This is a genomic window from Halorubrum zhoui (assembly GCF_051194155.1).
In the GTDB taxonomy this organism is placed as follows: domain Archaea; phylum Halobacteriota; class Halobacteria; order Halobacteriales; family Haloferacaceae; genus Halorubrum.
The window spans coordinates 1-102,632 of the sequence record NZ_JBLZNJ010000008.1; the positions used below are offsets into that span (position 1 = coordinate 1).

General features: G+C 67.3%; 98 protein-coding genes and 1 rRNA gene. 39 read left to right on the plus strand and 60 right to left on the minus strand.

Going from position 1 to position 102,632, the window contains the following annotated elements; translation table 11 throughout:
- Positions 1 to 521: 521 nt before the first annotated feature.
- The 6 genes from ACNTAO_RS11445 to sdhC all read right to left on the minus strand — a co-directional run bounded on the left by ACNTAO_RS11445 (position 522) and on the right by sdhC (position 5,337).
- Complete coding sequence (locus tag ACNTAO_RS11445; RefSeq protein WP_435162149.1) at positions 522 to 1,154, minus strand: uracil-DNA glycosylase; 633 nt, start codon at positions 1,152 to 1,154, stop codon at positions 522 to 524.
- A 59-nt stretch (positions 1,155 to 1,213) separates the two neighbouring features.
- On the minus strand, positions 1,214 to 1,441 hold the full coding sequence (locus ACNTAO_RS11450) for a helix-turn-helix domain-containing protein (RefSeq protein WP_435162150.1): 228 nt from the start codon (positions 1,439 to 1,441) through the stop codon (positions 1,214 to 1,216).
- A 196-nt stretch (positions 1,442 to 1,637) separates the two neighbouring features.
- Positions 1,638 to 3,467: an FAD-binding protein gene (locus ACNTAO_RS11455; protein ID WP_435162151.1), complete on the minus strand. Its 1,830-nt coding sequence runs from the start codon at positions 3,465 to 3,467 to the stop codon at positions 1,638 to 1,640.
- 51 nt (positions 3,468 to 3,518) lie between these two features.
- Positions 3,519 to 4,403: a succinate dehydrogenase/fumarate reductase iron-sulfur subunit gene (locus tag ACNTAO_RS11460; RefSeq protein ID WP_435162153.1), complete on the minus strand. Its 885-nt coding sequence runs from the start codon at positions 4,401 to 4,403 to the stop codon at positions 3,519 to 3,521.
- Positions 4,404 to 4,538: 135 nt separating this feature from the next.
- Positions 4,539 to 4,910, minus strand: a complete 372-nt coding sequence (locus ACNTAO_RS11465) for a succinate dehydrogenase/fumarate reductase transmembrane subunit (protein WP_435162154.1) — start codon at positions 4,908 to 4,910, stop codon at positions 4,539 to 4,541.
- A 1-nt stretch (position 4,911) separates the two neighbouring features.
- The gene (gene sdhC / locus ACNTAO_RS11470; protein ID WP_435162155.1) at positions 4,912 to 5,337 is read right to left on the minus strand and encodes a succinate dehydrogenase, cytochrome b556 subunit; all 426 of its coding nucleotides are present in this window, start codon (positions 5,335 to 5,337) and stop codon (positions 4,912 to 4,914) included.
- 210 nt (positions 5,338 to 5,547) lie between these two features.
- On the opposite strand from sdhC, the gene ACNTAO_RS11475 reads away from it, so the two are divergent.
- The 6 genes from ACNTAO_RS11475 to ACNTAO_RS11500 all read left to right on the plus strand — a co-directional run bounded on the left by ACNTAO_RS11475 (position 5,548) and on the right by ACNTAO_RS11500 (position 10,298).
- Entirely contained in the window at positions 5,548 to 5,742 is a 195-nt protein-coding gene (locus ACNTAO_RS11475; RefSeq protein ID WP_435162156.1) for a cold-shock protein, read from the plus strand.
- 150 nt (positions 5,743 to 5,892) lie between these two features.
- Entirely contained in the window at positions 5,893 to 6,711 is an 819-nt protein-coding gene (locus tag ACNTAO_RS11480; RefSeq protein ID WP_435162158.1) for a TetR/AcrR family transcriptional regulator, read from the plus strand.
- 108 nt (positions 6,712 to 6,819) lie between these two features.
- Positions 6,820 to 7,296 carry a 50S ribosomal protein L11 gene (locus tag ACNTAO_RS11485; RefSeq protein WP_435162160.1) on the plus strand — a complete coding sequence of 159 codons (477 nt, stop codon included), beginning with the start codon at positions 6,820 to 6,822 and terminating at the stop codon, positions 7,294 to 7,296.
- Between the two features lie 285 nt (positions 7,297 to 7,581).
- On the plus strand, positions 7,582 to 9,066 hold the full coding sequence (locus ACNTAO_RS11490; RefSeq protein WP_435162162.1) for a sodium:solute symporter family transporter: 1,485 nt from the start codon (positions 7,582 to 7,584) through the stop codon (positions 9,064 to 9,066).
- A gap of 39 nt (positions 9,067 to 9,105) precedes the next feature.
- Positions 9,106 to 10,029: a TIGR03571 family LLM class oxidoreductase gene (locus tag ACNTAO_RS11495; protein ID WP_435162164.1), complete on the plus strand. Its 924-nt coding sequence runs from the start codon at positions 9,106 to 9,108 to the stop codon at positions 10,027 to 10,029.
- Positions 10,030 to 10,091: 62 nt separating this feature from the next.
- The gene (locus ACNTAO_RS11500; RefSeq protein ID WP_435162165.1) at positions 10,092 to 10,298 is read left to right on the plus strand and encodes a hypothetical protein; all 207 of its coding nucleotides are present in this window, start codon (positions 10,092 to 10,094) and stop codon (positions 10,296 to 10,298) included.
- 53 nt (positions 10,299 to 10,351) lie between these two features.
- Here the strand turns inward: ACNTAO_RS11500 and ACNTAO_RS11505 are convergent, their stop codons facing one another.
- Positions 10,352 to 10,687, minus strand: a complete 336-nt coding sequence (locus ACNTAO_RS11505; RefSeq protein WP_435162167.1) for a DUF7113 family protein — start codon at positions 10,685 to 10,687, stop codon at positions 10,352 to 10,354.
- A gap of 108 nt (positions 10,688 to 10,795) precedes the next feature.
- Between ACNTAO_RS11505 and ACNTAO_RS11510 the strand changes: the two genes are divergently transcribed.
- Both ACNTAO_RS11510 and ACNTAO_RS11515 read left to right on the plus strand, forming a co-directional pair.
- Positions 10,796 to 12,715, plus strand: coding sequence for an ATP-binding protein (locus ACNTAO_RS11510; RefSeq protein ID WP_435162168.1), 1,920 nt, complete (start codon positions 10,796 to 10,798; stop codon positions 12,713 to 12,715).
- Between the two features lie 54 nt (positions 12,716 to 12,769).
- A complete protein-coding gene (locus ACNTAO_RS11515; RefSeq protein WP_435162169.1) occupies positions 12,770 to 13,273 on the plus strand; it encodes a universal stress protein in 504 nt (167 codons plus the stop codon).
- 78 nt (positions 13,274 to 13,351) lie between these two features.
- On the opposite strand, the gene ACNTAO_RS11520 is transcribed toward ACNTAO_RS11515, so the two are convergent.
- Positions 13,352 to 13,642 carry a DUF8072 family protein gene (locus ACNTAO_RS11520; RefSeq protein WP_435162170.1) on the minus strand — a complete coding sequence of 97 codons (291 nt, stop codon included), beginning with the start codon at positions 13,640 to 13,642 and terminating at the stop codon, positions 13,352 to 13,354.
- Between the two features lie 159 nt (positions 13,643 to 13,801).
- Here ACNTAO_RS11520 and ACNTAO_RS11525 point away from each other — a divergent pair, with 159 nt between their 5' ends.
- From ACNTAO_RS11525 to ACNTAO_RS11540, 4 genes are all read left to right on the plus strand, one after another.
- The gene (locus ACNTAO_RS11525; protein WP_435162171.1) at positions 13,802 to 15,229 is read left to right on the plus strand and encodes a sulfatase; all 1,428 of its coding nucleotides are present in this window, start codon (positions 13,802 to 13,804) and stop codon (positions 15,227 to 15,229) included.
- Positions 15,230 to 15,655 (plus strand): GtrA family protein, encoded by a 426-nt coding sequence (locus tag ACNTAO_RS11530; RefSeq protein ID WP_435162172.1) that lies wholly within the window; start codon positions 15,230 to 15,232, stop codon positions 15,653 to 15,655.
- 110 nt (positions 15,656 to 15,765) lie between these two features.
- Positions 15,766 to 16,308, plus strand: a complete 543-nt coding sequence (locus tag ACNTAO_RS11535; protein WP_435162251.1) for a YqaA family protein — start codon at positions 15,766 to 15,768, stop codon at positions 16,306 to 16,308.
- A gap of 102 nt (positions 16,309 to 16,410) precedes the next feature.
- Positions 16,411 to 17,247, plus strand: a complete 837-nt coding sequence (locus tag ACNTAO_RS11540; RefSeq protein ID WP_435162173.1) for a VOC family protein — start codon at positions 16,411 to 16,413, stop codon at positions 17,245 to 17,247.
- Positions 17,248 to 17,255: 8 nt separating this feature from the next.
- Here ACNTAO_RS11540 and ACNTAO_RS11545 read toward each other — a convergent pair whose 3' ends face one another.
- The 10 genes from ACNTAO_RS11545 to ACNTAO_RS11590 all read right to left on the minus strand — a co-directional run bounded on the left by ACNTAO_RS11545 (position 17,256) and on the right by ACNTAO_RS11590 (position 27,056).
- Positions 17,256 to 17,960: an ABC transporter ATP-binding protein gene (locus ACNTAO_RS11545; RefSeq protein WP_435162174.1), complete on the minus strand. Its 705-nt coding sequence runs from the start codon at positions 17,958 to 17,960 to the stop codon at positions 17,256 to 17,258.
- Complete coding sequence (locus ACNTAO_RS11550; protein WP_435162175.1) at positions 17,957 to 18,718, minus strand: ABC transporter ATP-binding protein; 762 nt, start codon at positions 18,716 to 18,718, stop codon at positions 17,957 to 17,959. Before ACNTAO_RS11550 ends, ACNTAO_RS11545 begins: the two co-directional genes overlap by 4 nt.
- Positions 18,715 to 19,758, minus strand: a complete 1,044-nt coding sequence (locus ACNTAO_RS11555) for a branched-chain amino acid ABC transporter permease (RefSeq protein WP_435162176.1) — start codon at positions 19,756 to 19,758, stop codon at positions 18,715 to 18,717. The genes ACNTAO_RS11550 and ACNTAO_RS11555 overlap by 4 nt, the downstream gene beginning before the upstream one ends.
- Complete coding sequence (locus tag ACNTAO_RS11560) at positions 19,755 to 20,669, minus strand: branched-chain amino acid ABC transporter permease (protein ID WP_435162177.1); 915 nt, start codon at positions 20,667 to 20,669, stop codon at positions 19,755 to 19,757. Before ACNTAO_RS11560 ends, ACNTAO_RS11555 begins: the two co-directional genes overlap by 4 nt.
- 5 nt (positions 20,670 to 20,674) lie before the next feature.
- Entirely contained in the window at positions 20,675 to 22,033 is a 1,359-nt protein-coding gene (locus ACNTAO_RS11565; protein ID WP_435162178.1) for an ABC transporter substrate-binding protein, read from the minus strand.
- A gap of 95 nt (positions 22,034 to 22,128) precedes the next feature.
- Positions 22,129 to 23,106: an ornithine cyclodeaminase family protein gene (locus ACNTAO_RS11570; RefSeq protein ID WP_435162179.1), complete on the minus strand. Its 978-nt coding sequence runs from the start codon at positions 23,104 to 23,106 to the stop codon at positions 22,129 to 22,131.
- A gap of 67 nt (positions 23,107 to 23,173) precedes the next feature.
- The gene (locus tag ACNTAO_RS11575) at positions 23,174 to 24,451 is read right to left on the minus strand and encodes an amidohydrolase (RefSeq protein WP_435162180.1); all 1,278 of its coding nucleotides are present in this window, start codon (positions 24,449 to 24,451) and stop codon (positions 23,174 to 23,176) included.
- 33 nt (positions 24,452 to 24,484) lie between these two features.
- Positions 24,485 to 25,735 carry an ArgE/DapE family deacylase gene (locus ACNTAO_RS11580; RefSeq protein ID WP_435162181.1) on the minus strand — a complete coding sequence of 417 codons (1,251 nt, stop codon included), beginning with the start codon at positions 25,733 to 25,735 and terminating at the stop codon, positions 24,485 to 24,487.
- A gap of 58 nt (positions 25,736 to 25,793) precedes the next feature.
- Positions 25,794 to 26,090, minus strand: a complete 297-nt coding sequence (locus ACNTAO_RS11585) for a CAP domain-containing protein (RefSeq protein WP_435162252.1) — start codon at positions 26,088 to 26,090, stop codon at positions 25,794 to 25,796.
- A gap of 606 nt (positions 26,091 to 26,696) precedes the next feature.
- On the minus strand, positions 26,697 to 27,056 hold the full coding sequence (locus ACNTAO_RS11590; protein WP_435162182.1) for a CAP domain-containing protein: 360 nt from the start codon (positions 27,054 to 27,056) through the stop codon (positions 26,697 to 26,699).
- Between the two features lie 211 nt (positions 27,057 to 27,267).
- Here ACNTAO_RS11590 and ACNTAO_RS11595 point away from each other — a divergent pair, with 211 nt between their 5' ends.
- Positions 27,268 to 27,477: a hypothetical protein gene (locus ACNTAO_RS11595; protein ID WP_435162183.1), complete on the plus strand. Its 210-nt coding sequence runs from the start codon at positions 27,268 to 27,270 to the stop codon at positions 27,475 to 27,477.
- A gap of 14 nt (positions 27,478 to 27,491) precedes the next feature.
- Here ACNTAO_RS11595 and ACNTAO_RS11600 read toward each other — a convergent pair whose 3' ends face one another.
- The 11 genes from ACNTAO_RS11600 to ACNTAO_RS11650 all read right to left on the minus strand — a co-directional run bounded on the left by ACNTAO_RS11600 (position 27,492) and on the right by ACNTAO_RS11650 (position 39,957).
- Complete coding sequence (locus ACNTAO_RS11600; RefSeq protein WP_435162184.1) at positions 27,492 to 27,944, minus strand: SHOCT domain-containing protein; 453 nt, start codon at positions 27,942 to 27,944, stop codon at positions 27,492 to 27,494.
- A gap of 146 nt (positions 27,945 to 28,090) precedes the next feature.
- A complete protein-coding gene (locus ACNTAO_RS11605) occupies positions 28,091 to 28,810 on the minus strand; it encodes an SDR family NAD(P)-dependent oxidoreductase (protein ID WP_435162185.1) in 720 nt (239 codons plus the stop codon).
- A gap of 151 nt (positions 28,811 to 28,961) precedes the next feature.
- The gene (locus tag ACNTAO_RS11610; protein ID WP_435162186.1) at positions 28,962 to 30,638 is read right to left on the minus strand and encodes a thiamine pyrophosphate-binding protein; all 1,677 of its coding nucleotides are present in this window, start codon (positions 30,636 to 30,638) and stop codon (positions 28,962 to 28,964) included.
- Positions 30,639 to 30,724: 86 nt separating this feature from the next.
- Positions 30,725 to 31,507, minus strand: coding sequence for a sulfite exporter TauE/SafE family protein (locus ACNTAO_RS11615; RefSeq protein WP_435162187.1), 783 nt, complete (start codon positions 31,505 to 31,507; stop codon positions 30,725 to 30,727).
- A gap of 96 nt (positions 31,508 to 31,603) precedes the next feature.
- Positions 31,604 to 31,783, minus strand: coding sequence for a hypothetical protein (locus ACNTAO_RS11620; RefSeq protein ID WP_435162188.1), 180 nt, complete (start codon positions 31,781 to 31,783; stop codon positions 31,604 to 31,606).
- Between the two features lie 116 nt (positions 31,784 to 31,899).
- Complete coding sequence (gene mobA / locus ACNTAO_RS11625) at positions 31,900 to 32,544, minus strand: molybdenum cofactor guanylyltransferase (RefSeq protein ID WP_435162189.1); 645 nt, start codon at positions 32,542 to 32,544, stop codon at positions 31,900 to 31,902.
- A 7-nt stretch (positions 32,545 to 32,551) separates the two neighbouring features.
- Positions 32,552 to 33,634 (minus strand): Mrp/NBP35 family ATP-binding protein, encoded by a 1,083-nt coding sequence (locus ACNTAO_RS11630; protein WP_435162190.1) that lies wholly within the window; start codon positions 33,632 to 33,634, stop codon positions 32,552 to 32,554.
- A gap of 3 nt (positions 33,635 to 33,637) precedes the next feature.
- Entirely contained in the window at positions 33,638 to 34,408 is a 771-nt protein-coding gene (locus ACNTAO_RS11635; protein ID WP_435162191.1) for a TorD/DmsD family molecular chaperone, read from the minus strand.
- Positions 34,405 to 37,659, minus strand: a complete 3,255-nt coding sequence (locus ACNTAO_RS11640; RefSeq protein WP_435162192.1) for a molybdopterin-dependent oxidoreductase — start codon at positions 37,657 to 37,659, stop codon at positions 34,405 to 34,407. Before ACNTAO_RS11640 ends, ACNTAO_RS11635 begins: the two co-directional genes overlap by 4 nt.
- Complete coding sequence (nrfD, locus tag ACNTAO_RS11645) at positions 37,656 to 38,927, minus strand: NrfD/PsrC family molybdoenzyme membrane anchor subunit (protein WP_435162193.1); 1,272 nt, start codon at positions 38,925 to 38,927, stop codon at positions 37,656 to 37,658. Before nrfD ends, ACNTAO_RS11640 begins: the two co-directional genes overlap by 4 nt.
- Positions 38,928 to 38,931: 4 nt before the next feature.
- Positions 38,932 to 39,957, minus strand: a complete 1,026-nt coding sequence (locus tag ACNTAO_RS11650) for a 4Fe-4S dicluster domain-containing protein (RefSeq protein WP_435162194.1) — start codon at positions 39,955 to 39,957, stop codon at positions 38,932 to 38,934.
- A gap of 368 nt (positions 39,958 to 40,325) precedes the next feature.
- On the opposite strand from ACNTAO_RS11650, the gene ACNTAO_RS11655 reads away from it, so the two are divergent.
- Positions 40,326 to 42,152, plus strand: coding sequence for a bacterio-opsin activator domain-containing protein (locus ACNTAO_RS11655; protein ID WP_435162195.1), 1,827 nt, complete (start codon positions 40,326 to 40,328; stop codon positions 42,150 to 42,152).
- 253 nt (positions 42,153 to 42,405) lie between these two features.
- Here the strand turns inward: ACNTAO_RS11655 and ACNTAO_RS11660 are convergent, their stop codons facing one another.
- The 4 genes from ACNTAO_RS11660 to ACNTAO_RS11675 form a co-directional block, all read right to left on the minus strand.
- Entirely contained in the window at positions 42,406 to 43,602 is a 1,197-nt protein-coding gene (locus tag ACNTAO_RS11660) for a DUF418 domain-containing protein (RefSeq protein WP_435162196.1), read from the minus strand.
- 63 nt (positions 43,603 to 43,665) lie between these two features.
- Entirely contained in the window at positions 43,666 to 45,357 is a 1,692-nt protein-coding gene (locus ACNTAO_RS11665) for a thiamine pyrophosphate-binding protein (RefSeq protein ID WP_435162197.1), read from the minus strand.
- Between the two features lie 65 nt (positions 45,358 to 45,422).
- Positions 45,423 to 47,285 (minus strand): DEAD/DEAH box helicase, encoded by a 1,863-nt coding sequence (locus tag ACNTAO_RS11670; RefSeq protein ID WP_435162198.1) that lies wholly within the window; start codon positions 47,283 to 47,285, stop codon positions 45,423 to 45,425.
- A gap of 78 nt (positions 47,286 to 47,363) precedes the next feature.
- A complete protein-coding gene (locus ACNTAO_RS11675; protein ID WP_435162199.1) occupies positions 47,364 to 48,122 on the minus strand; it encodes a hypothetical protein in 759 nt (252 codons plus the stop codon).
- A 197-nt stretch (positions 48,123 to 48,319) separates the two neighbouring features.
- On the opposite strand from ACNTAO_RS11675, the gene ACNTAO_RS11680 reads away from it, so the two are divergent.
- Complete coding sequence (locus ACNTAO_RS11680; RefSeq protein WP_435162200.1) at positions 48,320 to 48,847, plus strand: multiprotein bridging factor aMBF1; 528 nt, start codon at positions 48,320 to 48,322, stop codon at positions 48,845 to 48,847.
- 38 nt (positions 48,848 to 48,885) lie between these two features.
- On the opposite strand, the gene ACNTAO_RS11685 is transcribed toward ACNTAO_RS11680, so the two are convergent.
- Entirely contained in the window at positions 48,886 to 49,611 is a 726-nt protein-coding gene (locus tag ACNTAO_RS11685; protein WP_435162201.1) for a DICT sensory domain-containing protein, read from the minus strand.
- Between the two features lie 149 nt (positions 49,612 to 49,760).
- Between ACNTAO_RS11685 and tpiA the strand changes: the two genes are divergently transcribed.
- The 5 genes from tpiA (at position 49,761) to ACNTAO_RS11710 (ending at position 55,478) form a co-directional block, all read left to right on the plus strand.
- The gene (tpiA, locus tag ACNTAO_RS11690; protein ID WP_435162202.1) at positions 49,761 to 50,405 is read left to right on the plus strand and encodes a triose-phosphate isomerase; all 645 of its coding nucleotides are present in this window, start codon (positions 49,761 to 49,763) and stop codon (positions 50,403 to 50,405) included.
- Between the two features lie 186 nt (positions 50,406 to 50,591).
- Entirely contained in the window at positions 50,592 to 52,484 is a 1,893-nt protein-coding gene (gene dnaK / locus ACNTAO_RS11695; protein ID WP_435162203.1) for a molecular chaperone DnaK, read from the plus strand.
- A 168-nt stretch (positions 52,485 to 52,652) separates the two neighbouring features.
- Positions 52,653 to 53,807, plus strand: coding sequence for a molecular chaperone DnaJ (gene dnaJ, locus ACNTAO_RS11700; protein WP_435162204.1), 1,155 nt, complete (start codon positions 52,653 to 52,655; stop codon positions 53,805 to 53,807).
- A 70-nt stretch (positions 53,808 to 53,877) separates the two neighbouring features.
- On the plus strand, positions 53,878 to 54,651 hold the full coding sequence (locus tag ACNTAO_RS11705) for a hypothetical protein (RefSeq protein ID WP_435162205.1): 774 nt from the start codon (positions 53,878 to 53,880) through the stop codon (positions 54,649 to 54,651).
- Between the two features lie 56 nt (positions 54,652 to 54,707).
- A complete protein-coding gene (locus ACNTAO_RS11710; protein WP_435162206.1) occupies positions 54,708 to 55,478 on the plus strand; it encodes an SDR family NAD(P)-dependent oxidoreductase in 771 nt (256 codons plus the stop codon).
- A 197-nt stretch (positions 55,479 to 55,675) separates the two neighbouring features.
- Here ACNTAO_RS11710 and ACNTAO_RS11715 read toward each other — a convergent pair whose 3' ends face one another.
- Genes ACNTAO_RS11715 through ACNTAO_RS11735 form a run of 5 tightly spaced genes read right to left on the minus strand, consistent with a single transcriptional unit; the run spans position 55,676 to position 62,124 of the window.
- Positions 55,676 to 56,995 carry an ABC transporter ATP-binding protein gene (locus ACNTAO_RS11715; RefSeq protein WP_435162207.1) on the minus strand — a complete coding sequence of 440 codons (1,320 nt, stop codon included), beginning with the start codon at positions 56,993 to 56,995 and terminating at the stop codon, positions 55,676 to 55,678.
- Entirely contained in the window at positions 56,992 to 58,032 is a 1,041-nt protein-coding gene (locus tag ACNTAO_RS11720; RefSeq protein WP_435162208.1) for an ABC transporter ATP-binding protein, read from the minus strand. Before ACNTAO_RS11720 ends, ACNTAO_RS11715 begins: the two co-directional genes overlap by 4 nt.
- Complete coding sequence (locus ACNTAO_RS11725; RefSeq protein WP_435162209.1) at positions 58,029 to 59,213, minus strand: ABC transporter permease; 1,185 nt, start codon at positions 59,211 to 59,213, stop codon at positions 58,029 to 58,031. Before ACNTAO_RS11725 ends, ACNTAO_RS11720 begins: the two co-directional genes overlap by 4 nt.
- Before the next feature lie 4 nt (positions 59,214 to 59,217).
- A complete protein-coding gene (locus ACNTAO_RS11730; RefSeq protein WP_435162210.1) occupies positions 59,218 to 60,192 on the minus strand; it encodes an ABC transporter permease in 975 nt (324 codons plus the stop codon).
- Between the two features lie 45 nt (positions 60,193 to 60,237).
- Complete coding sequence (locus ACNTAO_RS11735; protein WP_435162211.1) at positions 60,238 to 62,124, minus strand: ABC transporter substrate-binding protein; 1,887 nt, start codon at positions 62,122 to 62,124, stop codon at positions 60,238 to 60,240.
- 117 nt (positions 62,125 to 62,241) lie between these two features.
- Here ACNTAO_RS11735 and ACNTAO_RS11740 point away from each other — a divergent pair, with 117 nt between their 5' ends.
- Entirely contained in the window at positions 62,242 to 62,739 is a 498-nt protein-coding gene (locus ACNTAO_RS11740) for a LabA-like NYN domain-containing protein (RefSeq protein WP_435162212.1), read from the plus strand.
- Between the two features lie 30 nt (positions 62,740 to 62,769).
- Here ACNTAO_RS11740 and ACNTAO_RS11745 read toward each other — a convergent pair whose 3' ends face one another.
- The 6 genes from ACNTAO_RS11745 to dapA are packed head-to-tail and all read right to left on the minus strand — an operon-like array spanning position 62,770 to position 68,928.
- On the minus strand, positions 62,770 to 63,951 hold the full coding sequence (locus ACNTAO_RS11745) for a M20/M25/M40 family metallo-hydrolase (RefSeq protein WP_435162213.1): 1,182 nt from the start codon (positions 63,949 to 63,951) through the stop codon (positions 62,770 to 62,772).
- The gene (dapF, locus tag ACNTAO_RS11750; RefSeq protein WP_435162214.1) at positions 63,948 to 64,895 is read right to left on the minus strand and encodes a diaminopimelate epimerase; all 948 of its coding nucleotides are present in this window, start codon (positions 64,893 to 64,895) and stop codon (positions 63,948 to 63,950) included. Before dapF ends, ACNTAO_RS11745 begins: the two co-directional genes overlap by 4 nt.
- Positions 64,892 to 66,271: a diaminopimelate decarboxylase gene (lysA, locus tag ACNTAO_RS11755; protein ID WP_435162215.1), complete on the minus strand. Its 1,380-nt coding sequence runs from the start codon at positions 66,269 to 66,271 to the stop codon at positions 64,892 to 64,894. The genes dapF and lysA overlap by 4 nt, the downstream gene beginning before the upstream one ends.
- The gene (locus ACNTAO_RS11760; RefSeq protein WP_435162216.1) at positions 66,268 to 67,107 is read right to left on the minus strand and encodes a 2,3,4,5-tetrahydropyridine-2,6-dicarboxylate N-succinyltransferase; all 840 of its coding nucleotides are present in this window, start codon (positions 67,105 to 67,107) and stop codon (positions 66,268 to 66,270) included. The genes lysA and ACNTAO_RS11760 overlap by 4 nt, the downstream gene beginning before the upstream one ends.
- Before the next feature lie 52 nt (positions 67,108 to 67,159).
- Positions 67,160 to 67,954 (minus strand): 4-hydroxy-tetrahydrodipicolinate reductase, encoded by a 795-nt coding sequence (gene dapB / locus ACNTAO_RS11765; protein WP_435162217.1) that lies wholly within the window; start codon positions 67,952 to 67,954, stop codon positions 67,160 to 67,162.
- Positions 67,951 to 68,928, minus strand: a complete 978-nt coding sequence (dapA, locus tag ACNTAO_RS11770; protein ID WP_435162218.1) for a 4-hydroxy-tetrahydrodipicolinate synthase — start codon at positions 68,926 to 68,928, stop codon at positions 67,951 to 67,953. Before dapA ends, dapB begins: the two co-directional genes overlap by 4 nt.
- A 307-nt stretch (positions 68,929 to 69,235) precedes the next feature.
- Here dapA and ACNTAO_RS11775 point away from each other — a divergent pair, with 307 nt between their 5' ends.
- The 3 genes from ACNTAO_RS11775 to ACNTAO_RS11785 all read left to right on the plus strand — a co-directional run bounded on the left by ACNTAO_RS11775 (position 69,236) and on the right by ACNTAO_RS11785 (position 72,025).
- A complete protein-coding gene (locus tag ACNTAO_RS11775; protein ID WP_435162219.1) occupies positions 69,236 to 70,057 on the plus strand; it encodes an HD domain-containing protein in 822 nt (273 codons plus the stop codon).
- A 97-nt stretch (positions 70,058 to 70,154) separates the two neighbouring features.
- A complete protein-coding gene (locus ACNTAO_RS11780) occupies positions 70,155 to 71,435 on the plus strand; it encodes an MFS transporter (RefSeq protein WP_435162220.1) in 1,281 nt (426 codons plus the stop codon).
- 86 nt (positions 71,436 to 71,521) lie between these two features.
- Positions 71,522 to 72,025 carry a PUA domain-containing protein gene (locus ACNTAO_RS11785; RefSeq protein ID WP_435162221.1) on the plus strand — a complete coding sequence of 168 codons (504 nt, stop codon included), beginning with the start codon at positions 71,522 to 71,524 and terminating at the stop codon, positions 72,023 to 72,025.
- Between the two features lie 33 nt (positions 72,026 to 72,058).
- Here the strand turns inward: ACNTAO_RS11785 and ACNTAO_RS11790 are convergent, their stop codons facing one another.
- The 6 genes from ACNTAO_RS11790 to ACNTAO_RS11815 form a co-directional block, all read right to left on the minus strand.
- Positions 72,059 to 73,072, minus strand: coding sequence for a presenilin family intramembrane aspartyl protease PSH (locus ACNTAO_RS11790; protein WP_435162222.1), 1,014 nt, complete (start codon positions 73,070 to 73,072; stop codon positions 72,059 to 72,061).
- A 320-nt stretch (positions 73,073 to 73,392) separates the two neighbouring features.
- Positions 73,393 to 73,821, minus strand: a complete 429-nt coding sequence (locus ACNTAO_RS11795; protein ID WP_435162223.1) for an SRPBCC family protein — start codon at positions 73,819 to 73,821, stop codon at positions 73,393 to 73,395.
- A gap of 83 nt (positions 73,822 to 73,904) precedes the next feature.
- Positions 73,905 to 74,129 carry a DUF7123 family protein gene (locus ACNTAO_RS11800; RefSeq protein WP_435162224.1) on the minus strand — a complete coding sequence of 75 codons (225 nt, stop codon included), beginning with the start codon at positions 74,127 to 74,129 and terminating at the stop codon, positions 73,905 to 73,907.
- 49 nt (positions 74,130 to 74,178) lie between these two features.
- Positions 74,179 to 74,361 carry a DUF7525 family protein gene (locus ACNTAO_RS11805; protein ID WP_435162225.1) on the minus strand — a complete coding sequence of 61 codons (183 nt, stop codon included), beginning with the start codon at positions 74,359 to 74,361 and terminating at the stop codon, positions 74,179 to 74,181.
- Positions 74,362 to 74,430: 69 nt separating this feature from the next.
- A complete protein-coding gene (locus tag ACNTAO_RS11810; protein ID WP_435162226.1) occupies positions 74,431 to 75,462 on the minus strand; it encodes a PhoU domain-containing protein in 1,032 nt (343 codons plus the stop codon).
- Between the two features lie 156 nt (positions 75,463 to 75,618).
- Entirely contained in the window at positions 75,619 to 76,008 is a 390-nt protein-coding gene (locus ACNTAO_RS11815; RefSeq protein ID WP_435162227.1) for a DUF7522 family protein, read from the minus strand.
- A 158-nt stretch (positions 76,009 to 76,166) separates the two neighbouring features.
- Here ACNTAO_RS11815 and aglJ point away from each other — a divergent pair, with 158 nt between their 5' ends.
- From aglJ to ACNTAO_RS11835, 4 genes are all read left to right on the plus strand, one after another.
- Complete coding sequence (aglJ, locus tag ACNTAO_RS11820) at positions 76,167 to 77,237, plus strand: S-layer glycoprotein N-glycosyltransferase AglJ (RefSeq protein ID WP_435162228.1); 1,071 nt, start codon at positions 76,167 to 76,169, stop codon at positions 77,235 to 77,237.
- A gap of 55 nt (positions 77,238 to 77,292) precedes the next feature.
- Complete coding sequence (locus tag ACNTAO_RS11825; protein ID WP_435162229.1) at positions 77,293 to 78,402, plus strand: AI-2E family transporter; 1,110 nt, start codon at positions 77,293 to 77,295, stop codon at positions 78,400 to 78,402.
- Positions 78,403 to 78,455: 53 nt separating this feature from the next.
- Entirely contained in the window at positions 78,456 to 79,625 is a 1,170-nt protein-coding gene (locus ACNTAO_RS11830; RefSeq protein ID WP_435162230.1) for an FtsZ/tubulin family protein, read from the plus strand.
- Positions 79,626 to 79,694: 69 nt separating this feature from the next.
- The gene (locus ACNTAO_RS11835; RefSeq protein WP_435162231.1) at positions 79,695 to 80,456 is read left to right on the plus strand and encodes a profilin-fold protein; all 762 of its coding nucleotides are present in this window, start codon (positions 79,695 to 79,697) and stop codon (positions 80,454 to 80,456) included.
- Here the strand turns inward: ACNTAO_RS11835 and ACNTAO_RS11840 are convergent.
- Positions 80,453 to 81,226 (minus strand): SDR family NAD(P)-dependent oxidoreductase, encoded by a 774-nt coding sequence (locus ACNTAO_RS11840; RefSeq protein ID WP_435162232.1) that lies wholly within the window; start codon positions 81,224 to 81,226, stop codon positions 80,453 to 80,455. The genes ACNTAO_RS11835 and ACNTAO_RS11840 overlap by 4 nt on opposite strands.
- A gap of 167 nt (positions 81,227 to 81,393) precedes the next feature.
- Between ACNTAO_RS11840 and ACNTAO_RS11845 the strand changes: the two genes are divergently transcribed.
- Positions 81,394 to 82,602 carry a 5-(carboxyamino)imidazole ribonucleotide synthase gene (locus tag ACNTAO_RS11845; protein WP_435162233.1) on the plus strand — a complete coding sequence of 403 codons (1,209 nt, stop codon included), beginning with the start codon at positions 81,394 to 81,396 and terminating at the stop codon, positions 82,600 to 82,602.
- 23 nt (positions 82,603 to 82,625) lie between these two features.
- On the opposite strand, the gene ACNTAO_RS11850 is transcribed toward ACNTAO_RS11845, so the two are convergent.
- The gene (locus tag ACNTAO_RS11850) at positions 82,626 to 84,167 is read right to left on the minus strand and encodes a glutamate-cysteine ligase family protein (protein ID WP_435162234.1); all 1,542 of its coding nucleotides are present in this window, start codon (positions 84,165 to 84,167) and stop codon (positions 82,626 to 82,628) included.
- 82 nt (positions 84,168 to 84,249) lie between these two features.
- Here ACNTAO_RS11850 and ACNTAO_RS11855 point away from each other — a divergent pair, with 82 nt between their 5' ends.
- The 6 genes from ACNTAO_RS11855 to ACNTAO_RS11880 all read left to right on the plus strand — a co-directional run bounded on the left by ACNTAO_RS11855 (position 84,250) and on the right by ACNTAO_RS11880 (position 89,444).
- On the plus strand, positions 84,250 to 85,221 hold the full coding sequence (locus tag ACNTAO_RS11855; RefSeq protein WP_435162235.1) for a hypothetical protein: 972 nt from the start codon (positions 84,250 to 84,252) through the stop codon (positions 85,219 to 85,221).
- A gap of 62 nt (positions 85,222 to 85,283) precedes the next feature.
- Positions 85,284 to 86,027, plus strand: coding sequence for an MBL fold metallo-hydrolase (locus tag ACNTAO_RS11860; RefSeq protein ID WP_435162236.1), 744 nt, complete (start codon positions 85,284 to 85,286; stop codon positions 86,025 to 86,027).
- A 75-nt stretch (positions 86,028 to 86,102) separates the two neighbouring features.
- The gene (locus tag ACNTAO_RS11865) at positions 86,103 to 86,696 is read left to right on the plus strand and encodes a GNAT family N-acetyltransferase (RefSeq protein WP_435162237.1); all 594 of its coding nucleotides are present in this window, start codon (positions 86,103 to 86,105) and stop codon (positions 86,694 to 86,696) included.
- Between the two features lie 139 nt (positions 86,697 to 86,835).
- A complete protein-coding gene (gene cdd / locus ACNTAO_RS11870; protein ID WP_435162238.1) occupies positions 86,836 to 87,243 on the plus strand; it encodes a cytidine deaminase in 408 nt (135 codons plus the stop codon).
- Positions 87,240 to 88,058, plus strand: coding sequence for a nucleoside phosphorylase (locus ACNTAO_RS11875; protein WP_435162239.1), 819 nt, complete (start codon positions 87,240 to 87,242; stop codon positions 88,056 to 88,058). The genes cdd and ACNTAO_RS11875 overlap by 4 nt, the downstream gene beginning before the upstream one ends.
- Positions 88,059 to 88,262: 204 nt before the next feature.
- Entirely contained in the window at positions 88,263 to 89,444 is a 1,182-nt protein-coding gene (locus ACNTAO_RS11880) for an NAD(P)/FAD-dependent oxidoreductase (RefSeq protein WP_435162240.1), read from the plus strand.
- A 271-nt stretch (positions 89,445 to 89,715) separates the two neighbouring features.
- Here the strand turns inward: ACNTAO_RS11880 and ACNTAO_RS11885 are convergent, their stop codons facing one another.
- The 4 genes from ACNTAO_RS11885 to trmB all read right to left on the minus strand — a co-directional run bounded on the left by ACNTAO_RS11885 (position 89,716) and on the right by trmB (position 93,207).
- Positions 89,716 to 90,249: an Rrf2 family transcriptional regulator gene (locus ACNTAO_RS11885; protein WP_435162241.1), complete on the minus strand. Its 534-nt coding sequence runs from the start codon at positions 90,247 to 90,249 to the stop codon at positions 89,716 to 89,718.
- A 147-nt stretch (positions 90,250 to 90,396) separates the two neighbouring features.
- Complete coding sequence (locus ACNTAO_RS11890; protein ID WP_435162242.1) at positions 90,397 to 90,615, minus strand: hypothetical protein; 219 nt, start codon at positions 90,613 to 90,615, stop codon at positions 90,397 to 90,399.
- 106 nt (positions 90,616 to 90,721) lie between these two features.
- Positions 90,722 to 92,059: a 3-phosphoshikimate 1-carboxyvinyltransferase gene (gene aroA, locus ACNTAO_RS11895; RefSeq protein ID WP_435162243.1), complete on the minus strand. Its 1,338-nt coding sequence runs from the start codon at positions 92,057 to 92,059 to the stop codon at positions 90,722 to 90,724.
- Between the two features lie 95 nt (positions 92,060 to 92,154).
- Positions 92,155 to 93,207 carry an HTH-type sugar sensing transcriptional regulator TrmB gene (gene trmB / locus ACNTAO_RS11900; protein ID WP_435162244.1) on the minus strand — a complete coding sequence of 351 codons (1,053 nt, stop codon included), beginning with the start codon at positions 93,205 to 93,207 and terminating at the stop codon, positions 92,155 to 92,157.
- 171 nt (positions 93,208 to 93,378) lie between these two features.
- On the opposite strand from trmB, the gene ACNTAO_RS11905 reads away from it, so the two are divergent.
- Positions 93,379 to 94,392, plus strand: coding sequence for a mechanosensitive ion channel family protein (locus ACNTAO_RS11905; RefSeq protein WP_435162245.1), 1,014 nt, complete (start codon positions 93,379 to 93,381; stop codon positions 94,390 to 94,392).
- Positions 94,393 to 94,518: 126 nt separating this feature from the next.
- Here the strand turns inward: ACNTAO_RS11905 and ACNTAO_RS11910 are convergent, their stop codons facing one another.
- Positions 94,519 to 94,746 (minus strand): DUF7385 family protein, encoded by a 228-nt coding sequence (locus tag ACNTAO_RS11910; protein WP_435162246.1) that lies wholly within the window; start codon positions 94,744 to 94,746, stop codon positions 94,519 to 94,521.
- Positions 94,747 to 94,945: 199 nt separating this feature from the next.
- On the minus strand, positions 94,946 to 95,839 hold the full coding sequence (locus ACNTAO_RS11915; RefSeq protein ID WP_435162247.1) for a DUF7117 family protein: 894 nt from the start codon (positions 95,837 to 95,839) through the stop codon (positions 94,946 to 94,948).
- Between the two features lie 204 nt (positions 95,840 to 96,043).
- Between ACNTAO_RS11915 and ACNTAO_RS11920 the strand changes: the two genes are divergently transcribed.
- Entirely contained in the window at positions 96,044 to 98,296 is a 2,253-nt protein-coding gene (locus ACNTAO_RS11920) for an NADP-dependent malic enzyme (RefSeq protein ID WP_435162248.1), read from the plus strand.
- A gap of 1,531 nt (positions 98,297 to 99,827) precedes the next feature.
- Positions 99,828 to 101,033, plus strand: a complete 1,206-nt coding sequence (locus ACNTAO_RS11925) for a Cdc6/Cdc18 family protein (protein ID WP_435162249.1) — start codon at positions 99,828 to 99,830, stop codon at positions 101,031 to 101,033.
- Between the two features lie 22 nt (positions 101,034 to 101,055).
- Here the strand turns inward: ACNTAO_RS11925 and ACNTAO_RS11930 are convergent, their stop codons facing one another.
- Positions 101,056 to 101,616, minus strand: a complete 561-nt coding sequence (locus ACNTAO_RS11930; RefSeq protein WP_435162250.1) for a TATA-box-binding protein — start codon at positions 101,614 to 101,616, stop codon at positions 101,056 to 101,058.
- 826 nt (positions 101,617 to 102,442) lie between these two features.
- Between ACNTAO_RS11930 and ACNTAO_RS11935 the strand changes: the two genes are divergently transcribed.
- Positions 102,443 to 102,632: ribosomal RNA gene (locus tag ACNTAO_RS11935) — 16S ribosomal RNA — on the plus strand; the annotation flags it as partial.

Below are 102,632 nucleotides of genomic sequence, written 5' to 3' on the forward strand. Positions count from 1 at the left end.
GAGGCGCGCGCCACGGCAGCTGGCTCACGAAGCGCCCGCCTTCGGTTTGTGATGGGCATCCTCGCGGTGGCGCGCGCCTCGCGAGCCGCGGAGCGTGCTCGCGAGGCGCGCGAGGGATGAACGAGGTGGCACGAAGAGGAGCCGTAGGCGACGACTCGTGGCCACCGAGTGAATCGGCTGGGGAGGACGTGGCTGGAAGATGTGCCCGGTAGTCAGGCAGTCGTCTCGATTACGCGGCCGTCTCGGTAACGCAGCCACCGACGACGTATCGAATCGGCTGGGGAGGACGTGGCTGGAAGATGTGCCCGGCAGTCAGAGTCGTCTCGATCACGCGGCCACCGACGACGTATCGAGTCGGCCGGGGAGGACGTATGCAACTGCCGTCTAGCCGTCACACGGTCATCTCGGTCACACGTATCTCCCCTACGAGACAGCCAGTCCGGAATCGACGGCTCCGCCGGGACGTGCGTGCCGGGTGGTCGCCACGATCCACATTCAAGAGCAGGTCGATCCGCGAGCGGTCACCGACTCTGACGGCCCTTCGTCTGCCGGTAGTCCCGACTCAACACGTTCTCGCGCATGTGCTCGGTGAAGGCGGCCGCGTCCTCGTCACGCATCGACGCTGGATCACACATCGGGACGAGTTCGAATCCCCGCCCGCGAATCGTCGTCGCGTGCTCGGCGTCGATGTCGAACGAGTCCGGCCGCCGAGTGGTGTACTCGACGGCCAACGCACGGAGCACGCGCTCTCCGACGGGAACGAGTATCTGCGGATTGATCATGCGTATCTCGGCGTTGAGAAACGGCTCACAGGTCGCGACCTCCTCGTCGGTCGGCTCCCGCTCGGGATGTCGACAGCGGGTGAGGTTGGTGAAAAAGACGTTCTGTACGTCCGGTTCGGTCGTATCCGGGGGGGACCTGACGAAGCCGAGCTCGGCGAACACCGACTGCACCCGCTCGCCGTCGGGTCCGACGAACGGCACGCCGTGCCGGTCGGCAGTCGCGGTCGGGCGCTCGCCGACGACGAGGAACTCGGCACCGACGTCGCCGTAGCCGTGTACGACCTGCTCGCGTTCCGTACACAGGCCGGGACAGTTCTCACAGGCAGCGTCCATCCCGAACGGGTTCGCGAATTCCTCTTGATGTGCGTCCACGGATGCCGTACGTCCGGTAGCCGCCTAAACGATTCGCTCGGTGCGCGACCGGTGGCCCGCTAGCACAGCGTGTACGCCTCGCCGTCGCGGTCGACCATTCCCTGTTTGCGAAGCGTCTTGAGGACGCCGTACAGCGACAGCTTCTTCATCCCGAGCGAGTCGCCCATCTCTCCGACCGTCGCCTGTTCGTTCGTCGTCAGATACAGATACACCAGCTTCGCGCGTGGAGACTGCAGCTCCGGCGGCAGTGTCGGTGCCGCCGTGGGTGCGGCCTCTGTGTGTAACATCGTGTCTTCGACGAAGGGTTCGACGATAATAAATCCCTATTTCAACGATCGTCGAAATGGCGAGAACACGTGGTCGAGCGATGCACGCGGCCGATACGGCCGTTCCACGGCCCGTCCGTCGCGGACGTCACCGCGGTGTACCGCGGGTCGTTTCGACCGACGACGGATACACAATCGTGATGGATCGGTGCGTCGGTCAGTACGAACGAACCTTCGGCTCGTAGGTGCGGGACTCGCCCTCCAGGATGGCGGGTTTGTACCACAGCTCCGGCTCGCCGTTGTTCCACGAGACGAGCGTGTGTTTCAGCCAGTTCTCGTCGTCGCGTTCCTGGCGCTCTTTCCGCCAGTGAGCGCCGCGGAACTCCTCGCGCGCAAGCGCCCCCATCGTCAGCGCCTCGGCGATGTCGAGGATGTTCCGGGTCTCCATCGTGTGGATGAGGTCGGTGTTGAACGTCCGTGACGGGTCCGAGACGGCGACGTCCTGGTAGGCCTGTCGCGCCTCGCGGAGGTCTTCGAGCGCCGTCTGGAGCCCCTCGCGCTCGCGGAAGACGTTCACGTGTGCGGTCATCGTCTCTTGAACCTGCGAGCGGATCTCGGCGTGGTTGCGACCCCGCCGCGAGAGCAGCGTCTCGACGCGGTCGCGGGCCCGCTCGACCGCCGACTCGAGCAGTGGCTTCGCGTCCGTCGCCACCGCCCCACCGTCTGCTGCCGCCGGACCGCGGCTGCCGACCTCGCCGACGGACACGTCGAACTCGTAGTCGGCTGGCTCCCACTCGCCCGTCTTGCCCGTTGGGATCGCTGCCTCGCCGAGGTCTCTGCCGGCCGCGTGGTGGCCCGCGCGCTTGCCGAAGACGATAAGCTCCGGCAGGGCGTTCCCACCGAGCCGGTTCGAGCCGTGGACCGACGCACACGCACACTCGCCGGCCGCGTACAGCCCTTCGATTGCGGTCTCGCCGTGCTCGTTGGTCTCGATGCCACCCATCGCGTAGTGCTGGCCGGGCTTGACCGGCATCGGCTCCGTGAGCCCGTCTGCGCCCTCGAAGTCCTCCGCGAGGTGGAGAATGTTCTCGAGGCGGTCGAGGATGCGCTCTTCACCGAGGTGACGCATGTCGAGGTGGACGTACTCGTCTTCGATACCACGACCCTCGTTCACCTCGGTCAGCTCGGCGCGTGAGACCACGTCACGAGAGGCGAGCTCGCCGTCGTTGTTGGCGTAGCCGTGCTCGAACATGAATCGCTCACCCTCGCTGTTGTACAGGATCCCGCCTTCACCGCGGACGCCCTCGGAGATGAGCACGCCGGTCGAGGGGAGCGTCGTGGGGTGGAACTGGATGAACTCCATGTCCTCCATCGGGACGCCGGCCCGGTAGGCCATCGCCACCCCGTCACCGGTGTTTGCCACCGCGTTCGTGGTGTGATCGAACACCTGACCCATCCCGCCGGTGGCGAGGATGACGCCCTGGCGCGCCTCGAAGCCACTGACCTCACCGCGTTGGATGTCGTACGCCACGACGCCGTGACAGGTGCGGTCTGCGGGGTTCGGCTCGTCGGTGACGACGAGGTCCATCACGTGCCACTCGTCGTACACGGTGATGCCGCGTTTGACCACCTGCTCGTACATCGTGTGGAGCATCTGGTGACCGGTCTCTGCGCCGGCGTACGTGGTCCGCGGGAACGAGAGTCCGCCGAACGGGCGCTGTGAGACACGGCCGTCGTCCTCGCGTGAGAACGGCATCCCCCAGTGTTCGAGCTGGATGACCTCTTCTGGGCTCTCTTTACACAGCGCCTCGACGGCCGGGGCGTCGCCGAGGTAGTCCGACCCCTTCATGGTGTCGTACGCGTGGTCTTCCCAGGAGTCGGCGTCGCGAAGCGCCGCGTTGATCCCGCCTTCGGCGGCGCCGGTGTGTGACCGAACCGGGTGCAGTTTCGAGACGATCGCCACGTCCGCGCCCTCCTCTTGTGCCGCGATCGCCGCGCGGAGTCCGGCCCCGCCCGCGCCGACGACGACGACGTCGTGTTCGTGCATGGTGTCGATGATAGTTCGTTAGTGTTCCAGTGTCTTGATACTGTCTCTCGCTCACCAGAATTTCAGGTTGTTCTTCACCGCCTCGCGCTTGAGCTCTTGGATGTGCTCGGTGAGCGGGATGTCCTTCGGGCACACCTCGGTACAGGAGAACTGCGTCTGACACCGCCAGACGCCGTGTTCCTGCTCGATGATCTCGAGGCGTTCCTGCTTGCGGTCTGCGCCCTCGCGCTCGTCCATCGCAAATCGGTACGCCTTGTTGATCGCCGCGGGGCCGAGGTACTCGTTGTCGCCAGCGGCGACGTTACACGAGGACATACACGCCCCACACCAGATACAGCGCGTCGACATCTTGATTTTCTCGCGGTTCGCCCGGGTCTGCCGCTGCTCTTCGAGCTCGCCGTCGGGATACTCGTCCGTGTCGAAGTACGGCTCGACCGCCTCCATCTGGTCGTAGAAGTGCTCCATGTCTACGACGAGGTCCTTCGTGACGTCGGCGTGTGGCAACGGCTCGATGCGGACCGGGGCCTCGAGGTCGCTCACCTGCGTCTTACACGCGAGCTTCTGGCCGCCGTTGACGAACATCGCGTCCGAGCCACACACCGCCTGCCTACAGGAGTGGCGGAAGGTGAGCGAGGAGTCGTACGTGTCGCGCGCGTAGATGAGCGCGTCGAGCACGGTCATCCCTTTCGTGAACGGGACGTAGAACGTGTCGAACCGCGGCTCCTGTTTCCCCTCGACCTCCGGGTCGTACCGGAACACCCGAAACTCGACGGTGTCGTCGTCGGTCTTTGCGCGCTCGGCCTCTTCGGCCTGGCGCTGCTCGCGTCGCTCCGCGGCTCGCCGGCGCTTCTCGCTCCGGCGAACGTCGCCCTGTGAGGGCCCCTCGTGCTCCGTCTCTTCGGTCTTCTCGGTCTGTTTCGGTATCTGTGTGCTCATAGTGTGCGCGTGTGTGAGTGAGTGTCGTTGGGTTCGGGTTCCATCGTGGTAGTTCTGTGGGTGGTGTGACCGCCGCACCCCAGGCGACGACCCCGCCGTGGTCGGTAGTGTGGTGGCACCGCTCTCGCCGACACCTCAGTAGAGCGGAATCCCCGCCCACGCGTTGGCGGTGCGGATGCCCTGGACGATCAGGACGACGCTCGCAGCGATCAGCGTCCACTTGACCGCGGTGCGTTTCGTCCCCGAGAGGCCCTGGTTCACCAGCGCGTTGTAGACCCCGTTCACGCCGTGGAACGTCGCGGTGAGCAGAAACAGCACCATGAGCGAGTAGTAGCTCATCGTCTCCATGCGACCGGAGCTCATGAGGAACGACACCTCGTCTGCGTGGTGGACGAAGTGGAGCAAGAAGAAGTGGAACGACAACACGACGAGCAAGAACGCGGCCGTGACCCGCTGGAGGAGCCACATCGTGCCGCCCTGCTGGAACGAGGAGTACCGCGTCGCCATCTCAGAACGCCCCCGCGATGAACGTCGGCACCGACGCGACGGTGATGGCGCCCGTCAGGATCAGCGACGCGTAGAAGCTCTTGTCCTGTGAGTCCAATCCGATCCCGAGGTCGACCAACAACAGCCGGGTGCCGTTGAGCATGTGAAACACCGCGACGGCGAGGAGACCCACCTCGAGCACGCGGACCAACAGGAGCCCCTCGAGCGAGACGATGGTCTGGGTGTACACGTCGTTACCCGCCTGTAAGACCGCTGTCTCGGCGCCCGACGCCGGAATCGCCGTGCTCAACACCGCGATGTGGGTGAACAGGTAGCCTATCAGCACCCACCCGGTGAACTTGTGAAAGATCCACGCCCACATCCCGGCCTCGAACTCCCGCCAGCGGCCGAAGTCCTCGATGAGGCCTCGATCGTACGACTGACTCATACTGAGGCGTCGGTGCTAGGGTCGTATAGTAGTTACTGATGATCTTTGAGGACACTGCGGTTCGGTCGAAGAGGGAACCGGACCGCACGACGTCACCTGCCTAACGGCCGAACTCCACGTATCGCCTCGATCCGGGCGTCGTGGCCCGGATCTCGCCCGTGAGTCGGTCACGGAAGTCTTATACCTGGTCCGCTCGGTTGTACGACTGCAATGGCGAAAGGCGAAGTTGATTTCTTCAACGACACTGGCGGCTACGGTTTCATCGACACTGACGACGCGGACGAGGACGTGTTCTTCCACATGGAAGACGTCGGCGGCCCGGACCTCGAGGAGGGCCAGGAGGTCGAGTTCGACATCGAAGAGGCGGACAAGGGTCCGCGCGCGTCGAACGTCACCCGACTGTAGACGGCATCCGAGCGGAGGTGTATCGGCTTTTTCGAGTACTCGCCGCCGTGAGTGACGCACTCGTTTCCTCGATCCGTGGCGAGGCCCAAAGCGGCGAACGGTGCCGTACACCGACACGTCTATGCCGAACGCTGACTGACTGGTCAGTCGATGAGTGGGGAGCCGGGTGCCGCAGACGAGATCATGCAGGCCGTCTACAGCGCGCTGTGTACACACGGCTACGCAGGGTTGACGATGCAAGACATCGCCGACGAGTGTTCGAAGAGCAAGTCGCTGCTCCACTACCACTACGATACGAAAGCCGACCTGCTCGTCGCGTTCTTGGACCGCGTGCTCGACGACTTCGAGCGACGCGTCGACGCGGCGGCCGACGAGCCGCCCGAGGCCCGGCTCGTCGCGTTCATCGGGTGGTTCGTCTTCGAGCCCGCCGAGACGGAGCGTGAGTCGTACCACATCGCGTTGTTAGAGCTGCGCTCGCGGGGCCCGTTCGACGACCGAATTCGAGAACGGCTCCACCGGAGCGACCGGCTCATCCGTCGCACCGCAGCCGCCATCCTCGAGTCGGGTATCGAGGCCGGCGTGTTCGACGACGTCGCCGTCGACGAGACCGCGGCGCTCCTCACCGCCGCGGTCGACGGAGCCCGAACCAGACAGATCACGCTCGGCTCCGGGCTCGCCGATGCCGAAGGCAGCGCCGAGGTCAGTGACGATACCGGAAGTGAGACCGCGGACCCCGCCGATACCAGCGACCCGCGGGCGCTCGCGTCGCCGTACACGCGGACGGTCGCCGAGGCGGTTCTTCGGCGGCTCGTCGAGCCGATCCTCACGGACGAGGCGACGCTTCCGCCCCTCGATGAAACGCTCGCCGACCTAACGGTGCGAACCGGAGAGAACCTGGCCACCGTGGGCGACGACCCGAACGGACCGGAGCCGACCGGCGAGACCGACGAGGGTCGGGAGACCGAGTGAGCCGTCATCGATAGCCGGACGCAGAGCCGGAGACCGGCGCGTGCGAACCGCTCGCGCCCGTCCGGCCAAAGAACAACGGTTAAAAGTCGCCGCCGGGTTCTATGGCACATGGCTGGAACCATCGAGGCACTCGTCCCCGGCGGCCAGGCCAACCCTGGCCCGCCGCTCGGGCCGGAGCTTGGCCCGACGCCGGTGGACGTCCAAGACGTCGTGAGTCGGATCAACGAGGAGACTGCCGCCTTCGACGGAATGGAGGTCCCCGTCACCGTCGAGTACGACGACGACGGCGCCTTCACCATCGACGTCGGTGTGCCCCCGACCGCAGAGCTGATCAAAGACGAGGCCGGCTTCGAGACGGGCTCCGGCGAGCCCCAGTCCGACTTCGTCGCAGACATGTCCATCGAGCAGGTGAAGACGGTCGCCGAGCAGAAGTCGACCGACCTCCTGTCGTACGACACGAAAAACGCCGCCAAAGAGGTCGGCGGCACGTGTGCGTCTCTCGGCGTCACCATCGAGGGTGAGGACGCACGGACCTTCGACGACCGCGTCGACGCCGGCGAGTACGACGACGTCCTCGAGGTGTGACGTCTCCCACGAGTGACGTCGTGGGCTTTCTCATCGATTTCGTGTAACGACCGACGGCGTTTTCCGTTGGCGTCGAGCCAGTCGTGAGTGGCCACCCGGCACCTGGCGTGGTTCCGTTCGGTGATTTACTGGTGGTACCACCAAAGTATATTACGCCGTGCGACGATCGCCACACATGGACGGTATAGACGGATCGTCGACCGCATCGAGCCCGACGCTGTCGTGCGAGCGCCGCCGAACGCTCGTGTCGGTGTCGCACTCCGTCGTTCGTGGAGGGACGAGCCGATGGTGACGACCGCGTCGGCGCTCGCGCTGATCGTCGGGACCTTGGCCGTGTTCGCTGGCGTGGGTATCTGGTCGTCTCGCGGGCGCGTAGATTCGGCCGAATCACTCATCGCCGCCCGTGACTCGACGACCGAACCCCGGCTGACTGCGACGCTCGTCGCTTCCGTGATGGGCGTGTGGATACTCCTGTCGGCACCCGAAGCCGGGGCGGTGTTCGGCGTCACCGCTGCGGTCGGCTACGCGGTGGGTGAGGCGCTCCCGATGCTCGCGTTCTCGAAGGTCGGTCCGCGCGTTCGAACGGTGATGCCAGAGGGGCACTCGTTGACCGAGTACGCGTACGCGAGGTACGGTCGCACGATGTACGCCTACGTCCTCTGTGTGAGCGCGCTGTACATGCTCGTCTTTCTCAGCGCCGAGCTCACCGGCATCGCGCTCGCATTCTCGTTCATCGCCGACGTGCCGCAGTGGCAGACGGCGACGCTCGTCGGTGGGGCCGTGCTCGGGTACGCCGGCTACGGCGGACTCCGCGCGAGCATCGTCACCGACACCATTCAGGCGGCACTCGTGCTGCCGTTGTTGATCGCCGTGGGCGTGGCCACCGTTGCCGTCTTGGGCGGTCCAGCCGCAGTGTACGCCGGGGTCGAAACGGCGTCTCCGGCCCTCCTCGATCCGACCGCCGCAGACGGGCTCGCGTTCGGCGTCGCGCTCTCGCTCGCGATCTTCGGTGCCGAACTGGTGAATCAGACCTGGTGGCAGCGCGTGTACGCCGGTGCAGACGGCGGGACCGTCGAGCGAAGCTTCCGCAACGCGACCCTCCTGAACGGCGCCATCGTGTTCTTCGCTGCGCTGTTAGGGGTCGCAGCGGCCGGCACGGCGTCGGTCGAGAATCCCGCCGTTGCCGTCTTCGCGCTCGTCTCCACGTCGTTCCCGACCCCAGCGGTCGTCGGCGTCGGGCTGCTCGCCCTGCTTCTCGTGACGAGCTCTGCCGACTCGTTGTGCACCGCGCTCTCGAGTCTCGTCACGGTCGACGTACCCCGGCTGCTCGACGATCCGAGCGACGAGACGCTCACCCTCGGCGCACGGGTGGTGACGGTCGCCGTCATGGTCGTCGCGGTCTACATCAGTCAGGACGCCCAAAGCGTCCTCGCGCTGTTTCTGTTCGCCGACCTCCTCGGCGTCGCCGTCGCGTTCCCGCTCGTGTACGGACTCTTTTCGCCACGGCTCACCGGCACCGGCGCGCTCGCGAGCAGCGTCGTCTCCCTCGCGGTCGGAACCGCCTTCTTTCCGTTCCCGCTCGGTATCGACACGTGGCTCCGGTCGCTGCCGATGGTCGGGCCGGTGCTGCCGGCCGCCGACGCGTTGTACCTCTCCGCGTTCGCCGGAGCGGCTGGCGTCTCGGTAACGCTCACGCTCGTATTCGCGACGCTCCCGTCCGAACGATACGACTTCGACCGGCTCTCGCGGGCGGTGAACCGGCTCGAGTGACTCCACAGGACCCATCCGTTCGGCGCACGGATCGGGGACGTGGACGACATTCCCCACGCCAACCGAGGCTACCGCCGCCTCTTCACCGACGACGGACTGACCGTGGGTATCGGCTTCCCGTTGACGGGGACGCGCGAGTCGACACCGGCCGTCGACGAGGAGATGCGTCTGGCTCGTCACGCGGAGGCCGTCGGCTTCGACGGGCTCTGGGCCCGCGACGTGCCGACGTACTGGCCGCGGTTCGGCGACGCCGGTGGGGCGTTCGACGCGTGGCCGCTGCTCTCACACGCGGCCGCTCACACGGAGTCTATCGCACTCGGTACGTCGAGTGTGATCCTCCCGCTGCGCCACCCGGTTCACCTCGCGAAGACTGCCGCCAGCGTCGACCGCCTCTCCGACGGTCGGCTCGTGGTAGGGATCGCCTCGGGCGACCGCGACCCCGAGTATCCGGCGTTCGGCGTCGATCCCGACGAGCGTGGCCGCGCGTTCCGCGAGCGTGTCGCGGCGATGCGCACCATCTGGCGGGAGTCGTTTCCGACCGTCGAGGGTGACTGGGGGGCGCTCGACGGCGACCTCGACGTGCTCCCGAAGCCGACGAGCGAGACCCTCCCGCTGTTCCCGACCGGAAACGCCCGTCAGTCGACGGAGTGGATAGCCGAGCACGGGGACGGCTGGCTGTTCTACCACCTGCCGGAGTCGACGCTCGAGACGTACCTTGAGACGTGGCGCGAGCTCGCAGGCGACAAGCCGTTCGCCATCGCGGTCCGCGTGGACCTGGCGGACGACCCGAGCGCCGAGCCGGAGCCGATCCACCTCGGCTACCACGCTGGCGTCGAGTGGGTCCGCGACTACTTCTGTGACCTCCAGACGGCCGGCGTCGACCACGTGATCGTGGGACTTCAGGGGACCGACCCGGCCGACACGATGACGGCGTTCGCCAACGGCGTCCTCGACGCGTTGTGAGCCACACGCGTCGGCGTCTCACCCCGCAAACGTTTTTGTGGGTTCGTCACAGAGTCGCACGCATGGACGAGACTCCTGTGCCGATACCGGACGCACAGTACGAGCGGCTCGCCGCGATGGCGGCCGCCCGCGGGGTGAGCGTCGAGACGCTGCTCTGTGGACTGATCGACGACGCCGCCCGCGGAGGCGGACCTGCACCACGAGACGCCGATGGGCTCCCGCTCGGCGTCTGCGGTGCGACCGGCCCGGAGCGACCGGCCGACGACTGACAGACCGGACACGACCGGCCGACGACGGACGGCACCACGCTTGCGGCGGCTGCTCAGGCGGGGTCGGGTGCCGTCACCTCGATCTCGACCCGATCGGCGCCGACGCCGATCCGAGCGAACTGCGTTCGAACGTGTTCACGGGCCGCATTGAGTGCCGCCTCACGGGTGTCGAAGCCCCGTGGCATCGGCTCTTCGAACGCGACCCGGATCTCCCTGCCGTCGACCTGCAGCGGTGCTCCCCCGCTTTCGACCTCGTAGAAGGCGTCACACACCCAGACGTAGGGAGCCGTCTCGTCCGGTACTCCCTCGTACGTCGGCGGCTCCTCGCCGCGCTCGAACACCGTTCCGGTGAGGTCCGTCCCGCCGCCACTGCCGCGAACGAGTAACATACCACCGAGAGGGGCTTCGACGGCAAAAGCCCGTCTGTGTGGCGACCGAGGGGCGCGCGTGGACCGCTGGGGGAAACCGCTTTGCGGATGGAGGGCGCGGTGTGAGACATGACCCTCGAGGACTTCACCGAGTTCACCGACCGCGACGGGGGCGGAGCCGCCGACACCGCAGTGGACGCCGACGCAGACACGGCCGACGCCGACGCAGACGCGGCCGAGCCCACGGCCGCCGTCGAGACCGGCGACGGGGACGCGACTGCTGACGTCGAACCGACGACGACCGACTCGGCGACGACGGACGACCCCCCGTCCGCAGATGGCTTCACCGCGTACGACGTCGAGCCGACCGGCGACGACCGCGGGCTCGGCGTGGTCGCGGTCTCACAGGGACTTCGGGTCTCCAATGCCGAAGACGACACCACGCTCCGGGCGTTCATTACGACGGACAACCGCGATGCGGTTCGGCTCGGGACCTACCTGCTGGTGCCGTACCCCGACGGGGAGCGACTCTTCGCGCAGATCTCGGCGCTCGAGTACGCACAGGAGTTCCGTGCGGACGACGCCACCGAGATCCACGCGCGCCGGGAGATGCGCCGAGAGGAGTTCACAGAGCGCGACTACAAGTTCGTCGCCGAGCTCGACCCGGTGGCGATGGTGTACGAGGACGGACCCGAGTTGCGTCGCCGGATGACAGACCGGGTTCCAAAACCCGGCTCGGTGGTCGAAGCGGCCGCAGACGACGCGGAGATCAAGACCGGGCTGACGATCCCCGAGTCGGGCGTCTTCCTCGGGCACCTCGCGGTCGGCGGCGAGCGCGTCCGTACCGCGGCGTCGCCCCCGACGGTCGACTACCGGATCCGCGACGACTACACCGAGGGCGATCCACTCGCGTTCAGACACACCCTCGTCGCCGGAGGGACGGGCTCTGGGAAGACACACGCCGCAAAGAACGTCCTTCGACAGTATCTCGACACCGACCGGACGTATCCGATGGACGACGGCCGTGACGCGCGCATGGCCGTCGTCCAGTTCGACCCGCAAGACGAGTACGCACAGATGCACGACGACAACCCGTCGATGGACGCGGCGACGGCGAGACGACTCGACCGTGAGGGGATCGCCCACGGCGGACACGACGACACGGTCGCGCTCGTCCCGAGCGTTCCGAACGCGACGTACCCAGGCGAGGGCCATCGTGCCGAACGGATGTCGTTCACGATCCCGTTCTCGATGGTCGACGAGTACGACATGCCGTGGCTCGTCGCGGGGTCCGGACTCAACGACAACCAGTACGCCGGACTCTCGACGCTCCTCCGGCGATTCTTCCGCGACTACGGCGACGACGGGACCTACCGCGAGTTCCTCACCTTCCTCGACGACCCCACCCTCCAAGAGGAGCTTCACGAGAGCGGCCGGGTGCACGAGGCGACGTACGACGCGGTCAAACGGCGGGTTCGTGCGGTTCCAGGCGGAGTCTTCGACGGCGACGCCGTCCCCATCACCGACCTCGACCACACGCTCGTCCGACCGGGCGGCCTGAGCGTGATCCCGACGTACCACCTCCCTACCTCCAGACAGAAGGAGATCGTCGTGCTCGCGGTGTCGTCGATGCTCGTCGGCGACAAGCTGTCGAACGACCCGCGAAGCGATCGGATCAAGCAGACGCCGCTTTTGATCGGGATGGACGAGGCACACAACTTCCTCGCGGACGCCGACACCGTGCAGGCGCGGCAGGTCGTCTCGACGTTCACCGAGGCGGCGAAACAGGGGCGAAAAGAGCGGCTCGGGCTCTTTTTGATCACCCAGGACCCACAGGACATCGCCGACCCCGTGTTCAAACAGGTGAACACGACGGTCGTGTTGAACCTCGGCGACGAAGAGGCGATCCAGAGCGTGAACATCCCGACGGCGCTCGCCGGAAAGGTGCCGTACATGCAGAAGGGCCAGATGGTGGTGTACTCGCCCGACAACTCAGAGCCGGTCGAACTCATCGGTCTCTCGACGTGCGTCACCCGGCACGGCGAGTGAGCCCCGGCGAGAACCGCCCCCCGGCTTTTTGTCGGTTCCAGGGTATCAACCGATATGGCGAAGCGAATCCTCGTCGCGGTCGACGGGTCTGAGGAGGCGACCGAGGCGCTGGCGTTCGCGGCCGATGAGTGGCCGGACGCCTCGCTGACAGCCCTGCACGTCATCAATCCAGCCGAGTCGACGACGGGCGCCGACGGCGGGTTCCCGGGCGCGGTCGAACAGTGGTACGACAGCGCTCACGCCCGCGGCGAACGCATCCTCGCGGCGGCCGCGGACCGAGTCGACCGGCCGGTCGAGACGCGACTCGAAGTCGGGCGACCGACGACGACCATCGTCGCGGCCGCCGCCGGATCAGAAGCCGAGGCCGGTGGGGCCGACGGCGTCGATCGCGAGCAAGATGGTGGCGACACCGGCAGTGGGACGCGTGCGTCGAACCAGCCGTTCGACCACGTGGTGCTCGCAAGCCAGGGACGGACGGGACTCTCGCGGGTACTCCTAGGGAGCGTCGCCGAAGGCGTCGTACGGCGGGCCGACATCCCAGTCACGGTCGTTCGGTGAGCCCCGACGACAGCCGGTCCGTACTCGGTGAACGCCGCGACGACAGCAAGCGTACCGTCGACCCCCGACAGCCACAGGCTACGCGCCGTCGACGGGCGTCGCCGCGACTACCGTTCCGATCATCGACCACCCGTCCTCGTCCGGACCGGAGCGACCGAGCAGCACCGACTCGTAGTCGTCCGTGGTGATCAGTCGAAACGCGGCGTCGACGTCTGCGTCGGTCCGAACGCCCTCGCCGCGAAACTCTCGTTGGAAGAACTCCGTCGACGAAAACTCGAACGTGCCGGTCTCACCGCTGTCGAGCTCGAGCCGAACCGGGTCCGGTTGGACGTTGTGGATCCGCTTGGCGATCGGGTGTAGGTCCGCCATACTACGTGGTTCGTCGCCGCGGCGGTAAAATGTCGCGACCCCGAACCCGCCGACGATGGCGGGTCGTGCGGACCGAAAACGTAAAACGTGAAACGGCCGATCAAGTAGTCACTGTGGACGTCGTCTCGACCGACACCGTCGCCGGGGTGGCATCGACCCGTGGGTGAGGCGACGGTCTCGAACGCCGTTCTCGTCACCGTCGACTCGCTCCGCGCCGACGCGGTCGGCGCGTACGCCGACGACCGCCACACCCCGGTCATCGATTCGCTCGCCGCGCGCGGAACGGTCTTCGAGCACGCCTTCGCGACGGGTAACTGGACGCCGTTCTCGTTCCCCTCGATACTAGCGTCCTCAAGCGTCTTCGCCGAGAGCGGTGCCATCGGCGTCGAGGAGGCGACGACCCTCGCCGAGACGCTGTCTGCGGCCGGCGTCGAGACCGCCGGCTTCAACGCCGCGAACGGTTTCTTGACCTCTCACTGGGGGTACGACGAGGGCTTCGACGCGTTCGAGCCGTTCGTCGCCAGCGTCGGCGCGAGCATCTACAGCAAGTACCTCGCAACGCACCCGACGGTCGAGGCGTGGATTCAGCTGCTCGGCTCGCCGCTGCGCCGCATCGAGTCACGGATTCGCGGCGAGACCGACGACCGGCCGTTCCTCGACACCTCGCGCATGTTCGACGTCGAACACGCCGCCACGTCGTTTCTGGAGACGGCCGACGAGCCGTTCTTCCTCTGGGTCCACTACATGGACGCACACACCCCGTACGTCCCCGCCCCGCGGTACATCCGTGAGGTGTCGTCGAACCTCCTCGGCACCCACCAGCTGCTCCACGCGCACACCCGAACCGGCCTCGGACTTGACGTCGACGACCGAACGCTCGAGGAGCTCGAGACGCTGTACCGAGCGGCGGTTCGGCAGGTCGACGCCAGCATCGGCCGCCTCCTCGACACGCTCGAGGCCGAAGAGGTCGCCGACGACACCGCCGTCGTCGTCGCGGGCGACCACGGCGAGGAGTTCCAAGAACACGGTCACCTCGCACACTACCCGAAGCTGTACGACGAGCTGATACGGGTCCCGCTCGTCGTCGACGTGCCCGGAGCCCCGGGTCGCCGGGTCGACCACGGCGTCGGTCTCGACGCGATTCCCCCGACGGTGGCGGCGTTGCTCGGCGTCGACCCCCCGGACGAGTGGGAGGGTGAGAGCCTTCGCTCGACGGTCACCGACGGCACCTCTCCGACCGCCGAGCCGGTCGTCTCCGTGACCGTCCGCGGCGACGAGGTGACGGCCCAGCCGATTCCGCGGTCGCTCGCCGACGGTGACCTCTACGTCAGCGTCCGCGACGCCGAGTGGACGTACATCGAGAACGTCGACGACGGGTCAGCAGAGCTCTACCACCGGCCGTCGGACCCGACCCAACAGGTCGACCGGGCCGTCGACCCGACCGACGACGACGAGGCGGTCATCGATCGGTTCGCCCCCCTCGTCGACGCTCACGCCGCGACGATCCGCACCGACGGCGAGACGGCCACACCGGCAGCGGTCGACGAGGACCTCGGTGCACGATTGGAGGCGCTCGGCTACAAGTAGATGATCCGGTCGCTGCTCCGCGGGCTGGTGGACGGTCCGCTCGCGCTCCAGCTTCGCCGATTCGTCGTCGTCGGGGCGGCCGCCTCGGGGGTGCAGATGGCGCTCTTGTGGCTGTTCGTCGACGTCGGGGGCGTGAACTACCTGCTCGCGGCGACCATCTCGATCGAGTTGACGATCCTCCTCTCGTACGTGCTCAACAACGCCTGGACGTTCAGGGGGTCGCGCAACACGGGCGTACGCGAGTACTTTCGCGGCCTGTGTAAGACGAACGTGGTCCGCGGGACCGCGATCCCGATACAGCTGGGTGTCCTCTTCGCTTTCGTCGAGGTGGCCGATATCCTGTATCTCGTCGCAAACGGCCTCGCGATCGTCGTGAGCGGGCTGTATCGGTTCGTCCTCGACGCCCACTGGACGTGGGGTGGGTGATCGTGTCGCTCGCGTCGACGGTCGGCATTGCTGGCCCCGCCACGGACGCGGCCGTGGCAACGTGCTCCGGCCTCGCCACAGACGCGGCCGTAACGACCGCCGTCTCCGGGGTGCTCGGCTCCGGATCGGTCGTCGCCGGCGTCGAGGCGGGCCTCGAGGCCCTGGTCGAGTCGGCCACCGGCTGGGTCGGGATGGTCGTCGTCTTCGTCTACTCGTTTTTGATCGCCTTCGCCCTTCCCGGACCGAGCGAGGTCGTCCTCGCAGCACCTATCGACTTCGGACTCCCGCGGTGGGTCCACCTCGGGAGCATCATGCTCGTCAGTGCGACGGGGAAGGCGGCCGGGAGCGTGTTCGCCTTCCACATCGGCCAGGAGGTAAAACAGTCCGGGCCGGTCATCCGGTGGCTTCGGCGCTCGCGCTGGAACGTCGTAGAGTGGTCCGAGACGCGGTCGGTCCAACTCGCACAGCAGTACGGCTACGGGGGACTCGCGATCGCCCTCTCGGTTCCCTTCTTCCCGGACACCCTCTCGATCTACGCGTTCGCGGTCCTCGAGCGCGACTACGCCCGGTTCGCCGTGGCGACCTTCCTCGGCAGCCTCGGCCGGCTCACGGTCACGCTCGCGCTCGTCGGCGGCGTCGCCACCGTCGTGTGAGCCCACCCGTTCGATCCGGCCCCCGCTCGGGTGGCTCACGTGTACGAACCGCGGTCGGACGACCACAACACCGAACTGGGTGCCGTACGTTCGTGCGCACAGATGGAGCTTCAGATCGACCACGTCACCGTCGCCGGCCGCGACCTCGACCGACTCGTCGACGCGTTCGACGCCGCGGGGTTCGACGTGGCGTACGGCGGCCGCCACTCTAACGGCGTCACCCACATGGGTATCGTGGGGTTTCGTGACGGGACGTACCTCGAACTCATCTCTACGCTCGACCCCGACACGACCGCTCCCTGGTGGAACGACCCCATACACCACGACGGCGGACCGTGCGCGTGGGCGATCGACGTCGACGACATCGAGACGGCGACCGACGCCCTCGCGGACCGTGGGATCACCGTCGACGGCCCCACGGTGTACCGACGGACGCGCGAGGACGACACGCTCGTCGAGTGGGACCTCACCGCGCTCGGCTCGGGCGACCCCGGCTCGTTGCTGCCGTTTCTCATCAGCGACCGGACGCCGCGGTCGCGTCGCGTGACCCCAACCGAGGCCACGCCGTCGACGCCGATTCGCGGCGTCGACACCGTCGTGCTCGGCGTCAGGGATGTCGAAGACGCGATCGATCGGGTCGGAACCGCCGTCGACGTCGGCACGCCCCGCTGGGGTGAGAGCGCGGTCCTCGGTGCACGGATCGCCTCGCCGCCGGACCGGCCGGTCGCGTTCGCCGAACCGCAGGGTGACGGCTGGCTCGCGGAGCGACTCGAGACGTTCGGGCCTCGCCCCGTCGGGTACCTCCTCGGCCACGACGGTGGCGACCGATCCCGATTCGGCGCCCGGTCGACGGAGACGCTGTGTGGCCGGTCGGTGGAGTGGCTCTCGGTGACCGCCCCTACCGACCACCGGTACCTGGGGCTCGTCGCCGACGGGTGAGTCCGTGCTCAGCCGCCGAGGAACTGTTCGCGAACCGCGTCGTCGGCGATGAGAGCGTCGCCGTCGTCCTCGTACCGGTTCTGTCCGTTCGCGAGGACGTAGCCGCGGTCACAGCGTCTGAGCGACTCCGTGGCGTTCTGTTCGACCATGAGGACGGTCGTGCCGGCGTCGTTGATCTCGTCGATTCGGTCGAACATCTCGTCGACGAGGTCGGGTGCGAGCCCCGCACTCGGCTCGTCCAACAACAACACGCCCGGGTCGAGCATCAGCGCACACCCCATCGCGAGCATCTGCTGTTGGCCGCCCGAGAGGGCGCCGGCGGGTTCGTCCCGGCGGCCCGCGAGCGCTGGGAAGCGGTCGTACACCGCCTCCATCCGAGCCTCTGGGACGGTCTCGAGCGGGTACGCCCCGATCGTGAGGTTCTCTTCGACGGTCAGCGTCGGAAAGACGTTGTTCGTCTGTGGAACGTACCCGATCCCCTCGTGAACGACCGCCTCGGGCGGTAGCCCGGTGATGTCGTTGCCGCGGAAGGTAATCGACCCGTCGAAGCAGGTAGCGAGGCCGACGATGGCCTTCATCGCGGTGGACTTTCCGGCACCGTTCGGACCGACGACGGTGACGTACTCTCCGTCGTCGACGCGGAGGTGGACGTCAGAGAGCACCTCGAGGTCACCGTATCCCGCGTCGAGCGCCTCGACGTGGAGGAGGCTCACGCGCCACCTCCGAGGTACGCGTCGACGACGCGCTCGTCGGCTACCACGGCGTCCGGCTCGCCCTCGACGAGCAGCGTCCCCTGCTGTAACACGATCAGCCGCTCTGCGAGGTCGGTGAGCGTCTCGAGTTCGTGTTCGATGACGACGACGGTCGTGCCCGCCTCGTTGAGCGCCCGGATGTGTTCGGCGATCTCGCGCGTCAGACTCGGATTCACGCCCGCGAACGGCTCGTCGAGCAACAACACGTCTGGGTCGACCATCAGCGCACGCGCGAGTTCGAGGAGCTTCCGTTGGCCCCCAGAGAGCGACCCGCTGTACGCGTCTGCGAGGTGCGTGAGATCGAAGGTGTCGATCAGCTCGTCGGCCCGCTCGCCGACCGTGTCTTCGGTCGTTCGTGCGTCGTCGCTCCCGAGCAGCGCCGGGACCGTTCGCTCGCCCGGGTGGTCACGTGCTGCGAGCCGCACGTTCTCCCGGACCGTCATCGTCTCGAGCTCCCTGGTGTCTTGGAAGGTCCGGACGAGGCCCGCACGAGCGAGTCGCTCCGGGGGTGCTCCCGTCACGTCCGTTCCATCGAGCACGACGCTGCCGCTGTCCGGAGTAAGCACCCCGCTGACGCAGTTGAAGAAGGTCGACTTACCGGCCCCGTTCGGCCCCATCACGCCGACGAGTTCGCCCGATTCGACCGACACCGAGAGGTCGTCTATCGCTCTGAGGCCGCCGAACTCGACGACGAGTCCGTCGACGGTCAGCCGGCTCATCGGTCCACCCCCAGCTCGCGTGGGTTCCCCCAGATGCCGGCGGGACGGTACCGGACGACCGCGACGAGGACGAGCCCGACCACGACGAGCCGCACGGCGGCGAACACGTCGCCAGAGATCGGCGTGACGGTGAGCGCGAACCGAGAGACGAGTCGCAACCCCATGATGATCGCCAGTCCGGCGAGCACCGCGCGGTGGTTCGCCGCGCCGCCCAACAACATGCCGATCCAGACCGTCACCGTCACCTGGATCGTGAAGAACCCGGGCGCGACCGCGCCGTTGTACAGCGCGAAGAGCCCGCCGGCGAGCCCGGCGAGCGCGGCGCCGTAGACGAACGCCTGCGTCTTGTACGTCGTCGTCGGTTTGCCGAGCGACCGCGTCACGAGCTCGTCCGCTCGAATCGCGCGGAGCACGCGACCGTAGGGCGCGGCCGTGAGCCGGGTGAGCAGCGCGAGCGTCACGAGCGTGATACCGCCGAGCACGAACACCGTGGCTACGAGCCGGGTGTCGCCGTCGGCGACGAGCGACGCGATCGGTCGCGGTACCCCGAGGATCCCGACGTTCCCGCCGAAGAGCCCCTCGAGATTCACGAACAGCGAGTGAAATATCTCTGCGGTGGCGAGGGTGACGATGGCGAGAAAGTCGTCACGAAGCCGGATCGACGTCGCGCTGAGCAGGAACCCGAGCGCGGCGGCAGCACCGACGCCGGCCGCGACCCCGATCGGCCACGGGTAGCCGAGCCCGACCCCGGCGAAGGTGTCCTGTGCAGAGAGCATCGCCGTGGCGTAGGCGCCGACGGCGAAGAAGACGACGTGACCGAAGTTGACGAGCCCGGTGTGTCCGTACTGTACGTCGAGCCCCAACACGAGGAGTCCGTAGATGACGAAGACGATGCCGACCTCGACGAAGACGTAGAGGGCGCTCGGAAGCTGGACGCGGAGGGGCGTAAGCGCCAGCAGTCCGCCGACGAGGAGACACCCCAGCCCGACGAGCAGCGCTCGATTGCCCCGCCCGGTGGGGAGCCGGTCGAGCCCTCTCACGCCTCGCGCACCTCGGTTCCCGCGATGCCGCTCGGACGAACAAGCAAGACGGCGATCAGGATGACGAACGCGGCCGCGGTCGACAACCCGGTCAGCCCGGACGGCAACAACGCCGTCGAGAGCGCGATCACGAGGCCGATGACGTACGCGCCCACGATCGCGCCGTACGGGCTGCCTGCACCCCCGAGGATGGCCGCCGAGAGGATCTGGAGGATCTGACTGTACCCGGTGGTCGCGCTGACGTTCGTCTGGATAGCCATCAACACGCCGGCGAGCCCAGCGAGGACGCCCGCGAGGATCCAGACGCTGTCACGAACCAGCTGGGTGTCGATCCCGCGAACTCGTGCGAGCTGCTCGTCGTCGCCCATCGCCCGCATCGCGATGCCGACGTTGGTCCGGGTCAAGAGCAGGTGTACGGCGACGAAGACGGCCACCGCAGCACCCACGACGGTCAGCTGTTCGGTCGTGACGAAGAACCCCCCGAGGAGGTCGACGGGGCCGACCGAGAGGTCGGGCACCGAGTCGAACCGGACCGTCGTCGTCTCGGTCTCGAAGTACCGCGCGTTCCGTCCGGCGACGAGCCGGATCACGTTCCGTAACGCGATCCCGAGTCCGATCGAGGTCAACAACAGCGGGACCGGCCCGGTCTGATTGATCGGCGTGAAGAAGCCACGCGCGAGCACGAGACTCCCGATCCCTCCACCGACCATCGCGACGACGACGGCGACCGGGAGGGGAACGGGGAGGGCGGTCGACGCGAGCAGACCGACGAACGCCCCTAGCGTGAGGTACTCGCCGTACGCGAAGTTGATCATGTTCACGATTCCGTAGATGAGGGTGAACCCGATCGCCGCGATGGCGATGTACGAACCAGTGACCAGCCCGAAGAGTATCTCCTGGAGGAGCCCCATCTGCGTCAGTACTGTCCCTCTGGGACGTACTCGCGGACGTCGGCCGCGGACACCTGACTCGTCTGTGTGAACCCACCCGACTCCGCGGTGCTTATCGTGACGGTCCCGAAGACGTTGCCGTGCTGGGTGAACGTCGTCGGCGTTGCTGCACCGCGGTAGGTGATCTCCTCGCCGTTCGCGAGCGCCTCTTTGCCCGCCGCGAACGTCTGGACGGGCGTCCCGTCACCCCGGCTCACCGGACCGAGATTCCGCTGGATCGCCGCCGGGCTCGCCTCACCGGCTCGCTCGATGGCCAGCGCCATCACCGTGACCGCGTCCCAGGACGGCGGCGTCCAGGCGTTGATCTCGGCGTCGCCGGCCTCGGCGTAGATGCCCTCGAACGTGTTGTAGCCGGGGCCAGACCGACCGGGTTGTGCGGCCCAGGCACCCTCGATATCGCTGCCGACCTGGTCGTACACCGCCTGTGAGGCGAGGGTGTCCGAGAGGATCGGCTGTCTGCCGTACTCGCCGTCCGACCAGTCCGAGAGCGCCGTGATCGCAGACTCCTGTGGGAGGCTGATCAGGAAGGCGTCGAAGTCGGCGTCGAAGAGCCGACTGAGCGCGGACTGATAGCTCGACTGCGCGAGTTCGACCTCGACCCGCTCGACGAGGGTCCCGCCGTTCTCCTCGTAGACGTCGAGGAACCCCTCGGCGTAGCTCCGCTCGCCTTCGGTGTTTCCGTTGAGCACCCCCAGGGTCTCGAAGCCCTCTTCGAGCGCGTACACCGCACTTCCGCTGGTGTGGACGGTGTCACCGACGACGGTTCGCCACACCCACTCGTCGTCGCTCACGTCGTCCGGCGTGAGTTTGTCGCCGCCACGCGTGTCTAGGTACGTCGACCCCGGCCACGGGGTGACGACCGGCATCGCGAGGTCCTGGAGGAAGTCCCAGAGTGGATTGATCTCACTCGAGAAGAGCCCGACGAGCCCGGCGACGCCGTCGCTCTCGACGAGCTGTGTCGCGACGGTTCGCGCCTCCTGTGGGTTGACGGCGGTGTCTCGTCTGATCACCTCCAGTTCGCTGCCGAGGACGCCGCCTGCCTCGTTGATGTGACTCACCGTCGCGTCCGTCGCCTGTGAGACGCCCGGCTGTAAGAAGTCCCACTGGCCGCTCAGTGCGGCCGGCTGTCCGAGCGCGATCGGCTCCGAGCCGGTCTCGCCGGCCGTCGCGCCGTCAGATTCGCCCTCACTGCCGTCGCCGGTATCGCCACTGCTCTCCTCGCCGCCGCCGAAACTCACACAGCCGGAGAGGCCGGCGATGCCAGCACCGCCCGCACCGGCGAGAAACGATCGTCGACGAACGCGTGTCTTGGTACCTCGTGGCATTCTATACGGTTGTGCCGAGGTCAGACATATAAAGCTCTCGCCGTCCATGGACGGGTGGCTCGACGATCGGTCGGGCCGAGCGACGAGACGGGACGTCAGAGCGACACGTCGGTGCCGTCACCAGCCTCGACCGCACGGCGGTACACGGCCGCGCCGGCCGCCGCGTCGAGCGTCGCCGACCCGACGCTCGCGACCACGAGCCTCCCGCGCTGTGACTCGCGGGTGTACCCCTCCTCGAGCGGGACGCCGAGTTCGACGAGGTCGGACGCCTCGAGCGAGCTCGCGAGGAGGTCGCCGGTGTGAGCCACCTCGCTCGGGACGTCGGCGAAGACCCGCTCGGCGTCCGCGAGGACGGCCGGTTCGAGCTCCTGCATCTCCTCGGTGAACGCGCCGACGGCGACGACGAGCGCCCCGGGCGCCAGTGCCGCTGCCGGGAACACGGGCTCGGTCGCGGTCGTCGCGGTCACGACCACGTCGGCGTCCGCAACCGCTTCGGTCGACGTCGCGACGGCACGAGCCGGGACACCTGCCTCGTCGAGGTCGGCTGCACACGCGAGCCGCGAGTCGCTCGGCGAGTATATCCGCACGTCGTCGAGCGACGCCACGGTCGCGATCGCCCGGGTCTGCCAGCGAGCTTGCGCACCAGCACCGATGACACCGAGCGTGAGCGAGTCGACGTCGGCTGCAAGCGCCCGAACCGCGGCCGCACCGATACAGCCCGTCCGGGCGTTCGTCACCGTCGTGCCGGCCAGTAACGCCTCGGGTACGCCGGTTCTGGCGTCAGTGAGCACGATCTGTGCGTTGATCGTCGGGAGTCCCCGGTCCGCATTTTCCTCGTGGACCCCGACCAGCTTCGTCGCGTAGTGGTCGGCGCCGTGGACGTACGCTGGCATGGCGATACCGGTTCCCGTGGGCTCGTCGCCGTCGAGCCCGGCACCGACCGGAAAGTGCGGTCGCTCCGGTCGCTCGACCGCACCGGCGGCTTGTCGGACCAGCGTCTCTGCGACGACATCGACGAGCGAGGCGAGTTCCAGCTGCCGTTCGACGTCGGCCTCTGAGAGAACGAGTACCATGGTCGCGACCGACGTGCGGAGGCGAGTTAGGGTTTTGCCACGAAACCGCACCGGAGTGTCCGACCCGTCACGCCGCTGGGTCGGCGATCGCACACACGGCGTCGGTCACCACGTCGACCGCGAGCGGGATCACCGCCTCGTCGACGTCGAACGTCGCGGTGTGATGGCCGGTCGGGTTGCTCGCGCCGAAGCCGACGTATGTCGCGACGCCTCCCGCGCGCTGGACGGCCCGCATCAGACGCGTCGCGTCCTCGCTGCCCCCGAGGGCTGCGCCGTCCTCTGGGACGACGTCGGCTCCACGCTCTCGCGCTGCGTCCGCGACGGTCTCGACGAGCCGCTCGTCACAGGTCGCACTCGGCGCGCCGGTGAGAGACGACACGTCGACGGCACAGTCGTGCAGGCTGGCGGCGCTCTCGATGACACTCCGAGCGCGCTCCTCGAGCGACTCGCGGAGGGCGGTCGTCGACCCGCGCACCTCGCCGCGGAGCGTCGCCGACTCGGCGACGATGTTCGAGGCGGTCCCACCGGCTATTTCACCGACGTTGATCCGGGTCTTCCCGTCCGCGTGCCGGGCGATCGCGTACAGGTTGGAGACGGCCGTCGAGAGCGCCTGGATCGCGTTCGATCCCTCTTGTGGGGCGATTCCGGCGTGTGCGGACGCGCCCTCGAACGTCGCCTCGAATCCTCGTATCGCGAGGAACGAGTCGACGTCTGGGATCACTGTGCCCGTCTCCGCATCGAGGCCGACGTGGATCGCGACGAGCGCGTCGACGTCGTCGAGGTGCCCGCTCTCGACGACCGAGGCGGCCCCGGCGCCGAGTTCCTCGGCGGGCTGGAAGAGCACCTTCAGCGTGCCGGCGAACTCGCTCGCTGCGACCGCCCCGGCGACGCCCACACCGATCGCCGCGTGGGCGTCGTGGCCGCAGGCGTGCATCCGGTCGTCGTACACCGAGGCGAACCCGTTTGCGGCCGGGTCGTGGTCGTCGTCGCCCGACTCTCGTTGGGGGAGCCCGTCGATGTCGACCCGGACGAGTACGGTGGGGCCCGGACCGCGTTCCAGCACCGCGAGCGCCCCGCTGTATCCGTCCTCGAGCTTCGTCAGGACCGCCTCGTCGACGCCGAGGGCTCGCGCCCGATCGGCCGCGCGGTCGAGGGCCGCGTCGGTTGGCGGACGGATTTGATCGTCGCCGTGGACGTCGCTGCCGACGTACAGCTCGTCGAGGTCGACCTCGTGCAGCGCGTCGACGATGCGGCCGGTGGTGTAGAACTCACACCAGCCGAGCTCCGGACGCCGGTGGAGGTCGCGACGCAGTTCGATCAGCCGAGAGTGGGGGTCTGAACGCACGTCGATTCGTCAGCAGACGGGCCTCTTAAGTGTTCAGTACGCGTCAAGCGCAGTCGTCGTCGCGGTCGCGAGCATCTGGCAGCCGCGCCGGAGCGCGTCCCACTCGACGTGCTCGTCGGGCGCGTGTGCGAGGTCGACCGACCCCGGCCCGAACACGACCGTCGGAATCCCCGCGTCGAGGTAGTGTCTGGCGTCTGTCCCCCCGGTGAACCCCTCGTAGCTCGGGTCCGTGATGCCGTGTGCAGCCGCGGCGGCTTCGACACACGAGACGATCGGCTCGTCGGGGTCGACCTCCGAGCCCTCGAACTGGACGGAGAATCGTTCGAGGGTCGGTGGATGGTCTGCGAGCCACGGACGCTCCGCACACACCGCCTCGAGCCGTCGCCGATAGGCGGCTTCGACGTCGGCGACCGTCTCGTGAGGCGCGACGCCGATGCGGATCTCGGCGGTGAGCGAGGCGGGGACCGACGACGCCCACTCGCCCGCTTCGACCCGCCCGAACGTCACCGGCCACGGGGCGTCGTACGCGGTGAACAACGGGTGTGTCACCTGTTCGGCGCGCTCGCGCTCGAGTGACTCGAACGCCCGCCGGATAGCCTCGAAGTGCGGCAGCACGGACTCACCCTCCCAGGCCCTGGCGGCGTGGGCCGACTTCCCGGTCACCTCCAGCCGGGTCATGAGGCTGCCCTCCGCGGCGACGACGAGCGCAAAGTCAGTAGGCTCAGCGACGATCGCGGCGTCACGCTCGAACGGATACGGGTTCGCCGCGGCCGCGGTCGCTGCACCGATACCGCCCTCCTCCTCGCCGGCGACGCTCTCGACGACCACTCGCCCGTTCAGTCCGCGGTCGTCGGCGACCGATTCGACCGCCAGCGCCGCGATCACACACGCCGCGAGCCCACCTTTCATGTCGGCCGAGCCGCGGCCGTAGAGTCGCCCGTCGCGCCACGCCGGGTCGAACGGGTCCGCACTCCACGCCGACGCCTCGACTGGAACGACATCGGCATGGCCGTTGAGCACGATCGTCGGCCCGGCGTCCGGGTCACCGAACGCGAGGGCGCCGGCGATGCTCGGCCGGTCAGCGAGGTCAAGCGTCTCGACGGGTGGGAACGATGGATGCGCTCTAAGAACGCCCAGGTCCGGCTCCCACCGGTATCGCTCGAATCCGAGCGCCCCCAAGCGCTTCCACAGCCACGCCTGCACGGCCGCCTCCTCGCCCGGGTAGCTCTCGAACGACACCAGATCCGACGCCAGCGCCTGCAACTCGTCTTCGCGGATCTCCATTGGTCGCCCGGTCTCGGCGCGAGTACCTGAGGGTTCGGGTTAGATCCCCCCCCAACAGCTAACAGAAATTTTGTGTTGCGTAAACCTGGACTCTACTATCGTTTTGAGCGACGCCGATACCGATTGCTTCTCGCCGGAACTCAGGACGCAGAATATTCTCGCGGTGCGGTGGTGAGTTCATCCAGCTGCGAACCAACCCTTCACCAATTGCGGACTCGTTGCCGTCGTAATTGATGATACCCTCTCCGGTCTTAATGTCCGCATCTGCGAACGTGTACGCGATATTCTCTCCGCTGTACTGATCACACGAGTATCCCGCTGCTTCGTATCGGTCGCTGTGGTCCTGTCCGTCGATTACAGGAAATCGAGGGGAAAGCCCCGCCGTTCACGGTGGGGATGAATCCGACAAATGCTATCCAACCGAAAGCTACAGTACGCCCGGCATCGTACTATGATATAAGTCAATCGCGTAAAGTCTCAATCGGGAGACACGGGGTCGCTTCCCGCTGATACGGACGGTTCCACGCCCACCACCGGCAAAACCCGGTGGGGAGTACGTGATTAAGATTCGTTCGCCGTCCTCACAGTACCCCTACCCGTCACTGGAGACGGTCGGCAACGACCGCGCACACGAGGGGGTGACAGCATACCAAACCATGCCCCGTTCGCGGTTGCCCACTCCGCCCTCGTCGGTGGAGTCTGGTCGATGGCACGACCCGTGTCGGTCGCGTCGAAACGACGGGGCCGAACACACCCGTTCGGACGGTCGCCCCTTGCTGCGGTTAGGCGACCGGGCGTGTGTGGAGCCACAAGCGGGGGAGTCCGCATCGAGACGGACTGGCGTCGTCACGCGCCCACCGCCCCGACGTGGTGCTCGCGAACCCGGTACTCCCTTCGGGGAGGAAGTTGCCTTCAGGGGCAGATGGACCGGCCCGATGCCCCACGAAGGAATCCTCGCGCTTCAGCGCGGAGAGGATGTCAAGTGCCCATACTCACCTGTCTCAGCCATCGTGTCACTGTGCTCGTCAGCGATGTGATAGAGAGCTGGATCCCAGTCAAGCGGGCTCAAACCACGTTGTGTTCGAACCTCGTTGACGCGCTCATGTGCTGCATAGACTACGGCTGTTTCGTTGATATCGTCGGGCTGTGTATCAGTATTTGATACGTATTCTATTCCACTCTGGACAGTGTGGTCAACTGGTGTGATTCCGGTTCCAACCGTTGCTGAAATGCCAATAGTGACAGTCAAAACGAGTGCCAGCGTATATTTTGAGAACAGCGCTCGAAAGGTGCCTGCGGCTTTCGACCTCAGCGAGACCATGCCTAATACGTGTTACTCGATCATCAAATAGCTTGATCGGAGGGTGTCATAGAACAGTTCGCATACTGCCGATATGCTACGGTTATTCACTACTTTCTGCCAGAATATCTATGTGGGTGGAGTCGTATATTTGATATAATGGCACGTGACAAAACGAGGCAGGTGCTGCTCCTCTCTGCCGGTGTGCTGTTTCTCATCGGGAGTATCGCTGGTGTTGGCGCTGTCCCTGATGCGGACGATATTTTCGAGGACGACGACGATGGTCCCCCACCACATGCTGGTGGTCACCACGACGATGGAGATGATGACGATGGGCCTCCACCACACGCCGGTGGTCACCACGACGATGAGGACGACGACGATGATGAGGACGATGCAGGTGGCCCACCCTCACACGCGAACCCAGATAACGACTGAGTGACTCGCGTGTGACGCTTACTCTTCGAATACTGTTTCTGAGTCTGATTCAGTCGCTGTCGATGTAGTCGCGTTCTCTGTTGGTAGAGACGTGTGGAGAGCGTTTGCTCCTGTGTCAGCTGATCGTACTGCTGTCTTGATAGACAGCAGTCTGTCAGCCCGAGTTTCAAACTCAGCGTGGGTAATCTCTCCTTCAGCATACCGTCGTTTTAGTCTCTCAATTGACGAGGCTGTGGTCGCGTCTTCAAACATCGACTCAGCACCGAATTTGACGATATACTGGACGACAAACACAATTGGAGTCATCAACGCGAACGCAACAAGTGGGCTCCCGTCTGTGAATAACTGGAGGATAGCCACCCAGCTTCCAAGCACGAGGCTCAGTAATACCGGAGACGCAATGAGTATCGACAGATAGCTCTCGATAGTCTCGCTGAGCTGTTCAACGCGCTTGTGAAGTGGTCGTGACATTAGACAACTGTCAGCCGGTGAGAGTGATAAATATACTGCCTGGATTGGATTGAAGACGTCATAGAACTCTCCTCACTCCGTATTGATATCCTCCTCCGCGTTCACCCTGCTCCTTGGTGTGCTACTCGTTCTATAACACCCTGTATCTACAGGAACTCGGTGTTCTGTGGCCCGTTGGTGAGGTGGACCTCGAACGGCTGTGTCCCGACGGCGTCCCGCTCGATCAGGTGCCAGTACGTCTCGGCGATCTCGTCGGGGTCGAGAAACGTCGTCTCGTCGCGGTCCGGGTAGCGGTCGCGCGTCCCAGGCGTGTCGATCTGGCCGTCGAGGACGACGTGTGCGACGTGGACCCCGTCGCCGCCGAACTCCTGAGCGACGTCCATCGCCATCCCCCGCGCGGCGAACTTCGCGGCGGTGAACCCGACGGCACCGCCGAGACTCCGCACCGCCGAGGTCGCTCCGGTGAAGATCACCGTGCCGCCGCCCGTCTCGAGCATGTCCTCGACGGCCTCCTGCGTGCAGACGAACGGCCCGCGAACCCCGACCGCCCACGACCGCTCGAACTCCGCGACGCTCGCGTCCGCGATCCCCTTCCACGCGGCGCTGCTCGCGTGGTTGATCAACACGTCGACGGGGCCGAATTCCTCTCGAACCGTCTCGACGGACGACCGCACCGTCTCGACGTCGGTGAGATCGGTCGGGACGGCGAGCCCCTCACCGGGTTCGGGGAGGTCAGCCGCGAGCTCCTCGAGATACGTCTCAGAGCGGGCGAACAGCGCGACGCGACACCCCTCGGCGGCCAGTCGTCGCGCGAGCGATTCTCCGAGTCCCGGACCGACACCAGCGATGATCGCGGTTCGAGCCATACCTCTCTGTACGACCTACCCTGGCAAAACCGTGATGACCGCGCCCCCGATCGAACGGCGGGTTTGGGAGGTGTTACATCCGTCTCGATAGACCCTGTCTCGAGTTCGCGATCACAGCGGTATGAACCGTCTGCTGGCGTCGGGTCGTCGCTCAGTCGTGGATCAGCACGTCGAGGACGGTCGGACCGTCTCGGTCGCGACTCGCAGCGATCGCGTCTGCGATCTCGTCCGGCGAGTCGACGAGGTGAGCTGTCGCCCCGTAGCTCTCAGCGCCGTCGGCGATCGCCGCGGGCGGGTCGAACTCCATCGCCTCGAAGTCGTGATCGGGTTCCTCGCCGCCGAGCACGCGGAGCGTGTTGTCCTTCAGGATGCGGTAGTTCTGATTGTCGGCGACGACCACGGTCAGGTCCACGTCGTGACGCACCGCAGAGTAGATGGCTTGCGGATAGTAGAGGTACGAGCCGTCGCCGATGAAGCCGACCACGTCGCGCGGGGCCGGCCGCTCGGCCTCCGCCATCGCGGCTCCGATCGCCGCCGGGAGGCCGTACCCCAATCCGCCGCTCTTCGTCGAGATCCACTGTTCGGGTCCCAACGGTAGGTGCCACCGCACGGCCGCCCCGGAGGTGACGCCCTCGTTGACCACCAGCGCGTCCGCAGCCGCCTCGCCCATCGCGGCACCCAGCTCTCCCTTCGAGGCACGCGGGTCGGCTGGGTCCGGGTCGGCCGGTCGGCGCGACTCCCACTGAGCGGCGGCCGCCTCACGAGCGCGCTCTCGTCGACGCGCCTGTGCGGCTGCCGGGAGCGACTCGTCGACGAGTTCGACGAGCTCCGCGAGGACGTGGCCGGGGTCGCCGAGCACCGAGGCGTCCGCGGGCCAGTTCTTGCCCAGCTCCCAGCCGTTCGGGCCGATCTGTACGATCGTCGCGTCGGCGAGGAGATCGGTCTCGTGTGCGAGCGACGTCGTCGCCGACCCACAGCCGACGAAACAGACCGTCTCGCCGTCGACCGTCTCGCGGAACCCAGACTCCGCACCCGGTACGGTCCCGCCCCAGAGGGCGTGGTCGGTCGGAAAGTTCGACTCGGCGGTGATGTACTCGCCGTGGACGCGTATGCCCGCCGTCTCGGCGAGGTCGACGGCCGCCTGGATGGCATCGGGGCCCGACCGGGCGACGTCGTCGCCGATCACCATTACGGGCTCGTCGGCGTCGACGAGAAGTGAGGCTGCGGCCGCAACCGCCTCGGGGTCGCCACGACCCGCATCCGGAATCGGTCCGAGTCGCTCGACGGGTGCGTCCGTCGTCGCGGTCATGACGTCTACTGGAAGCTCCACGAACACCGGTCCGGTCGGCGGTGTGAGCGCCTGTCTCGCCGCTCGGCGGAGCATCGCCGGCAGCGCGTCCACCGACGGGATCGACGCGCTCCACTTCGTGTACTGGTCGACGATCGCCTCGAGGTCGCCGTGGAGGATCGGTTCTTCGTGCTGGAAGTCGGTCTGGTAGTTCCCGGCCGTGACGAGCACTGGAGCCCCCGTGAAGGCGGCACCGATGACGTTGCTCAACCCGTGTGCGAGCCCGGGGGCGACGTGGAGGTTCGTGACCGCGAGCGGGGAGACACGCTCGTCGTGGTGGGCGTGGTACCGTCGGGTCGTGGCGTAGCCAGCTGCCATCCCCACCGCGACGTCCTCGTGGAGGGCGAGGACGTACTCGAGCGGGCTCTCTGCGACCGCCTGGACGGTCGGTAGCTCCGTCGTCCCCGGATTTCCGAAGACCCGAGTTACCCCGTACTCCGCGAGCGCTTCGACCAGGTACGCCGCTCCGGTTCGGGACATATACGACTCTCTCACCCGCCAGAGTAAACCGTTTGTGCCCCCGGCGGTCGCGGCCGGCGAGGCGGCGACGTCGCCGCGAGGGCGGCTCACACGACCCCGAGTCCACCGAGGACCAGTCGGCCGCCGATGAGCGTCAACAGGCCGAGCACCACCGTCCGTCGCACCCGACGGGGTATCCGCGGGCGAAGACGCGTCCCGACTGCGACGCCGGCAACCGCGGGGACGATCCCGCCGACGGACGCGAGGAGGAGCCCGAGGTCTGGATAGAGCCCGAGCGCGCCCGCAGCGGCGACACGGAGTCCGTTGATTCCGACGAAGACGAGCGCGACGACGCCGACGAAGAGCCCGTGGGAGAGGTCACAGCTTCGGACGAAGGCGACGAACTGTACCCCGACGTTCGTCGCACCGAAGAGGACTCCGGAGACGAGCCCGACGGCCGCCATCGCGATCGGCGTCTCGACGGCACAGCGGTCTGCGGCCCGCGAGAGCGTCGGGAGCCGCACGACCTGCTGTGTGGTGGCGACGAACCCGAGTGCGACCACGCCGAGTAAGACCCGTACGGGTGCCGCCGGCAGCCGGTCGAGCACCACCATCCCGGCGATAGTGCCGACTACCCCGGCGACGAGGAGCGGCGCGAACCGACGCCCGCAGCGACGCAACTCACGTCTCGAGAGGTCCCCGACGAGTGCGACGTTCACCGCGAACATCGGGAGGATCATGAACGCCACCGCCGTCGCGGGATCGAGTGCCGCGGCGAGCACCAACGTCCCCACGACGGCGAAGCCGAAGCCCGCGATCCCATTGAGCGCGCCGGCGGCCACGACGAGCAGGACGACGCCGACGGCGAACACGGGCGTCCAGACGATCATCGAGTGCTTACTCCGGCCGACGGAGGCCCAGCGCGTCGAGGCCGCCGACAGACGCTCGCTCGTGTGTGTCCCGGACGCCACGCCTCTCGCAGCTGGCTACCGGGAGACACCGAGCGTCGCCCGACAGTTCGAACAAAGAAAGAGGTCCCGGGTCCCGTACAACGAGATCGTTCCGTCGTCGTCCGGCTCGATCGCCGGCACGGTCGGGCCGGATTCGAGATCGTCAGCGGCGTCTGTTTCGGCACCACACTCGGGACACGACACGGAGTTTGTCATGGTCGACCCACCACGCGGCTCGATATAAACCGTCGTCGTGTGTGCAACCGAACTACACACGCGGTGGAGCCACTCGCCGACGAACCGCCGTCGTCGTGTCGACGCCTGAATCGGCGTCACCCGCGCGAGTCCGTCCCGTCACGGAGTCGCTCGAGGTCCGCGGGGGTGTTCACGTTCGTGAGCGCCCGGTCGACCCCGCCTTCGGTGGGTGCCGACGCGACGGGGACACGGTGTACGTCGAGCTCGTCGAGGAGGCCGAACAACGCCGCACTCGTCAGTCGGCTCTCGACTGCGGTGAGCGCGGTGGTTCGGTAGACGGCGAACACCGGCTGGAGCTGCCCCCCCTCGTCGACCGGCACGATCGCGTCGGCGTCGGCCGACTGTCCGGCGAGCCACCGTATCGCTTCGGTCGTGACGAGCGGCATGTCACAGCCGACGACGGCGATCCGCTCCGCCTCGGTCGCGCGTGCCGCAGCGAGGATGCCGCCGACGGGTCCACCGGTTCCCGGCGGGTCGAAGACGTACTCCACGGGTCGGCCGATCCCCGACCCGAGGAGCGCTCGCCGCGACGCCGTGCCGACGGCGACGAGTGGCGGCCTAGCGGCGAGCGACGCGACGGCGTCGACCGCTCGGCTCACGAGGGTGCGCCCGTCGAGCGTCGCGAGCGCCTTGTCTCGATCGCCGAACCGTCGGCTTCGACCTCCGGCGAGCACGACACCACGAAGGTCGTCGCCCGTCGACCCGGCCTCTGACGTGGTCATCGAACGGTCAGTCGCTCTGGCTCGTCGCCGTCTGCTGGTGGTGTCGACGGAGCACCCCGACCTTGTTCGCGACCGTCCCAGCGAGCGTCTCGAAGGCGTCCCCGGCCTCACTGCTGCCAGCTCGCGTGACGATCGGTTCGCCGTCGTCGCCTCCGGCTCTGACCGCCGGGTCGAGCGGCAGCGTGCCGAGGAACGGGACGTCGACGGCGTCTGCGAGGCCACTCCCACCGTCCTCACCGAAGATGTCGTGGGTGTTCCCGCAGTCGGGGCAGACGAACGCGCTCATGTTCTCGACGACCCCCAAGACGTTCGCGTCGTACTCGGCGAACAGCTGGACCCCACGACGGGCGTCGTCGACCGCGACCGACTGCGGCGTCGTGACGATGACGGTTCCCGTCACGGGAAGGTGCTGGAGGACGGTCAGCGGGACGTCGCCGGTTCCCGGCGGGAGGTCGATGACGAGGTAGTCGAGCACCCCCCACGAGACGTCGGTGAACAGCTCGGTGAGCGTGTTCTGTGCCACCGGACCGCGCCAGACGACCGGGTCGTCGTCGTCGATGAGCAGTCCGACGCTCATGAGCTCGAGCCCGTGGGCGGTCGGCGGGACGATCTTGTCGTCGTCGTCGACGGTCGTGACCTCGGTGTCGTCGTCGGTGCCGAGCATCCGCGGGACGTTCGGCCCGTACACGTCGGCGTCGAAGAGGCCGACTGAGGCGCCACGCGCGTTCAACCCGGCAGCGAGGTTGACCGCGACGGTGCTCTTGCCGACCCCGCCTTTGCCGGACGCGACCGCGATGACGTTCCGGACGCCGGGGAGGACGGACGCCTCGGCCTCGTCGAACCGCGGGACGCTCGCCGAGAGCTCTGGCTCGAGTCCGAGCCCGTCGATGGCCGATCGGACCTGATCGGCGATAGCCCGCTCGTCCGGCGCGTACGGCGCGCCGAGTGCGAGCTCGACTGCGGCCGTGTCACCCTCGACCGAGAGGTCGGTGACGAGTCCGGCGGTGACGATGTCGGTGCCGAGCGCCGGATCCTCGACGGCGCTGAGTCGATCGCGAACTGCCGCTGTGATAGTGTCGTGTGGTGACATGTGTTAGTCGGTGGTGACGTCGACTGCCGTCGGCGGGTCGGCGCGGACGCCGTCACGGGCGTCCCACGCGGCGAACGTGCGCGCGAGTCGAGCGAGCGCGGCGAAGACGCCCTCGACGGTGTCGCGGGTGGAGACGGCCGTTTCGAACTGGTCGAGCCAGCCGAGCTGAGCGAGCGTGTGCGCCTGGAGCGCTCGGACGCGGTCGAGACCCTCCATATCGGCGGCATCGTCGGGCTCGTCGTCGAGCATCGTCGCCTCGCGTTCACAGAGCGCGCGCATGAACTCGAACTGCGCGGCGAGATGATCCGGGATGCCGTCTCCGCGTTCGGGGTCGAAGCCCGCCGCAGCGTACAGCCGTGCCATCTCGGCGGCCGGGTCGCCGAGCAGCTCGCCCGCCTCGCCGGCGGTGTGGTGTCGCGAGTCCGACTCGAACGTCTCGCTCGGGTCGACGGCGTGTGCCGAGGCGAACGGCGGTACGTAGTGGTCGCCGGGGACGACAAAGAGATTATCGTAGCCGATCGCCAACGCGTCGGCGTCGACCGCATCGCCCGCGCCGAACCCGCAGAGCGCGTCGGTGTCGACGGCGACCGGAAACGCGTCCGCGAGCGTGACGTACGTTCCGGCTTCGAGTGCGCGGGCGACGGTCGTCGCCTCTCCGTCGAAGGTGGCTGCGAGCAGGCCGTAGACGCGGGCCCGTGCGTCCGCCATCGAGCGGTCGTCCGGCGGCACGTCGCCGCCGATCGGCCGTTCCTCGCCGTCTGAGGACCGGCTCACAGCCGCTCCACCTCGACGAAGGCGTCGTACTGGGCGTTGCTCCCCCCGACGAGGTCCGAGAGGCCCGTGTCGCCGAGCGCGTTGTCGAGCGGCTGGATGTGGTTGATAGCGAAGCCGGCGTCGCGACCCTTGGCGTACCCGGCCTCCTCGTGCATCGGCACGTCGAACCGGTACTGGCTGTGACCGTCGACTTCGGCGGGCTCGCGCGTCTCGCCGTCAATCGTCTCCGGAGTCGCGCCATTCGCGGTCCGCCCCCACCCCCACATCGCGCCGACGACACCGGGGCGGATGCCGCCGGTGACCATCGCGACGCCCTCGACGGTCCGCCGCCCGGCGTCGATGGCGATGTCGTCGCCGTTCTCGATGCCACGCGTCTCGGCGTCTTGTGGGTTGATCCACACCGGGTTCTCTGGGCGCGTCTCGCGGAGCCACGGGCTGTTCTGGGTGCGGTGCATCCCCTGGTTGCGCGGCTTCCAGTTGATCAGCCGGAGCGGCAGTCCATCGTCCGGCGTTTCGCCGACCGGTGCCTGGACTGTCCCGTCGTAGTGCTCGACGTCGTCGACGCGCGGAAGCGGGTCGAATCGCTCGCCCGTGTACGAGTGTTTGCCCGTCGGGACGGCCTCGCTGTAGAAGTCGACGCGCGACTCGAGCTTGTAGCGCATGTGCTCGCCCTCGTAGGCGTTCGAGCCGTCCGCGCGCTCGGCGTAGTCGTAGTCGTGCCCGTTCCGTGCGAACTCGCGTTCGTAGTCGTCTGCGGGCTCCTCGAAGCGTCCGCCACGGTTCAACACGGTGACCACCTTCGCCCACTCCTCGTCCGTGACCGCCGCCTGCCATCGCTCTATGTCGAACGCGTCACCGAGCCCCTTCTCGTGGCTCGCGCGGAAGATCCGTCGTTCCTCGGCGCTCGCGTCGGGCACCGGGTCGCGGTCGTACGCGACGTTTGCCGCCAGCTTCAGGTAGAAGTCTTCGGCCTGCTCGAGCGGCCACGCGTCGCCCTCCGCGTCGACGATCGCGTCCTCGCCGACACCCGGGAGGTCCAGCTCCTTCCACAGGTCGATCAACACGTCCTCGAACGGCCGCGCGTCCGGCACGACCGAGATCGCCGGCTGACTGATCTTTTCGTCTGCCAGCCGCTTGTTCGGGTACGTCCCGAAGTTCTCCCACCGCTCGAGGTACGTCGGCTCCGGCAGGATGTAGTCGGCGTACTGGCTCGTCTCGCCGATGACCGTATCCGAGGCGACGATGAGCGGGATAGCGTCGGTGTCCTCGAGGATTGGCGGTATCTTGTCGCCGCCGGCGGCCGCCATCACGTGGTTGTTCGAGTACGGCCGGATGAACAGCGCCTCGACGCCGTACGGGTACGCGTCCTTGGCGCTGCCGTAGAGCTCCTGTGTCGCCTGTGGCGGGGCGACGGGGAACCACGGCCGCTTCGCCGGGTAGCCGTCGTCGCGCTCGAACAACGTCGTCTCCTCGTAGTTCACCCCGCCGCGGAGGATCGGGATCCCCCACGACTGGTTTGCGTCGGGGACGGTCGCGAGGTCGTAGCGGCCGCCGGTGGTGGCGAAGCCCGCGTACGGCGTGATCTGTCCGCCCTTCCAGTCGTAGTTGCCGATGAGGTGTTGGAGCGTGGCGATCGCCCGCGTGCTGTAGAACCCGTTGCCGTGTTTGGCCGGCCCGCGGTACTGCATGATCGCGGTGCGCTTGCCGTGGCTCGTGAACTCGTCTGCGAGCTCGGCGACCTGCTCGGCCGGCACCCCGGCCATATCCGCGTACTCCTCGACGGTGTGTTCGTAGACGCGCTCGCGATAGAGGCTCCAGGCGCTGCGGACGGCGGTACCACCGACGCGTACGTCGACGTCAAGCACGGCCGTGTCGACCTCGCTGGCCGGACGGGGATCGCCCGTGTCGGCGTCGACGACCACGTAGTCGTCGGCGGTCGCTGCGTCGGCATCGACCAGCCCAAGGTCGGCGGCTCGCGCCTTCGGTCTCGCCTCCTCGTCGACGAGCACGAGGTGCGTCGCGTCGCTCCAGGTCGGCTCGTCGTCGTCCGCCGCGGCCGACTCGGCGGGGTTCTGCAGGTAGCTCACGTCGTGCCGGTTGTGCTCGAGGATCCACCGCGCCATCCCGAGCGCGAGCGCTCCGTCCGCGCCGGGTTCGACGGGCACCCACGTGTCGGCCTTCTCGGCGGTCTTCGACAGGCGTGGGTCGACCACGTCCATTCGCATCCCGTCTTGAATGGCGTTCGTCAGCTTCGGTGCGAGCCACGTCGGTCCCTTGTTGGCGACCATCGGATTGGTCCCCCACACGAGGAGGTACTCACAGTTCTCGACGTCCGGGTACTGCCGCTTCTTTTTCGCGTCGTGTGAGCGGACGTTCCCCATCACGCTCGAGACGCCACAGACGCCGGCGTGGTGGATGCTGTTCACCGAGCCGAGCCCCTGGTGCCAGAGCCGACTCCGGATGAAGTTCCGGCGAAAGCCGCCCACGTCGACGATCTGGTTGGCCTTCGGGCCGAGGTCGGGGTGGTCGGTGTCGATGAGGTCGTCGCCCCACTTCTCGTCGAACGCGGACTGCGTCATGTCGCCGTCTTGGACGGCCTCCCAGTCGCTCATGACGGCGTCTTCGGGCGCGTACCCCCACATCGACTCGAGTCCGTCGTGCCCGAGCTCGTCGTCGCCGCCGACGATAGCCGCGATCGCCTCCTCCCACGAGATCGTCTTCCACTCGCCCGAGCCGCGCGGGCCGACGCGTTTCATCGGCTTGCGGACCCGGTAGCTGTCGAAGGCGGTCTGGATGCCGGCCTGCCCCTTCAGACAGATCCGGCCCCCAGAGAGCGCCCAGCGGTCGTCGGCGACGTCACCGGTTCCCTCGAGGTCGCCGGTCGCGACCGCCTCGGGATCGCTCTCGTACGGCACCTGTGCGAACGGCTGGGTGGTCAAGAACGAGTACGGGTTTCCGGCGAGCTTCCGCACGAGCGAGCTGTACTCGCCGGTACCGCTGCCCTCGTCGAGTCGCACCTTGATCGGACAGAACGTGTTACACTGTCCACAGGTCGTGTGGATGACGTCTTCGGCGCCGTACTCGCCGTAGTCGTCGCCCACGTAGTGGTTCGTGTCGTCCGTCCACAGGTCGCCGATGTCGGCGTCGACGGCCGCCCCGCTGGCGGCCGCGACGACCCCGATGCTCCCCGCGGCCTTGAAGAAGTCACGTCGCGATACACCCGTCCCGTCGTTGCCGTCGTCAGTGCTCATTCGTGGTCACCTCCTGCGAGTGGCGTCAGCGGAAGCAGCTCTGCACCGATGGTGAAAAGCAGCAGGCCGACGCCGATGATGCCGATACTCGTCGCCCACTCGACGAGCGTCGGGAAGTACGACCCGTGTGGGAGTCCCTCCATCACGGGAAGAATCTGTGCTGGAATCACGATGTTGAACCGGACCGCGACGACGCCGATCACGACGAGCAACCCGGCGAGCGTCATGATCGGTGGACTCCGACGCCACGACCGCTTGCTCAACAACACCATCGGGAACACCCAACTGCACCCGACCATGAACCACCAGAACGACCACGACATCTCACCGAACAACACGATGAGCCACGTCTCGACCTCGTGCGGGTGGAGGCTGCTGAACGCGATGAGCCCCTCGACTGCGGTGAGCGCGACGTCGATGACGATGAACGCGATGAGCAGCTGGGCGAGCTGTTCGAGCAGGTCGGCATCGACGCGCTCGCCGTCGAACAGTCGCGTCCGGAGCACGTACAGCATCATCACCAGCGCCGTCCCACTCAACAACGCCGAGATAATGAATATCACCGGGAACAGACCGCTGTTCCAGTACGGCCGCGCCTTCGAAACCGCGAACAGCACGCCCGTGCCGCCGTGGACGGTAAAGATCGCCAGCGGAATGCCGACCATGCCAGCCCGTTTGAGCCACCGAGTGTCGAACGCTCGCGAGGCGTCGCCCGTGTCGGTCCGACCGAGCGTGAGCAACTCGTAGAGCTTCGCGCGGGGCCCCTCGAGTTCGGTCGCGAGCCGTGCGAGGTCGATCCGCATCGAGAAGTACAGCTCCGTGACGAGGATGCCGATGTACGCCACGTACGCGTGCACCTCCCACGAGAGCGCCGAGGTGAACTGCCGCCAGATGAACGGGTAGTACATCCGGTCCATCCGACCGAGGTCGATCCAGACGAACAGCAGGGCGACGGCCATACTGATTATCGCGGCGAAGAGGGCGTCGCGGTCGATCCGGTGCATCTTGCCGACGTCGAAGACGTTCGCGAGCGTGCTCACGAGAAAGGCCCCCGCAGAGAGGCCGACGAAGTAGATGTAGAAGGCGACCCACGCTCCCCACGGGACGATGCTCGTGAGGTTCGTGCTCGCCATTCCCTGTGTCAGCCGCAGGTAGGCGGCGTAGGCGCCGCCTGCTACGAGCAGGCCGACGAAGGCGTACCACGCGACGCGAAGCCGCCCGTCTTCGAAGCCGGGGGAGAACTCGAACGCAGTGTGTTTGGTTGCCATGGGTTCACTTGAGGTAGTAGACGTTGGGGTCGGTCCCTTCCGCCTCTTTCAGCTGCATCGCTCTGGTCGATTCGGCCATCTGTGCCACGTCGCTCTCGGGGTCGTTGAGGTCGCCCATGTTTCGGGCGTCACCGATACACGTCTCGACGCAGGCGGGTTCTTCCCCGCGTTCGAGGCGGTGCGTACAGAAGCTACACTTTCGAACGTTCCCGATGGGCGAGTCGCCCTCGGTCCGTTTGCCCCGGTCGACGCCGTACTCTGGGCTCGTGACCTCGCCGGCCTCGTCGACCTCGTCGTCGTAGTTGTCGCCGAAGTCGAAGTATCGCGCCCCGTACGGGCACGCGATGATGCAGTACCGGCAGCCGATACATCGGTCGTAGTCGATGTTTACCACGCCGTCGTCCATCGAGTACGTCGCCGAGACCGGGCAGACCTGCACGCACGGCGGATTCTCACACTGCATACACGGGCGGGGGACGTTCGTCCGCGTGACGTTGGGGAACTCGCCGTGTTCTTCTTCCATGACGACGTTGTACGAGACGCCCGGCGGCGTGCGGTTCTCGGCCTTACACGCGACCGTACACGAGTCACACCCGACACACTTCTGTAAGTCGATCACCATCCCCCACTTTTCGTCACCGACGCCGATTCCGGACTCGTCTCGTTGTAACGCCGACTCCGATGTGACGGAGTCCATCGACCCAACCGAGCAGCTTAGCGACTCGGCGGTCGGCGACGAGATCGTCTGGTCGCCCGAGTCGACGGCCGGATTCGGCGTTGCCCGATACTCCTCGCCGAACTCGGACGCTGCGGCCGCGTCGTGTTTGTTCCAGAAGTCGTCACCCGTTAGTTCACCGCGTGCGACGCGCTGGGCGTCTTCGGCCATCTCGATTCCGAGGTCGGTGTCGGCGTCGACGTCCGCGAGCTCCTCGCGCGGGTCGACCCGCTCGTTCTCGACCATCTCGTCGAGGTCGGCGCGGTTCACGTTCGGGACGCCCGGCAGCGGTTCCGAGCGGTCTGCACTACTCATCGCCATCACCCCAGTGTCCGTCGACGGGGGCCGACCGGACGGGTTCGTCGTTCATACACAGAATCGTACGGACCGTCCTCCCCAAAGCGTGCTACCTAAATTGTTTGTACCGGCTCGAGATGCCGAGATACCCCACCATCCGGCTACCAATACTGTTTGGGACACACCGGTCGCCGCAGTTCGACCGGTCGACAGCGGCCAGCAGGACAGTTTATGTGGAATGACGCACAAGCCGGGCGCATGTCATCGTCGCACCGACGCCCCAAACGGGCCCTGCTCGATTTCGCTGGGGATACCGAGACGAGTCCTCACGCTGTACCGGCATGAACTGGATCATCGTTCTCTCCGTCTGCCTCCGGCTGATCGGTGTGGGTTACTCGCTCACGCTGCTCTCGCGGACCCGCGACCGTCGGTTCGGCTTCCTCACGCTTCTGCTCTCGTTCATGACGCTCAGACAGGCGTTGACCATGCAGACGACCAGTGCCGGCCTCGAAGAGCTGCCTGGGCTCGTGGTGAGCGTCCTGACTATTCTCACGGTCTACTACCTTTCGACGTACGTCGACGAGGAGGCGACGATCAAAGCGCAGCTCCAGGAGGCGAACGAGCGGCTCCGCGGCTTCCGGAAGGCGATCGAACATGCCGGCCACGCTATCTTCCTCACCGACACCGAGGGGACGATCGAGTACGCGAACCCGGCGGTCGAGTCGGTCACCGGCTACGACCGGTCGACGGTCGTCGGTGAGAATCCGAAACTGTGGCAGTCGGGTGAGCACGACGACGAGTTCTACGCCGAGCTCTGGGAGCAGATCGGCGAGGGCACCGTCTGGGACGGCGAGATGGTCAACCGGCGCAAGTCGGGCGAACGCTGCTGGGTCGACACGACGATTGCACCCATCACGAGCGAGGATGGCACCGTCGAGCGCTACGTCGCCGTCGAACACGACGTGACCGAACGACGTAACCGCGAACGACAGATCGAATCCCAGAACGAACGACTCGCGTCGCTCAACGCCACCAACGAGGTGCTCCGAGACGTCAACCGCGAGCTCGTCGCCGCATCGACACGAGACGAACTCGAACAGGCCGTGTGCGAACAGTTCGCTGCGGCCGACCCCTTCGACGTCGCCTGGATCGGCGGTCGTGGACTCGTCGACGACACCGTCACGCCCCGGTCGTGGGCGGGAACCGACGCCGAGACGCTCGAAGACCACGTCGAGTCGCTCTGTGCCGCCACGCCGACGCCGGCCGAGGTGGCCGTCGACGAGGGGACGCCGGTAATAACGCACGTCGAATCGCCCGCACTCGGTGAGTCCGACGCGTCGAGTGCGGTCGTCGTTCCACTCGCGTATCGCGGCGCCGAGTACGGCGTCATCGTCGTCGTCGCCACCGACGCGGACGCGTTCGACCGGATCGGGCGGGCGGTGTTCGCCGAACTCGGAGAGACCGTCGCGGACGCAATAAACAGCGTGGAGAGCGAGCAGACGCTCGCGTCCGACCGCGTCACCGAACTCGAGTTCGAGCTGACCGGCATCTCGGAGCCGCTCGCGACCCTCGCTGCGACGCTCGACTGTCACGTCGAACTCGAACACGTCGCCGCAGACAGCGGCGAAGCACACGCCCAGTACGTGGCGGTCGAGGGTGCAGCACCGGCGGCCGTCGCCGACCACGTCACGGCGGCCACACACGTCACCGACGTCCAGCACGTGTGTACGTACGACGAGCGCGCGGTGTTCAGGCTCGCCGTCGACGACACCTCGCTCGTCTCGACGCTGGCGCAGTACGGTGCGAGCATCGAGTCGCTGGCGCTCACCGGAGGCCGCGGCCGCCTCCGCGCGCAGGTCGCCAGCTCGAACGACATCCGGACAGTCGTCGACGCGTTCACGACGGAGTACGACGGCCTGAGTCTCGTCGCCCAGCGGGAGACCGAACGAGACGTTCAGACCGAAGCCGCGTTCCGAGCGACGCTCGAGTCTTTGCTGACCGATCGCCAGCGGGAGGCGGCACAGACGGCCTACTTCGCGGGATTCTTCGAGTGGCCACGGACGCACAGCGGCAGTGACGTCGCCGAGATGATGGACATCTCACAGGCGACGTTCACCCAACACCTGCGAGCCGCAGAACGAAAACTCTTCGAGGAACTGTTCGGCGGGACCGTCACGAATCAGCTCGAACTGACGCGGACGGCCGTGAGCTGACGCGTGACGACCCGTGACGATTGGTGCGTCGCGGCGACCGGCCGGCACCGGCGTACGCCTTGACGACACAGTCAGGCCGTGGTACGCCGACCGCAAAAAGAGCGTGCGTCGGGCCCCTGCCACCGCGCGTGCTCACTCAGCGCGATGCTGAGGTGAGCATGGACATCGTTTGTGCGGTGATCCAGCGGGTCGTTCCCGAACCCGCTGCCGCCGACTGCGGCCACGGCGCACCCGGCAGCCGTCGCCTCGTATCTCACATCGGCTGTCGGCGGCCGTAAGTCAGCGTCCGCCACACCCACTCGACCGGGCCGAATCGGAATCGACGGAGCCACACCACCGAGAGGGCGACCTCGGCGACCCAGAACGCGACCACGAGGCCGAACGCCACGGATCGACTCACCGATCCGAACAGGCCGAGTCCGTGGCCGTAGAACACCGTCGTCGCCACGAGGCTCTGGAGGAGGTAGTTGCTGAACGCCGTCCGGCCGACGGCTGCGAACGCTCGCGTGAGCCGCCCGTTTGGTCTGGCTCGCACGTAGAGAGTGACGGCGCCGACGTACCCGCCCGCGACGAGGAGGCTGCCGACGTAGTTGAACTGTCTCCAGAACAGCGCCGCGTCGGCCCGCCACGCGTTCGCTTCGATGTACCACACCCCGGCGAGGACGACCGCGACCCCGACGACCCCGCCGACGACGAGCCAGCGGTACAGCCGAGTGGTCCGCTCGTTGGTCAACACGCCCCACTTGTACAGTGCCATTCCGAGGAGGACGGTGCCACCGACCCGCCAGAACGTGCTCCCGAGGAATCCGGTCGTCTGTCTGGAGAAGGCCGTCGGCACGCGGTGGTCGAGCTGTTCGATCCAGCCACTCCGGTAGGTGGCGACCTCGGCGCGGAGGGCCGCCTCGGACGGCGCCCACTGAGCGGCGATCGCCTGGCCGCCGACGGTGAGACCGGCGAACACCTCGAGCAACGGAACCACGAGCAGTAAGACCGTCGCGAGGCCGGCCAGCGCCCGCGGCTCCCAGTCGCGGACGGCGATCAGCGCGAGCCCGCACAGTCCGTAGGCGACGAGCACGTCGCCGTACCAGAGCAGGTAGGCGTGTCCGAGGCCGATGACGATGAGCCAGACGGTTCGCCGGTAGTGGAGCCGCAGTGCCGGCTGTCCCTTGCGGCGTTTGTGGTCGACGAACAACAGTATGCTGGCGCCGAAGAGCGCAGAAAAGAGCGTGATGAACTTCAGTTCGGCAAAGACGTGTCCGATGAGCCAGACCCAGTAGTTCACCCCGGTGAAGTCGCCGTAGACGGTCGGGTTGAGCAGCGTCGTCTCGGGCATCGAGAACACCCGGACGTTGATGACGAGGATCCCGAGCACGGCTACGCCCCGAAGTACGTCGAGGCTGACGATTCGGTCTGCCGGTGGGGTCGGCGCGGGGACGTCGGCGTCGCTCACAGGTGTGTTCTGAGACCCAGAACCGAATAGCTTCGTGATTGCATCGAGAGACACCGACGGCCTTCAGCGCTCGCGGGTCATCCACTCGCTCGCCTGTGGCTCGCCGGGATCGGTCCGCACCTCGACGAGCGACGGCCCATCGCGGCTCCGGGCCGACTCCATCGCCTCGGCCAGGGACGCCTGGGTGGTCACTCGCTCGGCGTGTACCCCCATCCCCTCGGCGATGGACGCGAGGTCGAGAGCCGTCTCACCCCAGCCGTACGCCTGATCCGGGAAGTCGTACGAGCGCGCCGCCTCCTCGCTGATGATCGCGTAGTCGTCGTTGTTCAACGCGACCACTGTGACGTCGATCGCCTCGGCGGCGAGCGTGTGGAGTTCGTGGATACACATCATGAGCCCACCGTCACCGGTCAACGCGACCACCTCTCGGTCCGGAGTCGCGAGCTTCGCGCCGATGGCTGCGGGCAGGCCGGTTCCCATCGTCGCCCACGACCCGGGGTTGACGTACGCGGTCGGCCCGGCCGCTGGAAACGAGACGAGCGTCCACAGCCGGAAGCCACCGGCGTCGGCCGACACGACGGCCTCCGACGGGAGGACCTCCCGAACGGTCTCGAGGACCTCGACCGACCGAAGCGGCGCACCCTGGTCTCGGTCGGCGGCGACCGCCGAGAGCCGGTCCCGGTCAGCTTCTCGGACGGCTTCGGCACGCGCCTCACCGGGTGACGTTGACTCGCTCCCCGTCGCGTCGTCGGCGGCGAGGCGCTCGTCGACTGCCGTGAGAAATCGATCGGCGTCGGCGACGACGCCGAGGTCGGTCTCGTAGCCGAAGCCGACGTCGTCGCCGTCGAGCGTCACGTGCACGAGCGTCTCCGGCATCGATACCGACCACTTCGCGGTCGCGACCGCGTCGAGGTCCGACCCGACGACGAGTCCAACGTCCGCCTCGGCGAGCAGCGCGCGGAGCTCCGTGCTCGCGCCCCCACAGAGGACGCCCGCCGAGAGCGGGTGCGTCTCGGGGAGGACGCCTTTGCCCTTGTACGTCGTCACCACCGGCGCGTCGAGTCGCTCGGCGACGGTCCGAAGCCGGCTCGTGGAACCAGATCGCCTGACGCCGCCGCCGGCAACCACGACGGGGGCCGTCGCCTCACGCAGCACTGCACACGCGCGGTCGACCGCGCCCGGCTCGGGCGCGGGAGGCGCAGCCGGTTCGCGGACCGGTGGCGTCGCCTGCGGTGTGCGACTCGCGAGTACGTCTTTCGGAATCCCGACGCGCACCGGCCCCTGCGGATGCTCACGAGCGGTGCGGACCGCCTCGGTGACCGCCGAGACGGCCCCCGCGGGCGACTCGACGAGGACGTTGGCTTTCACGACCGTGTCGTACGTCTCCGGCGGAGTCTCGTGAATCCCGTCGCCGCCGCGGACGTCGGCTTCGGTCTCGACCGCGAGGTGAATCAACGGGACACAGTCGTTCGTGGCGTTTTTCAGCCCGTTGGTCGCGTTCATGTCGCCGGGGCCGGGGACGACGACGGTCGCGGCCATCGCTCCGGAGCCGCCGGTTTCGGCGTATCCCCACGCCTGATGCGTGACGGCTGTCTCGTGACGGGCGACGACGAACCGCGCGTCCCGGTCGGCGAACGCCCGGTTAAACGGGAGCGTCTGCTTGCCGGGGATCCCGAACGCCGTGTCGATCCCGTGGTCCAGCAGACAGTCGACGACCGCCTCGCCGACGGTCGGCTGCGTGGTATCGGTGGACATACCCCGAGGTCGACGGACCCGATGTTGAATCCTTCGCTCCGATGGAGGACACGCGGGGTGAACGGTCACGCTGCAAGCGTCGTCTCGCGAACGCGAACGCCCTTTCGAGAGAGGTGTTGCATCTGGCGACGGGCGAACGCTTCCTCGGTGCTGCCGCGCGTCGCGAGCACGTAGACGAGCGCGGAGCCCGCTGGACGCATGGTACGGCCCACCCGCTGGGTTCCCTGCCGTCTGGAGCCGCCGAGCCCCGAGGCGACGATCGCCAACTCGGCGTTCGGGAGGTCGATCCCCTCGTCGCCGACGCGCGACACGACGAGGACGGCGAGTTCGTCCTCGTCGTCTCGAAACCGCCGAAACAACGTCGAGCGCTCGGCGTGGGGCATCTCACCGCTGACGAACGGCGCGGCGATCGCGTCTGCGATGGCCGCGCCGTGGTCGAGGTACTCGACGAAGACGAGAGACCGCTTGTTCGGGTGTTCGGCCAGCAGATCACGGACCTCCGCGACCTTCGTGGGGTTCTCAGCGGCGAGCCGACGTCGCTCGCGCCCGTCGGCGCTCGTGTACTCGTTGCGTGCGAGTTCGTCGCGCCACGGGACGTACCGGATCTCGACTTCCGGCTCCTGGACGAACCCCGCATCGAACAGCGCGTCCCAGTCGGCGCCGATCGGTGGGCCGATCAGCGTGTATATCTCCTCTTCGCTGCCGGTCTCTCGAACCGGCGTCGCCGAGAGCCCGAGGCGGTGTTTCGCCTGCAGTTCGGCCGACCGCTTGAATACGGGCGCGGTGATGTGGTGACACTCGTCGAAGCAGATCAGCCCCCACCGGCGGGAGTCGAACAGCTGTCGGTGTCGGTCCATCCCCGCCGTCTGGTAGGTCGCGATCGTGATCGGTCGGATCGTCTTCTCGCCGCCGTGATACTCGCCCACGTCGCCGGAGTCGACCGTCGAGTGCGTCTGCAGCGCCGCCCGCCACTGGTTGGCGAGTTCGCGCGAGGGGACGAGTATCAGCGTCTCGCCGCCGACGGCCGCGATCGTCGCGATCGCGGCGACGGTCTTGCCCGACCCTGGCGGACCGACGTACACGCCGGCACGCGTCTCGAGGAATCGATCGACCCACGTCTCCTGGTAGGGTCGGAGCTCGGTCGAACACGCGATCTCGACGGGATCGCCGGTCTCGAGCTCCCGGTCGTCTTCGACGGGGTAGCCGGCGTCGTAGAGGGTCCGTTTGACGCTCGCGACCGCGTCAGCGTCGACCCACGCCTCGGTATCCGAGATCGGGGCTCTGAGCTCGCCGTCCTCGAGGTGGCTCTCGGCGACGTTGCTCAACAGCGACGCCGTGGCTGCCTCGAGCACGACGTAGTCGTCCTCGTGGGTGTACAGCCGAAACTGGTGTGCGCGACCCCACTGGTCGCGTACCCACGACTCGAGGTGTTCGAACCGTCTCGGCAGCACCGACCGTAGCCGCCCGACGAGCGCGTCGACGTCGGCGAACGGCGCCGCCCACACGTCTTCTTGACGGATTCGATAGAGGTACCCACGGGTACCGGGCTCGGTGCCGGTGGTGTCGACGAGCCGGGCGACCTGTGAGAGCTGTGCGCGGGTGAACTGCGTTGGGTGGTCGACGACGATCTCTCGCCGACTTGGAAACACGACGATTCGCTCTCGGTTCGCCAGCCGGCCCCACTCGGTCGGATAGTACACCACTGGGTCGGCCTCGACGTCGAGCCGCTGTGCGTCCTCGCGCTCGGCGAGCCCGTCGAGCGCGTCGCGGGCGACAGCCTGCGTGGTCCCGAGACGCCTGGCGATCTGGCTGGCAGTCGCCACTGGGCGCTCCTCGGCTTCGAGTGCCTCGTGAAAACGGTCGAGGTCGACGGCGACGTCACCGTCGCGGTCGGCGTCGTCGCGCCCGGCGGTGCTGTCGTCTGTCATCGGTGACGTTTCGGTCGCGAGACGAATATGCGTAGCGTCTGCCCCCGAGGGCGCAGCGCCGTTCGGTCCCGCCGCGGCTCAGCGACCCTGCGGAGCGCCGCGACAACCCCGCGTCGTGATCGCCCGTTTCGACTGAAATCGGCAGCCGCAGTCGGTACATCGCACTGCCGAGTCGCCGGCGTCGGTCGTCAGCCGGTGGCCGCCGACGACGAACGGGCGCGGGACGGTTCGTGGGCGGATCTGTTCCGGGATACGCGTCTCTGCGGACTCACTCAACGCGGCGCGGACCGCGATCGTGTCGACGTCGACGCGGTCGAACCGTCCCGCCTCGAGCGCGACTGACCGGTCTGCGACCTCTGTCCAGGCGGTCACCACCACCGGCGAGGCCGTCTCGGTGTCGGCGACGACGACCACGAACCGGATCCCGTCTTCGACGACCGCGAACCGCCAGCCGTCGGTTCGGTTCCACCGAAGCTGCCCACGACGGATCGCGGCGCTCACCGTTCGCGTCGAAACGTACCGACCGGGCTGTCTGAGTCGTTCTCGAAAGTGGTCGGTGAGCGCGTACAGTCCGGGGTCGCGAAGCGGCGGGTCCTCGGGGGTTCGGCGCGTGGGTTCGTCCGGACGACCCGGGTCGGCGGACCGAGCCGGACCGCCAGGTGCGTCCGGTCGCCACGGCTGGCGATATCGATACGCCGACGACGGCGTCGACGCGGGCTGGGCGCCTCGCGTCGTCTGGTCGCCGTCGGTCGGCACGGTCGATGGCTCGGTCCGACGCGTCGCCGATCCGGGCTGGGAGCCCCAGTCGCTCCCCGGCCCGCTCTGTCGGGATGCCACTACCTACCACCTGTAGGGGAATCCATATGTGTGTTGTGGCGCTGTCGACCGTCGCGCCGCCCGGTCGTCCCAAGACGGCCGTGGCTCGGCGTATGGTTTATATCACCGGCTGTGTTAGCGCAGGCTATGCCGCAGTGTGAACGAGACGGCCGTGGCTCGGCGTATGGTTTATATCACCGGCTGTGTTAGCGCAGGCTATGCCGCAGTGTGAAATGTGTGGTGCCGAGCAGGCCTCGCTCACGACGACGAAGGTCGAAGGCGCCGAGCTGGAGCTGTGTAGCTCCTGTGCGGACTTCGGAACGGAGGTCCGCGAGGAGCCGTCGAGCACCAGCGGAAGCAAGTACTCGACGAGTTCGAGCAGTGGAACTCCATCGAGCGGCTCCTCGTCGGGTGGCTCGTCTGGTGGTGAGAGCAGCGACGGGCGCCGTCGTCGCGACATGTTCGACACGATGGACGAGATCGCCACCGACTACGACGACCGGATTCGATCCGCACGAGAGGCCGCCGGCCTCAGCCAGGAGGCGCTTGCGGACGACCTCAACGAGAAGGCGAGCCTGATCCGGAAGCTCGAACGCGGCGACACTCTCCCGACCGACGACATCCAGCGGAAACTCGAGCGCGCACTCGACATCTCGCTCGTCGAGGGCGAGGAGGTCGACGCCGAGTGGGAGACGAGCGACGCCGGGACGATGACGCTCGGCGACGTGGTCAAACGAAAGGAGTGACGCCGCGGTACTCCCCCGCGAGACCGCGACGTCCGGTCTCACACCCTCGCGTCGTCTGGCGGCGTCGACGCTCCGTACCGCTCCGTCAAGTAGTCGATGACGTCGTCGACCGTCTCCGGGTCGTAACTCCAGAAGCCGTAGAAGCCTCCCGGCTCGCGCTCTTCGGCGAGTAACACGCACTTCGCCGTGTCGAGGCCGCCACCGTCGTAGGCGACGAACCACGTCTCGCGTATCTCGGCGGTCTCACCGATGTGTACCGTGTAGTGGTCTGCCGCCGGCGGGTCGCCCTCCGCGGCGGCGTACGCGTGGACGTCGAGGTCCGCCTCGCCGCCGAGTGCGTCGTAGATGTCGTCTTCACCGGTCAGCACGTCGAGCGTCTGGAACCCGGCGTGTAACTCGCCGTCGCCGACGCGCCAGGCCCGGTCTTCGATTTCGCGCGAGGCGGCGACCATGTCCGCGCGCGCGTACGAAGTGAACAACGTCTCATCGAGGCGGTCGAGGATCGGCTCCCCGACGCGGTCTCCGTCTGCGCGCTCGCTCGGCGACGGCAACAGCTCGTCGGTAGAGACGGCGGTGACGAACTCCCCGTCGCGCTCTAAGACGGCGTATCCGCTCGGACCGTGCGTGGTCCGTTCACCGACGACGGCGAGGTTCCGGTCCGCGAAGTGGTCTGTGAGCGTCTCCGCGACGGCCGGGTCGGTATCGAACACGGTCAAGGTGGCCTCTCGGGCCTCGACGCCGGCGATGATCTCGATCAGGGACATGAGAGCGACGACCGTGGGTTCGCGGTCGTGTGACGGTATCTCGTGCGATGGATATAAGAGTGTGTTCACTGCGAGCGCTCCGTCCGGGCGTCGAGTGCAGCCGGTGACGAACGATCAACCTATGGTACTCCTGACCGAGTACCACCTGTATGTTCATCCTGGTGAACCTCAAGGCGTACCCGTGTGATCCGATCGAGGTCGCGACCGCCGCCCGCGACGTCGCCGACGCCGCTGGCGTTCGCATCGCCGTCTCGCCACAGGCCGCCGACATCGCCCGCGTCGCGGAGACGGGCGTCGAGACCTGGGCACAACACGTCTCGCCGAACGACCACGGCTCACACACCGGCTCGACCCTCGCCGAGGCCGTCGCCGAAAACGGCGCGGTCGGGACGCTCATCAATCACTCGGAGAACCGGCTGAAGCTCGCCGACGTCGACGCCTCGGTTCGGGCGGCGGAGCGAGCCGACCTCGAGGCGGTCGTCTGTGCGAACAATCCGGCACAGGTCGGCGCGGCCGCGGCGCTCGCGCCGGACGCCGTCGCCGTCGAGCCGCCGGCGCTGATAGGCGGTGACGTCTCGGTCGCCACGGCCGACCCGGGCATCGTCGAGGACGCCGTCGACGCGGCTGCGGCGGTCGACGGCGACGTCGACGTCTTCTGTGGCGCCGGCGTCTCCACCGGGGACGACGTCGACGCCGCCGGCGAACTCGGTGCGTCCGGCGTCCTGCTCGCGTCCGGCGTGGCGAAGGCCGACGACCCCGAGGCGGTGCTCGAAGACCTCGTCGCCGGGGTGTGACGGCGGCCAGTCACCGGACCCGTCACGCGACTCCCGCGGAGGTGCGTTTGCGGGTCTGTATAAATACATCGGTGTGAGCGGTTCACACGATCGACAAAATCGATAGACTGCGCCGACCTCGACTCGACCGGCGTTTCGGCGCGTCTAGTAACCTTTAACCGACACAAGCCGGTAATCGTAGGTAAGATGGCGACCAACAAGATCCTCGGTATCGACCTCGGTACCACCAACTCCGCCTTCGCGGTGATGGAGGGCGACGAGCCCGAGATCATCTCGAACGCGGAGGGCGATCGGACGACGCCGTCCGTCGTCGCCTTCTCCGACGACGGCGAGCGGCTGGTCGGAAAGCCGGCGAAGAATCAGGCCGTCCAGAACCCCGACCGGACGATCCAGTCGATCAAACGCCACATGGGCGAGGACGACCACACGGTCGCGATCGGCGACGACGAGTACACGCCGGAGCAGATCTCGGCGATGATCCTCCAGAAGATCAAACGCGACGCCGAGGAGTACCTCGGCGACGACGTCGAGAAGGCCGTAATCACGGTCCCCGCCTACTTCAACGATAAACAACGGCAGGCGACGAAAGACGCCGGCGAGATCGCGGGATTCGAGGTCGAACGCATCGTCAACGAGCCGACGGCCGCGTCGATGGCGTACGGACTCGACGACGAGTCAGATCAGACCGTCCTCGTCTACGACCTCGGCGGCGGGACCTTCGACGTGAGCGTCCTCGACCTGGGCGGTGGCGTCTACGAGGTCGTCGCCACGAACGGCGACAACGACCTCGGCGGCGACGACTGGGACGAGGCGCTCATCGACCACCTCGCCGACGAGTTCGAGAACGACCACGGCATCGACCTCCGAGAGGATCGACAGGCGCTCCAGCGGCTCAAAGACGCCGCAGAGGAGGCGAAGATCGAACTCTCGAACAAGAAGGAGACCACCGTGAACCTCCCGTTCATCACCGCGACCGACAGCGGTCCCGTCCACCTCGAACAGTCGGTCACCCGGGCGACGTTCGAGAACCTCACGGGAGACCTCCTTGAGCGGACAGTCGGGCCAACCGAGCAGGCGCTCTCCGACGCCGGCTACTCGACGGGCGACATCGACGAGGTCATCCTCGTCGGCGGGTCGACCCGAATGCCGCAGGTCGTCGACAAGGTCGAAGCGCTGGCTGGCCAGGAGCCGAAAAAGAACGTCAACCCGGACGAAGCGGTCGCGCTCGGCGCGGCGGTCCAGGGCGGGGTCCTCTCCGGCGACGTCGACGACATCGTGCTGCTCGACGTCACACCGCTCTCGCTCGGCATCGAGGTGAAAGGTGGGCTCTTCGAGCGGCTCATCGAGAAGAACACCACGATCCCGACGGAGGAGTCGAAGGTGTTCACCACGGCGGCCGACAACCAGACGTCGGTCAACGTCCGCGTCTTCCAGGGCGAACGCGAGATCGCAGACGAGAACGAGCTCCTCGGCGCGTTCCAACTCACCGGCATCCCGCCGGCGCCCGCCGGGACGCCACAGATCGAGGTGTCGTTCAGCATCGACGAGAACGGGATCGTGAACGTCGAGGCCGAAGACCAAGGCTCCGGCAACGCCGAGTCGATCACCATCGAGGGGGGAGCCGGCCTCTCTGATGAGGAAATCGAACAGATGCAAGAAGAGGCCGAAAAACACGCCGAAGAGGACGAAGCGCGCCGCGAGCGCATCGAGGCGCGCAACGAGGCAGAGACGACGATCCAGCGGGCAGAGACGCTCGTCGACGAGAACGAGGAGGACCTCGAGGCGGACCTCGTCGACGACATCGAGGCGGCTATCGAGGAGGTCGAGGCAGTGCTCGAAGACGACGACGCCGAGACCGACGCGATCGAGGCGGCAACCGAGGCGCTCACCGAAGAACTCCAGGAGATCGGCAAGCAGATGTACCAAGAGCAGGCCGCACAGGCCGGTCCGGGTGGCGCAGCGGGCGCCGGCCCCGGCGGCATGGGCGGGATGGGCGAGGCGGCCGGTCCCGGTGCCGACGGCGGTGACGACGAGTACGTCGACGCCGACTTCGAGGACGTCGACGAGAACGACGAGTAGTCGGTTACGACGGCCACCGGGCACTGCGCGGTGGCGAAGACGAGCCGGGAGCACTGTGACGCCACGCGACCCGAGGCCCGAAGCGACGCGCGGTGTGCGAAGACGCACCAGACAGGCCGCGCCGTTTAACACGACTCAGCCACGACCACACACTATCGAACGCAACGCATGAGCGAGAACTTCTACGACGTCTTGGGTGTCTCACGGGACGCCAGCGAGGAGGAGATCCAGCAGGCGTACCGAAAGCAGGCGGCGAAACACCACCCGGACGTGAGCGACGAGGACGACGCCGAAGACCGGTTCAAGAAGATCCAGAAGGCCAAAGAGGTGCTCACGGACGAGGAAAAGCGCCGCCAGTACGACCAGCTGGGTCACGACCGATACACCGAGGCCGACAAACGCGGCGCAACTGGTGGCGGTGGACGGGGTGGCGCAGGCGGTCCCTTCGGCGGTGGCGCCGGCGGGGCCGGCGGCTTCGAGGACATCTTCAACCAGTTCTTCGGCGGTGGCGGCGGACCCGGTGGCCGAAGCGACTCCCGGCCGCGACAGGGCAGTGACATCCGGACGGGGCTCACGATCGACCTCGAAGAGGCGTTCGAGGGCACGACGAAACAGTTCACCATCGAGCGACCGACACGGTGTGACACCTGCGGTGGCGAGGGCCATCCCCCGGACGCGGACGCCCGGACCTGTCCGCAGTGTAACGGGCAGGGACAGGTTCGACAGGTCCAACAGACGCCGCTCGGGCGGGTCCAGCAGACGACGACCTGTCCGGAGTGTGAGGGAGCCGGTGAGGTGTACAGCGAGACGTGTCCTGACTGTGGCGGCGACGGGGTCGTTCGTGAGGAGGCGACGCTGTCGGTCGACATCCCGGCCGGGATCCGGTCGGGCCAGAGTCTCCGCATGGAGCGCGAGGGGGCGCCCGGCGAGAACGGCGGCCCGAACGGCGACCTGCTGATCGAAGTCGACGTCGACGTCGGCGACCGGTTCGAGCGCGACGGCGACGACCTCTCGATCACCGAGGCGGTGTCGTTCCCGCAGGCCGTCTTCGGTGACACCATCAACGTCGAGACCGTCGACGGCACCGTCGAGATGGAGGTTCCGCCCGGCACCCAGAGCGGCGAGCGGTTCCGGCTCCAAGGGAAGGGGATGCCACGGCTGCGTCGACGTGGGCGTGGTGACCTCTACGTTACCGTCGCCGTGGTGGTGCCCGACTCGCTGAACGAGGAGCAGCGGGAGGCACTGGAGGCGTACGCCGAGGCCGGCGGCGAGGACATCGACGTCGGCGGCGGCTTCTTCGAGAAGTTGAAGAGCACCTTTTGAACTCGCCGACGCGGTCTCGATCCGCGCGACCGCGCGGGGCGTTTAAGCCCCACGGGAATCCATCTCTCATATGGACGTTGTCGGCGACGTACTCGCCCGCGAACGACGGAGTCGGGACCTCGCTATCGTCACGCCCGACGGCCGCGAGCGAACGTATCACGACCTCATCACGAACGCGTACAAGGCCGCGAACGTCCTCCGGTACCTCGGTGCACGCGAGGGGGCGACGGTGGCCGTCCACCCGGACCCGGGATTTCATCCGACGCTGGCGTTCCTCGGCGCGGCCGGACTCGGCGCCTCGGTCCGGTTCGACCCGGCCGCCGGCCTCGACGCTGGCGATCGTGTGGTGCTCGTCCCGACCGCGGCGGAGTCCGACACAACCCCGGCACCCGGAACGAACCTCACGGTCTTCGGGGGACCGCCGACGCGCCCCGAGACGACCCACTGGGAGCAGGAGTTGTGGAGTGAGAACCCCGGCATGGTTCCGTCGACCGTCGAGCCGACCGACCCGGTCGTCCGCGACCCGACCGGTTCACTCTCGCATCAGCGTCTCCTCGCGCTCGCCGACGCCGCGATCAAGGCGGCCGCGATCGACGCCGACACGCGGGTGGTGGTGCGCGCGCCGATCACCGACCACCGGGCGCTCGCCGCGGGCGTCGTCGCCCCACTAGTCACGGGAGGGACGGTCGTACTCGACAGGGCCCTGGGGGCAGAGAGCGATCCGCTCGCCGACGACCCCGCCCGCGGCGACGTCGCCATCGTCGCGGACGAGGCCGTCACGCCGCCGGAGCCGAGTCGGCTCGTCGTCGACGCGGTGTCGGAGCTGTCATCGACTCACGACTGAACGTGAGAAAGGAACATACCAAGTGTTTTAGGTCGGATCCGATACTTTCAGCATAGATGGATTCGCAGATTTCGGCCGAGACTGGGGCATTGCTTATCGGCGGATCGAGTGGGATAGGATTGGCGACAGCAGAACGGTTGACCCGCCGTGGAGTCAACGTCCACCTCGTTGGTCGGACGGAAACGAAACTGGAGGATGCCGTAGAGAGCCTTCCAGGGGATGGACAGGGTGAATATTCGGTCGTAGATCTGTTCGAGGACGACGACGTCGCGGAACTTGTTGACGCAGTCAACGAGTCGTCGTCTATCGAGTACTTGGTGAACGCGGCAGGGTCGTTTGCACCCAAACCGTTCTTGAACCATACAGAATCGGATTACGAAAAATACCATAAAATAACCAAGTCGTTCTTCTTCATCACGCAGGCCGTCGCTCAAGGGATGGTAGAGAACGGAGAGGGCTCTATCGTGAACGTCGGGTCGATGTGGGCACAGCAGGCCGTGAAGGATACTCCCTCTTCAGCCTACTCCATGGCGAAAGCCGGATTACATACACTCACACAACAGCTCGCCATCGAGTTGGGAGACGACGACGTCAGAGCCAATGCGGTCTCTCCAGCTGTGGTTGAGACGCCGATCTACGGTGAATTCATGGACCCGGAGGAAATACACGAGAATCTGCAGGCCTTCGACGAGATGCACCCGACTGGGGACGTCGGCCAACCAGAGGAAGTGGCCGCAGTGATCGACTTCCTTCTGTCCGAGGATGCGTCCTGGGTGACTGGAGCAATCTGGGACGTCGACGGCGGCGTGATGGCGGGACTGACCTGAGCTGCGAGCCTCGCGACCGTACAGACGTACGACCACGTGTGAATCGAACGACGAACCTGAGCGAGCGATAGGTGTTGTCGAACTAGCTGCCGTTCACCCTCTCTACTCGCTCGTCGCCGTCACGTCCGGGCTGAAGCGCGGGGCTTTCTTCGATGCATCGTCCGTTCGACGCCCGACGAGTAGGCGGCACGCGGTGTTCACCGGGCGTCGTCGACGTGGAGCAAACAGCTCGATTCGTGTGCGTCACCGTGGGTCACCGATGGCGGCTCACGCGCTGCACAAGGAGAGGTGAACGTCTCTGCGAGCGTTGCGGTCGCCGCCTCGAACGAGCCCGCGAGTATCTGGTCGAGTCCCGTACGGAGCGTCTCTTCGGCCGCCGTCGACGAGAGCTGACTCGGGATGTCGAACGCGTCCCGCAGCTGGGCGCGTGCCGCCTCGTCGGTCGCGGTCGCCGCCTCGTCGGGTGCAGCCGCGCGTTCACGCACCCGCGCCGGGTCGATTTCCCCCGATTCGACGCGCTCGTGGAGACGCACCACGCCCCGCCACGCGTCCTGGTCGAGGTCGAGCCCGTCGGGCTGGATCACTCGGTGACAACGCGTGTGAAACCGACATCCACTCGGTGGGTCCGCCGGACTCGGCACCGGTCCGTCGAGTTCGATCGGTGCCGGCGTCGCGCGCGGATCGGGCGTCGGAACCGACGAGAGCAGCGCCTCCGTGTACGGGTGTTTCGGGTCCGCGAACACCGTAGAGACGGGTCCCGTCTCGACAACCTCGCCGAGGTACATCACTGCGACGCGGTCACACACCTCGCGGACTACCGCCATGTCGTGGCTGATGAGCAGCACCGCGAGGTCGAAGGTGCGCTGGAGGTCGGCGAGCAGCGAGAGGATCTCGGCTTTCACCGAGACGTCGAGCGCCGACACCGGCTCGTCGGCGATCACGAGGTCGGGATTCACCACCAGGGCCCGCGCGAGCGCGATCCGCTGTTTTTGTCCCCCCGAGAACTCGTGGGGATACCGGTCGGCGTCGGCTTCGGTGAGTCCGACCCGCTCGAGTAGGTCTGCGACGATTCGGCGTCGGCGCTCTCCGTCCGTCATCCCCTGCACACGCAGTGGTTCCGCAACGGCTTCACCGACGGTTCGCCGCGGGTCGAAGCTGGCGTTCGGGTCCTGAAAGACGAGTTGTACACCGCGCCGGAACCGACGGAGCGCTCGCTCTGAAAAGCGGGTCACGTCGTTCGGGTGCGTGCCGTCGGCGTTCCGCGTCGCGCCACCCCGACCGTTCCCGTTGAATATCACCTCGCCGTCGGTGGGCGCTTCGAGCCGGGTGATGGCCCTCGCGGTCGTCGACTTGCCACAGCCGGACTCACCGACCACGCCGAGCGTCTCGCCGCGGGCGACGTCGAGGTCGACGCCGTCGACGGCGCGAACGACGTCGACCTGACGGTTCAACAGTCCCTCTCGCACCGGGTAGTGTTTTTTCAGTCCGGTGACAGAGAGCAGCGGCTCGTCGCTCACGGCTCCGGCTCACCTCGCGGTTCGCCCCGCCACGCCGCGTCGTCGTCGGGCTCAAGCACGGTCGGGTCCCCGCGCGAGCCGTAGTGCACACAGGAGGCCTGCTGGCTCGTCCCGACCGCGTGTTCCGGAGGCTGGCCGCCGGCTCGACACGCTGCCTCCGCGTGCTCACACCGGGGAGCGAACCGGCAGCCGTCGGGCGGATCACGGAGGTCCGGGAGGGTGCCGGGGATGCCGCTGCCGGAACCGCCGATCGAGGGGACACACTCGAGCAGGCGACGCGTGTACGGGTGTGCCGGGTGCTCGAATATGTCGACGACGTCACCGCGCTCCATCACCTTCCCGGCGTACAACACGACGACCCGGTCGGCGATCTGTGCGACGACGCCGAGGTCGTGGGTGACGAACACAATCCCCGTTCCCAGCCGCTCTTGGATCGACGCGAGCAGCGAGAGGATCTGCGCCTGGACGGTGACGTCGAGGGCGGTCGTCGGCTCGTCGACGACGAGCAGGTCCGGGTCGCCGGCGAGGGCCATCGCGATCATCACGCGTTGTTTCTGTCCGCCGGAGAACGCGTGTGGGTAGTCGTCGGCGCGGGCGCTCGCGTTCGCGATACCCACTTGATCGAGGAGCTCGACCGCACGAGCCCGTGCCTCGGCGTTCGAGACGGACTCGTGGACCTGGATCGCCTCGGCGATCTGCCACCCGACGGTGTAACAGTGGTTCATCGCCTCCTGAGGGTTCTGGAAGACGTGGGCGATCTCGGCACCGCGGACGGACCGGAGCGCCGGCTCCGACAGCCCGAGCAGGTCGCGCCCACGGAAGCGGACGGTCCCCTCGATCGTGCTGCCGGGGGCGTCGACGAGCCCCGTGATCGACTCCGTCGCGACGGTCTTTCCCGAGCCCGATTCGCCGACGAGACACACCGTCTCGCCCGCGTCTACGGTGAGATCGACGTCGTCGACGGCGACGAGCCGTCCCGCGTCGGTCTCGAACGTCGTCGTGAGCCCCTCGACGGCGAGCAGTGGGTCGTCGCTCATTGGTTCTCGGCCTCCGTCTCCGGGTTCAACGCGTCCAACAGCGCGTCGCCGAGGAAGTTGAACGAGAGGATGGTCGCGAACAACACGAGCCCCGGGGCGAGCACGATCCACGGCGCGAACGAGAGGTCGCTCCGGCCGGCGGCGATGAGCTGCCCCCAGGAAGGTACCGCCGAGTCGCCGAGGCCCAAGAACGCCAGCTGGGCCTCGGCGAGTAAGAATCCCGGGACGAGGAGGGTGAGCTGCGTGACGATGCTGCTCGCGGTGTTCGGCACGACGTGGCGTCTGACGACCTGTGCGGTCGTCGCACCGCTCATCCGGCTCGCGTCCACGAACGGCTCTTCGGCGACCGAGAGCGACTTGCTGCGGACGTACCGCGCGGTGCCGCCCCAGGCGAACAACGAGAAGACGAGGATGAACATCCCCAGACCGGCTCCGTAGATGTAGAGGATGAGTAAGAACATCAACAGCGTCGGAAACGAGAGGACGATGTCGACGAACCGCATCAGGATCTCGTCGACCCACCCGCCGGCGTACGCGCTCACCGTGCCGACCGTGACGCCGATCGCCGCCACGATCGCCGTCGTGATGAACGCGATCTTGACGCTGATTCGCATCCCGTAGACGATCCCCGCGAAGACGTCTTTGCCCCCCTGTGTGGTGCCGAGCGGGTGTGTGAGCGTCCCGTGACAGCGGCCGTCGCGCAGCTCGCCGACGCACGTCGCCACGTTCGCGGCGTCGACAGAGAGGAACGCCGGCGGTTGGTGGCCGATGAGCACGCTCTGTTCGGGGGCGCTCACGACGAGGGGGCCGAAGAGCCCGCCGACGAAGACGATTCCGAGCCACCCGAGTCCGACGACCGCCGGTCGGTTCCGTCTGAACTCTCGCCAGTAGCGCTGGGTCATCCGCGGGTGTCGTGCGAGTGGGACGACGAGGTACCACGCGAAGAGCACCAGCGTCGCCACGAAGAGGTAGTCGACGGCGGTGAGGTCGTACTCGAGGCCGACGACGGCGAGCGTCGGCGTCCGTGCTGGAAGCACGGCCCGGTCGTATCCGGCGAGCACGACGAGCGGCACGAGCGTCGCGACGAGCCCGACCGTGGCGATCGACGGCTCGAACCAACGGGACCGCGAGATCTCACTCCACTCTACCTCGTCGAATCGGTCTGGGCGGTTCGCTGTCATGGGATCACCGGTCGTCGTAGCTGATCCGCGGGTCCAACACGGTGAACACGAGGTCCTCGAGGAGGTTGCCCACCACCGCGACGAAGGTGAACGCGAGCGTCGACCCCAACACGAGGTTCGTGTCCTGTGCGATCAGGGCGTTGTACGTCACCCGGCCGAGCCCCGGAATCGAGAACACCACCTCCACGAGCAGCGACGACCCGAGGAACAACGCGAGCAGCTGCCCGACGAGCGTCGTCGACAGGGGGACGAGCGTCGGGCGCATCACGTGATACGCGTACGCCCGTAGCGGTGAGACGCCCTTGGCCCGCGCGGTCTTCATGAACGCCGCCTCCTGGAACTCCGCCGACTCGTTTCGCGACACCCGCATCACCGCGCCGATCGATCCGGTGACGAGCACGAACACCGGAACCGAGAGCTGGACCGCGTTCGCGACGCTGAACACCGGGACGGTCGTATCGTAGGTGATCGGGATCACCTCGAACCAGACGCCGAACACCAACAACAGGATGATCCCGAAAAAGAAGTTCGGGATGGCGTACCCGAAGAACGCGGCTCCAGTCGCGAGGTGGTCCTTCCAGCTGTACTTGTTCGCGGCCGAGTACACGCCCACGAGCGGCCCGAGTACCACCGTGAGGATCGTCCACGGGATGGAGTACTGGGCGGTGTAGTAGAGCCCTTCGGCGAGTGCGGCGGTCACCGGCTGGCTGCGGCTGTCGGCCCACCCCCACTCGAGCGTGTACACGCCGCGGAGGTAATCGAGGTAGCGGACCGAAAGCGGCTGGTCGAGCCCGCGGAGCTCCCGAGCCCGTTCGGCCGCCGCTGCGGGGTCGCCACCCTCCAGTGCGGCCTGCGTCGCCGCCCGCTGGACGTCCGGGTTCGGGGCCGCAGCCAGCAACACGAACGTGATCGTCACGATCACGAGCGAGACGACGGCGGCCCACGCGAGGCGGGCGGCTACGTACCGACCGAGGCCCATCCCGACACCCCCGTTGAGTCACTCGCACGGTTTGACACGCTCGGATCACTCCGTCGGCGGGTAGAAGTCGGACCACCGCGGCTGCCACGTGAAGTGTGGCTCGGCGAGCCCGCGGTAGATCCCCTGGATGAGTTCGTCTTTGCCGATCGCCGCGGCGACCGCCTGTCGGAACGTCGTGAGCTGAAACAGGTTTCCCGGCCCCGTCTGCCACCCGTTGTCCCGCTGGTTCACCGAGAGGATCCGGTTGTACGGGGTCGGAATCTGTCGCACGGTCACGGCGTCGTTCTCTCGGTACGACTGGAACTGTTCGGGCGGGATCCCGGCGGCGTCCGCCTCGCCGGTCTCGAGCGCCCCGAGCCGCGACGCCTGCTCTTTGACGACGCGTACCGACGCCGACTCGAAGAGCGGCCCGTTCGCCATCCGCTCGGGGCCGACGTCGGTCTCACGGAGGTAGTAGTCGTCGTTGCGGACGTACGTCGTCCCCGAGCCGCGGTTCCACGCCTCGAGCGTGAAGGGCCCGAGGTTGCCGCTGAACGAGAGTTCGAGCAGCTCGGCGTCCTGTTGGAGCCCCTCGACGTCTTCGGCGTCGACGTAGGGCTCGAGGAGGTCGCGCGGGATCGGGAACAGGAGGGGGTCGTACGTCTCGGGCCACAGGACCGAGGGGGTCTCCAGCGTCGCCTGGAAGGTGAACTCGCCCGTCTGTTCGACGTCGACGCCGGCCCAGCTCGAGGCGGCGGCGGTGTTCGCCCAGTCGCTCTGGTGGACCGCCTGTATCAGGTAGACGAAGTCCTCGGCCGTCACCGCTCCGTACGGGTCGCTGAAGCGGAGGTTCTCGCGCACCTCGAACGTCCACACGCTCCCGTCGTCGGTCGACATGTCGTACAAAAGCGGGACGTACTCCCGGTCGTCGTCGAAGGTGTACCCCTGGTCGAGCACGCGCCCTATCGCCGAGCCGGCGCCCGACTCGGTGTTGTACAGCGGATTCAGGGTGGTGAATCCGGCCGAGCTGACCGTGTCGTACGACCCCGAGACGGTTGGCTCGCCCACGTACCACGCCGGGAGGTCCCACCCGTTAGCGAAGTTCTCGATCGGGCCCGTGAGGTCGGGGTTGTACCCGACGAGGTCGTCGCCGAGCAGGAGCGTGATGTACGGCTGCTCGCGGGCGAGGTTTTCGAATATCTCGACGAACGCCTCGCGGATCGCCTCGCGGCTCGTCGCCTGGCTCGCCGCCTCGAACAATCCCGTCGCGTCGAACTCGGGGTAGTAGCCGACCGGGTTGTACGTCGCCGTCGCGCCGTCGAAGAACACCCGATTCGTGAGCGGGTTGAGCGGGTACGTGTTCAGCCCGAACACGACGGACATGTCCCACGCCTCGTTGCTCGTCACCGACTGCGGGCCGGGATTCTGTGGCGTCGGGTTCTCCCACGTCACCTCCTCGCCGGCGACGGTGTCGGTCCCGCCTTCCGGCGTCGCCGTCCAGTACTCGTTGTTGAAGCGGGTCCCGTCTATCGCCTCGACGGTGACGTCGATGCCGAGCGCCGCGTCGAGCTCTCCGGCGATGTACTCGGCGGTGAGCTGTGAGGTCTCTTGGCCGGCGCTGTGATAGATGTCGAGCGTCACCTGGTCGCCGCTCGGCGTCACCAGCCGATCGCCGTCGAACCCGTAGTCGTACTCGGACGCCGCGAACGCCTCGCGCGCGAGCGAGCGTGCGACCTCGCGACCGGCGAGGTCGTCGACGCCGAACCGCGGGAACGACCCGACTTCGACGTCGGCCCCCCCGGACGCTCCGGATCCCCCGTCCCCTCCTGCGTCGGTTTCGCCGTCCGAACAGCCGGCGAGCGTGGCGGTTCCGGCGGCGCCGAGCGCCGCGAGCCACCGCCGTCTGCCGACGCGTCTCCCGTCTTCGGTTCCCTCCGTGGGCCGCCGTGGCATACGCTACACGAACCGGTCGATCCATATAAACTGTCGACCCGCTGTGCGGGCGCGTCACGGCGCGTCGAGGGCCCGCCGATCCGGAACGTCTTACCGGCGGCGACCGAATCACGCTGCATGACGGACGTTCACCCCGCCCAGCGCGTCGGGGTCCTCGCCGACGCCCAGAACCTCTATCACTCTGCACACAGCTTCTACTCCCGAAACGTCGACTACGCGGCGCTGCTGGAGTCGGCGGTCGGCGACCGCTCGCTGGTGCGCGCTATCGCGTACGTGATCCGTGCGGACTCGCCCGACGAGGAGTCCTTCTTCGAGGCGCTCCGAGACATCGGCTTTGAGACCAAGATCAAGCCGATCAAGACGTTCGCCGACGGCTCGAAGAAGGCCGACTGGGACGTCGGCATGAGCCTGGACGCCGTGACGCTCGCGAACCACCTCGACACGGTGGTGTTGTGCACCGGTGACGGCGACTTCGCCCGCCTGTGTTCACACCTCCGACACGAGGGCGTCCGCGTCGAGGCGATGGCGTTCGAGCGGGCCGCATCCGAGGAGCTGATCGACGCGGTCGACGAGTTCGTCGACCTCTCGGAACGCGAAGACCGGTATCTGTTGTAGCCGGCGCGACCGAGCGGCCGGTCGAACCGGTCACCCGAGCACTCGGTCTATCACGGCCGTCACCGTCTCGGCCGCCGTCTCGACCTCGTGGACCCGCACGTACTCGCGCTCGGCGTGGGCGACCGCGCCCGCGTCGTCGGCGAGGTTCCCGGGGCCGAACACGACGGTCGGGACCGGCGTAAAATACGACGCCTCAGTGGCCGCGCCAAACGGCCGTACGGCCCCGCCTCTGTCGGCCGGGAGTCCGGCCGCCGTGGTCGTCTCCCGAACGGCCGTCGCGACCGACTCGACGAACGCGTGGTCTGGCGGCGTCGAGAACGCCTCGAAGAACGGGGAGTCCCGTTCGGTCAACTCTACCGCGACGTCGACCGACGCGGGCGTCTCTCGGTCGACGGCCGTCTCGAGCCGACGCCGGAACTCCGACGCGGTCTCGGGGGGGACACACCGTCGGTCGACGGTTATCGAACACGACGCGGGGACCTGGTTCGTCGCTTTTCCGCCCTCGATCACCGTGGGCGTGAGCTTCGGGGCGCCGAGCTGTGGGTGCGGCTCGGTCGTCTCGTCGAAGGCGCGAATCGCCGCGAGGGCGCCCTCGGCGGCGAAGACCGCGTTCGCACCCGCGAACTCGGCGGCGTGTGCGGCGGCTCCAGAGAGCGTCACGGTCCCCTCGAACCGTCCCTTCGCGGCCGTACAGACGTCGAGGCCTGTCGGCTCCCCGACGAGACACAGATCGGGCTCGAGCCGGTCTTCGGCGCCCGGGAGGCGGCCAGTCATCGCGGCGGCCCCGAGTGAGTGCGTCTCCTCGTCGGGGGTCACCGCCAGCGTGAGCCGGCCGTGCGTCGGCTCGGCACCGAGGAAGCCGGCGAGGATCGCGGCGAGTGGTCCCTTCGCGTCACACGCGCCCCGCCCACGGATCACGTCGACCGGACCGCCGCTCGCGCCGGCCTCCGCGCCCGTCGCCGACCGGTCGCGTTCGAACGCGACGTGCGGGGTAACCGTGTCGACGTGGGTGTTCAGTACAAGGTGTGGACCGGCGTCGGGGGCCGGCGACGACCGCCTCGCGAGCACGCACCCTGCGTCGTCGACGGTCGTCTCGACGCCGGCAGCGGTCAGCGTCTCGACGAGGAGCTCGCGCATCGCGTCGACATCCTCCGCAGAGGGAGTGGCGACGGCCCGCTCGAGGAACGCCACCGGGTCGAACGCGTCCGTCATCGCGGCACCGCCGGCACGCGTCCGGCGTACTCGCGGGCGACCGGGCCGGTGAGCGTCGCCCGCTCGCCGTCCGGTGCCGTGATGGTGAGCTCGCCGCCCGGTGGGTGGGTGACGGCCGTCTCGTCGTCGATCAGTCCGATCCGGCGGGCGGCGGCGACGACCGCGACCGCGCCGGTTCCACACGACCGGGTCTCGCCTTCGACTCCCCGCTCGAAGGTACGCTGGTCGATGACCGGGCCCTGCCCCGCCTCGGTCTCGCGAATCGCGGCGAGGTTCACGTTCGCGCCCTCGGGGAAGACCGATGCGTGTCTGATAGGTGGTGCGACCGACTCGATGGTGACGTCGCCGATCTCGTCCGGATCAAGGAACGCCACGGCGTGCGGGACGCCCGTGTCGACTGCGGTGATGGTTAACCCTTCGACCGGCGTCTCGACGAGCGGCGCGTCGGCGTCGACCGGAACCGCCCGTGGGTCGAACCGCGGGACGCCCATCTCGATGGTCGCCTCGTGGCCGTCGGTGCTCACCGTCGCTCGACGCGTGCCCGCCTGGGTGTCGATCATGAACTCGCGGTCCCCGGTCCGATCGTGTGCCCACCGCGCGACGACCCGCGCGCCGTTACCGCACATGTCCGCCGTCGACCCGTCCGGCTGGACGAGCGTCATGACGACGCGCGTCGGGGTGTAGCCCGGCTCGACGCTCACGAACAACACGCCGTCGGCTCCTCGTCGACCGTTCGTCGTGTCGGCCACGGTCGCATCGGCCACGGTCGCGTCGGCGTCGAGATCAGTCGGCTCGAGACGTGCCGCCGCACTCACACCAGTCTCGCGGTCGCAGTGCGCCCGCGCGAAGGCCGCGCGGTCGGGAACGCGCGCCGCGGCGTCGACGACGAGAAAGTCGTTGCCGGTGCCGTGGTACTTCACGATCGGGACGGCGTGTGCACTCATCGGGATCCCCCCGTCTCGTCGTCTGCGTCTGCGGTCGCGTCTCGTTCGACCCGGGTGAGGTCGGCGTGTCGCTCGCGGCGACGGACGAGCCTCGCGTCGCCGCCTGCGAGCGCCACCTCCGCCGAACGCGGCCGCGAGTTGTACTGGCTCGCCATCTCGTAGCCGTACGCCCCGGTGATCCCGACCGCAAGCAGGTCGCCGCGGACGGGTCGCTCGATCCGCCGGTCCCGACAGAACACGTCGCCCGTCTCACATATCGGCCCGGCGACCGTGACCGACGTCGACTCCCGGTCGGCAGGTGCCGGCGCCGCCGTGGCGCCGCCGAGGAGTCGTATCGGGTGATACGCGTCGTACATCGCCGGACGGAGCAGGTCGGTCATCCCGGCGTCGACGCCGACCACGACCTCGCTCGCGGTCGGTTTGACCGTGTTCACGCGCGTCAAGAGGACGCCCGCGTCCGCGACGACGTACCGACCGGGTTCGACCGCGAGGTCGACGCCGGGGAGCACCCCGAGCGCGTCTCGGGTCGCCTCGGCGACCGCATCGAGGTCCAGCGGCGGCTCGTCGGCGCGGTACGGCACGCCGAACCCGCCACCCACGTCCACGTACTCGAGGGCGAGCGGGTCCGTGACGATCTGACCGTCGTCGGCGCTATCGGCCGCGAGCTCGTCGGTCGCGGGAGCCGTGAGCGACCGGGCGAGCGACCCCATTCTGGAGACGAGCGAGCGGTGGTCCTCGAGGTCGTCGGCGTCGATGCCGGAGCCGGCGTGGGCGTGGATCCCCACCACGTCGACCCGTGTCGCGGCCTCGCGGGCGACGCGTTCGGCCCTGTCGTACGGGATCCCGAACTTCGGTGCCGCGCCGGTGCGGACCTTCGCGTGGTGGCCCGCGCCCACGCCGGGATTCACCCGGAGACACGCCCGGCCGTCGTACCCGCGTTCGGTGAGCCGGTCGAGCGTGTCGACCGCGCCGAGCGTGATCGTCATCGCGGGCGCTTCCGCGGCGATGTCGACGACGCGGTCGAGGTCTCGAGCCGGAGGATTGACCGCGGTGTAGTGGACGCGCTCGCCGGTAAATCCGGCCGTGAGCGCCCGGTCGACCTCACCCGCAGACGCACACTCGGCATCCAATCCAGCCTCCCGTACCGTCTCCAACACTGCACGGCCCGTGTGTGCTTTCACCGCGTACCGCACGTCGGCGTCCGGAAACGCCGAGCGCATCCGCGCGCAGTTCTGGCGGACACGGTCGAGGTCCTGGACGTACAGCGGTGTTCCGTACGTGTTTGCGAGTGCGGTGAGCCGCGCCCTGTCCCAGTCGGTGAGCCGTCTGGTGACTGGGTTTGCCTCTGCACTCGCGACTCCGTCGACGTCGGTCATTCCCGGAGCGCGTCCTCCTGCCGGGTCGCTTCGAGCGTCTCGCGTTCGACGTCGGTCGCGACGACGGCCGGCTTGTACGCCCCGTCGGAAAACAGCTCGTGGTCACCGACCGACGACTCGACCATCCGGGTGAACGCGCGCCGGTTCGCCGGTAGGTGGCCGTACCGGATCTCCGAGTCGACGAGGTCGTACACGGGTATTCGGGGGGTGAGCAGCGTGTTCTCGCCGACGACGGAGTTCTCGCCGATTCGGAACCCGGAGGTCACCCGGCAGCCGGCGCCCAATGAGACGCCGTCTTCGATCACGACCGGGGCGTCCTCGATCGGCTCCAACACGCCGCCGATCAGGGTGTTCGCGCCGAGCTTGACGTCCGCGCCGATCTGCGCACAGGAGCCGACGGTGTCACACGAGTCGACGAGCGTGCCGTCGCCCACGTGTGCGCCCACGTTCACGAACGCAGGACTCATCACGATACAGTCGGCACCGAGGTAGGCACCGCGACGAACGACCGTCCCGTCCGGCGTGTTCCGCGTGCCGCGCTCGGCGAGGTCGGCGGTCTTTCGCAGCGGCAACACGTCGTAGTACGTCACGCCGCCGTGCTCGCGCGGCTCGGTCGCCCGGAGTCCGAAGTTGAGCAGGATGCCGCGTTTTACCCACTCGTTCGCCTCCCAGCTCGTCACGTCGTCGCCGGTCTTCTCGGCGGCGCGCACCTCGCCCGTCTCGAGGGCCGTGAGGAAGGCGTCGAGAACCGCCTCGTCGTCGCCGGTCGCCGCGTCGGCCGTGAGTCCGTCCTCGTACCGCTCCCAGAGCGCGCCGACGTCGGATTCGAGCGTCATTGTCGACACCTCGGCGACGGACGGTATTTATTCGTCGATGTGCGAACGTCGCTCACGGCGCGCCTCCGTCGAGGACGTCGTCGAACGCGTACCACCCCGGCTCGCGCCCCGCAAGCCAGGCGGCGGCATCGAGTGCACCGGCCGCGAACACCGCGCGATCCCCCGCGCTGTGTGCGAGCGAGAGCGCCTCGTCGTTGCCGGCGAGCAACACCTCGTGTTCGCCGGTGACGTCGCCGGCACGCCGCGCGTGGACGCCGATCTCACCCGGCTCCCGAGGCGCATTCCCGGCTCTGCCGTGAACGCGCTCCTCGAGGTCCGGTCGGGCCGCCTCGATGTCCTCGAGCAGCGTCGTGGCCGTTCCAGAGGGGGCGTCGCGCTTTCCGTTGTGGTGTGTCTCCGTCAGCTCGACGTCGTACCCCGGCACCGCCGCGACGGCCGCCGTGACCGCTCGCCGGAGGGCAGCGACGCCGCGAGAGAAGTTCGTCGCCCACAGCACGGGCGTCTGTGTCGCCATCTCGCGCAGGTGCGTTCGCTCCGCGTCGTCGAAGCCGGTCGTCCCGGTGACGACGCCGACGCCGGCCGAGGCAGCGGCCGACGCGTACTCGAGTGCCGAGGATGGACCGGTGAAGTCGACGAGGACGTCGACCGGCTCCGCGTCGAGTAGCCCACCGAGCGACCCCGCATCGTCGACCGGAACGTCAGCGACCTGTTCGACGGACGAGCGACTCACCGCGACCGCGACCTCGACGTCTGCTCGTGGGGCGGCCGTCTCGAGCACCGTTTGGCCCATGCGACCGGTCGCGCCGGTGACGGCGATCTGAACCGCCGCTGTGTCGGCCGCGGTCATTCGACCGCCTCCGGCGGCTCGGCTGCCGGCGTGTGGTCTTCGTACCGTTCGAGCACCTCGCGAAGCGACTCGCGGTGCTCTGGGGCGAGTCGCGTGAGCGGGGACCGAACCGTCGGGCCGCCGCGGCCGCGAATGTGCATCGCTTCCGTGACGGGGATCGGATTCGTCTCGACGAACAGCTCTCGCACGAGCGGGCCGAGTTCGTGGTGGAGCGTTCGGGCGCGGTCGTAGTCTCCAGAGAGCGCGGCACCGACCATGGCACACGTCCGCTCGGGCTCGACGTTCGCCACGACGCTTATCGTCCCGGTCCCGCCGACAGAGAGGATCGGCAGCGTGAGCCCGTCGTCACCGGAGAGCACCGAAAACGTCTCTTCACGGGTCGCCTCGACGACTTCGCTTATCTGCCCGAGGTCACCCGACGCCGCCTTGTACCCCTGCACGTTTGGATGGGTCGCGAGTTCGGCGGCGACGTCGACCGGGATCGACCGACCCGTGCGCGAGGGCACGTTGTAGACGATCTGCGGAAGGTCGATCGCGTCGGCGATCGTCTGATAGTGTTCGAGGAGTCCGGCGGGCTCGGGCCTGTTGTAGTACGGCGATATCAGGAGGAGCCCGTCGGCACCGGCGTCCGCGGCGCGGCGCGACAGCGAGAGCGCCTCCGCGGTGTTGTTCGACCCCGTCCCGGCGATCACGGGTACGTCGTCGACGGCGTCGCGGACCGTCTCGACGACCTCGATGTGCTCGTCGTGAGTCATCGTCGCCGACTCGCCGGTCGAGCCGACCGGGACGACGCCGTCGACGCCGGATCGCTCGAGGTAGCGCGCGTTCTCGGCGAGTTGGTCGTGGTCGACCGTGCCGTCGTCGGTAAACGGCGTCGTCATCGCGGGGTACACCCCCTGGAACGGCTCGGTGTCTGTGTCGGTGGCTGTGCGGTTCGTCGTCGTGTACGGCGTCGTGGTTCTCGTAGTCGACATCGGTGTGATGGTCGTGGACGTGGCGTCCGTGGGCGTGGTGGAAACCGGTGTGTCGGGGGCCGGTCTCCTCGGTCGCGGTGTCGGTGCGTCGCGCGGATCGGGGCCGTCCGAAACGGGGATGCCACTCCCGCCTGGGGACGTCTCAGACCCGTTTCGGTTTCCGAGAGAAGGGACGCGCCGCTGTCGGCCGCGGCGTGCCGGCCATCGGCGCGTGCTGCGTCACGACTTCGGCTACACGAGAGAGCGAGTTATAGGTTGTGGGTCGTCACGTACGTTTTTGCCGCTACCGCCCGTCCGTGTAGATCCGATGGCCACGACAGCAGACGACGAGACGGCGGGGCGCCGCGAGTACGATCCCAACGCCGAGCACGCGTTCCCGGACGCGCGACTCAACGAGGTGCTCAACGAGATCCGCGACGATCCGGAGATAACCACGTACCTCGAGGCTCAGAACGTCAACGCGGTCACGCGCAAGGGGTACAACGACCACGGGACCAAACACGTCGGGATCGTCAGAGACCGTGCGCTCCGGCTCTACGACCTGCTCAAGACCGGTGGGGTGCGATTCAACGGCGCCAGCCAGCAGGGGCTCGAAGAGGCAGACGAACCCGTGATCGTCGCGCTCGCGGCGACGCTACACGACGTCGGCCACGTCGTCCACCGCGACCGGCACTCATACTACTCGATACCGCTCGCAGCCGACATCCTCGACCGGCTCCTGCCGTCGTTTTACGACGTCGAGGCACAGGTTCGCGTGAAAGCCGAGGTGCTCCACGCCATCCTCTGTCATCACACCGAAGAGGAGCCGCTGACGCGCGAGGCGGGCGTGATCCGAATCGCAGACGGCCTCGACATGGAGCAGGGCCGTTCGCGCGTTCCGTACGAGAAGGGCGGCCGCGGCATCAACACCGTCTCCTCACAGGCGATCGAGTCGGTCAGTCTCCGCCCGGACGACGACGTCCCCGTCGAAGTCGAGATCCGGATGAACAACGCCGCGGGCGTCTACCAGGTGGACTCCCTGCTGAAGGCCAAAGTCGACGGCTCGCTGCTCGAAGACGTCGTTCGCATCGTCGCCGTCAACACCCGAGGTGACGGCGAGAGCTCGCTCGTCGAACGGATCGAACTCTGAGCCGGGTGCAGCGGTCCACGCGGCGAAACCCAGCAGGGGCCGCCGGCTCTCGGGGGTTTTATACCCACGAGCGCCTCCCGAGAGCCAGACACTGGTCGTGGCCCGGTTCGGAAACTCGATTCGATTGTTGGGAAACGCGGAGTTCGCCTCGCTCGCGGGGACGGCGTTCGCGCGCAGTCAGGCGTACTCGACGGTGCTCATCGCGCTCGCGCTGTACGCCGACCTGTTCGGCACCACGGGCACCGTCGAGGGACTGTTCGGGACCGCCTTCGCGGTGGTCCAACTCGTCGTCGTCCTGCCGCTCGGCCGGGCGGTCGACACGGGCAACGCGAAGCGATACCTGCTCGCCGGGTTCCTGATCAACGTCGCCGTCTTCGTCGGGTTCGCGCTCGTCGACTCGCCGACGCACGTGATCCTCGTCCGAATGCTCCAAGGGCTCGGTGCGAGCGTCCTCTGGATCACCGGCGTGACGATCATCGGCGAGGTGAGCCCCGACGACAGCCAGGGGCTGTGGCTCGGCTCGTACAACCAGTTCGCGTCCGTCTCCTCGCTCACCGGAGACCTGCTCGGCGGGTACCTGCTGTACGCCTACGGCTTCACCGAGACGTACGCGGTGCTCTCGGTTATCACGCTCGGGTCGTTCGCGCTCGTCTACCGCTTTCTGCGCGACAATCCCGGCGGGCGAACCGATCCGGACGACGCCGGCGGTCTCGAGACGTTTCGGTCGCTCGTCGCGCTGCCGATGCTGCGGTCGCTCGTCGTCTTTCGATTCAGCTTCAGCGTCGGGAAGATGGCCGTCATCATCTTCCTCCCGATATACGCCCGCACGACGTTCGACATCTCGGCGTTCGCCATCGGGTGGATCATGGCCGGCGGCAAGGCGACGAAGGCGGTCACACAGGGGTTCGTCGGGGACCTGACCGACCGGTACGGGTGGCGTCACGGGTTCGTCGGACTCGGTGCCGCACTCTACGGAGTCGGAACGGCGGCGATTCCGCTCGCGGCGGTGGCCGACGGACGGATCGCCCCCGTCACCGTCTCGTACCTCGGCGACACCCAGACCCTCGGCGGGGCGTTCTTCGCGCTGTTCGTGGCCTACTCGCTGCTCGGCGTCGCCGACTCCGTCCGACTGCCGGCGAGTATGTCGTTGTTCGTCGACGAGGGTGAGCGCCACGAGGCGGTCGCCAGCGCGATGTCGCTCCGGTCGATCTCCTGGAAGGTAGGGCAGGTCGTCGGTCCCGTCCTCGTCGGCGCGACGATGGACGTGACGAGCACGGAGACCGGCTTTCTGCTCGCGGCGGGCTTCATCGCCTTCTCGACGACGCTCTTCGCGGTCCACGCACGCCGCGCGGTGGCCCGGTCGAGAGCCGCGGCCTGAGCGGTGGCCGCGGTATCTCGGGCTGACCTGCTGGTCGCGACGGTTACCGTCGGAAGCGACTTTACCGTCGTCGGTGTACCGCGCGTATGACCGACGACGAAACCCTCACCGCCCTCCGCGTGAGCGCCGACTACCAGTTCGGAGCCGGTGTGGGCGACGCGCTCTTCCCGCCCGACGAACCGATCACCGTCCGGTACTCGAGCGGGGGCCGACCGCGCCAGGTCCTCGCCGGTGACGTCGACGAGACGCCAGGGAGCCCGGTCGGAGACCGGATCGCTACCTACGGCACCGACGGCCGGTTCACCCTCGGCCAGACCGGAGCGAGGCGCATGCAGGCCGCGCTCTCGCCTCCGTCGTCCCGTGTCGTCGTCGGCGAAGAGAGCGAGCCGTACGTCAGAGACGGTCGAAACGCCTTCGCCAAGTTCGTCGTCGACGCGGACCGCGCCATCCGCCCCGGCGACGAGGTGGTCGTCGTCGACGAGTGCGACCGGCCGCTCGCGGTCGGCCGCGCCGAGCTCTCTGGTGCCGAGGCGCTCGCGTTCGCCAGTGGGGCGGCGGTGAAGGTGCGCCACGGGTTCGACGCCGCGTGACACCGCGTCGAGGTCGGTCGCGTCGGTGATGCGTCACAGCACGCCGACCAGCCCGACGGCCTCGACGAGCGGCACCCCGGCGAGCACGGAGCCGAGCAGGTAGCCGCCGATCGCCCCGCCGTTGAGCAGCGGGAGTCCGGCGTGCGGTCGCCCACGCATCACCCAGCGTAACAACAGGAGGAGCCCGCCGATGGTTCCGGTCGCCGCGAGCAGCGCGGGGAGGTTCACGCCGAGATAGGGCACCGACAGCGGCGCAGCCGGCGAGAACGTCGCCGCGCTCGCGACGAGCACCGCCGGGATGACCGCGTCGCCGAGGCCGATGAAGAAGGCGTCGCGGTCGCCTTCCGTCGGTTCGTCTGCAGCCGAGTCGGCGTCGTCTCCCGCCTCGCGCTCGACGGCCGACGGCTCGTCGGCCTCGTCGGACGCTGCGCCGCGTTCGGCGTCTGCGCTCTTCGTCTCGTCGTCAGGCGACTCATCGAGCAGCGAGTACGAGAGCGAGAGCGGGATCACGAGGACGACGGGGATGTTCAGGGCCATCACGCCCTCGGCGAGCGAGAGCATGTGTTCGGTTCCGTACACCGAGACCGCGTCGTACACCGCGAGTGCGGCCAACAAGACGAGCGCAGGGAGGAGCCCGAACGAGATGCCGAACAACCCCGCTGCGCCGGCTCCCATCAGTACCCCGGCGGTGTCGACGACGTACCACTCGGGGTGAGCGAGCAGGCCGACGGCGACGGCGACCGCAGGGACCGCGGCGACGAGCGGCGGCACCACTGCCGCGAACACGTACCACGAGAGCCACGCGGAGACGCCGACGATGAGCAGTCGAACTGCCCAGTCGAACTCGTACCGGAACGCGGCCAGCATCACGCCGCTCATCGCGAGTATCGCGACCAGGTACAGCAGGCTGTTCGCCGGGTCCTGAGGGTTTTCGACCGGTTGATAGCCACTCGCGGTGAACGCGGGGACCAACGCGAGTGCCCCCGCCTGCACGGCGAGAAACAGCCCGACAGCGAAGACGACGCCGCGGTACTCGCGGGAAAGCATGTACACGACCGTTCGACACACGCCGGTATCCTCCTTGCGCTTCCGCCCGGGCAGTGCGGCTGTTCGGCGCGTGAGTGATCGAGACGTCGATGGAGGTTCGTCGGCTGTACGTCACGTCGGCGGCCGAAGGCGGGAGGCGAGCGGGTGACCGGCCGTGACCAGCGGACCCCCAAACTGTGTCGATGCCGGTCACCCGAGGCGGGACGGGCGCGGGTCGGATTCGCCGAACCTCGACGAGAAAAGCGTCGAACCTCGGCACCGATAGGTACGTCACTCTCAGGTATAAACCCACGGGACCGCCGGCGCCCAGCGGCTCGACCTCAGCCGTCGGTCGACAACGACCGGCGGAGTGCGGTCTCGAGGTTGTCGAGTTCCGCGTCGAAGTTGCGCTGGAAGAACGACTCGACGCCCGGCAGTGCCCCTTCGACGACGAACTCATTCGCCAACCGACAGCCGGTCGCCGTCTCCTGTATCTCGTGTTCACCGGTGACGCGGAACGCACGCGATTTGCCGACGAACTTCACCCGGTTCGGCGGACGGCGGTCGACTTCCTCGGTCTCGACCGTGATCGTCGATCGGATCATCGGAATCGGCAGGGCGACGTGCCACGTCGCCGTTCCGTCCTCGTGGACCTCGAAGGTGTCCACGACGCTTATCGCTCCCGCGCGCTTTTCGGCGTCGGAGATGAACGCCCACACGGCCGCTGGCGGGGCGTCGAACTCGAACGTCCGGGAGACCCTGACGGTCATATTACGTCGTCGTTCTACCGACAATTAAATGCCGGGGAGTCGGCATCGCGGGGCGAGGGGCGGCGGTCACGACGCGGGCGTCATCACGATCGGCTCACGCGCCACGTCGTCGAGCGGGCCCGACCCCACTTTTCGATCTCGACGTCGTCGGCCTTCTCGGCTAAGTGCGGCAGACGGGAGCCGACCTGTTTTGCGGTGAGGCCGATGGCGTCGGCAATCGTCTTCGAGCGGAGGTACCGCTCGCCACGAGTGACGCTGTCGGTGAGGTACGCGAGGATCCGTCGTTCTTCCTCGGTATACTCGCTCATCGAGCGATCAAAGGCGGTTGACGGGCTTAACGGTTTCTCGTATCACCCGTCACTCGAAGACCTGTACCGCGACGACGGCGAGCAGCGCACAGACGAAGGCGGCGCCGAACCCCCACGCCTTCCCGAGTTGCGTCGGGTACCCGAACATCACGGCAGCGCCCACGAGCGCCACGGCCGACAGCGCGAGGGTCACGCCGAGCCCCTTGTCGGACGAGAGAGTTGCCTCGGACATACGAGAGGCTTCGCGGGCCGCTACTTAGTTCATACGGACCGGCGGACGACCGCGCGCCACCCGGCCGTCTCACACGATGTGGACGTGCTCTGAGGCCTCGTTGAGCGCGAGATTTGCGGCGATCTCGGCGTTTCGCATGGCGTACTCGGCGGTGTGTTGGAGGCTGACGAGTACCTCTCGGGTCAACAACAACACGGTGTTGTCGAGGTCGGTCGGGAGCTCGTCGAGGATCTCCTGCTCGCGGTCTTCGAGCCTGGCGAAGCGGTCGCGACACTCGACGGTGAGGTCGTAGTCGCGCTCGACGACCGCCCGAACCGCGAGCGCGGTGAGCTCGTCCACCTGATCGGTGAACTCCCGTATCTGTCGCATCGTGGCGCTGTCGACGTCGAGCGTGTGGCCGTCTGCCTCCATCACGATGTCTGCGATGTCCTCGGCGTTGTCGGCGGTGAGCTCGAGGTTCTTCGCGACGGAACGGTAGCCGATGAGCGGGAACCCCTCTTCTAATCCGACGGCCCGCGCGAGATTGGGGTTCTGGTAGGCGGTGAAGATGAGCCGCAACAACAACACGAATATCTTGTTCGCCTGTCGTTCGCGGTTGAGCGACCGCTGGGCGAGGTCAGCGTTTCCGTGTGCGAGAGCTTTGACCGCCTCGCCACGCATCGTCGATCCCGTGTTCTCGAGCCGTTCGAGCAGGTTGTCGAGGGTGAAGTCCTCGGGGTCGACCGAACAGCGAATCGAGATGTCCTCGGGGGTCTCCTCTATCACGCCGAGTCCCATGAGCTGGGTCTCGGCTTTGTACACCGCGTTGATGTGCTCGCTGTCGAGCGTCCCCTCGCTCTCGACGTGAATGACCCGCCGACCGAGCACGTACTGGGCGACGACCGCGCGCTCGAGTGCCTGGGCGTCGAGGCCGTCCGCGCTGAGTATCGCCTCCGACTCCTCGTTGCTCACCGACTCCGGTAACACCGTGAGCGTCCCCTTCCCGCCCATCCGCAGCGACACCTCGTCGCCCTTCTCCACGCCGTGGTCCTGTGCCCACTCGGCGGGCAGCGTCATCGCCAACGTCGACGGGCCCAGCCGCTGGACTTTCCGCGTCTCCATGGCCCCCGATACGACAGGATACTCCTTAACCTTGTTCCCATGCTCATTATATTCGACGCGCGATGTACAAGGTGTACAACGGCGTGCTGCCGAGCGCGCCGGTTGCTGTGCACACGGCGATCACGACGGGGCGACACCCTGGTCCGTTCGTGTGCCTCAGCCGCTCGTCGCAGGCTCGAACCCATCCAAGAGCGCGCGGAGCGCGGCGGCGAGCTCTTCGAACCGGTCGACCTCCATCGAGTCGGTCGTCACCCACACGCCGTGTCCGTTCGTGATGACCCGTGTGAGGTAGCCGTTTGCGAACACTCGGACGGTGAACTGGTACGCGCCGAGTTGGGTGTCTCGATACAGCGACTGGGCGTGGAATCCGTGCCGCTCGCTCTCTGCGAACCCCACGAGGTCGGCGGTGCGGTCGAGTTCCTCGCGCAGGTACAGCTGTTCGACCGCGTCCTCGGTAAAGTACGTGACACTCCGAAGTTCGTCGCCGGTCGCGGTTCGCGCGGCGCGGACCAACTCGTCACCGTCTGTCGTCGATAGGTGTGACATGTCGTCACGTGTGTCGGGATCGTACATGAGCGTGGGGGTGTGACACATGGACTTGCGCTGGAGTGTGGTGTGTGACGGTCAGACGGCTCGCACCGACGCGACCGCGATGCCGGAGCCGAGGGACAGAGTTTAGCGACTCGGCCGAGTTGCCCCGATGTATGAGCGGCAACGACGACGTCTGTGTGCTGTTGCCGGCCTTCGAAGAGGCAGAGACGGTCGGGAGCGTCGTCGGGGCGTTTCGCGACGTGGGGTTCGAGAACGTGCTCGTCGTCGACGGCGACTCCACTGACGGAACCCGTGAGGCGGCGCGGGCAGCCGGCGCGCGCGTCGTCGTCCAGTCGGGGACCGGCAAGGGCCAGGCCGTCCGGGAGGCCGTCCACGAGCACGTCCAAGCCCCGTACGTGTTGATGGCCGACGCCGACGCGACCTACGATCCGGCAGACGCCGACGCGATGGTCGAACCGCTCCGCGCGGGCGAAGCCGAACACGTCGTCGGCGACCGGTTCGCCGACATGCGCCCGGGGGCGATGACCCGGCTGAACCGCGTCGGCAACCGGCTCATCAACGGCGCGTTTCGGCTCATCCACGGCGACGCGTACGGTGACATCCTCTCCGGGTACCGCGCGTTCACCCGCGAGTCCTTCCGTCGCCTCCCGCTGTCGGCCGACGGGTTCGGCATCGAGACCGAGCTCGCCGTCGAGTGCGTCAAACAACGGGTGCCGGTGACCGTGGTACCCGTCACGTACCGACCGCGGCCCGACGGCTCCTCGACGAACCTGCATCCCGTTCGTGACGGCGGGGTGATATTCCTCGAACTCTACCGCAAGGCGAAGACGAACAACCCGTTGTTCTACTTCGGCAGCGTCGGTGCGGTCTCGACGGCCCTCGGTGCGGTCATGGCTGGCTTCGTGCTCTACCGGTGGATCCGGTTCGACGTGGGCCACGAGATCGTCGCCGTCGCCGGTACCGGTGCGATCATCTTGGGGATCCAGCTGCTCGTCTTCGGCGTCCTCGCCGACATGATCCTCTCGCTACACCGCGAGGCCGAAGACCGCCGGACCCGCGCGGTCGCTCGGGCGAGGACGTCGAACCCGACGCACGGCGATCGGGTACCACACGACGACGCGCCCGCCGCCAGCGTCGCCGGGGTCGACGAACACGACGGTGGGACTCCCGGCGTCGCCGACGGTGCTCCAGACGCGTCCGTCTCGGAGCCGCCGGAGCGGTGAGCCCCCCGCTCGGACCGTCAGTAGTTTGTACGTGGCCACAGAGACGCCACATCGTATGGACGAAAAACGCCTCGTCGTCGCCCTCTTCGGCGTCGTAGTCGCACTCATCGCCGGCTACATCGCCCACCGCTTCGTCGCCGCCTTGACCGTCGCCGTGTTTCTCTACTACTCGACGCGGCGGTTCTACCACGCCCTCGGTCGCTTTCGGCTTCCCGCCCGGCTCCGGGCGGCGACCGCCCTCTCCGTGATCGCCGTCCCCCTCTTGTTTCTGTTGAGCTCCACGATCGTTTTATTGCTCGTCGAAGCGCGCCGGTTCATCGAACGGTACCCCATAGCCGAGTCGGTCGGCGGCGGGGAGCCGTGGATCGGTCGACTCCAACGGCTCTCTGACCTCTCCGTTCGTGGCGCTATCGACGCGTATCGGTCCGGACAGTTCGACCCGCTCGTCGGGCTCGTCGTCGACAACGCCGCGCTGTTGACGAACACCGCATCGGGGTTCCTCCTCAACGTGCTGATCACCGTCGTCGTCACCTACTACCTGCTCCTCGACGGCTCGACGCTTCACGCGTGGCTGCTCCGATTCGACGACGACGCGATCGTTCGTGAGTACCTCGAGGCGGCCGACGCAGAGCTCGAGGCGGTGTTGTACGGGAACCTGCTCAACGTCATCGCCATCTCGATCATCGCCATCGTGACGTACACCGCGTACAACGTCGTCGCGCCGCCGGCGGTCTCCGTGCCGTATCCGACCCTCTCGGGGGCGCTCACCGGCATCGCGAGTCTAATCCCCGTCGTCGGAATGAAGATCGTCTACCTCCCACTCGCGGGCGTGACCGCCGTGCCGGCACTGCTCGGCTCTGACACCGGGCTGCTGGCGTACGTCGCCGTCTTGCTCGCGGTCGCCGTCGTCGTCGTCGATACCGTCCCCGACGTGGTGTTGCGACCGTACTTCAGCGGCGAGACGACCCACGTCGGCCTGTTGATGCTGGCGTACATCTTCGGCCCGGTCGTCTTCGGCTTCCACGGACTATTCCTCGCGCCTATCGTGCTCGTCCTCGTCTTGACGTTCGGAGACACGGCACTCCCGCGGCTGCTCGGCGTCGATCCAGACGAGCCGTCCCGACCACTCGCCACGGACCAGCGACGACTCGACGAGTTCCGGTGACCGATGCGGCGACGAAGCGCATAAATCCGTGCTCGTCGAGCATCAAAATACGTATGCGCGCGCACGTCATCGGTCTCGGCGGCGCAGGCGGCCGGATCGTCGACCGGCTCGCCGCCGACCGCGACCACGAGCGGTTCCTCCACGGGGTCTCCGCGTTCGACACCGACCGCACCGCCCTGGCGTCACTCTCGGCGGTCGGCGAGGATCGCCGTCACCGGTTCGGCGACGTCGCGAGCGGCGAGGGGCTCGCGGGCGACCTCCACGCCGGTCGCGAGATCGGGGACGCCCACGCCGACGAGCTGTGCCGTGCGATGGACGACCAGCGTCCGTCGCTCGCCGAGGCGTTCGTCCTCGTCGTCGGCCTCGGCGGTGGGGCCGGTGGCGGGGCGGCGCCGGCGCTCGCGGCCGAACTCGGGCGACTCTACGACACACCGGTGTACGCGGTCGGCGTCCTCCCGACGACGCCGGATCGTGGAGACGCCGCCGCCCCGTCGACACGAGACCCGGCCGAACGGACGAGCGGGACGGCCCCGCCGGCGGCCACAGCCGAACCGACGCGCCCGCTGAGCGAGAAGAACGCGGCGCGGACGCTCTCGGCGCTTTCCGACCGAACGGCTGCGGTGTTCCCGTTCGACACCGACGCCTGGCTCCGACGTGGCGAGACGCTGACCGACGCTCGCGAACGCATCAACGAGGTGATCACAGCCCACGTGTCGGCGCTGTTCGGCGCGGGAGAGACCGACGGCGACGCCGTCACCCCACAGCAGGTGCTCGACGCGAGCGACGTCGCCCGGGCAGTCGGCGAGACGGGTGAGATCGCCGCGCTCGGCTACGCGACACAGCGGGTCGACGCGCCCGAGTCGACGTCCTCGCGGTTCGGCCTCGGACTGTTCGGCTCCGACGAGTCGGCGGCCGTCGACGCGAGCACGGCCATCTCCGCCATCGAAACCGTGATCCGGAAGGCGACGCGTGGGAAGAACACGATAGCCGTCGCGGACGGTCGCGCCGACCGCACGCTGTTGATCGTCGGCGGGCCGCCCGCCTGGCTCAACCGCGAAGCGATAGCCGACGGTCGCCGGTGGCTCGCCGACGAGACCGGGTCCGGCGCGATACTGAGCGGTGACGCGCCGGTTCCCGGCAGCGAAGAGGTGTTCGCACTCGTCGTGCGGTCCGGCATCGACGAACCAGACCGCGTTCGAGCGATCCGCGAGTCGCTGCCCTGAGCCGACGACGTGCGGGTACCGACGACCCTCGACCGCGGGGCTTAATCGCTCGCCGACCCCTGCTTGTGTATGCCCGCAGCCGACGACGACCAACCGGTCACCATCGACGCTGATATCGCCGACGTCGAGACCGTCACCGCCCGACGAGACGAGCTGGTCTCGGCCGTCCGGTCACACGCCGGTAGGATAGCCCACCAGCTCGCACGACTGCAGGGAAGCGACTACGGCCGGGTCGAGCTCGCGACCGACGACGGCGAGTGGACGGTCAAACACGAGGCCGGCGACCTCGACTTCCTGTTGTTTTCACCCCGGAACGGTTCGGACACGTACGTCGTCTCGACGAAGCACCCACCGGAGCCGGCGGGACTCGCGACCGCACTCGCGGCGTACCCCGCGATGGTAGCGGCGTGGAACGATCACGTCGACTCGCTCTCTGGCGTGCTCGACGACGTGTCGACGGCGTTCCCCGACCCGGCCGTCACCGACGACCTCGTCGCCGAGCGCGACCGAGTGCTCGGCGCGATACGCGAGAGCTGCGCCGTCATCGCCGGCGAGATCTATCGGTACGAAGGCGACGATTACGGAACGTTCACGGCGCGCGTGGACGGCGACCGCTGGGAACTCAAGTGGGACGAGGGAGCGGTCTCGTACCTCCGGATCGGCGGCTCGAACGGCGTCTACCTCCTCTCGCAGTACGAGGCCCCCGGCGCGCCCGACGTGCGCGAGTACGCCGGCAGCTTCGGCGGGTTCGTCGACGCGTACAACGACTTCGTCGCGGAGCTCGAAAGCGACCTCGAGACGATAGCGGTCGACGACGACGTCGCCGACTAACAGCTCGCCCCGCCGTCCACCCACACCGTCTCGCCGGTGACGTAGTCGGCCTGTGCCGAGGCGAGGTACAGATACGCGCCGGGGAGGTCCGACGGTCGACCGGCTCGCGACGGGAGCCCCTCTGCGTCGGCGACGTCGGCTCTCGCCTCGGCCGACCACCCCTCGCGAATCTCAGTCGCGATCGGTCCGGGCGCGACCGCGTTGACCCGGATCCCGTGTGCGTCGAGCTCGATGGCTGCACTCCGCGTGAGCATCTGTACACCGCCCTTCGTCGCCGCGTAGTGGGCGTGGTTCGGCTCAGGCCGCTCTGCGGTCGTCGACGACGTGTTGACGACGGTGCCCTCGACGCCCCGGTCGATCATGTCGCGGGCCGCGAGCTGCGTGCCGAAGAACGTCCCGCGGAGGTTCACCGCCTGAACGGCTGTGAGGTCGTCGGGCGTGACCTCGAGGAACGACCGACTCCGGTGGACGCCCGCGTTGTTCACCATCACGTCGACGCCACCGAACGTTCGGGCCGCCTCGATCACCGACTCGATCTGCGTCGGATCGGTGACGTCCGTCTCGACGTAGGTGGCGGTCCCGCCGCGGTCTTCAACGAGCTCGTGCGTCGGAACCGTCTCCTCGAGGTCTTTTGGCGTCTCTCGAACGTCGGCGACGACCACGGTCGCGCCCGCGTCACCGAAGGCGCGCGCGACGGCGCGACCGATTCCGCTCGCCGCGCCCGTGACGACGACCGTCTCTCCGGAAAAGTCAGCATCGATCGTTCCCATGGCGGGTGTTCGACGCGTCTGACGCCTAAGGGTTGCCATCGGGCCAGCCGCTACGCGTCGTCATCGACGTGCTGCCACGTGATATTCGGCTAGACGATCCACCGCTGTGGATATCGATCCGACTACTCAGCAATCCTTATGCGTCGATGTGGTGTAGCGGTCGATAGATGTCGATCACTCTGCCCGGCCCGACCCTCGGCGTCATCGGCGGCGGCCAGCTTGGACGGATGCTCGCGGAGGCGGCGGCACCGCTTGGTGTCGACGTGGTCGTCCTCGACCCGACGCCGTCGTGTCCGGCCTCGACGGTCGCCCGCGACCAGGTCGTCGCCGACTTCGACGACGAGGACGCCATCGACGCCCTCGCGAGCCGCGTCGACGCGCTCACGTACGAGATAGAGCTCGCTGACCCCACCGCACTCGCTGCTGCGGGTGATACCCACGACGTGCCGGTTCACCCGACGCCAGCGACGCTAGAGACGATCCAGGACAAACTCGTCCAGACCGAAGCCCTCGCCGACGCGGGGATTCCGGTCCCCGAGTTCGCCGCCGTTGCGACCGCCGACGGGCTGGAACGACTCGTCGAGACGTTCGACGGCGTGATGCTCAAGGCGCGGCGAGGCGGGTACGACGGCCGCGGCAACGTCCCGGTCGAGGAGCCCTCGGAGGTGGCCGCGGCGCTCGAGGCGGTCGGCGGCGACGCGATGGCAGAGCGCCTCGTCGACTTCGAGCGCGAGATCGCCGTGATGGGACTGAAGGGCGCGAACGGGGAGACGCGCACGTACCCCGCGACCGAGACGATCCACCGCGAGGAGATCCTCCGCGAGAGCGTGACCCCGGCGCGAACGACCGACGAGCGGCTACAGCGGGCCCAATCGGTCGCCGAGGACGTGCTCGCGTTTCTCGACGGCCGCGGCGTGTACGGGATCGAGCTGTTCGAGACGCCTGCGGGGGAGATACTCGTCAACGAGATCGCTCCGCGCCCGCACAACTCGGGCCACTGGACGATCGAGGGCGCGGCGACCTCACAGTTCGAGAACCACGTCCGGGCCGTGCTGGGCTGGCCGCTCGGCCCGACTGGCCTCGTCGCACCCGCGGCCACCGCCAACGTGCTCGGCGACGTCACGGCGTCTCGGCGTCTCGACGACGGAACGGCACTCCACGGCGTCGACGACGTCCTCGAGGAGCCGTCGGCATCCCTCCACTGGTACGGGAAGGCGACCGTCAGGCCGCTGCGAAAGATGGGACACCTGACCGTCACCGCGGACGGATCGACGGCACCCACCGCGGACGGATCGACGGCACCGGCCGACGCCGGCGACGCCGTCCTCTCGCGGGCGCAGACGCTAAGTAACGGCCTCACGTTCAAGTCGGAGTAGCGTCGACGGACCCCGGTCGACCCTCACCAGTCGGCGAACCCGCCGTCGATCAGCGTCTCCGCCTGGTGTCGCACGTAAGCACGTTGTGCGTCGTGGACGGCCGTCTCGAACGCGTCGCCGTCCTCGAGCGCCGAGCGAACCCGCGCCTGCTTCCACGCTGCGGGGGTAGTGTGGGTCTCGGCGCGGTGTCGCAGCGGTGCGAGCCAGGACGACGCCTCCGTGGCGGTGCAGCCGGCCGCCTCGAGACCGGCCGTTGCGTGGTCGAGCAGGTCTTCGTACAGGACGTCGGTGTCGGTCGTGCGCGTGCCCGCACGGTCGATCCACGTCAGCTCGGCGTCGACGCCGTCGGCGACCGCCGCGTAGAAGTTGTCGCGGGCGGTCTCCCACTCGAGGTCGAGCACGGGGTGTTCACGGCGTGGGAGCGCACTCATTAGCCCGGCGAAGGCGGCCTGAAAGGCGATCGCGTCGCGCACCGTCGGCTGAGCGGGCACGGGTCGGAACTCGATGCGCGCGTTCGCACTCGAGCGCGTCGCTCCCTCGAACACCGGCCTGACCCACCGCCAGTAGCTGCCGTGTTTCGTCCGGAAGGTGGCAAACGCGTCGTCGAACCGGTCCGAGCCGTCCGGTTCGGGCATCGGGATCAGCGTCTCGTCGCGGGCGATGCGGTCGACGGCGGTCTCGACCTCGTAGACGTCTCTCGGGAAGCGGACCTTGCTCGCGTCAGTCTGTCCGTTGAGCACGGACTCGAAGACGTGGATCCGGTTCTCCGCTGCCCCCTCGGCGAGCACGCGCTCGCCGTCCCAGTCGTCGTCGTACAACGACGGCGGGAAGAACGGCGAGTTCACCCCCAGCGCCAGCAGCGGCCCGGCGATCCGGAGCGCATAGCGAAAGTGAACCGGGAGCGTGTCGGCCTGTGCGACCTGGTAGTGGGGCTGGATGGACGTGATCAGACTCTCGGGCATCACCGTGTCGGCCGCGAGGGTGACGCCCGGGGCCTCGAGGACGATCGGGTCGTCGTGGCCGGCGTTCGCCATGGCGTGGTAGCGCACCGCGTCGCTCATGTTCGCGGCGACGGTCACCCCCTCGACGTCCGCGCTGTCGGTGAGGTACTCGGCCGCAGACTCGCCGGCGGGCGGGATCGTCCAGACGCCGTCAGAGACCAACCGCATCCCCTCGACGCCGGCACAGTTCTCGGCCGCCTCGAGCCGGGCACGGACCTCGGCGAGCTGCGCGCGGAGCCCGTGATCGGAGAGCGGCTGTGGGCTGGTGCACATCTCGGCGTTGTGGAGCCCGAGCTCCTTTTCGAACCCCATCAGCTCCAACAGCCGCCGGGGCACCCGCATCAGTGCGTAGTCGCCGGCACGGGACTCCTCGCTCCAGCGGCCGTCGGCGACCGCGTAGAACTCGTACTCGAACCCGACGATCGACTGGTGGTTGTCGAACACGCCGCCGTGAAGCGCGTCCTTGACCGTCGCCGCCTCCTCCTCGGCGCGTGCTGTGAACTCGTCCGTATCGACGGCCAGTGCCGCGTCGACGCCGTCGGCAAGAGACGACTCGGTGTTCATGAACTGGGTCGTCGGTCCGCGCTGTCAAAAACTCCCCGACCGACGCGAAACGCGCTTCCCGCTCGGCTGCCTAGGTGAGCCTATGCCCGACCCGCTCGGTGACGCGGCCCGACAGCGGCTGGCGGAGGAAGCGGCCAGCCACCTCACGAGTCGTGGGTTCGACGTGACGCGACCGGACACCCGCGCCGAGCCGCCGGCACTCGCCGAGCGGGCCGACGTAACCGTGAGCGTCGAGCCACTCACCGCGGCCGACGCGACCCCGACGACGGTCGTCTCCCGGCTCGGTCACGCGATCGATCGCGGCCGACAGGCGTTGTTCGTCGTCGCCGACGACAGGGTCGCGGCGCTGGTGCGAGCGGTTCTCACCGATCCCCCGCTCCTCGAAGCCGTCGACGACGGTCGTCGGACCTTCCACGGCGGTCCCGACAGAATCCCAGTCGATACGAGCCGGCTCCCGAACGCGGCCGGCGGGTACGCGTGTTTTCGCGTCGACGACCTGCCGGACGGCGACGGCCTGCGCGTTCGCGTGCGCCCGACCGGGGCCGACGACGTCGACGAGCAGCACGACTCGACGCCGGCACTGCCGCCGGCACCGTCGACCGCCGGTGGCCGGTCACCGAACGCTACGGGGGTGTCGCGGTCGACCGACGATCCGCCCGTTCGTTGGCGCGAGACAGACACGCCGATCGGACCGGTTCCCGCCGTCTCGGGGGTCGACTCGGCTGCAGTCGACACGAACGGGAGGCCCGTCGTGCCGCGTCTCGTGTGTGAAGTCCGTGGGCGCGTCGTCGTCGTGCTCGCCGGCGTCGAGAGCCTACGAACCCCACCCGCCGATGCGTTTCCGTACTTCTACCGGCGCGACCCGACGGACAAGCGGTTCCGCGTCAGACGCGGTACCGACGGACGTGTCGTCGAGTCCGTGAGCGGGTTCGGTCCGATGCGCGAGGCGGGGTTCGTTCCGGTTCCGATGCCACTCGTCCCCGAACACGTCCTCGACGTCCGGGTCGACGTCGAGCAGGCGTGGGACCTCCACGTCGTCGAGGAGGCCCGGTGAGGGCGGCCGCGCCGTGCGGAGCGATGCGTACCCTCAAATAGCGACCGCTCGGATCGACGTACATGACCGTTCAGTACGGCGCGGTCTCGATCGAGTGGCTCGGCTACGCGACCGCACGGGTCGAGACCGACGACGGACCGGTCGTGTACACCGATCCGGGACGGTACGGCGTTCTCGACGACTACTGGGCCCGCGACGGAGACCTCGTGGTCGTCACCCACGACCACCACTACGACCCAGCGGGCGTCCGGTCGGTCGCGGCTCCCGACGCGACGATCCTGGTCTCGGCGGCGGTCGATCCGGCCGGCATCGACCGACCGGTGGACGGAGTCGACTCGCTCGCGGCCGACTACGACGTGGTCCGCGTCGACGACGCAGCACGGGTCGACGTCGAGACGCCCGACGGACCGGTCACGGTCTGGACGGTGGCGGCCCACAACGACCCGGAAGGGCCGTGTGCCGACGCCGACGGGTCGGTGCCGCACCCGCCGGGGTCTGGCTGTGGATTCCTGCTCTCGTTCGGTGACCACACCGTCTTCTGGCCGGGCGACGGCGACGCGCTCGAGGCGTACGCCGAACTCGAGGTCGACGTCTTCCTCGCGAACATCGGCGGCGGTGGACTCGTCGCCGACCGACGGGCTGCGGCGGCGCTCGCCGGCCGCATGACGCCGGGGATCGTGGTCCCGATCCACTACGAGCCGGCCGAAGCGGAGACGGTCGAACGCCTGGCCGCAGACGGCGAGGCGTTCGCCGCGGACGTGGCGAGTCGGTCGATACCGGTCGCGCTCGACGAGCCGTCGCCGTGATCGGCTACCAGTCCCGGCGACGAACGCGCGTCCGTTCGGCGAACCGTTTTTATCCTGGGTCGCGTAGAATCGGGTATGTACGTCCGCGACGCCAAGAACCGTGACGAGGCGTGGTTGCTGGACGCCATCGACCGCGTCGGACTCGACGACGTCGCCTTTCGATCGCGGGACTACGTGATCGCGGTCGACGAGGACTCCGGGGAGCGAGCCGGATTCGGACGACTACTCGTCCACAGAGCCGACGGGGAGGAGGCGATCGAACTCACCGGTATCGGCGTGGTGCCCGAGTGGCGCGGACGCGGCGTCGGCGCGCACGTGGTAGAGCGGCTCGTCGACACGGCCGCAGCCGACGGGTTCGACGTCGTCTACGTGCTCACCGACCAACCGGGATACCTCGAACAGTTCGGCTTCGAGCGGGTCCCGACGGAGCCCGACCTGCCGGCCGCCATCGAGGACCGGCGGTCGGTTAAACGTGACACCCTCGACGGGGACGTCGTGACGCTCCGACTCGCGACCGACGCGTTCGAGATGCCGCGGCGACTGCGAGACGCGTTCAGAGACGCCGAGCCCGGCAGCGACGGCACCGAAGCGGCCGAGCCAGAGGAGTCGCCCGAGGACTTCGGGATCGACCCCGAGACGGCGACGTACAAGTACGATACGGGGCGGTGAGTGCCGAGCGGTGAGTGGTGAGTGCCGAGCGGTGAGTGGTGAGTGCCGAGCGGTGAGCGTGGTGCCGCAGCAGACGGTCGATCGCATCGGACCGTCGTCCGACCTCACCACTTATTTTTCGCCCCGACGATACACGAGCATGGATTCGCTGGTCGAGGCCGCTCGCGACGCGCTCGTGGACGCGTACGTCCCGTACTCCGAGTATCGCGTCGGTGCCGCGCTCCGGACCGCGGACGGTACCGTCTACACCGGCTGTAACGTCGAGAACGCCAACTACTCGAACACCCTCCACGCCGAGGAGGTTGCGGTAGCACAGGCGGTCGCAGACGGACACCGCGGCTTCGATCGGATCGCGGTCAGCTCTGGGGTCCGCGACGGCGTCACCCCGTGTGGAATGTGTCGCCAGACGCTCGCGGAGTTCGCCACGGAGGACCTCGTCGTCGTCTGTGACGACGGTGACGGCGCGGTCACGACGTACACGCTCGGCGACCTGCTACCGGCGTCGATATCCGAATCGACGCTCACGGAGGCGGCCGACGACCGATGACCGGCGACAGCGAGGATCCGAACGACGCGGTTCAGTACCACCTCGAGGTCGGCCCGGACGACGTCGCCGATGCGGTGTTGTTACCTGGCGACCCCGGGCGCGTCGACACCATCACGGCGCTGTGGGACGACCATGAGTCGGTCGCACACCACCGGGAGTATCGCACCGCGACCGGCCACTACGACGACGTCCCGATCTCGGTGACGTCGACGGGTATTGGGTCGCCATCGGCTGCCATCGCCGTCGAGGAACTCGCTCGGGTCGGGGTCGACACGTTCGTTCGCGTCGGATCGTGTGGTGCGATCCAGCCGGCGATGGACGTCGGGGACCTCGTCATCACGACTGGCGCAGTCAGACAGGAGGGGACGAGCGAGGAGTACGTGCGAGCCGACTATCCGGCTACGGCCGACGGCGAAGTCGTCTCGGCGCTCGTCGCCGCCGCCGAACGGCTCGGGTACGACTACCACACTGGCGTCACGATGAGCGCTGACTCGTTTTACGCCGGGCAAGGGCGGCCCGGGTTCGACGGATTCGAGGCAGCCGGATCGGACGAGTTGGTCGCGACACTACAGGACGCGAACGTGAAGAACATCGAGATGGAGGCGTCGGCGATCTTGACGATAGCGAGCGTGTACGGCCTCCGTGCGGGTGCGGTGTGTTCTGTCTACGCCAACCGTACCGCCGGCGAGTTCCGGACCGAGGGTGAGTCGCGTGCGGCCGAGACCGCGAGTCTCGCCGTGACGCTGCTCGCCCGGATGGACGAGGTCAAACGCGAGGCTGGGGCGGACCGTTGGCACGCTGGGCTGTCGCTTTGAGCGGCCGTCTGGACCCCCGCTTTGCGCGGCCGTCTGGACCCCCGCTTTGCGCGGCCGTCTGGGCCCCCGTTTTGCGCGGCCGTCTGGGCCCCCGTTTTGCGCGGCCGTCGACACGACGAGTCCGCGTCGAAGACGGCGCTGAACCCGCCGATCCTGTGAGCGCCTTTCAAAGCGTCTTTACCCGCGCGCTGCGGACGACACGATATGACTACACAGGTCGTTGTCGTCGGCTCCGGATACGCCGGTGCCGGGGCCGTCAAAGCGTTCGAAGACGAGGTTGGCGCGGGCGAAGCCGAGCTCACCTGGGTCTCCGAACACGACTATCACCTCGTCTTACACGAGGTCCACCGCGTGATACGCAATCCCGCGGTCGAATCGAAGCTCACGATCCCGGTCGACGAGATCATGTCCGACCGGTCGACGTTCGTCGAGGGGCGGGTCGTGAACGTCGACACCGACGAGCGCGCCGTCGAGACCGCAGACGGAGAGACGGTTCCGTACGACTACCTCCTCCTCGCGGTGGGCTCGACGACGGCCTTCTTCGGGATCGACGGGCTCCGGACGCACGCACACCAGCTCAAGAGCCTCGCCGACGCGCAGGCGATCCACGAAGACGTCCGCGACGCAGCCGCCGAGGCCACTCGGAGCGATCCGGCGACGGTCGTCGTCGGCGGGGCTGGGCTGTCCGGAATCCAGACCGCGGGCGAGGTCGCCGAGTATCGCGACATCCACCGTGCCCCGATCAACATCGTGCTCGTCGAGGGACTCGACGAGATCTTCCCCGGGAACGACCCGGCGATCCAGGGCGCCCTCCGCCAGCGACTCGAGGAGGCCGACGTCGAGATTCGAACCGGCGACTTCATCTCGAAGGCCGACGAGGAGGACGTCTACCTCGGCGGCGGTGACGACGAGGAGCCGGCGGAGCTCCCGTACGACGTCCTCGTCTGGACCGGTGGCGTTACGGGTCAAGAGGAGCTCGAGGGCGCGCCGCTCGAGAAAGACGAGCGCTCGAACCGCGTGTTCGCCGGTGCCGACTTCACGACGAGTGACGACCGCGTCTTCGCCATCGGCGACACTGCGCTCGTCGATCAGGGTGACGAAGACGTCGCGCCCCCGACGGCGCAGGCCGCATGGCAGGCCGCCGAGGTCGCCGGTGAGAACCTCGCGCGTGCGGCTCGCGGGGCACCGCTGCGAACGTGGACGCACGACGACAAGGGGACCGTCATCTCGGTAGGCGAGGAGGCGGTCGCACACGACGTCGTCGGGATGCCGATCGACACGTTCGGTGGAACGCCCGCGAAGCTGCTGAAGAAGGCCATCGCCTCGCGCTGGATCGCGAAGGTCTCCTCGACGGGCCGGGCCATCGGGGCCTTCGGCGACATGTAGGCCGACCGCCACTCGTCGATTCTGTGACCCGTCGATCCTGTGACCCGTCAATTCACCGCGAAAGCTGTGTTTTAGCCGATAGAATCGAAGCAGGGAGTGTGGATTAGTTTGGAGAGTCGGGCGGTGTGCCCGGATGAAGAGACGTGTTTTCGGCCGATTGCTGTCGATCGATCCGGGCAACCCGGAGCTGACTAGGTAGACACGGTCAGGTGAACGTGGCCAGGTAGACGCAGTCGAGTGAATTCGGCTGGGGTGATTCCCTCGAACAGCGTTAGTGGGCTGGCTCGCCCGCCGGCGCGTGCATGTCGTCGATTCGGAGGATCAACACGTTCGCGGTGTCGTCTTTGCCGTCGACGGTGCCCTCGATGAGCAGTTTCGAGAGCGGCGTCGGCCCGACGGTCACCGAGTCTCCCTCGTGAAAGTCACGGACGGAGCCTTGGACGTGGATTTCGGCGCGACACAGCTCGGGGTGGTGGACGCTCGAGAGGTCGATACCGTCGACGTTGACACCGTCGACTTCTTCGCCTTCGTGCTGGATCGGGACGCGAGCGGGCTCGTCCATGCGCTGGATGTCGAGGGCTTCGTACGCGTTCGACGTCGGCTTGTACCCTCCCTTCGGGCCGGGGACGCCCTCTACCAGCTGGAGCGCTTTCAGGCTCTGCATCTGGTTGCGAATCGTCCCGGGGTTTCGGTCGACCTCGTCGGCTATCGCCTCGCCTTTGACCGCGTCTTCTTCTTCGCCGTAGAGGTTGATCAGCGCCGAGAGGATGCTTTTCTGACTGGACGTGAGCTCGATAGATGACATTGTCCGACTTACATGGCGGCCTGCAATAAATGCGATGGACGTATCTTATAAACTGGTTGTCAGACGCGGCGGCGAGGCGGCTGCTGTGTCCGGCTTCCCACGGTGCTGGGACGACGGCCGTGGCTCTCGTGGACTGTGCGACGCCTCTCACCGACCGTACTCGCGTGCGACGTACCAGTGTGCTGCCGGACTCGCGAGGACGACGGTGACGCCCACCGCGGCGAACACGAACCCCGCGCGGCCGATGACGACCGAGAGGACGACCCCCGCCGTTGCGATCAGTGCGCCGGTGAACGCGACGGCGATGGCTGCCCCGGCCGGTTCGACGTCGTCCGGATCGACCGCCGGACTATCAGCACTGGACATGGGGGTCGATGAGGCCGGACCGAACAAAGCCCCGCCGATGCGACTCGCTGACGTCGGGTTCGACCTGCTCTGATCCTCAGACGTCGGGTTCGACCTGCTCTGATCCTCAGACGTCGGGTTCGACGGCTGCACCCAACGCCCCGATCGTCTCGAAGAATGTCGGGAACGAGACGGTTACGTGCTCACCGCCTCGGATCGTCGTCGGCGCTGTCGCAGCTAACCCGGCGACCGCCAACGACATCACGATCCGGTGGTCGCCGCGTCCATCGACCGTGGCCCCCTCGAGGGTGCTCTCGGAGCCGTGAATCGTGAGGGCGTCTGGCTCCTCTGTCGTCTCGGCACCGAGCCGCGTCAGCTCTTCGGCCATCGCCGATACGCGGTCGGTCTCTTTGTATCGCACGTGTTCGCAGTTGACGATTCGTGTGTCGCCGTCGGCGACCGCACCGAGTGCGGCGATCGTCGGAAGCAGGTCAGGCGTGTCGCCGACGTCGACCTCGACACCCTCCAGTGTCGACCGCTCGACGGTGATCACGCCCTCGTCGCGATCCCAGTCGACGTGCGCGCCCATCCGCGCTGCGACGTCGACGATGGCGGCGTCGCCCTGTGCACTGGGACGAGCCCCCTCGATCCGCACGGCGCCGTTGGGATCCGCGGCGACCGCACCCGCGGCGATCAGGTACGAGATCGACGAGAAGTCACCGGGGACGTCGTACCGGCCGTCCGTCGGTCGGTACGACTGCCCTCCCGGTACGGTGAACCCGTCCGCGCCCGCCGCGGTCTCGCTTCCGACCGGCGTCGCCGTCACGCCGAACGCCTCGAGCAGCTCGAGGGTGATGTCGACGTACGGCGCCGACTTGAGCGCCGTCGTCAGTGAGACCTCGACGCCGTCGTCTGTGACGGCACCGGCCATCAACAACGCGGTGACGTACTGCGAGGAGACGTCGCCCGGAAGTGCGACGTCGCCACCGGTGAGCGGTCCGCCGACGACCAACGGCGCCTGCCCGTTCGAGCGCGTCGATTCCGCGCGTGCACCCAACGCAGAGAGCGCATCGAGGAGTGGCCCCTGCGGTCGAGCGCGCAGCGAGGCGTCGCCGGTGAGTACCGTGTCGCCGTCGGCGAGCGCGGCCGCCCCGGTCACGAGACGCATCGTCGTCCCCGAGTTGGCACAGTCGACGACGTCGTCTGGGACGGTCGGGCGACTGTCGAACCCATCGACGTCGATCGACGCGTGGTCTGCTTCGGTCGCGTCGAGCGATGGACTGACCGTCCCGCCGAAGGCGGTCACCGCCCGAGCCGTCGCGCGTGTGTCCGCAGAGACGAGCGGCGAGCCGACGGTGGCCCGATCGCTGTACCCGGCGGCCAAGAGCGCGCGGTGGGTGTAGCTCTTCGACGGCGGTGCACGAGCCGTACCGGATACCATCGACGGGGAAACGCGTACGTCCATACACGGCTTGCTCGCCCCGAGAATAAGTTGCTACCGGAGGCGTCCGTCGGGGCATCTCTCGTGGCGGGAGTCCGCGACGGTCGTCGTGAGCGATCTCACAAGGTCGGTGAGTCGTCTCGTCCGATGACGATCTCTTGGCCTTCGACGTCCTCGAGAGCGGCGACGCGACCGCCGATTTCGACGGGCCCATCCTCGGTCTCGACGACGAGCGCCGCGACCTCCTCGGAGGACTCGAACTCGACGTCGAGTACCCGCCCACGAAGCGTGATCGTTTCGCCCGTCTCGATGTCGCGCCCGGCGACCGCGGCGTAGAACGTCTCCTCGCCGAACGCACGAACGTCCTTGACCGCTCGCCGGATGGACGCGTATCGTCGCGGAAACGGTCGCGTGTCGTCGTCGACCGCGAGCGCCTCGGCGGTCGTCCACAGGACGGTTCCGAAGAACCCCGAGACGAGAAAGCCCAGCGCGGAGCGGTTGAATATCACGCCGTACCGCTCGCGGTCGTCACGTAACGCGTCCTGGGTCGCGTACACGGAGTACTCCCCGTCACCGACTGCGAGGACGGGCGAGGTGATGCCTCGGCGCGCGCGTGCGACCGTCGCCACGGTGAGGTAGTCGAACTCGTCCGGGTCCGGTGCCTGAGAAGCGGGGGTAACGAGGAGTTCGACGCTGACCCCGGCGGCCACCTGTTGGGCGAGTGCGTCGTGGAATCGACGGAGGAGGTCGGGCGTCAACGAGACGGCGAGTTCGTACTCGGCGCCGGTGATGACGTCTTCGAGGTACCGAAGGATCGTCGACCGCGATTTGACGAGCGAGACGGCTTCGGTCTCCCGGGTCGGTGCGGTGTACCGCGCGGCGAGTTCGTCGACCATCTCGGTGAACGACGACCGGAGGCCGTCGAACGCGTCGTCCGGGTCCACCGCGACCACCTTCATCGGGCGAGACTCTCGGAGCTCGACGAGCCCGCGGTCAGAGAGGCTCCGAACCGTGTCGTACACTCGCGGCTGTGGGATGTTCGTCCGGTCGGCGATGTCGCTCGCGGTCAACTCGCCGTGTTCTAACACCGCGAGGTACGCGTCGATCTCGTACTCGCCTAAGTTGAACCGGTCTCCGACGCGGTCAAGCGTCGTCCGGAGGTCGTCGGGCATGTGTGATCGAACGGGTGCATTCGGTATAGCTTTTTACTATGAGTGAAGTTGCACGCGATTGTACACTCGGGTGTAGTTCGTGCGTCTCAGTCGGTGAGACGTCGATATGGGGGGAGCCCGCCGCTGCGGCTCGGAGGAAACGCTTTTTCGCGTGGCCGTCGCCGTAGGCGTATGGCTCGATCGGCGGTGTTGTCGCTCGTCGACTGGATCACGGCGCTCGGGTCGATCCCCGGTGTGCGACTCCTCGTCGTCGCGCTCTCGATCGTAGTCGGGGCGGCGCTGTCTCGGGTCGTGGTCCGGCTCATCGGGCGACCCGTCGCGAGACAGTTCTCTCGTCAGAGCGTGGCACAGACGATCGTTCGCGGTGTTCGTCTCGGGACGGTCACCGCTGCGTTTCTCACCGGGCTCTGGGTGGTCGGCGTTCGGTTCACCGACCTCCTGATCGGGACGGCGGTTCTGTCGGCCGTCGTCGGTATCATCCTCGCACCGCTCGTGGGCAACTTCATCAACGGGTTGTTCATCCTCGCCGACCAGCCGTTCGAGATCGGCGACATGGTAGAGCTTGACGACGGCACGAAGGGGTTCGTTGACGACATCACGATTCGGTACACGAAGATATTCACCCTCGACAACACGTTTCTCGTCGTGCCGAACGGAAACATTCGCGAGCGCGACGTGGTGAACTACTCCGCCGAAGACGAGCGCACCCGTCGACGGATCGACGTCCTCGTGACGTACGAGAGCGATGTGACTGCTGCGCGCCGGCTCATCGAACGCGCCGCGCGGGACTGTGAGGCCGTCATCGATGGGGGACCGGACATTCGAATCGGCGTCGCCCGGTACGTCGCGGGACCCGACTGTCGACTCCACGAGTACGGAGACGACGGCATCCTGCTCCGGCTTCGCTACTGGGTCAAAAAGCCGTACAAGCTCGCGAAGGTGCAGTCGGACGTGAACACGAACATTCGCGAACGACTCGCCGACGCCGACGTCGAGATGGCGTATCCGCACCGGCACCTCGTCTTCGATGAGACGTCTGGTGTGGCGCGCGTCGACGCAGGTTCGGCCGACCCCGACGCGACCGACGCGAGTGTCGCTGACTCGACCGAGGCTGGCGGCCTCGAAGCGAGTGAGTTCGACGTGAGCGGGTCTGAGACACGTGCGCCGGGGACCGAAACCCGCTAGCCACGGTCGGGGTGTTGATGTGTCTCGGTGTGTCGATGTGCGCGCGTGGTGGTAGTACGCCGATACGTCTCGATGCGTATCGGCACGTCTCGGTGCGTGCCAGTACGTCTTGATGCGCGTCGACGGTCAGTGACGAAACAGCTTGATCGACTCCGCGTCACGGAGGAGACAGAAGGCGGAACCGTCGTTTCGAGCGATACTCGTCGTCTCGGCTTCGGTGACGAACAGCCGGACGAATGGCTCGTCACAGGCGGGACACCGGGCTGCCCCGTTCGAGCGCCAGAGAGTCGTTGGTCCCGTGTCGCGGAGGAGCTTCAGCGCGTGCCGGTGTTCGTGAACGTCGAAGGCGACCATACGCCAATGCGGCGATCGTCGTACTTCAACCTCTCCGCTCACCTATCACGGTTGAGAGACGAGACCGCCGTGAGCGTGGGGAGTGAGTGACGTCGAGTCGCTCACGACGTGTCGTTCACGAGGCGGCACTCACGACGTGTCGTTCACGAGGCGGCACTCACGACGTGTCGTTCACGAGGCGGCACTCACGGCGTGTCGTTCACGAGATGGGTGCCGCGTCGTCGAGGTGCGCGTTCGCTCGGTCGAGTGCGTCTTCGTCGCCGGTCGTGACGGCGGCGTAGATAGCACGGGTCGCACGAACGAGTTCGTCGGCGACGCTCGGGTCGACGTCGCCCTGTAGGGCGAGTATCTGGTTGGTCCGGTCGCGGAGTCGCTCACGGAGCCGGTCGAGTTGCACGTGCTGGAGGGACTCGCCCTCGCGGGACTGGGACGCTGATACCGTGCTGGGCTCTTCGCGCCTCTGGGGAAAGCCGTTGGGCGCGTCGGTGTGGCCGGAGGCGTCGGTGTGGCCGGAGGCGTCGGTGTGGCCGAACGCGCTGGTACGACGGGACGCATCGGTGTCCGCTGTCGACTCAGCGAGGTACGTGGCGAGCGCTTCGCGGTACGTCTCGACGGCGAGGGCGGTCGCCATCCCTCGTGCAGATCGCATCGTCGTTGGTACCTCGGCTGTGCGCGGTCGGTCGCCGCCGTCGGCCCCGGCGAGTAAGTCGAGGAGGTACGCCTGGTCGTCGGCGGTTGGCTGACGGAGGCGATCGTAGACGTCGACTGCTTCGAGAAGTTCACGTGCGGCGAGATACGTCGCGTCGAGTTCGGTGAGCTCTCCGGCGTGAACGAATCCTCGCTTGTGGACGTACGCCCGCAGGTCGCGTTTGAGGTCGGTGACCCCATCGGTCGGGAGAACAGACGTCGTCTCGCCGAACCGCTGTCGGTGCTCGCGCAGGTCGAGGTCGACGGGCGCGTCGGTGTGCGCCTCCCTGTCGCCGGTTCCGACGCTGTGGAGGCTGCCGCACGTCGGGCACTCGACGCTCCCGGTCTCGAAGTACGACCAGTGGCGTCCACACTCGCGACACTCGCGTTCGCCCCGAACTCTCATTGGTCGACGAACGCCGCTCACGGGCTAAAACGCTACGCCTCGGCAGATGTGTCGGAGGACGTCTCAGCAGGTGTGTCGGAGGACGTCTCAGCAGGTGTGTCGGAGGACGTCTCAGCAGGTGGGTGTAGGTGGTGAGACGATCGTCGAACTGTCGGTTCGACGCCTACGGATAGCTTTTTACTCTGTTCGCTAATTGTGGTAACCATGGGATTGGACGACGACGCGCGGGAGTATCACCGCGAGGACCCACCGGGGAAACTCGAGATCTCGACGACGAAGCCGACGAACACCCAGCGAGACCTCTCGTTGGCGTACTCACCGGGAGTCGCAGCACCGTGCCGGGACATCGCTGCAGACCCCGACAGGGTCTTCGAGTACACCGCGAAGGGGAACCTCGTGGCGGTCGTCTCGAACGGCTCTGCGGTGCTCGGACTAGGTGACATCGGTGCGGCCGCCTCCAAACCGGTGATGGAGGGGAAGGGGGTGTTGTTCAAGCGATTTGCCGACATCGACGTCTTCGACGTGGAACTCGACATCGACGACGTCGAGCCGTTTTGTGACGCGGTGTCGGCGATGGAACCGACGTTCGGTGGGGTGAACCTTGAGGACATCAAAGCACCCGAGTGTTTCGAGATCGAAACCCGGCTCCGCGAACAGATGGACGTGCCGGTGTTCCACGACGACCAACACGGCACGGCGATCATCTCCGGCGCTGCGCTCATCAACGCGGCGGACATCGTCGACAAGGAGTTCGAAGACCTCGAGATCGTCTTCTCCGGTGCCGGTGCTTCGGCGATCGCCACGGCCCGGTTTTACGTGTCACTCGGGGCGAAACGCGAGAACATCACGATGTGCGACTCGTCTGGGATCATCACGGAGACCCGCGCGGCCGCCGGCGACGTCAACGAGTACAAACGGGAGTTTGCGAGTGACGTCGCCGGGGGCGACCTCGCCGACGCGCTCGCCGGCGCCGACGTCTTCGTTGGACTCTCGGTCGGCGGTATCGTCTCGCAAGCGATGGTTCGTTCGATGGCGGACGACCCGATCCTGTTCGCGATGGCGAACCCGGACCCAGAGATCACCTACGAGGACGCAAAGACCGCACGCGACGACACCGTGATCATGGCGACGGGCCGGTCCGATTACCCGAACATGGTGAACAACGTGCTCGGATTCCCGTTTTTGTTCCGGGGCGCACTTGACGTTCGTGCCACGGAGATCAACGAGCAAATGAAACGAGCAGCCGCGAGGGCGCTGGCACAGCTGGCACGAAAAGACGTCCCCGACGCGGTCGTCAAGGCGTACGGAGACGACCCGCTGCAGTTCGGTCCGGAGTACGTCATCCCGAAGCCGTTGGACCCACGGGTGTTGTTCGAAGTCGCGCCGGCCGTCGCGCGGGCGGCGATGGAGTCCGGATCTGCCCGTACGGCCGTCGACATCGAGCAGTACCGTGAGCGGCTCGAGGCGCGCCTCGGGAAGTCGCGCGAGATGATGCGGGTCGTGTTGAACAAGGCGAAAAACGATCCGAAGCGGATCGCACTCGCTGAGGGGACAGACGAGAAGATGATCCGCGCGGCGTACCAACTCACCGAACAGGGGATAGCCAAGCCCGTGCTACTCGGTGATAGCGACGAGATCGCGCGGACGGCCGCCGAGCTCGGACTGTCCTTTCAGCCAGAGATCGTCGACCCTACCGAACGCGACGTCTCCGCGTACGGTGATCGACTCTACGAGCTTCGAAAACGGAAGGGGATCACGCAGCGTGAGGCCGCCGAACTCGTCCGTCGAGACACGAATTACCTCGGGAGCGTGATGGTGAAGACCGGCGACGCCGACGCGATGTTGACCGGGCTCACCCACCACTATCCGTCCGCACTGCGTCCGCCACTACAGGTGATCGGGTCGGCCGCCGACACCGACACCGTCGCCGGTGTGTACCTCCTGACGTTCAAAAACCGCGTCGTGTTCTGTGCAGACACCACGGTGAATCAGGACCCAGACAGCGAGACGCTCGCGGAGATAACGCGTCACACGGCCGCGTTGGCGCGACGATTCAACGTCGAGCCGCGAGCGGCCGTGCTGTCGTATTCGAACTTCGGGAGCGTCGACAACGCGGGGACGCGAAAGCCACGTCAGGCCGTCGAGCTGCTCCACGCGGACGACGGGGTCGACTTTCCGGTGGATGGGGAGATGCAGGCGGATACGGCTGTCGTCGACGAGATTCTCGAGGGGACTTACGAGTTCTCCGAGCTTGATGAGGCGGCGAACGTGCTCGTGTTCCCCAACCTCGAGGCGGGCAACATCGGGTACAAGCTGCTTCAGCGGCTCGGTGGTGCTGAAGCCATCGGTCCGATGCTCGTCGGAATGGACGAGCCGGTCCACGTGTTACAACGCGGCGACGAGGTGAAAGACATCGTCAATCTGGCCAGCGTCGCCGTCGTCGACGCACAGGAGTAGTCGCTCGGGTCTGCGCCTACAAAGAACTGAGGAGAGAGCTCACGTCCCGACCCCCATGGAGGCTCACGCTGTGATCTGTCTCGTCGGCTGGAAATTGGCTGGGCGTCGGCTGGACGTGCCGCGAGTGGTCAGGGGTACTGAGCGTAGTGGAATATGCTGAGAGACACACCGTGTTTCCGGTGAAATGGTGGGTGGGAGTGGGTTGACTGAGTTCGTCGGACCCAGGCTGCTGTATTAATACCAAATAACTTATATATAGAGGTGGAGTAAATCCCAGTAAACGAGTTGCAAGAGTGGTATGCATTCGTTGCGACCGTCGCTGTTCATCGGAAATTCGCGCGGCTCGCCTCGGCCTGTGTTGGCTCGGAGTTGGTGTCGGCACGGACCACGTCGCCTCGAGCGTTGCGTGCGGAGTATCCCGTCGCCGGCGCATAGATCGGTTGTACAGTATATCCTTTCGCCCTCGTATACGGGAGGGTCACCGGACCGGCCGGTGACTGGTTCGGCCGGTAGTGGTCGTCCTCCGGTGACACCTCGTTTCCAGTGATACCTCGTTTCCAGTGATACCTCGTTTCCAGTGATACCTCGTTTCCAGTGATACCTCGTTTCCAGTGATACCTCGTTTCCAGTGATACCTCGTTTCCAGTGATACCTCGTTTCCGGTGGCGTGTTCTTCGGCGCGTTCGTTGTCGACTGCGGTATCGACACTGCGTTAGCCCTATACGACCGTGTCGGCCGTCGTGGTGGCGCCGTGGTCATCGGGACATCGCGAGATCCGGACGCGGGTCTTAGGTATTCCCTCTTCAGTCGACTTTGTACGGTCGTGTCGGTTGTTGTAGTGACTCCGCGATGGCTACTGTCACGTGACGCTTGGACACTACTCCGCCACGTCCACCCGGGCTGATTCGCTCGTATAGGTCGGTAGAGCGTGCGTGAATACGACCGCACGACACCTGGACACCAATTACCGCCACACCCTCCCCAGCCGATTCGCTCGGTGGCTTCGCCACCTCGCTCATCCCTCGCACGCGCTCGCGAGCCCGCCTGCGGCGACCTCGCGAGGCGCGCGCCACCCCACTGCGTCGGGTCACTCTCCACTCATGCTATTGCACTCCACCCATACCCTCGTACTCCACCCTCGCTCTCCTCCCTCTACCCTCATCCCCCACCCACCACGTAACCCATTTCACCGGAAACCCGGTGTGTGTGTACAGCCAACCCCTCAATACCGTGAGTCATTCGACACCCATGTCGTTCGAGAGCCCTGCAGCCCCTCGCCGCCACGGAACGCTCCAATTTGTCCATCGGCGACCCACAGACGACTCCCCTTCCGTGGCGCTCGCAACCGGTTCGCGAATGGACCCCGGACGCTGCATAGAACCATCGAGACGGCCTCGCTGAGAGCCGGCCGAACGAGTGCCTGCAGCTGGCACCGTGCTGTATCCGCCACGTCTCACCTCAGCGCCCGACCCAGTGATGTTCCCTTCCGACGAAACAGAACGCATTTCACCGGAAACCCGGTGTCTCAGATATGAACGCTGCGGACGATCTCTTCACTAGGGAGGACCCGATCTTCGCCAACAAAGAGCTCCTCGAGATCAGCCACCTGCCGGGCGAGGGACGCATCGTCGGGCGTGACGACGAGATCGCCGAACTCGCGACCGCGGTGAACCCGGCGATATTCGGCCAGAGCCCGAGTAACGTCCTCCTCTACGGAAAGACCGGCACGGGCAAGTCTCTCTGTGCGAAGTACGTCTCTCGACGACTCGTCTCTACGGCGGATGAAGAGGGCGTCACTGCGACGTTCGCGTACGTCGACTGTGCACAAGATACGACCGAGACCCAGGCGGTCCAGACTATCGCCTCGGGCGTCAACGACCCCGACGCGACCGGAATCAACATCCCAGACAAGGGGCTCTCCACGTCGACGTACTACAAGCGACTCTGGCGGATTCTCGACCAGCAGTACGACGTCGTGTTGATCATTCTCGACGAGATCGACAAGCTCGACGACGATGCGATCTTGATGCAGCTGTCGCGTGCCGGCGAAGCCGGAAAGATCACCGCGTGTAAGCTCGGCGTCGTCGGCATCAGCAACAAGATTCAGTACAAAGACCGGATGGACGAGCGCGTAAAGTCCAGTCTCTGTGAACGTGAGTTCGTCTTTCCTCCGTACGATGCAGATCAGCTCAGGGCGATCATGCAGGCACGGTCGGACGCCTTCCACCAGGACGTGCTCGCCGCGTCGACGATCCCCCGCGCAGCAGCCGTCGCCGCCCGCGAACACGGTGACGCCCGAAAGGCCATAGACATCCTCCGGTACGCTGGGGAGATCGCACAGGCAAACGGCGAACCCACCGTACGTGAGGCCTTCGTCACCCAAGCCCGTGAGCGCGCCGAGACGGACCGCTTTCGCGAACTCATCCGCGGCTCGACACCGCACTCGCGATACGTGCTCCAGGCGCTCGCGTTGCTCTCGCTTTCTGCTGACCGACAAGACGGGTTCCGCACCAGTCGTGTGTACGAGGTGTACGAGAACATCTGCCGACAGGAAGGGTCCGACACGCTCTCGTTGCGACGCGTCAGAGACCTACTCAAAGAGCACGCGTTCCTCGACATCATCGAACAATCGAAACACAGCGGTGGCAGCGCAGAGGGAAGCTACACGAACCATCAGTTACTCGAAGACCCGACGGTGGTCAAAGAGGTACTCGTCGAAGACGCAGCGATCACGTGACTGCCACGGTCGAGACCGAGGCTCACCCGAGGAGTCCGAGCCCCTCTATCCGTTCGACGATCTCCTCTACTGCGCCCTCGGCGTCGTCGGTTCGCTTCCCGCCGGTGATGACGATCTTCCCACTGCCGAACAAGAGGATCACGACCTCCGGTTCGTCCATCCGATAGACCAGTCCTGGGAACTGTTCGGGCTCGTACTCGACGTCCTCCAGCCCGAGTCCTATCGCGAGCGCGTTGAGGTTGAGGTTGTGTCCGAGGTCTGCACTCGACACGATGTTCTGCACCGTTATCTCTGGGTCGTCTTCGACGGGAATTTGAAGCCCTCTGAGCTTCTCGAAGATGATTCCAAGCGCCTCGTGGACGTCGTCGATGCTCTTTGCGCCCGTACAAACGATCTTCCCAGACCGGAAGATGAGTGCCGCGGCCTTCGGCTCCTGCGTTCTGTAGACGAGGCCCGGGAAGTTGTCAGGATTGAAATCGGCCCCCGGGAGATCCTCTGCCAGCGCCTCCAGGTCCAACTCCTGTCCGATTCCCGTCGATGCAACCACGTTCTGGATCTCGATCGAGTCTGCGGGGTTCGTCATCGTTCGCCTTTATATGTGTTCCCCTCCCTTATAAACGCCCGTGGTATAAACGGGGGTCACTTGAACTGCCGTCGCGTCGACCACACGACCCACCCATCGGAGCGTGAGACCACCGTTCAGGAAGACTACCGTCCAGGGAGTCGTGACTTCTCCCCCTGTTGTGCCGACACGAGTGAACGTGCGATCGACAGTCGCCCGTCCGTCACTCGCCTCGCTGGCCGCTGCTCTCACTCACCTCGCACGCGTGACGCCTCACGCTGCTCTCGGCACTCCCCATTGGACTGTTCTTCGTCTCGTCTCGGCCGCCTTCTCGTCCCCAACTCCTCGGTGCTTCGCTCCTCGTGTGGTACCGCATTCGCATGAAACCGCGTGACGTAGCGGCCGCGCTTCGACGGGGTTAAATGTACCCCGGCCATCCGAATGAATGTGACAAGCCCTACGTGGGGCACCACCGGCCGCCCACATCACGCTCGCCGTAGCGTGACACGACGCGGCCACCACCAATCCGACGGGGTTAAGTGTCACACCCCGCTCGGAACGAACACGACCGACACACGACCCGGGCCACGCGCGGCCCGTCGTCGCCTGACCAGACCACTCCGGTGGGTTTATACCTGCCAGACCACAACGCTCTGGTCCGGAAGAAGAGATGAGGATTTCGCCCCCTGCGCTCCGGCGTAAGCGGAAATCTGATGTGAGCCTTGGTAGTTCGGTGTCATCCGGAACGCCGGTGACTCCGAACGATCAGACCATGCAATGGTGTGTCGACATCACGTCGACACCCGCCAAACCCCCTCGGTGCCGGGAACCAGGCACCGAGGTTACCACTCCGGTTGATCCTGCCGGAGGCCATTGCTATTGGGATCCGATTTAGCCATGCTAGTCGTACGAGTTCACACTCGTGGCGAATAGCTCAGTAACACGTGGCCAAACTACCCTTCGGACCGCAATACCCTCGGGAAACTGAGGCTAATAGCGGACACCACACGCAGACTGGAATGTCGCGTGTGTCAAAC

Bases quoted from the DNA above. Each gene is read 5' to 3' on its own strand.
- ACNTAO_RS11925 (WP_435162249.1), top strand. From the start codon at position 99,828: ATGAACGCTGCGGACGATCTCTTCACTAGGGAGGACCCGATCTTCGCC.
- ACNTAO_RS11865 (WP_435162237.1), top strand. From the start codon at position 86,103: ATGTACGTCCGCGACGCCAAGAACCGTGACGAGGCGTGGTTGCTGGAC.
- ACNTAO_RS11880 (WP_435162240.1), top strand. From the start codon at position 88,263: ATGACTACACAGGTCGTTGTCGTCGGCTCCGGATACGCCGGTGCCGGG.
- ACNTAO_RS11835 (WP_435162231.1), top strand. From the start codon at position 79,695: ATGCCCGCAGCCGACGACGACCAACCGGTCACCATCGACGCTGATATC.
- ACNTAO_RS11890 (WP_435162242.1), bottom strand. From the start codon at position 90,615: ATGTCCAGTGCTGATAGTCCGGCGGTCGATCCGGACGACGTCGAACCG.
- ACNTAO_RS11860 (WP_435162236.1), top strand. From the start codon at position 85,284: ATGACCGTTCAGTACGGCGCGGTCTCGATCGAGTGGCTCGGCTACGCG.
- ACNTAO_RS11465 (WP_435162154.1), bottom strand. From the start codon at position 4,910: ATGGCGACGCGGTACTCCTCGTTCCAGCAGGGCGGCACGATGTGGCTC.
- ACNTAO_RS11530 (WP_435162172.1), top strand. From the start codon at position 15,230: ATGATCCGGTCGCTGCTCCGCGGGCTGGTGGACGGTCCGCTCGCGCTC.
- ACNTAO_RS11520 (WP_435162170.1), bottom strand. From the start codon at position 13,642: ATGGCGGACCTACACCCGATCGCCAAGCGGATCCACAACGTCCAACCG.
- ACNTAO_RS11720 (WP_435162208.1), bottom strand. From the start codon at position 58,032: ATGAGCGACGACCCACTGCTCGCCGTCGAGGGGCTCACGACGACGTTC.
- ACNTAO_RS11630 (WP_435162190.1), bottom strand. From the start codon at position 33,634: ATGTCACCACACGACACTATCACAGCGGCAGTTCGCGATCGACTCAGC.
- lysA (WP_435162215.1), bottom strand. From the start codon at position 66,271: ATGACCGACGTCGACGGAGTCGCGAGTGCAGAGGCAAACCCAGTCACC.
- ACNTAO_RS11825 (WP_435162229.1), top strand. From the start codon at position 77,293: ATGGACGAAAAACGCCTCGTCGTCGCCCTCTTCGGCGTCGTAGTCGCA.
- ACNTAO_RS11705 (WP_435162205.1), top strand. From the start codon at position 53,878: ATGGACGTTGTCGGCGACGTACTCGCCCGCGAACGACGGAGTCGGGAC.
- tpiA (WP_435162202.1), top strand. From the start codon at position 49,761: ATGTTCATCCTGGTGAACCTCAAGGCGTACCCGTGTGATCCGATCGAG.
- ACNTAO_RS11590 (WP_435162182.1), bottom strand. From the start codon at position 27,056: ATGGTCTCGCTGAGGTCGAAAGCCGCAGGCACCTTTCGAGCGCTGTTC.
- ACNTAO_RS11740 (WP_435162212.1), top strand. From the start codon at position 62,242: ATGACGGACGTTCACCCCGCCCAGCGCGTCGGGGTCCTCGCCGACGCC.
- mobA (WP_435162189.1), bottom strand. From the start codon at position 32,544: ATGACCACGTCAGAGGCCGGGTCGACGGGCGACGACCTTCGTGGTGTC.
- trmB (WP_435162244.1), bottom strand. From the start codon at position 93,207: ATGCCCGACGACCTCCGGACGACGCTTGACCGCGTCGGAGACCGGTTC.
- ACNTAO_RS11850 (WP_435162234.1), bottom strand. From the start codon at position 84,167: ATGAACACCGAGTCGTCTCTTGCCGACGGCGTCGACGCGGCACTGGCC.
- ACNTAO_RS11485 (WP_435162160.1), top strand. From the start codon at position 6,820: ATGGCTGGAACCATCGAGGCACTCGTCCCCGGCGGCCAGGCCAACCCT.
- ACNTAO_RS11610 (WP_435162186.1), bottom strand. From the start codon at position 30,638: ATGTCCCGAACCGGAGCGGCGTACCTGGTCGAAGCGCTCGCGGAGTAC.
- ACNTAO_RS11670 (WP_435162198.1), bottom strand. From the start codon at position 47,285: ATGACAGACGACAGCACCGCCGGGCGCGACGACGCCGACCGCGACGGT.
- ACNTAO_RS11480 (WP_435162158.1), top strand. From the start codon at position 5,893: ATGAGTGGGGAGCCGGGTGCCGCAGACGAGATCATGCAGGCCGTCTAC.
- ACNTAO_RS11680 (WP_435162200.1), top strand. From the start codon at position 48,320: ATGCCGCAGTGTGAAATGTGTGGTGCCGAGCAGGCCTCGCTCACGACG.
- ACNTAO_RS11560 (WP_435162177.1), bottom strand. From the start codon at position 20,669: ATGGGGCTCCTCCAGGAGATACTCTTCGGGCTGGTCACTGGTTCGTAC.
- ACNTAO_RS11600 (WP_435162184.1), bottom strand. From the start codon at position 27,944: ATGTCACGACCACTTCACAAGCGCGTTGAACAGCTCAGCGAGACTATC.
- ACNTAO_RS11580 (WP_435162181.1), bottom strand. From the start codon at position 25,735: ATGGAGATCCGCGAAGACGAGTTGCAGGCGCTGGCGTCGGATCTGGTG.
- dnaJ (WP_435162204.1), top strand. From the start codon at position 52,653: ATGAGCGAGAACTTCTACGACGTCTTGGGTGTCTCACGGGACGCCAGC.
- ACNTAO_RS11920 (WP_435162248.1), top strand. From the start codon at position 96,044: ATGGGATTGGACGACGACGCGCGGGAGTATCACCGCGAGGACCCACCG.
- ACNTAO_RS11910 (WP_435162246.1), bottom strand. From the start codon at position 94,746: ATGGTCGCCTTCGACGTTCACGAACACCGGCACGCGCTGAAGCTCCTC.
- nrfD (WP_435162193.1), bottom strand. From the start codon at position 38,927: ATGGCAACCAAACACACTGCGTTCGAGTTCTCCCCCGGCTTCGAAGAC.
- ACNTAO_RS11565 (WP_435162178.1), bottom strand. From the start codon at position 22,033: ATGCCACGAGGTACCAAGACACGCGTTCGTCGACGATCGTTTCTCGCC.
- ACNTAO_RS11685 (WP_435162201.1), bottom strand. From the start codon at position 49,611: ATGTCCCTGATCGAGATCATCGCCGGCGTCGAGGCCCGAGAGGCCACC.
- ACNTAO_RS11475 (WP_435162156.1), top strand. From the start codon at position 5,548: ATGGCGAAAGGCGAAGTTGATTTCTTCAACGACACTGGCGGCTACGGT.
- ACNTAO_RS11540 (WP_435162173.1), top strand. From the start codon at position 16,411: ATGGAGCTTCAGATCGACCACGTCACCGTCGCCGGCCGCGACCTCGAC.
- ACNTAO_RS11775 (WP_435162219.1), top strand. From the start codon at position 69,236: ATGGCCACGACAGCAGACGACGAGACGGCGGGGCGCCGCGAGTACGAT.
- ACNTAO_RS11830 (WP_435162230.1), top strand. From the start codon at position 78,456: ATGCGCGCGCACGTCATCGGTCTCGGCGGCGCAGGCGGCCGGATCGTC.
- ACNTAO_RS11455 (WP_435162151.1), bottom strand. From the start codon at position 3,467: ATGCACGAACACGACGTCGTCGTCGTCGGCGCGGGCGGGGCCGGACTC.
- ACNTAO_RS11810 (WP_435162226.1), bottom strand. From the start codon at position 75,462: ATGGAGACGCGGAAAGTCCAGCGGCTGGGCCCGTCGACGTTGGCGATG.
- ACNTAO_RS11800 (WP_435162224.1), bottom strand. From the start codon at position 74,129: ATGAGCGAGTATACCGAGGAAGAACGACGGATCCTCGCGTACCTCACC.
- ACNTAO_RS11515 (WP_435162169.1), top strand. From the start codon at position 12,770: ATGGCGAAGCGAATCCTCGTCGCGGTCGACGGGTCTGAGGAGGCGACC.
- ACNTAO_RS11875 (WP_435162239.1), top strand. From the start codon at position 87,240: ATGACCGGCGACAGCGAGGATCCGAACGACGCGGTTCAGTACCACCTC.
- ACNTAO_RS11650 (WP_435162194.1), bottom strand. From the start codon at position 39,957: ATGAGTAGTGCAGACCGCTCGGAACCGCTGCCGGGCGTCCCGAACGTG.
- ACNTAO_RS11665 (WP_435162197.1), bottom strand. From the start codon at position 45,357: ATGTCCACCGATACCACGCAGCCGACCGTCGGCGAGGCGGTCGTCGAC.
- ACNTAO_RS11570 (WP_435162179.1), bottom strand. From the start codon at position 23,106: ATGGTACTCGTTCTCTCAGAGGCCGACGTCGAACGGCAGCTGGAACTC.
- ACNTAO_RS11615 (WP_435162187.1), bottom strand. From the start codon at position 31,507: ATGATCGTCTGGACGCCCGTGTTCGCCGTCGGCGTCGTCCTGCTCGTC.
- aroA (WP_435162243.1), bottom strand. From the start codon at position 92,059: ATGGACGTACGCGTTTCCCCGTCGATGGTATCCGGTACGGCTCGTGCA.
- ACNTAO_RS11855 (WP_435162235.1), top strand. From the start codon at position 84,250: ATGCCCGACCCGCTCGGTGACGCGGCCCGACAGCGGCTGGCGGAGGAA.
- ACNTAO_RS11490 (WP_435162162.1), top strand. From the start codon at position 7,582: ATGGTGACGACCGCGTCGGCGCTCGCGCTGATCGTCGGGACCTTGGCC.
- ACNTAO_RS11845 (WP_435162233.1), top strand. From the start codon at position 81,394: ATGTCGATCACTCTGCCCGGCCCGACCCTCGGCGTCATCGGCGGCGGC.
- ACNTAO_RS11815 (WP_435162227.1), bottom strand. From the start codon at position 76,008: ATGTCACACCTATCGACGACAGACGGTGACGAGTTGGTCCGCGCCGCG.
- ACNTAO_RS11915 (WP_435162247.1), bottom strand. From the start codon at position 95,839: ATGAGAGTTCGGGGCGAACGCGAGTGTCGCGAGTGTGGACGCCACTGG.
- ACNTAO_RS11460 (WP_435162153.1), bottom strand. From the start codon at position 4,403: ATGAGCACACAGATACCGAAACAGACCGAGAAGACCGAAGAGACGGAG.
- ACNTAO_RS11510 (WP_435162168.1), top strand. From the start codon at position 10,796: ATGACCCTCGAGGACTTCACCGAGTTCACCGACCGCGACGGGGGCGGA.
- ACNTAO_RS11710 (WP_435162206.1), top strand. From the start codon at position 54,708: ATGGATTCGCAGATTTCGGCCGAGACTGGGGCATTGCTTATCGGCGGA.
- ACNTAO_RS11620 (WP_435162188.1), bottom strand. From the start codon at position 31,783: ATGACAAACTCCGTGTCGTGTCCCGAGTGTGGTGCCGAAACAGACGCC.
- ACNTAO_RS11805 (WP_435162225.1), bottom strand. From the start codon at position 74,361: ATGTCCGAGGCAACTCTCTCGTCCGACAAGGGGCTCGGCGTGACCCTC.
- ACNTAO_RS11760 (WP_435162216.1), bottom strand. From the start codon at position 67,107: ATGACGCTCGAATCCGACGTCGGCGCGCTCTGGGAGCGGTACGAGGAC.
- ACNTAO_RS11505 (WP_435162167.1), bottom strand. From the start codon at position 10,687: ATGTTACTCGTTCGCGGCAGTGGCGGCGGGACGGACCTCACCGGAACG.
- dapB (WP_435162217.1), bottom strand. From the start codon at position 67,954: ATGACCGCGGCCGACACAGCGGCGGTTCAGATCGCCGTCACCGGCGCG.
- ACNTAO_RS11790 (WP_435162222.1), bottom strand. From the start codon at position 73,072: ATGCTTTCCCGCGAGTACCGCGGCGTCGTCTTCGCTGTCGGGCTGTTT.
- ACNTAO_RS11795 (WP_435162223.1), bottom strand. From the start codon at position 73,821: ATGACCGTCAGGGTCTCCCGGACGTTCGAGTTCGACGCCCCGCCAGCG.
- ACNTAO_RS11550 (WP_435162175.1), bottom strand. From the start codon at position 18,718: ATGAGCCGGCTGACCGTCGACGGACTCGTCGTCGAGTTCGGCGGCCTC.
- ACNTAO_RS11640 (WP_435162192.1), bottom strand. From the start codon at position 37,659: ATGAGCACTGACGACGGCAACGACGGGACGGGTGTATCGCGACGTGAC.
- ACNTAO_RS11730 (WP_435162210.1), bottom strand. From the start codon at position 60,192: ATGGGCCTCGGTCGGTACGTAGCCGCCCGCCTCGCGTGGGCCGCCGTC.
- ACNTAO_RS11450 (WP_435162150.1), bottom strand. From the start codon at position 1,441: ATGTTACACACAGAGGCCGCACCCACGGCGGCACCGACACTGCCGCCG.
- ACNTAO_RS11500 (WP_435162165.1), top strand. From the start codon at position 10,092: ATGGACGAGACTCCTGTGCCGATACCGGACGCACAGTACGAGCGGCTC.
- ACNTAO_RS11725 (WP_435162209.1), bottom strand. From the start codon at position 59,213: ATGACAGCGAACCGCCCAGACCGATTCGACGAGGTAGAGTGGAGTGAG.
- sdhC (WP_435162155.1), bottom strand. From the start codon at position 5,337: ATGAGTCAGTCGTACGATCGAGGCCTCATCGAGGACTTCGGCCGCTGG.
- aglJ (WP_435162228.1), top strand. From the start codon at position 76,167: ATGAGCGGCAACGACGACGTCTGTGTGCTGTTGCCGGCCTTCGAAGAG.
- cdd (WP_435162238.1), top strand. From the start codon at position 86,836: ATGGATTCGCTGGTCGAGGCCGCTCGCGACGCGCTCGTGGACGCGTAC.
- ACNTAO_RS11930 (WP_435162250.1), bottom strand. From the start codon at position 101,616: ATGACGAACCCCGCAGACTCGATCGAGATCCAGAACGTGGTTGCATCG.
- ACNTAO_RS11840 (WP_435162232.1), bottom strand. From the start codon at position 81,226: ATGGGAACGATCGATGCTGACTTTTCCGGAGAGACGGTCGTCGTCACG.
- ACNTAO_RS11605 (WP_435162185.1), bottom strand. From the start codon at position 28,810: ATGGCTCGAACCGCGATCATCGCTGGTGTCGGTCCGGGACTCGGAGAA.
- ACNTAO_RS11885 (WP_435162241.1), bottom strand. From the start codon at position 90,249: ATGTCATCTATCGAGCTCACGTCCAGTCAGAAAAGCATCCTCTCGGCG.
- dnaK (WP_435162203.1), top strand. From the start codon at position 50,592: ATGGCGACCAACAAGATCCTCGGTATCGACCTCGGTACCACCAACTCC.
- ACNTAO_RS11785 (WP_435162221.1), top strand. From the start codon at position 71,522: ATGACCGACGACGAAACCCTCACCGCCCTCCGCGTGAGCGCCGACTAC.
- ACNTAO_RS11745 (WP_435162213.1), bottom strand. From the start codon at position 63,951: ATGACGGACGCGTTCGACCCGGTGGCGTTCCTCGAGCGGGCCGTCGCC.
- ACNTAO_RS11735 (WP_435162211.1), bottom strand. From the start codon at position 62,124: ATGCCACGGCGGCCCACGGAGGGAACCGAAGACGGGAGACGCGTCGGC.
- ACNTAO_RS11905 (WP_435162245.1), top strand. From the start codon at position 93,379: ATGGCTCGATCGGCGGTGTTGTCGCTCGTCGACTGGATCACGGCGCTC.
- dapF (WP_435162214.1), bottom strand. From the start codon at position 64,895: ATGAGTGCACACGCCGTCCCGATCGTGAAGTACCACGGCACCGGCAAC.
- dapA (WP_435162218.1), bottom strand. From the start codon at position 68,928: ATGTCGACTACGAGAACCACGACGCCGTACACGACGACGAACCGCACA.